Below are 115,343 nucleotides of genomic sequence, written 5' to 3'. Positions count from 1 at the left end.
CAGTGCTGCAACTGACCCGGACCGCCGCCGTGGAGCTGGCCGAATACCGGATCCGAGTCAACGCACTGATCCCCGGAGGTGTCGCCACCCGCATAGTGGGCCACGGCGCCGGCCTCGAGGACGACGCGCTCGACCGCAGCGTCGATGCCGTGCGGCTCAGCCTGACCAACTTCCAGCCCATTCCCCGCGCCGGTGAGCCGGAAGACCTCGCGCACGCCGCCGCCTACCTCGCCTCCGACGACTCCACGTTCGTCACCGGACAGTCCCTCGGGGTCGACGGTGGGTTGACACTGGGCAAGAAGTGGCCGTCCAACTACCGGGAAGAGGCGAAGGCTGCGTCGGCGTTGCTCCGATAGACAATTCTAAAGAGAGTAGGTTAATGTGGTCTGCGTCACTACATGATTCGGGCACTTCGCCCAGCACTCACAACGCGAGGTTTCGCATGACCGAACGTACGACCACAGCTGCGGAAATCTCCGTGGATGCAGACTCCGGACCCTCCCGCGCGGACTCACGACGCGCAAGTCGCGCCGCCTTCGTCGGTACCCTGCTCGAATATTACGACTTCAGCCTCTACGCCTCGGCCGCGTCGGTGGTCTTCGCCTCCGTGTTCTTTACCGGCTCGAGCCCCCTATTGGGGACGCTGCAGGCGGTCGCTACCTTCGCGGTCGGATTCTTGGTCCGTCCGGTGGGCGGGGTGATCCTCGGCAGCCTCGGCGACCGCATCGGCCGAAAACGAATACTCGTCTTCACCCTCGTCCTGATGGGTGTCGCTACGCTGCTCGTCGGCCTGCTGCCGAGTTACGCCCAGATCGGCTGGCTCGCACCGGCTCTGCTGGTGTTCCTCAGAATCCTGCAGGGCATCGGCGCCAGCGGTGAGTACGGCGGCGCAGCTCTGGTCGCCGTCGAGTTCTCACCCGCGAAGAAGAAGGGATTGATGGGCTCCTTGCCCGGCATGGGTGCGGCGCTCGGCGGCGTGCTCGGCACGCTGTCTCTGCTGACGGTCTCATCCCTGATGTCGCAGGAAAGTTTCCTCGCCTGGGGCTGGCGTATTCCATTCCTGTGCAGCGTCGTCATCCTCGCCTACGGCCTGTGGTTGCGCCGCAGCCTGCCCGAAACCCCCGCATTCCGGGCGATCGAGGAGAGCAACACGGTCTCGAAAAATCCGCTCTTCGACGTGATCCGGCAGCAGCCGCGCGCACTTCTGACCGTGCTCGTGATGACCATCGGTCAGACCGGCATCGGCTACTTCTACATCGTGTTCATGGGCACCTTCGGCAAGAATCAGCTGGGTTTCGGCGGAACCGAAGTGCTCGTCGGCCTGATCGCCGCGCAGCTCGCGAATGCCATTCTGATCCCGATGTTCGGTTCCCTGTCGGACCGGGTCGGCCGAGCACCGGTGATCATGTTCGGATTCCTGTACAGCGCCGTGTTCGCCTGGGTCGGCATCTCTCTGTTGTCGGGCGTCGGAACACCCCCGCTGCTGTACTGGGTGGTCATGGCGGCAGGCAACGGCATCGGGGTCGCCGCCATCTTCGGCCCGATGGGTGCCTACGTCATCGAGCTGTTCCACACGCAGCACGCCTACAGCGGCCTCGGCCTCGGCCGTGAGGCCGGCAACGCTCTCGGCGCGGCGTTCGTTCCGGTCATCGCGGTCGCCTTGGCATTCGACGACACCACGGTGTGGCTCAGCCTCCTGATCTGCGTGGTCTCGCTGCTCGGATTCGGGGCAACCGTCCTGTCCCGTTCCCGCTCGTCGTCCGGGGTGAAGCGGGACGACGACAGAACGCCGGTCACTGCTTAGCGACATCACCACTCGAGGTACGGGCTCCGATCCACCGGATCGGAGCCCGTTTCGCATTCCGGGAGGGAATGGCCAGACAGCAAGAAACCGCCCACCGGACTGGCTCTGCCGGTGGGCGGTCTCAGCTGTATTGGACGGTCACACCCCGACGGGGCCACCTCGCCACACACCGATCTCCTCACCGGAGACGTCGGCGGCGTTGTCGCTCACCAGGAACGAGATGGTGGAGGCGATCGATTCGGGCGGAATGGAGGGCCAGTGCTTGGTCAGGGCTTCGACCCCCGCCTCGCCCCCCGACGCCACGATGTCGGTAGCGACGAAGCCCGGCATCACACAGTTGACCGTGATCCCGCGACGGGCAACCTCGAGTGCCATCGACTTGGCCATTCCCACCAGCCCGGCCTTGGCCGCGGAGTAGGCGCTCATCCCGGGGGACGGGCGCCTCCCTCCAGACGGGCTGTTGACGAAGATGACTCGGCCCCAACCGGCTTCGTACATCGCGGGTAGCGCGAAGTGGGTGCAGTAGAACGCACCATTGAGGTTGACTGCGATCACTTCGTCGAAATCTTCCGGGCTCTGCTTCCGGGCCGCCCCGGCCTTGTTCATGCCCGCGTTGTTGACCACCACGGTGGGGGCGCCCAATTGGACGGTGGTGTCGGCGATGAGCCGCTCGGCCTCGGCGGCCTGTGAAATGTCGGCTCGGATCGCCACAGCACGTCCACCGTCCGCGACTATCTTTGCGACCACTTCCTCGGCATCGCGCGCACTCCGCGAGTAATTCACCGCAACAGCGAATCCGTCGGCGGCAAGTCGGCTCGAGATGGCCGCGCCGATTCCGCGGCCACCACCGGTGACCACAGCGACCTTGGGGAAGTCCACGGCTCGATCACCGAACCTTGTCGTAGTTGTCGGGCACATCCGCGAAGGCGTCGCGCAGCTGGCGCTTGGCGATCTTCCCGCTGGGCATCCGGGGCAGGGGCTCGTCCATGAAGACGATGTACCGGGGCACCTTGTAGTCGGCGAGCCGCTCATTGCAGAATCCGACCACTTCGGATTCCTTCATCTCGGTGGTGGTCCGGACCAGCGCGGCCGGGGTCTCCCCGAACTTGGCGTCGGGAACGCTGATCACCGCGACCTCCTCGACCCCGGGCATCTGATTGATGACGGCTTCGATCTCGGCGGGTGAAATGTTCAGGCCACCGGAGATGATCATGTCCTTGAGGCGGTCGACGAACGTGAGGTAGCCGTTCTCGTCGAGCTTGCCGAGGTCACCGGTCTGGAGCCAGCCGTCGATCAGAGCCGATCGGGTCGCGTCCTCGTTGCGCCAGTATCCCGGCATCATGCCCGGGCCGCGCAACAGAATCTGCCCGGTTTCGTTGGGGGGAAGGTCATTTCCCTCGGCATCGACAACGCGAATCTTGGTGAAGATGCCACCCCAGCCGCACTTGTCGGGATGCTCGGCCGCCTCTTCGCGCGGCATCGCGGTCGCTGATCCGCCGATCTCGGTCTGACCGTAGATCTGTCGCAGTGACACACCTTGGGCTTGCCATTTGTGCAGCAGGTCGACGGGTACGCGTGCGCCACCGACGTGTGCTGTGACCATGTGGCTCAGATCCGCGTCGGTGAATCCGGGCGCTTTCGCGATTTGCTCGAAGAGGATCGGCGGGCCCGTCAGGGTGTTGGCCTTGTCCTCGGCCAGGATGCGCAGCGCCTTCGCCGGGTCGAAACCTGGCTGCAGGAACAGGGTTCCGCCGTGAAGGACGACGCGCGAAATACCCCAGATGATGCCGGCAGCGGTAAACAGGGGCAGCACCAGCACCGGGCGCAGGTTGTTCGGCTGAATCGGTTCCATCAAATGCCATTCGTGCATTTCGCCGGCGACGGTGGCGTGGGTGAAGATCACGCCTTTCGGCTTGCCGGTGGTGCCGCTGGTGAACACGATGGCTGTCGGAGTGTCGAGATCGACGACGGGGGTCCGGTATTTCGCATGATCGCTGCCGCGCAGCGGACGCACATCCTTCTCGAACACTGCGATCGAGAACGTGTTGCGTGTCTGCTGGACTTCTTCGAGGCGCGGTCGCAGCGCCTCCTCGCAGTAGACGACGGTGGGTTCACAGTCTTCGACGAGGGCGGTGAGCTCGCCGGCGAGCATGCGCTGGTTGAAACCGACCGCGATGGCGCCGACCTTCATGGCACCGAGCGAGGCCACCGCCCACTCGAGGCTGTTGGCACCGAGGAAGCTCACCCGATCGCCGGGCACGACACCACGCGAGGCGAGATCGTGGGCGACGCCGTCGGCCCATGCGGCCAGCTCTGCGTAGGTGACGGCGTCGCCGTCGAAGTCGATCGCGGTCAGATCCGGCTTCGACCGGGACCAGTAGGTCAAAGCGTCTACAACAGTGCCGCTCATGTAAGCCTCCAAGAGTTGTCATCGATCGCGGGGGTGCTCGGCGGCGAGCACGGCGGACCGTGCTGTGTCTTCGGCCTCCCGGAGAGAGCCGTACGTCACATCCGCATGTTAAATCTAAAGGTCGTTGTTTACTGTGGCAAGTACTGGCTGGTCTCTGCCCCACGGGCCACCGCGAGCATCGCACCGACCTCCACCAGCTTCTGCCGGGCCCGGCCCCGGCGTCGCCCTTCGACACGTTCGTACCGGTCGATCCGCTTCCAGCCGTCGAAACCGAACGACTCCGGACACCGCGACTGCACGGCCTCCGCCAACTCGTCGCCTGGTCGGCTCGGCTGCGGAAGAAGCGCACGTTGATGGTCGGCTACGAGCGCGTCGACTGTCTCGGCGGCGCAGTATCGATTGGTGCCGATCACCCCGGTCGGACCCCGCTTGATCCACCCGGCGACATATACCCCCGGCACCGGATGCTCGTCCACCGGATCGACCACGCGGCCTGCAACGTTGGGGACCGTGCCGCGTTGGGAGTCGAACGGCAACCCCGGCACGGGAGCGCCGCGGTAGCCGACCGAACGCAGGACCAAAGAGGCCTCGAGATCCTCTTCGCTTCCGTCCATCCGGGTGGACGCGATCCGTAGACCTTCGACGTGACTGTCACCGAGAATCTCGACGGGCGTCCCGTGGAACCTCAGGGTGATCTTCCGCCGACCCGGTCGAGGAGAGCGGCGTGCGTAGTCGGCCAGTGTCCGCAACTTGATCGAGGCATCGTCGGAAGCGTCGAATCCGCCGTGAACGCTCACCTCGACCTCCTGCAACGCTCCCAGCGCGATGAGCTCGGGTGTCGTGAACGCTGCGTGCTCCGGCCCTCGTCGTCCGAGAACCACGATTTCTTCGATAGTGCTGTGCCGAATTGCATTCAGCGCATGCTCGGCGATATCACCCGGGACGAGCCGGTCGGGATCGCACGCCAGGATCCGCGCTACGTCCAACGCCACATTGCCGTTGCCGATCACCACGGCACGACGCCCCGACAGATCGAAGGTGCGACCAGCGGATTCCGGATGTCCGTTGTACCAGGCGACGAATTCGCGTGCAGCAAAACTCCCCGGCAGCTCTTCGCCCGGGATGCCGAGCTTGCGGTCGTCGGACGCACCGCTCGCGTAGATCACCGCGTGGTGATGATCGAGTAGCTCGTCGACACTGATATCCCGACCGATCTCCACGCCGAGGAAGGCACGGAAACCGTTGCGGCCGGCAGTGCGGGAGAAGACCCGCTCCACGGCCTTCGTGGTCTGGTGATCCGGAGCCACCCCGAACCGGACGAGCCCACCGGCCACCGGGAGCCGCTCGAACATGGAGACGTCGACGTCGACGTCTCGCCGAGTCAGCAACTCTTCGGCTGCATAGAAGGCGGAGGGACCGGACCCGACAATCGCCACCTTCAGCGGACCCGGCCGGGCTGCCGCGACGACAGGTTCGGCCGGCACTTCGCTCGGGCCGGACACGGTCGGGTTGCCCAGGAAGTACGCGGCATTGAGGTCCTTGTAGATCTCGGCCTCCGGGGTGAGGTCGCTGTCGGGAACGATCGCGTCGACCGGACACACGTCGGCGCAGGCCCCACAGTCGATGCAGGCGGCCGGATCGATGTAGAGCATCTCGGTGCGCTGGTACTGCGCTTCGTCGGGAGTCGGGTGAATGCAGTTCACCGGACACACCGCGACACACGTCGCGTCGTTGCAGCAGGCTTGGGTAACTACGTAGGTCATGGGCACTCCGGTTGATCGTATGGTTCCGAACTCTGCTCCGGTGGGAGGAAGCGGTCGCCGTAACGGCCTGCAAGCTCGCGGGCACGGGCGGCGAACCCGTTCTCGCCTCCCGGATAGGAACGCCGGAACGACAGAACCCCACCCGTGTGCGCCGGGAAACCGATGCCGAGAACAGATCCCGTGTCGGCGTCGGTCTCGGATCCGACGACACCTTCGCCGAGACAGCGCAGCGCTTCGAGGACCTCGACGAACAACAACCGGTCGCGCATATCGTTCAGGGGAATATGCCGTGCAGGCCCGAACACCTCACGAAGGACGGGCCACAACCCCAAGCGCTTACCATCCGAGTCGTACTCGTAGAATCCCTGACCGTCCGACCTGCCCTCACGACCGCATTCGTCGATCATCCGGTCGCGGACGCTGTCTGCTTCACTCCCCCGCCACGTCCCGCCGGCCGCCTCGACAGCGACACGGTTCTCGCGCTGCACCGCGCGGTTGAGCGTCAACGTGATCTCGTCGAGCAAGTGGAGCGGCGGCACCGGATATCCGGCGGCGGTCGCTGCGCGCTCGACAAGGCCCGGATCGATTCCCTCCCCGACCGCTACCAATGCCTCGTCGAGATAGCGCTCCATCACACGGCTGGTGAAGAACCCCCGACTATCGCCCACCACGATCGGTACCTTCCCGAGCATCCGCGCGTACGCCAATGATGCCGCGACGGTGGCCTGCGAGGTACGCGATCCGACGATCGTCTCCACCAACGACATCCGGTCGACAGGCGAGAAGAAGTGCATCCCGAGGAAGTACTGCGGACGTTGTAGCTTCGCGGAGAGAATGGCGATCGGCAGGGTCGACGTCGTCGACGCAATCACCGTAGGAGCCTCGGTGACTGCCTCCACCATCTGCAGCACCTGTTGTTTGACGGCGACGTTCTCTGCGACCGCCTCGATCACCAGCGCGGATGCCGACAGATCTCTGATGCACTCGGTGGGCGTGATGCGACCGAGCAAGGCCTGCGACATCGGCCTGTTCGAGGTCCCCGCTTTTCGCGCATGAGCTTCCCGCCGGTCGGCGTACGACTTGCCTCGGCGCGCATTCTCCAGAGTTCGCGCCCACAGCACGACGTCGGCTCCGGCCCACGCGCAGGTGTAGGCGATGGCCGCGCCCATCATCCCGGCGCCGACGACGCCGATCGTGGTGCCCGCCAGGCCCTCGGCCTTCTCACTCGCCACCGCAGACCCGATCCGTGCTCGTACGGTCCTGACCGACGTGTCAGTGTGCATCGGCAGGTACCTCCCGTTCGATAGCGACCGGCAACCCGATCGTCGCCGGCATCACGTCGCCGAGTGAAAGAGATCACATCGACCGCAGTGAGCAATAATCTAATCCCAGTAGATTCTCGGCGCAAGGCCCGATTCCTGCCGCAACCTCGGCGCCGGGGTTTACAGGTAAAACTACGTCAGTTAGATTTAGAGGCGTTGATCCGCAGCACACGTTCGCAAGCCGGTGACCACACCGTAGCCGGGCGCGCCCACGATACTGGAGGAGATGCAATGACCGAGGTCGGAGCACCCCGCGAGCAACGCATTCGCCGGACCCTGGATCACCTGCGCAACGACACGACGGACGAGTTCGACCACATCACCTGGTTTCAACCAGAGGAATTCACCGATCCGGCCATAGCCAAGCGAGAGCGTGACCTCATCTTCGGGCGGGTTCCCTCGATCGTCGCGCATGGTTCCGAGATTCCTCGCTCCGGCGACTTCTTCACCCTGCAGATGCCGCGGAACAACATCATCGTCGTCCGCCAGCGCGACGGTGGCGTCAAGACGTTCGTCAACCTGTGCCGGCATCGGGGCGCCCTCCTCGAGAAGGAGGAGAAGGGCCGCTGCCGCCTGTTCTCCTGCCCGTACCACCGGTGGTCGTACGACACGGACGGCACCCTGCGGACGATCACCCGTGACAACACCTTCGGGGAAACCGACACCACGAGCATGGGCCTCGTCGAATTGCCGACCGAGGAGCGCCACGGTTTCATCTGGGTCGTCGACGAGGCGAACGCCGAGATCGACGTGGCTGGCTGGCTCGGGAACGAGATGGATGCAATTCTGTCCGGGTACGACCTCGATTCGAAGATCGCCGTCCAGTCCGAGGGATTCGACGAGCCGGTCAACTGGAAGATCATGCAGGACGCCTTCCTCGACGGGTACCACATCCAGTACGCCCACCCCAACACTGCCGCCAAGCACATCCACACCAACGTGATGGCGTTCGAGGACTTCGGTAGGCACTGCCGCTTCATCGCCCCGCGCAAGTCGATCGATCGGTGGATCGAGGAAGACCCCGGCGACCGAAGCCTGGCCAAGGACATCACGGAAACCCATTTCCTGCTTCCCAACAGCACCCTGCTGCGGCAGCCGGATCACTTCCAGCTCCTCACCTTCCGGCCGCACCCCACCGATCCGCAGCGCTGCCGCATGGAGATGCGCCTGATCGTGCCTCCGGTGGCGGATACCGAGATGACCGAGGAGAAGTGGACTCGCCTGTGGAACAAGAACTGGGAGATTCTGCTCGCAGTTCTTCACGCCGAGGACTTCCCGCTCCTGCGGGACTCCCAGCACGGTATGAGGAGCGCCAACGCGGGACGGATGGTGCTGGGCCAGAACGAGGTTGCCAACCAGGTGTTCCGGCGTGAGACCCAGAAACTACTGGCAACGAACTGACAAACACACGATGTGCAGGTCGCCTGACGGGCGTCCCGCATCAGGAGGAAAACATGCAGAGCGATCTCTTCGACCGGGACCACGAGTTGTTCCGCGAATCCGTCCGTGGATTCGTCGACAAGCACGTGGTTCCCCAACTCGAGAAATGGGATGCGGATCGCCTGATCGATCGTGAGACCTGGCTGGCAGCGGGTCGTCAGGGCCTGCTCGGACTACCCGTCCCCGAGGCGTACGGCGGGCCCGGTGAACTCGACTACCGCTTCCGGTTCGTGATCCAGCAGGAGATCGCCCGAGTCGGCGCATCGGCCCTGCAGTCCGGGTTCTCCACGAACGACGACATCGTCCTGAACTACCTTCTCCGGCACGCCGACGAAGACCAGCGCCGACGGTGGTTGCCGGGATTCGTCACCGGTGAGACCATCGGTGCGATCGCCATGAGTGAGCCTGCCGCCGGCAGCGACCTGCGCGCCATCCAGACCACCGCCGTCGCCGACGGCGACACCTGGGTGATCAACGGGTCCAAGACCTTCATCACCAGCGGCATCCTCGCCGACATCGTGATCGTCTTCGCGAAGACAGATCCCTCTGCCGGCTCCCGCGGCTTCAGCCTCTTCGTCGTCGAGGACGGAACGCCGGGATTCAGCCGAGGCCGCAAACTGGACAAGCTGGGCCTGCACGCGCAGGACACGGCCGAGTTGTTCTTCGAGGACGTACGTATCCCGAAGGAGAATCTGCTCGGTGAGCTGGGCTCCGGCTTCGCCTATCTGATGCAGAGCCTTCCCCTCGAACGACTCGGCATCGGCATCGCCGCGCAGGTCTCGGCCGAGGCAGTTCTCGGCTGGACACTCGACTACGTCAAGGAACGCACCGCCTTCGGCAAGCGTATCGGCGATTTCCAGGGGATGGGCTTCACGCTCGCCGAACTTCAGACGGCCGTCGAGGTGTCGCGTGCGTATATCGACCGGTGCGTGCGTGAACACAACGCCGGCACCCTCACCGCCGTCGACGCCGCGAAGGCCAAGCTCTGGGCTACCGAACTGCAAGGCCGGGTGATCGATGCCGGCGTCCAATTCCACGGCGGCTACGGCTACATGATGGAATACCCCGTCGCGAAGGCGTACATCGACGCCCGAATCCAACGGATCTACGGCGGTACCAACGAGATCATGAAGGAAATCATCCATCGCGATCTGATGAAGGCCTGATCGAATCCGGGCAGAGGGAAAGGGTGCGGCTGACGATTCTCGGCCGCACCCTTTTCGCCCCGGTAAAGAGATTCCGGCACCGGCGGGCGATGACATCGGGACCTGCCGGCCCTGCCATCGCGCGCAAGTCTACGGTAGACTTCTATATAGAAGCGTGATCAGAAGTATCTGCCCGGGGACCGAGGAGGGGACATGGCGCGCAAGACCGCGGCCTCGAGCTACGAGGCAGATCCGCAACAGCAGCGCAGCGGCGTGAGCGACCACGAGTTCATCGCCCGGATGCGCGCCGAGCTGTACAAGAGGCCGAGCATGCGACTGGTCGCCGACAGGGTCACCCACATCATGCTGGCCGGACGGATCGATCGGGACGACCCGATCCTCGAGCTCATCGAATCGGACGACATCCTCGACGAGAAGACGGTGCTCAGCGACGCCGTCGAACGCATCCTGTCGTTCCCGCACCTCTCCGCCAAAGAAGTCGCCGACAAGTACGACAAGAACTGGGCCAACCCCAGCGATGCACTGCGCAAACTCAGCACCAAAGGCGAAGTCATCGGACTCAAGCGGGCCGGGAAGTTCCGGTACCCGGAGTTTCAGTTTTCCCTGCCAGAGGAGGCCAATCAGGTAGTACGGGAGGGCAACGTGGCTCTCGGCGCCCGGGACGATCCATGGGGGGTTGCATCGTGGTGGCTCTCACCCAACCCGTCGACCGAAGACCGCGAGTCCCCGGCCCAACTGCTCGGCGAGGGAGCCTACGACGCCGTGCGCGCGTTGCTGCGCGCCGAGATCGCCGACGACATTGCCTAACCGCCCACCACCGGCCTCGGTGACCGCGCACGTCGGGTCGCTCACCGCCGGAACCAAGCTCTGGCGCATCCACTCCGCTGACCCCGACCGAGACGTCCTGACCCTGAATCCGACCCCCGCCGGAGCGGGAGGCGGACGCTTCGACTCCTCCGACGGGTCGTACCACTACAGCTACTTCGGGGAAGACATCTCCACCTGCATCGCGGAGACCTACTGCCGGTCCCTGCCGCTGGAAGATCACGTTCCGAGGATCCTGCGCAAGGCCAAGCTGGCGGGTCGAGTCCTGTCCCAGGTCACCGTCACCGACGACGTCCCGGTCGCACTGGTGCACGGCTCACATCTGGCGGCGATCGGTCAGGACACCTGGCTGACGAAATGCGACCCCGTCGACTACCGGACCACCCGGCACTGGGCAGCATCCATCCTGCACGGAACCGCAGGGGTACTCGGTATCAAATACCGGGCACGCAACGACGAGGACAGGTTCTCCGTCGTCATGACCATCAAACCCAATGCCGGTGTGGAGCTGCATGAGCTGATGGCCGTGTCCCGGGACCCGATCAAGCTCGATGACCGTGCCGGGCTGGAACTGGTCAGATCCCATCTCGCACAATACAACGCAACACTCATCTAAGCGTCTCCGCCGATCTCCCACTGCCAGTCACCGACGTCGGGCGTCGGAGAACCCCATGCTCCGGATCACCTCGACGTTGATGCCGGTGAGCTGTGACTGGTTGCTGAGCGGGTCGTAACCGTCGGTGCCGGTGGGCGCGAGCCGGTTGACGTTCACACCGGGGTTGCGCCTCGCCACGTCCAGTCCTCGGGCCGTGCCCTGCCCCCAGCCGTGCGTCATCGCCACGACGCCCGGCCGGAGGGTGTCGTCGCAGAGCAGCACCGCCTCGACCTCGCCGTGACGGTTGCGCACGGTGACGTCGTCGCCCTCTACCAGGCCGCGGCACCGCGCGTCGTCCGGGCTCATCCACAGCGGATTGCTCTGGTGGACACCCTGTTTGAACACCGGAAGGTTGTGCAGCCAGCTGTTGACCATGTAGTGGGTGCGCCGGGTGATCAGCTTGAGTTGGTCGACGGGTTCCGCGGCCAGCTCCTCGAGAATGCGTTCGGCGGTCTCGTACGAGCGCTGGAACAGTGCGGGGCAGCAGTCGATCAGTCCGTCTTCGTGCTGGACCGCGATGCTGAACACGTGCGCGGGATCGGCCTCCGGCAGCACCGCGGTCTGGCAGGGCATCGTCGCGAGAAGGTCGATACTCAGACCCGAGTCTCGCATCATCGCGTCGACCGCGGCGAACGGATTCGGGTCCGGGTCGTCCAGCAGGGTCGGGACGCCCATCTCCTGTTGGATGCGGGACAGAATCCACCAGTCGTCGCGGCGCTCCCCCTTCGCCGGCACGACGGCGGGCGTGTACTGCACATAGGGCTCCATCGCGACGCCCATCGTGTTGAGGAAGTTGATGTCCTCCCGTTCCAGCCAGTCCGTCGCGGGCAGAACATAGTCCGCCATCTCACCGGTGACCGTGCGATACAGATCGACGGTCACGATCAAATCCAACTGCTCGAACGCCCGGCGCAGGCGGCCGTCCCCGCCGACCGACAGCAGCGGGTTGCCCGACACCACGATCAGTGCGCGGATCGGATCGTCGGGGTTCTCGATGAACTCCGGGAGGAGCGCGGCGGGCAGGTCACCGCTGACGGTGCGCATCTCACCGAAGGGACCGTCGTAGAACGGATTCTCCCGCTTGCGCTTCGAGCCCTGCACGACATCGGCGACACCCCGGGAGTAGATGTTGCCGCCGCGCCTGCCGAGGTTGCCGGAGAACAGGCTCACCATGGTGAGCATCCAGTAGGCCAGGGTGCCCTGCCGGCCCTGGTTCACGCCGGTCGCCATGTAGATGCTCGCGCTCGGCGCCGCGCAGAAGTCGTGGGCGACCTGCCGGATCGTGTCGGCGTCGATACCGGTGACCGCGGCGATCCGGTCGACGGGATACTGCCGGACGAAGTCGAGCAGTTCGTCGACGCGTCGCGCGTGACGTTCCACCTCGTCCCGGTCGTACCCGATCCGGAAGACGATCTCGTGCAGAATTCCTGCGAGGAAGTAGAAGTCGGTGTCCGGCTTGATCAGCAGTACCTCACCGGTCTCCGGTGACGACGACTCGATGCGGCGCGGATTGACGAACAGCACGGTTCCGCCGCGCTTGTTCACGGCGCGGATCTTGGCCATCGGATCCGAGATGTGGATCAGCGTCATGTGCGAGACCTGCGGGTTGCTGCCGAGGCACAGGAAGTAGTCCGTGTGCAGCAGGTCGGGGATCGGATGTGCCATCGACGCGCCGTAGATCGCCTCACTCGCCGCATGTTTGGCCGATGTGTCCTGCGTTCCCGCACTGAAGCGCATCCGGGTGTCGAAGCCGCGGGCGAGCGTGGCGGCGTTCGCGTAATAGGCGCCGTTGAACGCCGACGGGTTGCCCTGATAGACGGCGAGGGCGTTGCGGCCGTACTTCTGCCGTATTTCCTGGAGCCTGCCGGCGATCTCGCGCGCCGCGACATCCCAGTCGACGGGTTCGAAGTCGCCGCGTTCTTCGCTCCGCGGATTGGTCCTCTTCAGCGGCCGGTCGAGCCGGTCCGGATCGGAGTGGACCTGCAGGTAGTGCACGCCCTTGTGGCAGGAGAACCCTTGATGCACGGGATGATCCCGGTCCGGTTGCAACCGGACCACCTCGTCGTCCCGGACGTCGGCGAGCAGGCCGCATCCCGGTTCGCAGATGCGGCAGAATGTGTGCACCTGGGTCGTGTCCTTCGGGGTCATCGGACGGCCGCACCCGCGACGACAGCCGCCTGCCCGGCGTCGACGATCTTGATGCGGGGCCTGCCTGCCTCGCGGCCGCGCTCGCGCTCGAAGCGGTCGATCGCGCGCCAGTCCGCACCGCCGAGCGCGTCGGGTCGGCGTTCGCGCACCAGCGCCGCCAGGTTTGCGGAGGTCCCGGTCGGGGCGGGGAGGAGTCCCGCGCGGTGATCGGCGAGGAGGGCCTCGACGGTCTCCGCCGCGCAGTAGCGATTGGTGCCGATCACCCCGGTCGCGCCGCGCTTGATCCAGCCCGCCACGTAGTGGCCGGCCACGGCCTGCCCCGTGTCCGGGACGGTCACCCGGCCCGACACGTTGGCGACGGTTCCGGCGGCCTCGTCGAACGGGAGGCCGGCGATCGGCAGTCCGCGGTACCCGACCGCCCGCAGGACCAGACCACACTCGATCCGGTCCTCGGTGCCTGCGTCGGTGCCGGTCACGATCAGTCCCGCGGTACGCCCGTCACCCGTCACCTCCTTCGGGGTGGCGCCGAAGCGGAGCACGATGCGCTTGTTCCCCGGAGTCGGCTCCCGCCGGGAGTAGTCGGCCAGGATCCGCAGCTTGGTCGGCGCATCCGGACCTGCCGTAACCGGGCCGTCGACGAGGACGTCGATCCCCGGCAGGGAGCCGAGCGCGAGCAGTTCCGGAGTGGTGCAGGCCGCGTACTCGGGTCCCCGTCGGCCGAGCACCACCACCTCCTCGATGCGGCTGTCGGCCAGTGCGGTCAGGGCGTGATCGGCGATATCGGTGCGGCGCAGGGCCTCCACGTCGGAGACGAGGATGCGGGCGACGTCGAACGCGACGTTGCCGTTGCCGACCACGACGGCGCGGGATGCGGTGAGGTCGAAGACGCGGTCGGCGTGATCGGGGTGACCGTTGTACCAGGCGACGAACTCCCGGGCGGCATGGCTGCCCGGCAGGTCCTCGCCGGGGATGCCGAGGCGCCGGTCGCCCGCCGCGCCGGACGCGTGGATCACCGCATGGTGATGGGCGAGCACTTCGTCGATCGACACGTCCCGCCCGACCTCGACGCCGAGATGGAACGTGAAGCCGTCACGACGCGCGGTGCGATCGAACACCCGGTCCACCGTCTTCGTGTGCCAGTGGTCGGGCGCGACGCCGAACCGCACGAGTCCACCGGCCACGGGCAGTCGTTCGAACATGGTGACCTCGGCGGCGATGTCGCGACGGGCCAGCAGCTCCTCGGCGGCGTAGAACGCGGACGGTCCGGATCCGACGATCGCCACCCGCAGCGGCGGGGGGTCCGCGACGCCGGCGGTCGCGAGGGCGAGCGGAAGCGGCTGCACGTGCGCGCCCTGCGCAATGCTGCGTGGATTGCGCTGGAAGTACTCGGCGTTGATCTCCCGGTACTTGTCGATGTCGGGGGCAGGTGCGTCGCCGGGGACGATCGCGTCCACGGGGCACACGTCGGAGCAGGCACCGCAGTCGATGCAGGCGCCCGGGTCGATGTACAGCATCTCGGTGCGCTGGTAGTCCCGCTCCGCGGGGGTCGGGTGGATGCAGTCGACCGGGCAGACCGCGACACAGGTCGCGTCGTTGCAGCAGTTCTGGGTGACCACGTACGCCATCAGGGATGCTCCTCGCTCGTGCGCGTCACCGTGACCGGGACGCCGTTGAAGATCGGGGACGCCGTGAGCGCCTCGAGGTCGGTGGTGTCGTCCACCAGGGCGTTGTAGTTGCTGCCGGGCGCCGAGGCCGACCGGGTCGTCCGCAGGCCCGGTCCGTCGTGGCCCCACCCGTGCGGCATGCTCGCCACACCGGGACGCAGCGTGTCGTCGATCCGCAGTTCGGCCGTCACGGTGGTGACCTTGGACGTGACCGACACCCGGTCGCCGTTCACCAGACCCCGCTCGGCCGCGTCGGATGGGCTGACCAGCAGGGCGCACTGGCCGGCATCCGGTTGGGGCAGGGCATTGTGCAGCCACGAGTTCATGCCGCGCCGCTGGCGCCGGTTGATCAGCAGCAGATCCGGGGCTGCCCTCGTGACGCTCTCTCGCAGCCGCGGCAGGTCGGAGACGATCATGTTCGGTATCAGGTCGATCCGCCCGTCCGGGGTGCGCAGCACCTCCGGGACACGCGGCGCCAGCGGCCCGTAGTCGATGCCGTCCGGGTTGTCCTCCAGCAGTGCGAGAGTCAGCCCGTCCGGGTCGAGCCCGAACCGGTCGCCGTAGGGTCCGCTGCGCAGACGCAGGTCCAGCAGTCGCTGCGGGCCACGGCGGCCGGTCACGGCGTCCATTGCCCGCCCCGTCTCGCAGCCGACGAGTTTCGCGGCGCGCCGGGCCGCGAGGGCGGCCACCTCGTCGTCGATCTCACCGACCGGACGGTGCGGGGTTCCCTTGGCGATCGCTGCCAGCCGCAGCAGGATCTGCCACTCCGCCATCTCGCCGTCGGCGAGGTCCAGCAGGGGTGGGGTGTACCGCGCGACGTTGCGGATCTGGAAGTGCGCGAGCGTGACGTCGTGGTGGCCCCGGGTCGTCACCGGGGGCGGGGGCAGAACCACGTCGGCGTGGCGGGTGGTCTCGTTGAGATAGCAATCCACCGACACCATGAACTCGAGGGCGCCGAGCGCCTCCTCGATCGCCCCGCTGTTGGGCAGGGAGCGGGCCGGATTCCCGGCGAGGGTGATCAGCGCCCGGGTGCGGCCCGGTCCGGGAGTGAGGATCTCCTCCGCAAAACACACCGCGGGCAATTCCCCCATCGCCTCCGGCAGTCCCCGCACCCGCGAACGCCACCGGCCGAACATCAGCTTCGGCGGCCTGGTCACCGGCCAGGTGTTCTGCCCACCGGCGGGCGGCAAGGCGAACATCGCCCCTCCGGGCCGGTCCAAATTGCCGGTGACGATGGTGAGTACCTCGACGAGCCAGTTCGCGAGGGTGCCGAACTCCTGCATGCAGGTGCCGATCCGCGAATGTGCCACCGCCGCAGGAGCGCCGGCGAACCCGCGAGCCACCGAGCGGATCACATCGGCGTCGATCCCGCACGCCGCGGCGACGGCGTCGGGCTCGAATTCCGCCGCCATCGCGAGGGCTGCGTCGAGGCCGTCCACCACGTCCGGCACCCGCTCGGGTCTGGACAGTCCCTCGGACGCGATCACGGACAGCACCCCGAGCAAAAACAGGGCGTCGGTACCCGGCCGGATCGGCACGTGCAGATCCGCGACCTCGGCGGTGCGGGTCCGCACCGGGTCCACCACGACAAGGGTGCCGCCCCGCTCGCGCAGCGCCTGCAGGCGATGGTGGATGCCGGGTGCGGTGACGGTGCTGCCGTTGGACACCATCGGGTTCGAGCCGAGGATCAGCAGGTAGTCGGTGCGGTCGAGGTCGGGCAGGCTCATGCCGAGGCCGGTGCCGTACAGCAGCATGTGCGCGAGGTTCTTCGGCCAGGTGTCGACGCTCGCCGGCGAGTAGATGTTCCGGGTGCCGACCGCGCCGATCAACTCACCGAGGTAGAACGTCGAATCCAGGTGGTGGGCAGCCGGATTGCCGTGGTAGATCGCGCAGCTGCCCGGATCGCCGGTGACGAACTCCGGTAGCCGCCGGTCGATCTCGCCGAATGCTTCGTCCCAAGTGGCCTCGCGGAATCCACCGTCCGCGGTGCGCAACAGCGGTGTCCGGATCCGGTCGGGGTCGTTCTCGATGCGGCCGAGGCCGAGGCCTTTCGCGCAGCTGTGCCCACTGCTCAGTACGTCGTCGGGGTTCGGTGCGACCCGCACGATGGTGCGGCCGTCGAGCTCGACGAGTAGCCCGCAGGTCGACTCGCACAGTGGGCAGATTCGGTGCCCGACGATCGGTTCTGCGGTGGTCATCACGCGTCCTGTTCGATTGCGGTGGGCTCGACCGCGACGGGAACCGCGGTCATGGTGGGCATCGCGTTGATCGACTGGACACCCTCGCCGGTTCCGGTCAGCGCGTTCACGTTCACTCCGACGTCCTCGCGCGGGTCGACGCTGCCGAAACAGTGCGTCATCGACACGCTGCCCCGGGCCAGGGTGGCATCTGCCCGTGCGGTCGCACGCAGGCGTCCGGATGCCGACCGCACGGTCACCGCCTGCCCGTCGCCGATACCCAGGTCGGCGAGGTCGGCGGGGTGCAGGCTCGCAGGGTTGGCGCCGCCGGGAACGAGCCCCGGGATTCGGGTGCCGGTGGAGTTGACGGCCTCGCGGATCCGTCGCACCGTCAGAAGGAACGGGAACTGCGACGTGACGGCCTTGTCCGCGAGTGCTGCGTGCAGTTCGCCGCGCACGTCCTCGGGCATCAGTGTCAGGCGGTGTCCGGCACCGTCCTCGCTGGCCGGACCCACGACGGCACCGCTGCGCCCGGCGAGATATCCGTGCGGAGCGGCGACCAGGTCGGCGAACGGTACGCGTCCGCGCCCGGTCATCATCGCCAGCAAGTGTTCGGAGGTCGGCGGCGCGGCGGGGTCGAGGATGCGGCCGGCGAACTTGACCGGCTGCCCGGAGGCGGCGGCAAGGTCGAGGAAGAACCGCCAGTCGTCGACGGCGCCGGGCGGCGCGGTAACAATCGCGGGAGTGTATTGCGCGAACGGGCGTGGAAAGAACGGCTCCATGATCACGGTGTGGTCGGCGCGCTCGTACATGGTGGTCGGGGCGATGACGTAGTCGGCGAGCCGCGCGGTGTCCGACATCCGGGGGTCTACGCACACCAGCAGGTCCAGTGATCGCAGTGCGCGCAACGCTTTCCCGCGGTCGGGCAGCGCCGCCGCGGGATTGCCACCGGAGACGATCAGCGCCCGAACCCGGTCGGGGCCGGGTTCGAGGATCTCGTCCGCGAGGATGCCGGACGGCAGCTCGCCGCGAATCGCCCGCACCCCACCGATCCGGCTGCGGAATCCGTGCTCGTACGCCCGGGTGGGCGGTGCCACCTCCGCGCGCGCCGGCTGGTGCCGGGTCAGGACGGCGCGGTCGTCGGCCCGCTCTCCCTCGCGCAGGTACCTGCCGCACACCACGTTCAGAGCGGCGACGAGGTGCTCCGCGAGGTTCGAATGCGGGCCCATGCACAGCCCGGTGCCGCTGGTCGCCATCCCGCGGCTCCCGCCCGCGAACACGCGTGCCGCTTCGCGGATCCGATCGGCGGGAACACCACAGATACCCTGCACGACAGTGGGAGTCGCGTCGGACACGGCCTCGAGGAGCGCAGTCAGGTCGGCGGTGTACCAGCGGCAGAAGTCGGTGTCGTGGAGGTGTTCGGTGAGGACGACGTGGAGCAGGCCGGCGAAGAGCACCGCGTCCGTCCCCGGCCGGGGCGCCAGGTGAATGTCGGCCAGGGCGGCGGTCTCGGTGCGCCGCGGGTCGACGACGATCAGCTTCAGGCCCCGCTCCCGCGCCGCCCGCAGGGTGACCGACGGGTTCTGCACCACCGCGCCGTCCCCGTCGCCACCGTTGCCGGAGACGACGGGGTTGGTGCCTGCCAGCAACCACACGTCTGCATCCTCGAAGCGTTGCCGGCCGCCGAGGTATGTTCCCATTCGTTCCGCGACAACCCATTTCGCGGACTGGTCGATGGTCATCGTCGAGAACAGCTTGTGTGAGCCGGTGCCCCGGAACCAGGCGCGGGCCATCGGCGGGGTGAGTGCGGCGAAGTTCTGCTGCGTCCCCATGAACAGCGCGACCGCATCCGGTCCGTGCCGATCCACGATGGCGTGCAGCCGGCCCGCGATATCGGCGGTCGCCTGCGCCACCGGCACCGGCTCATGGGTGCCGGTGGCTGTGCGCCGCATCGAGGTGGTCAACCGGTCCGGTCCGTGCACGAGGTCGCCGCCGCGACGGCCTTTCGGGCAGGTGTATCCACCGGAGATCGGATGGTGGGCATCACCGAGCACCCGTGTGATCCGCCCGTCTTCGATGTCGAGCAGAACCCCGCACGAGGAGGCACACAGCCTGCAGAACGAGGTAGCCCTCGACGTGACGGATCGCATGGGTCAGTGCGCCTCGACCGTGCCGGCCGACGACTCCACGGCCCTCGATTCGGAAGCGCTCGATTCCACAGCCCTCGCTTCCCCAGCCCCGGGGACGCTGCGGCCGCGCAGTCGTTCCCGCACGAACAGTGCACCGAGGGTGAGGACGGCGCCGGCGGTCGGCACGATCATCAGCAGGAAGATCGTGCGGGCATCCATTCCGGCCGCGATCAGGGCGGCGCCCAGGGTGGGCCCGGCAATGGACCCGATGCGCCCGATTCCCATGGCCCAGCCGATGCCGGTCGAGCGTGCCGCTACCGGGTAGATCGAGGCGGCAATCGCGATGATGCCCGCCGAGCTGCCGGATATGCCGAATCCCACGATGCAGATGGTGATCAGCAACAGCGTGGAGTTCGCCAGGAACATCGCGACGGCACCGATGAACAGGGCGCCGAGCGTGTAGCCGGCCATCACCACCGCGTAGGCGGCGTCCGACCCCCGGGATCGAGCCCACGCGGTGCCGACCCGGTCGGTGATCCACCCGATGGACAGCGCTCCGGCCATGCCGCCGAGGTTGAACAGCGCCGCGGCGAGGATCGCGTTGGACGGGCTCTGCCCGGCCTGGCTGAACAACGACGGCATCCATCCGAACAGGAAGTAGATCACCAGGAAATTGATGACGAACACGACCCACAGCAGCACCGTGTCGAGCGCCCGGCCTCCGGCGAAGAGTTCCCGGATGGGCGATTTGGTGGCCACGGCGGTATCCACGGTGAACGTCACCGATCCGGTGACCCCCGCCTGCGGGGCGATCGCCGAGAGGATCTTCGCGGCGCCGGCGTGGTCGCCGCGGGCTGCGAGGAACTTGCCCGACTCAGGGAGTCCGGCCCACGCCAGCGCTGCCACGATCAGCGGGAGAACGCCGCCGGCCACGAAGATCGACTGCCAGCCGTATGCCGGGATCAGTTGTGCGGCGGCGAGTCCGCCGAGGAAGCCGCCGAGTGACATGCCCGCGACGACGATGGTGACCAGGGTAGAGCGGCTGCGCGCGGGGCTGTATTCACTGGTCAGAGCGATCAGGTTCGGGGTGACACCACCGAGTCCGATTCCGGCGAGGATGCGCAGCACGATCAGCACACCCATGGATGGTGCGAACGCGGACGCGAGCGTGAACACCGCGAACAGCACCGTGCACAGCAGGATTACCCGGCGCCGGCCCCACCGGTCGGCGACGGGACCGAACAGCAGGCTGCCGACGACCATCGCGCCGCTGCTGAGGGCCAGGAGCAGTCCGAACGAGGCCTTGGACAGTCCCCAGTCCTCGGACAGTGCGGGAATCGCGAAGCCGATCAGCTGGGCGTCCATGCCGTCGAGGATCGCGAGCGCCAGGCACAACCCGATGGCGCGTTTCTGGAGGGCCGACACCGGTGCGGTGTCGATGAGTTGGGAAATGTTTATTTCACGAGTTGGGGCCACGACGTGAATTCCTCTCGGAAGGGGGAACCGCGGGGGATGAAGCCTCGAGCTGAGCGGACACGCCTCAGACCGGTGTGATGGTGCCGTCGACCGCGAGTGCGTCGACGGGCACCTCGGGAAAGCGTTGGCGCAGAGACGGCTTGGCGAGCTTGCCGGAGAAGGTGCGCGGTAGGGGCTCGCCCAGCGCGACGGCGTGCTTGGGACGCTTGAACTCCGCCAGGTTCTCGCCGGCGACCTCGGCGATGTCGGCGACGATCTCCTCGGCGGGACGCTCACTGTGGAACACCACCATCGGCACTTCGCCCCAGCGGTCGTCCTTGACGCCGATGACCGCGAGGTCGACCAGTCCCTCGATGCCGTGCAGTGCCTTTTCGATCTCCGCGGGATAGACGTTGAGGCCCCCGGAAATCAGCATGTCCTTGCTGCGATCGACGATCTTCAGGAATCCGCCCTCATCCTGCATGCCGAGGTCGCCGGTGCGCAGCCACCCGTCTGCGAGGGCCGCGTGGGTGGCCTCGGGCTTGTTCCAGTACTCCCGCAGCACGTGCTCGCCGCGGACCAGGATCTCGCCGACCTCCCCGGCCGGGGTGTCGACTCCCGGATCGCCGATCCGGACGTGGGTGCCGACCAGCGGCAGCCCGGCGAAACCAGGGCGCGACACGGCGTCCTCGTAGGCAAGGGTCGACACCATGCCGGAGGCCTCTGTCAGGCCGTAGCACTGGGTGAGTGGGATGCCGTGCGAACGGTAGAAGTCGAGGAGGTCCAGGCTGACCGGCGCACCGCCCGTGCCGGCGAAGGTGAACTTCGCGAGCGTACGGGTGCCGAAGTCGGGCAGCATCGTCATCCGTTCCCAGATCACCGGGACGGTGGTGGTGGCTGTGATCTGCTCCCGCTCGAAGGTGTCGAGGGCGATCTCGGGGTCGTACTCACGGAGCAGGACCATCGTCGCGCCGGGCACGACGACGAGTTGCATGAAGATCGACAGGATCGAACCGGTGTACACCAGCGGGGCCGAGCACAGCACCCGGTCCCGGGACGAGAAGCCGAAGGTGATCGACTGCGAGATGCCGGGCGTCATCGCGTTGCGGTGGGTGATCAGGGCGCCCTTCTGCACACCGGTGGTCCCCGACGTGTAGCAGATGAAGCCGGGGTCGTCGGCGTCGATGGCGACGACGGGCGCGGCCCCGGGGTCGATCAGCCGCTCGTACGGCTGATGGGCGGTGCCCCCGATCGCGTAGGTCTCGAACTCCGCTTCCTCGGCGGCGACCTCGAGGAGCGACGCGAAGTCGTCCTCGACGATCACCACGCGCGGCGCGGAGTCGACCACCATCGGCGCCAGCTCCTTGGCGGTGAGCCGGAAGTTGAGCGGGACGCTGATGGCGCCGAGCTTCAGCGTCGCGAGGATGACATGTGCGAGTTCGGGGCGGTTGAGCATCATCACGGCGACACGATCGCCCTTGCGGACGCCGCGGGCCGCCAGTCCGCGAGCAAGCGCATCGGTGATCGCGTCGACCTCTGCCCAGGTCTGCGACGTGTCCCCGAACACGATCGCCTGCTGCTGCGAACGCGTTTTTCCCCAGAACCGGGTCAGGTCCGCGAGATTCATCTGTGCTCCTCGTTGTCGTCAGCCGGTCGTCCCGGCCGCGGCGTCGATGGGTGTGATCACCCTCACTGCTTGTCGTAAACCTAACAGTTGTAGGCATGGTGCGCAATGTCCGATTTGGGAGTTCCCGCGACTCGGCATCGACCCTGTGTTGGTCACTAAAACCACACCCACACAACATCTTTCGTGTGGGTGTCGTTCGCCGGGATATGCGCCGGAAGCAACCGGCGAAAGTCATCTACCGGGGTGCTCGCGCCGGGTCGGTCGCCGCCGCAATTTGCCGGTCGTCGTACCGCGCCACCGCCCGCAGCACCTCCGTGGTATCCGCGCCCACGACCGGCGGCAGGGCGGGCGCGAATTTCTCCCCTGCGACGCGCACCGGGCTGGCAATGAACTCGAGCTCACCAACCCCCGGGTAGTCGACCCGGTAGGTGTTCTCCCGCGCCCGGAAGTGCGGGTCCGCGAGCATGTCGGCGACGCTGTTGACCGGGCCACCTGCGATGCCGTGGTCCAGGAACAGCTGCACCCACTCGGTGCGGGTGCGCTGCGCGAATATTTCCGTCAGCGACCGCCACACCAGATCCGCGCGAGCCGGGGCCCCGTCGTCCGTGCTGGTGAGATCGACGCCGATCAGGTCCTCGCGCCCGACCGCGACGAGGAAGTTGTGCCAGAACTTGTCCACGTGCGACCCGAACAGAATCGCCTCGCCGTCGCTGGTGCGGTAGGCCTCGAGCCGTGGCCAGTCGGGCAGTCGCCCGTCCGGCAGCCAGGTCGGACGGGGAATCGAGCGGTCCTCGTTCAACGCCGCATCCACGAGGTCCGGCATCCACGCGGCGGCGACATCGATGCCCGCCACCTCGACATGGCATCCCTCGCCGGTGGCGCCGGCCTTGTGTAGGGCGGCGAGCAGTCCCATTGCCCCGTATGCGCCGAGCGCGTACATCGCGATCGGAGGCGCGGTCGATCCCGCCATGCCCTCGGTCGGCGGCTGCGCGGGAGTGGAAACCTCGCGGAGCCCGGCGTACGCGTCGAACACCGGGCCCCCTGTGCCGAGACCGCGGTACGGGCCATCGGTGCCCATGCCCGACACCGTGCACAGCACGATCTTCGGATTCACCTGTCGCAGTTGCTCATAGCCGATACCGAGCCAGTCGAGATATCCGCCTCGCATGCCCTCGATCACCGCGTCGCACGAACGCGCAAGGTCGAGGAAGGCCTGCTTGCCCTCTGGGGTGCGCAGATCGAGTGCGACGCTTCGCTTTCCGCGATTCCAGCGCAGGTGCATGAACGCCGGACCGTCCTCGCCTCCGACGGCACGGCTGCCACCGACGCGCACGGGGTCCCCGAGTGGGCCGGATTCGATCTTGATCACGTCGGCACCCAGATCGGCGAGATGCCCGCCGAGCGATGCCGGCGCCAGTTGCGCGACCTCGAGAATCCGAACTCCGTCCAACAGCGAGTAACCACTCATGAACTCTCCTCCACTCCCCGACCGATGGTCAGCGAGACATTATGTGTCTGATCAGGTTTCAGCTCGATCCAGAGTCCCTCGACTTCGGCTACGAGGACGTCTCCGTGATACATCGCACCGCGCATGAAGCGCTTGCGGCCATCCTGGCCGGCGAACTCGGCCTCCACCCGCAATTCGACGCCGAGCGGGGCGGGAGCGCGGTAGTCGACGCGCAGGTACGCCGTCCGCGCCCACGGTCTGCCGGAACTGTTGGCGAGGCGCGCGAGAATCTCGTCGAAGATCAGCGGCGTCACGCCACCGTTCATCGCATATCGCCCGGAATGGAATCTGCCGACGGTGACGTGCCCACGCGCTCGCGTCTCGGTCACCTCGTCGATGTGGAGGGGTGGCGAGAGCGTGTGCCCTCGCCCGGGAAGATCCCAGCGTCGGCCGGAGATCTGCTCGTCCTCATCGACCTCGAACTCCGCGAGCCGCGCCGCGAGGTCACGCAGCGTCCGCGCAGCGCGACCCGCAGTTTCCGGGTTCGGGCGGCTGCGGGTGACAGCCTCCTGCACGGCGCGCAGGGCCTCGGTCAACTCCGCGAATTCGTCGTCACTGTCGGTGGTCGGTTCGAACGGGTCTTCCCAGCTGGGACTCCAGATGTCGTCGCGCGCCCCGACGGTGGCGTCCATCCGGACCTCGCTTTCCGTGGAGAGGAGTGGCGACCTGCGGGTCATCGGACCCGACTTTCAAAGTACGAGCTGAACATCTCCTCGACCGGACGCGGTCGCAGCGTCGTGCGCGACACCGTGTTCTCCCGGTCGTATCGGCTCCGCAGACCCTGCCCGGGCCCCTCGAGCAGCAGCGCTTTGATTTCGCGCATCGATTCCGGGGGCTGCGCCGCAATCTGTTCGGCCGCCTCGAGCGCGGTACCGAGGACGTCGCCGTCGGCCGCGTACCGGGATACGAGCCCTATTCGGAAGGCCTCCGCGCCGGACACTGCTCGTGAGGTCATCAGCAGATCGCGGGTTTGTCCCGCGCCGATCAGCGTGTCGAGTACCCAGGTCAGATTGGCGCCGCCGTACTTCGCCGCAGTGACGGTGATGCGGGTGTCGGGGCCACCCACCCGCAGATCCGAACACACCGCCAGCAGGGTTCCCGCGCCGTAGGCCATTCCGTGGACAGCGGCGATGGTGGGTTTGGGGAACGTGAAGTACCTCCACAAAAGCTCGTCCCGTTCGAGCATGCTCAGGGTGCCGGCGTCGGGAGTCATCGCCCGGAGTTCCTTCAAGTCGTATCCGGCGGAGAACGCCGCCGGACCCTCTCCCGCCAGCACCACGACCCGAACGGCCGGGTCGGCCGCCGCGTCCGTGAGCGCGGCATCGAGTTCGCGCTGCAGCCCGAGCGAGATCGCGTTGTGCACGTCCGGCCGAACGAGGTCGAGCTGCAGTACGCCGGGAGCCGGCGACGAACGACGCAGGTCGCCCGACGTCACCTCACACCGCCGACCGTCGCCTCCTCCCGAGCGACCTCCTCGGCATCCCGGGTGATCATCTTGTGGAAAACCTGACCGGGCAGCTCGTTCCGTCCGTAGATCAGCTCGTCGACCTGGCCGTGCGCCGCGTTGGCCGTGATCGTCTTCGTGACGAACCAATCCTCGGCGTGCAGTGTCTCCATGAGGAGTTCCCAGTTCTTGTCGAGGATCCGCTTCTCGCGCGGGGTCTCGGGCTCCTTCGGCGAGAGGAGCCGAATGGTGCAGTACGACACGTTGGGATCTTCGGTGTCGGGCACGATCGTCCAGATCTCGAAGTGATTGGGCTCCGTCACGAGCATGGTGCCGGGGTAGATCGTGTAGTTCGCCAATGAGTAGTCGCGGACGTCGAAGGAGTCCGGATCTGCACCCCGAACCTCGGTGATCGACTTGCGGGCCACGACGATTCGCCACGAGCGGTCGACAAGGTCGTATGCCGTGATGTTGCCCTCGAGGTAATTGCACACGGTCTTGGTGTGCAACTGGCAGAGGTGGTACGAGTCCTGGACCCCGTCGACGGCGATCTTCCAGTTCATGTCGAGTTTCCAGGTCTCCTTCCGCACCTGGAACGACTCGGCCATTCCGGTCGCCGTCACCTCCGCGTCGTGCTTGGCGCCGAGGATTCCGGCGATGTCGAGATCGGCGCCGACTGTCGGAACGACCCAGACCAGGCCGTGCCGCACCTCGCAGGGGAACTCGACGAGCCCGTACTGCGAGCGGTCCATGCCGTCGAAGCCTTCGGCGTGCGGCATTCCCCGCAGATCTCCGCCGCGGCCGTACGCCCAGTTGTGATACGGGCAGCTGAAGATGCGCTTACAACCCGATTCGTCGAACTCCACCTTCGAGCCGCGGTGCCGGCAGACGTTGGAGAAGGCCTTGACGCTGCCGTCCGTCTGCTTCACCACCAGTAGCGGTGTGCCGATCAGCTCGGTGGTGACGAAGTCGCCCGCCTTCTTCAGCTCGTCGACGTGGGCGACGATGTGCGGCAGGCGCCGGACCACCTTGCGTTCACGTTCGGCGAGTTCCGGGTCGGTGAACACCGAGAACGGCACTCGAAGCAGGTCGTCCGCGTAGTCGGTGCTGTTGTTGTCGACATGTGCGATCAGCCGCTCGGTGAGTGTGATCTTGTCTTCTCGCTCCATACACCGAGAGTGGCACATGAGACATTCGTTGTCTAGCGTCTCACGCGGAATTGTGGCGGTACTGTTTCCTGGTGGCTGCAAGGACTGGAAACGACCCCGCGACCGACGTCCGCACGACAATCCTCACCGCGGCGGAGTCGTGCTTCGAACGCTTCGGAATCACGAAGACGACCATGGAGGACGTCGCGCGAGCGGCGGACATGTCCCGCGCAACCGTCTACCGGTACTTCTCGGACCGAGAAAGTCTGATCATCGAATCGGTCGCACGGCGTGCCCGCATGAACATGACGCCCGCGCGCGCCTTCATCGCCAAGTGGCCCACGATCGAGGAGCGACTCGTCGAGGGCATCTGCCAGAACGTGGAGAGCGGTCTGCGCGACCCCATGGTTCACCTTCTCGTCTCCCCGTCCGAAATGACCCTGGCGAACTCACTGCTGACCACGTCGGGCAAGGCCGTCGAACTGACGAGTGAACTGTGGGAGCCGATACTGCGTGAAGCGCAGGAGGCCGGCGACATCCGCGCCGACATCGACCTGACACTGCTCTGCGAATGGATCTCGGAACTCGAAATCATGTGTATCAGCCAACTCAACGGCGGCACCGGCTCACTGGAACGATTCCGCGAGAAGATCCGCACCTTCCTGATCCCCTCGCTTCTGCCTGCCGGCGACTGAGTACGCGATCTACGCCGCCGCCGGCAGTGGGCCCCGATGTCGGCCTACCGTGGCGCTTCGTCACCGTCGAGAGCCGTGCCGATTCCACTGATTTCGGTGATCTTCCACTCGTTTTCCCTGTCGAGGGTCATCTTGTAGGTTGCCGTCGACTGGATCCCGTCGGGCGCCTGGCTGTTCTTCGTCAGGACGCTGACGAAACAATCCACCGAATAGGTTCCGTCCGGTCCCGGCTCGGCCTTCGCCGAGATAGGTTGTGCGCTCGACGTCCATTGGAGCGGAGCAATGATCTGCTCCATCGAGGTCGCCGCCTGCGAGAGGCGATTCGACAGTTCCGGGGCGGTACCTGCCGTCAGCCGTGTTCGCCATGCGGGCAGGTCGCGGAAATCCATTTCGGCGGCCCCGGTGGCGTAGTCGAGGGCGATCCGTTCTGCCTCCTGCCGGTTCGCCGCAGCATCGTGGAGTTGTCCCAGCTCGTTCGTCGTGTTCCGAAGTTGCCACCCGAGCAGCGCGAGTGCGACTACGAGAATCGTGATCAGTCCCCCGATGACCACGGAGCGTAGGGGGACGTTCCGGGGTCCGGTACGCACGTCCGCCGAACGCTCACGGCGGGAATGGTCGCTCTCGGGGGCAGTGATATCGGATTTTGTGAGCTCGATGGTTTTCTGCATCGTTCGCCTTTCGCTGGGCTGCCCGATCGCCAGGGTGAACGATCGGTTGCGTCTCGTGTCCGGCCGTGTTTACGGTCCGGAAGGGCTGAGATGGACTGTCAGAGCATCCCCGGAAGTGGTGGACGCCATCACATTGTCGAGTAGCCGCCCCACGTCGACGGTCCGCATCGCGGCCGCTCCTGCCTGGACCGAGGGGAGAAGATTCACTCCGATCACCTGAAGATCCGGGGCGGTGCGGTCGAGGAAGGTTTGCAACTCCCCGATGAAAGGACTTGCTCCATAGGCGATCCCGTCGCGCAGCGGGCCCTTCTCGGTGGCGAACCGGATTCCGCCGAGCACGTCGTGGAACCCGCTTCCGAATTCGGCGACGATCGGTGTCGCACCCCGCAAACCCTCCGGGACGGTAGTGCTCTCCATCAGCAACGGTTGCAGCGTGTCGAACAGCGTCGTGAGATTGTCGGACTGCTGGGTGAGCGTCGCTGCGAGCAACTCGCCGGCACGCGTCAGATTGTTCAGGACCGCGAAGTCGTCGGGCAATGCCACGTCGATCGTGTCGAAGATCGCCTGTACCCGCGCGGGCTCCACCTGTTCGAGCAGTCTGGTCAGGCGCTCCGAGAGCTCCTTGAACGTCGTCGGCACCACCACCTGCGACGCCGGGACGGTGTCTCCTTCCCCCAGATACGGTCCCGCGTCGGAAGAGGGCAGCACGGCGAGATACGGTTCGCCCAGCGCCGACAGATTGTCGACGCGGAACTCGCTGTCGGCGGGGATCGACCGATCACTCTCGTAACTCCATGAGATTTCGATGTGATCTGCAGAGGTCGTCATGTCGCTGATGTGCCCGATCGCCACCCCCCGCAGCAAGACACGTGAGCCGACCACGAGTCCGTTGGTGTCCGGCACGTCCAGCGTGGCAGTGCGCACCTCCTCGAACCGGCCTACATGCAAACCCGCCCGGTCCATGTAGAGGAACGACAGCACGGCGATCACCACCATGCCGAGGATCGACAACGGCGTCTTGACAGTCATTTCACCGCTCCCAGCATGCGCAGCAGGTTCTCCGCGTCGGCCACGATCTGGTCTCCCCCGGCAGATTCGATACCTTCGATCTCGACGGACGGTTTCTGGGCGAACGGCACCAGTCTGTTACGCAGAAAGCGCGACAACACGACGGTCGTGTCCGGCGCCTCGTCCCAGACTCCCCGAGCCACGTCTCCCGTGTCGGCCAGGGAGTTCAGCATGGGAACCATCCACAATCCGCCTTCGTAGACGCTGCCGACCGACGGCAGGATCTGGCCGATGTGGGACACGACCGAGATCGCGAGTCGCCGCCAGTAGTGAACGCTGGAACTGTCGAAGATGGCGGACAGGGCGTCGGTGCGGTCGTCGAAGGACAGTGCTGTCTCGTTCAGCCCCGTCAACATCCGATCGATCTCCTGCGTCCGCGTAGCGAGGTCGTCCAAATCCAGCGCCGCCACGGACGCCACGCCGCGGACGGCCGGGAGCGGCGGCACCACGGAGTTCACCCGGGCCATCACGTCCTCGATCCGCTGGATACTGCCGCCGTTGACGAAGTTCGCCAGCACGGCGATGGTGTCCTCCAATTGTGGTGGCGAGATGGTGCGCTCGACAGGGATCGTGCCGCCGGCGGGCAGATATCCGGTCGAGTTCTTCTCGCCGTCATCGGTGACGGCGATGTACGTGTCACCCAGCAAAGTGTCTTGTCGGACGATCGCCCTCGCATCGGCGGAAATGCGTGTGCCGCTGCTGATTCCCGCCGACACGGTCACAGTCGATTCGGATACCTGGAGGGAACGAACCTCCCCGACCCGAAGTCCGTCCATCACGACGTCGGCGCCGGCGGGCAGATTCATCACGCTGGTGAACTCGAGCGACAGATCGTACGTTTCCCCTACGCCGCCGCGGACCGACGGCAGATCGTCCGGTCCCAGGGAACATGCCGGCACTGTCAGCACCACCGCACTCACGGATACCACGCTCAGAAGCTGACGCGCTCTTCTCGACCGGTTCATCTCAGTTCCTTCCCGCCAGGACTTGGTCGAGTAGCCGAGTGATCGGCACCTCGATTCCGGCGGTCGTCAGTGCCACGGTCGGTGGCCGATAGCCAATGGTGAGCGCGCCGTCGCGCGTTGTCTGCTGTGCGAGGAACGGGGTGACCGACGGTATCGTCGAGATCAGGCCTGCGATATCGTTCGATCGCGTCGCGGCCAGCTTCATGGCGTCGATCGCCGGTCCGTGCACGAACGGCCAGATGTCAGCCCCGTAGTTTCGCTGGATATCGTCCAAAGTTGCTACCAGCCAACCTATTCCCTCGCAGACCTCGATGACTCCGGGCCACAGATCGATACCCGCGGCCACGACTGCGGGCATCTGCTCCACGATCGATCGAATCGAACTCCACCGACGCAGCGCTTCATCCGTCAGTGGAGCCATGTTCGCGATCGACGAGCCGATGTCGGCAATGAGTTTGTCCGGATCGGCCGCGGCCGCCGCCGCATGCCTCATCATGTCTGCGGCGTTCTCCCCCTGTCCGCGGAGCGCTTCGTCGAGACCGAGCACTGTCGCCCGAATGCTCTCCTGCCCGTCGTCCGGTGCGATCGCATCGATGAAATCAGCAGCAGAGCCCGCGATTTCGGAGATGCTCTTCGGGGTGTGGCTGTGCTCGAGCGAAATGCACTGTTCCGGCTCGAGCATCGGGCCGGATGCGTAGTTGCCGACCAATTCGAGGCTCCGATCAGCCAGCAACGACTTCGAGCGGGTGACCGCTCTGACATCGTGCGGATAGGACCGGCCGCTCGCGAGCGAAAAGGTGACCTGCACGTGGTCACCCTGCGGTTCGATACTTTCGACACGGCCGACCTCGTACCCCATCTGGGTGACAGGGTTGCCGGCGTAGAGGCCGACTGCGTCCGGCATGAACGCACAGAATGTCGTCCGGTCTGCCGGTTCTCCCGTCGTCGCCACTGCCACACCGACGCCGCCGACAACGGCGGCCGCGCAGATTACAACCAGCGTCTTGACCCTCGATCCGAAGTTGTCGGTCATCTCAGCACGTCCGTCCGGGAACGGGCACACAGAAATCCGACGCCAGAAGTGTGCCGCCCTTGATCGCGGCGAGCCCTTCGGGTGTCAGCCATTCGGCGAGCTGAGCGCGCAACGACTGAAGATTGTCGAGGGCGGGGTTCATCGATGTCCGGAACTCGTCGATCACAGCCTTCGCATGGTTCACCGCTGCGAGTACCTCCGTCTTGTGGTCGAGATAGAACGCCTCGAAGGGCTGAATCGTCATCAGAACGTTGCCGAGCAGGCGGTATGCCTCGTTGAAACCGGCGTGCGTGGTGTTGTACGTCGACAGGACCACGTCAATCTGGCGTATCAATTCGAACACCATGTCCCGATCGGCCTCGAAGCTCTGGAGATACTCCGCAGCAAGGTCGGCAATCGTGCGGACCTGTGCACGTTGGTGATCCATCACGCGGGCAATGCTGGTCAGTCCCGAAATCATCGAGGCGAGAGATGTCGGGTTCTCCTGCAGGGCCCGAGCGACCTCGTCGAGGTTCGCATCGACGGTGCCGCCCACGATGTTGTCGGTCGTGTGCGGCGCGGCCTGGAGCACATCGCCGATCGAATACGGAACGCTGACCTGCTCGACGGGTAACGCGGCGTCACCGAGCGGTCGATCACCGAGAGGGACGAGGGTGATCGCGTACCCGCCGACCGGGGTGAGCATGCGCACCTCGACTCGGGAGTCGGAGCCGACCGGCACCTCGTCGTCGATCTCCGCTGTCACCAGTACGGACTCCGGTTCGATCGATACGTCCGTGACAGTTCCGACGCCGATGCCGGCTACTCGGACGTCCTGGCCCAGGTCGATCGAGGAGGCGTCGTCAGTGCGGAAGGAGAAAGATTGTTGCCCTGCGGGATGGGCATAAAGTACGGCGGTTGTGGTGAGCGCAACCACAACCAGTAGGACGACGCCTGCGCCGAATGCGACCTCCCGGCCGATCAGCGACCGCGCAGCGTTCATCGCCCGGCCCAGGCGTCGGGGATGGCGTGACGTCATGGGTTGCATACGACGACCTCGCTTCCCCTGAGCAGGACCTCGACCTCGGTGGGAAGCTGGGCCACTCCGTTCGTACACCGGAGGCCGTCCGGGCCGGCCACGGCGGCCTGCGGCACCTGTAGTCCGGCGAAGGTGACCGGCAGGAGTCGCAACGCTTCCGCTGTGTCCGGTACCGACGCAAATGCGTCGGAGAGCAATTTCTCGACGTCCAGTCCCGGTTGCAGACCGAGGGCATCGATCAACCGCTTGATAGGTGTCAGGAACTCCGGGCCGAATGCGGCCGTTTTCGGGAACTCCTCGATGACCGTCATCGCCTTCGCAATGGGGAAACTCACCGAACGCAGGAACTCGATGACTTCGGGCGAGCGGCCTCCCATGCTGTCGGAAATTCGTGCGAGGTTGCCAGTGAGGGTCGAGATGACCTGCTCACGGTCGTGGGCGAGTTCGGCGAGCTTCTGCGCGTCCTCGAGCATCGGTGACAATCCATTCCCGTCTCCTTGTAGTAGGGAGATCGCGTTTTCGGTAAATCTGTTGATGTCGTCTGTGCTCATGGTGGACAGCACCGGTTGCAGGCCGTTGAACAACTCGGTGATGTCGTACGAAGGCCGCGTCTTGTCGGCGGGCACTCGATCGACTACTTCTCCTGGATTGTCGGGAAATTGGGCGTCGATGTAGCGAACACCCGTGAGGTTTTGATACTTCACCGCAAGGATCGTGTCGGAGGTGAGTCGATACTGCTCCTCCATCGTGAAGTGCACTTCCGCGAGACTGCGCCCGCCCTCCCGGATCAGCTCAACCGATTCCACCTTGCCGATTCTCACTCCCTTGGTCCGGATGTCCCCGTGTGCACCCAGTCCGGAGACATCGGTGAATTCGGCTGTATAGCTGCGCGTTTCGCCTGCCACCGGGCTCTTCATCGCACTGATGACGATGATGAACAGCAGGACGGACACCACGGCTGCGACGGCGAGCTTGACGACGGTGACCATGTATCTGGTTCGGCTACTCATCGGCCGGCTCCGTCCCCGGACAGCGCCGCGGCATCGGGGTACGCCAACGGCGCCGCCAGTCCCGGCATGTCGTCCAGGACGATTCGCAGGTTGAGTCGCTGTCCGTCGCCGCTGTCCTCGAACACCGAGTCCAGGCGTCCGAGCGCTTCGCGCAGCCGCTCGGGGCGCATCCCACCGCCGTGAAGGTGCGGTATCACGCCGGCGAGTTCTGCGACCACTCCGGTGACAGGTGTCAGTTCGTCACCGTGAGATTTCAGCAGCTGTCCGGCCTGCCCGAAAAGCTGTCCGGCCGCGAGCGTCAGACCGGCGTCGGTTTCGTCCATGAACGGGTCGTCCACCCCGATCGAGCCGTCGGGGCGTCGATTGTAGGTGCTGTTGTAGATGTGGGTGAGCGAATCGATCGCCTGACGATTGAACGCCGGAAACACCTCGAGGATGTCGTTGAAATACCCGAGCAGGTCGCTGGGCAGTGCCCGCTGAGTGTGCGCGATGCGGTCGGCAAGTAGCAGCCCGGCATCGAACATGGGTGTCAGACCGTCGGTATACCGGACAACCTCGTCCATGCCGGCGATAATCGACTCTGTGAGCGTGCCGTCGACGGTCAATGAACCCTTCTCGATCATGGTCGACATCGTGTAATCCCCTGTGGGCGTGCGATCCAGCTCGCGATGCGCCTCCAGGCCGGATCCGCCGGGCATTGCGACCAGATTGACGGCTGTGGAACCGAAGTAGTTCTGCGGCCGGAAATCGACGTCGAATGCATCGGTCAGACCGCCGATCTGATCCGGGTCGAGCCGAAGATCCATGCGAACGGAATCGGCGCCCGTGCGTTCGAGGCCGGTGACGACGCCGACCTCACCGCCGCGCAGGATCACCTTCGTACCGGAGTCGACACCCGGTCCTACGTAGGGGACGTCGATGCTGATCGGCAACCCATCCGGCTCTTCGCTGCCCGGGTGCACCCAGACCGCGGCGATGATCACTGCGCAGGTCGTCGCGACGACCCCCAGCCCCGCCGCGTGCAGCACTCGGGCCTGGCGTCCGGGCACCCCCCTCAGGAAGTCCTGACTCCTCGCTCTATTCATTTCCTCATCCTTTGAACACCAGCTCGGGACTCAGACCCCAGATAGCGACAGTCATCAAAAAATTCAGGACGACGATCGCAACGAGACTTGCTCGAATCGCCCTTCCGGACGCCGCACCCACACCTGCCGGCCCGCCACCGGCGAAGTAGCCGTAGTAGCAGTGGATCATGGTGACGACGGCACAGAAGACGACGGCTTTGAGCAGCGAAGCCACGAGGTCGGGGACACTGAGAAACTGACTGAAGTAGTGATCGTAGGTACCCGACGGCTGTCGATGAAATGTCTTGATAATCAGCCCTCCGGTGATGAAACTGACCACCAGTGCCATCAAATAGCCGGGAATCACGATGAGCATGCTCCCGATCAACCGTGTCCCGACCACGAACGGAATAGCCTGCAAACCCATCGATTCGGTGGCGTCGATCTCCTCGGAGATGCGCATGGAGCCGATCTCCGCCGTCATTCGGCAGCCGGCCTGAGCGGCGAACCCGATTCCCGTGATGATCGGGGCGATGACCCTGACATTCCCGAACGAACCGATGATGCCCGTCAATGCTCCGAAACCCAGCAGATCGAAGGCCATGAACGCCTGAATCGCCACCACGGCCCCGACAGCCAACCCCAGAAAGAACATGAGGCTGACCACGCCACCGTCGACGACGAGCGACCCATTCCCCCACGCCATGTTGTTCATGGTGGTCATGGTCTGCTTGCGATAATGCCTCACTGTTTTGGGCAGCAGCGCGACGGTCTTGACGACGAAAACCGTGACCTGCCCGACCTCCTCGATTCCCGAAGTGGCAGCGTGACCCAGCGAGCGAATCGGTTGCAGTAGGACCCCAAGGGCGGAACCTGCGCGATGCGTGGAATGTGTGTTCACGTCACGCCAACCGAGCCGGGAAGAACATCATCTGCAGCTGACTGATCACGAGATTCGTCATGAAGATACAGAAGACACTGAGTACCACCGAGGCGTTGACCGCGTTGGCGACTCCTTTCGGACCGCCCTTCGCTTCGAGACCTCTGAGGCTTGCAATCAACACCACGAGGGCTGCGAAGATCACCGACTTGAGCACCGAGAAGGCCAGATCCGTCGGTGTCGCGAAGGAACCGAACGACTGCCAGAAACTGCCGGGCACAACATCGTTGACATTCGCCGAGATCACCAGCCCGGCGGCCACACCCGCCGCGACGATCACGATGCACAGCATCGGTGCGATGGCGATCATCGCGATGAACCGCGGAACGACCAACCGCTGGACCGGGTCGATTCCCATGACCCGGATCGCTTCGATTTCTTCGCGGATCGCGCGTGCACCGAGATCGGAGGCGATAGCCGATGCCGCGGCGCCGCTCATCAGGAGTCCCGCCGCCATCGGCGCCCCCTGCCCCACGACGCCCAGTCCACTTGCGGCGCCTGCCAGCGAATTGGCACCGACCTGGTTCATGATTCCACCGACTTGGACCGATACCTCGGCACCGATCGGCACCGCCATCAGCAGCGCGGGAAGTGCGGTGACCTTGAGGAGCTTCCACATCTGAGTGGTCACCTCCTCGAGGGGCAAGCGCAGCGCGATCGTGTCGGATACGGTGTGTCTCAGAATGTTCGCGGCGAGTTCGGCCGACCGGCCCAGCGTGGCGAGACTTCGAATCGGTGTTTCCTTCAGGTATGTCGCCACCGCTTGGATCGACACACGCGGTCGCCGTCGCTTCTCTGATGCAGTGGGATTTTTCGGCGCTGGGTCCACGAAAATCGGCGCAGTTACGCCCGTCACTGTGCAACTCCTCTCTCGTATATCGCTGTTCCATAGGTAAGTTGGTCGACGTCGGTCAGATACCCTTCGTCGAGGCCGGATGCTTCGAGGCTTTCCTGGATGGCAATCTGGGCGTTCTCGGGCAGCATGTGCATGATGTGCCGGACGCGTTCCTGCCGGCGGGCCACGGCCTGCCGGAACGGCATCCCCGGCGTCGCCTTCATCTGCGGGACGATGCCCTCGACGTCGTCGACGCCACCGGCATGGTGACCGGCGTCGACCATCGCCTGCTCCTGCGCCATCTGCGCCTCGTCCTTCTCCTCCGACATCCCGATCGGACCGATCATGGTGCCGTTGAGGAACTGCTTGACCACCGGCTCCTCACTGGTGAGCAGCACCTCCCGCGGACCGAACATCACCAGATGCCGACGGAACAGCATGCCGATGTTGTCCGGCACCGTCCGAGCGAGGTTGATGTTGTGCGACACGATCAGAATCGTCGCGTCGATCTCGGCGTTGATGTCGATCAACGTCTGCGAAATATAGGTGGTACGCACCGGATCCAGACCCGAGTCCGGCTCGTCGACCAGAATGATCTGCGGATCGAGCACCAGGGCGCGGGCCAGGCCGGCACGCTTGCGCATACCGCCGGAGATCTCACCGGGCAGCTTCTCCTCGGCCCCGAGCAGGCCGACGAGTTCCATCTTCTCCATCACGATCTTGCGGATCTCGGATTCGGACTTCTTCGTGTGCTCCCGCAGCGGGAACGCCACATTGTCGAAGAGGTTCATCGACCCGAACAGGGCGCCGTCCTGGAACAGCACACCGAACAACTTCCGGATCTCGTAGAGCTCCTTGGAGGAGCACTCGAGAATGTTGGTTCCGTCGATCACGATCGAGCCCTGCTCCGGGCGGAGCAGACCGATCAACGACTTGAGAAACACCGACTTACCCGTACCGGACGGGCCCAGCAACGCACTGACCTCACCTGCCGGAAGGGCCAACGTGACGTCCTGCCAGATCCTCTGCGAGCCGAACGACTTGGTCAGTCCCTCGACGGCTACCTCGACACCCACCATTACCTCCGTGTATTCAGGCCTCAACGCCGGATCGGATATTGCAGAGCACTTGCTGCTTCCGGCCAGACCATGCGGCCTGCCTCGCACACGCCAGAATCGCGCGGCGTATCGGCGGAGACTTGATCAAATATTCTCGCGGACAGCATTTTTCATCGCACAGCGGTCGGTCGCGCCGGGTTCACAACTTCACGCTGTGATACAAATTACGTTCCGCGTCATACGTTATACGCCTACTGGCCGTCGAGGCAAGAGCGAGAACGCGAATAGTGAAATACGCACTTGAATAGGCGATTTCACTCACTCGAGCTTCCGCCGGCTAGCATTTCTTTGCGGAGCGCGGCTATGGGCATTAGATTTATGAGGTGAAACGGTCTCCGCACGAACAGCGAAGCCGTGCCCCCTTCGGGGACACGGCTTCAACTTCGGAACAGACGGACCTAAGCCAGGTTCGGGAACCGGGGATTACGGCAGGAAGGCGGGGAGGACGAATCTCCGCATCATCTGCCGGTGGGACGGATCGCTCGGGTCCGAATTGTCGAGCCTCGGCGCCAACATCAGCTGCACGAGAGTGATCCACGAGCATGCTTCATCCGTGTCGATCTCCGCTCTCATCTCGCCGCTCTCTTTGGCCTGGTCGAAGATCGGGCCCCACAGTTCCGTGGTCAGACTTGTGGCGAGCGGGATGGTCTCGAGCCACGAGTCACCGCCGACGTGCTCCGGGCTGACGAGAATGCGCACAATCGGATCGTTGATACCGTCGTAGACCAGGTAGATGAGGCCTTCGATGAGCCGATCCTCGAACGTCGCACACTCCATCAGGAATTTCCGTCCACGCTCGAGTGTCTGACGCGAACGCCACCTGATCAACTCGGTGGTGAGTGTCTCGCGGTCCTGGAAATACCGGTAGACGGTCGGGCGGGATACCCCTGCCTCCTTGGCGATGTCTTCCATCGTGGTCTTCGAGATCCCGAAACGAAGAATCATCGTCTGGGCGGCTACGAGTATCTGAGATCGTGCGACATCGGCGTCCTGACTCAGCACCCCGGCACTCTTCCTTCTTGCCATCCTCGCTCCAGACACCGTCATTTCCGACCGGCCACCCCGATCGGCCGCGATACAAATGACAATACACGTCAGATGTTCCATGGCCGGTGCCGACTGCGCCTGTTCATTACACCAAAGGAGTGGGCAGTTGTCCGCAGGCCCTCGTGACCACGGACAACTGTCTCTGTCGCCTCAGGATGAAGGGGTGAAGGTGATCGGGAGCCGGATGCAACCGCGAACCTGGGTCGCATGCAGGATCGGCGGGTCCTCCGGAACGAGGCGGTAGTCGGGCAGCCTTCTGTGGATCTCCTCCATGGCCAGCTTGAGTTCGATTCGTGCCAGGTGTGACCCGATGCACCGGTGCGGCCCGGCACCGAAGGACAGGTGCCGGTTCGGTGAGCGGTCGATTCTCAGCTCGTCCGGGTTCTCGAACTCGTCGCCGTCACGGTTCGCCGAGCAGAGCAGCACGATGAGCTGGTCCCCCTCCGCGATCGTGACTCCGCCGATCTCGACGTCGCGAGTTGCCCGCCTGCCGGCGATGACCGCGGCTTCGATTCTCAGGATCTCTTCGACCGCGCCCGGGATCGTGTCGGGATCGTCCACGATTTCCTGGCGCTGGCCCGGATTGTTCGCCAGGTGGATGATGCCCCAGGCGAGTGACCCCTGGACGGTGTGCAGACCCGCGATGAGTAGGAGGAAGAACATGCGGTACAGCTCTTCGTCGGTGAGCAGCCGTACCCCGTCCTCCATCTCGATCGGGGTGTTGATGATCTGTGCGGTCAGGCTGTCCGAGGTGATCTCACCCGAACGCACGCCGGCCACGATGGCACCGAAGTATCCGAAAATCTGGTTGGCCGCATCCTCCCGGGCCTTCGCGGATTCAGCTTCCGTTCCACCGGGAATGCCCTGCAGAGCCACGTCTGTCGTCTTGGTGAACATCTCGGCGTCCTCGAGCGGCCAGCCCATGAGGGCGAGGAAAACCCGAGTCGGTAATTCATGGGCGAACTCCGAGATGAACTCGGCCTCCCCGCGTGCCGCGAAGTCGTCGATGAGCTCATTGATGACGTCTCGGATCCGTGGCTCGAGTTCTTTCATCCGCTTGGGACTGAACAGCGGTTGCAGTGCCTGCCGGTAGTACGTGTGCTCCGGCGGGTCGAGCTCGATCGGAATGAACTTTCCCTGGCCCGCGTTCACCAGGTTGTTCGGGTAGCTCGAGAAGGTTTCGGGATCACGCAGGATCTCATGGATTTCCTCGTAGCGTGTCACGATCCAGTGCCCACCGTGCGCATTCGAGTACACGACCGGGCCGAGTGCCCTCAGCGCGGCGGCGCGTTCCTGGAACACATCCTCGGGCATGGCCAAGGACTGGTCGTAGACATCGAAGTCCACGATGAGTTGTTCGGGTAAATGGGTTGTGGTCACTGCTTCTCAGCCTTTCGAAGTCGGGAATTCGACGCTCAGCGCGCGTTCGGGGCACATCTCGACGAGGGCACCCAGTTGGTCTCGTAGCTCCTGTGGAACCGGTTTGGCAACGACGACGGGATAACCCTGGTCGTCACTGTCGACTATGTCGGGCGCCGCTCCGTAGCAGAGGCCGTGGCCCGCACAGGCGGATCGGTCGACTTTCAACGACGGCGCACTCTTCTGCGCATGAATGGTCATGGTCGGACGCTCCATCAGGCGTCGGAGAGAGTCGGATTCGGGGCGTCCTCTTCGAACATCATTGCCACCCGGGACAGGGTTCCGCCGTCAGTCGCGGGCAGCGTCAGACCCGAAATGTAGGCGGAGTCGTCCGAGACGAGGAAGAGTGCGACCTTCGCGTTGTCGACGAGCGAGGGCGGACGCTGGAGCTTGAGAGGAATCGGCGAGACACCGGAATCCCACGGCCCTGCGGTCTCTTCGTAGGACTGACCGATCACCGGAGCCCCCGGGCCCATGAGGAAGTTCGGAGACATCCCGTGTGTGGGGGCGAGGGCATTGACACGAATTCCGTAGCGTCCGAGATCAAGACTGAGCCCGCGAACCAAGCCGTTCACACCGGCTTTCGTCGCCGAATACATGGCAATACTGTGATATGCGGCGAATGAAGCGGCCGACGACGTTGCCAGGATCGTGCCTCCGCCGTTGGCTCGCATCGCCGGCACCGCCGCCTTGCAGGAGTACACGACGCCACTGAGGTTGACTCCGAGAACGTGCTGCCAGTCGGCATCCGTGAGGTCCTGGAACTCGACGTGCTCACCCCCCGCCACCGACGGGACACCCCCACGGGAGATCACTCCGGCGTTGGCCCACATGATGTCGAGCTTGCCGAAGCGATCGACAGTCGTCTCGACACTGCGATAGACCGCGGCCTCGCCGCTCACATCCGCGGTGATGGCGATCGCGGTTCCGCCCTGCTGCTCAACCAATTTCGCCGTCTGCTCGGCCCGATCGCCGTCGATGTCGACGACCGCAACCTTCGCCCCTTCCGAGGCGAACAGCTGCGCTCCCTGGCGTCCGAGGCCGGATCCTCCTCCGGTGATGACGGCGACTTTGTCCTGAAGCTTCATGTGAACTCCTCTGTGATGGTTCGTCAGGATGCCGGAGACTCGCAGTGAGGCACATCGTCCGGCGACGTCGGGAGACGAGACTGTTCCGACCCTCGACGGCGGGCTGTCGCCGGTCGAGAGGATCGAGTGCGGGCTGCATCTCCGATCCGCGTAAACCTTATATCGTTAGGCTGTGAGACGTCAATCACTTTTCTTCGGCGGTTGCAGGTCTGGATCAGTGGAAACCGTTGCGTCCAAGGTGATTACACAGACAAGCCATCCGGGTCGAGGCGGACTGCCTCGACCCGGTTCTGCCCCAGCGCGTCGACCGGACACGTTACTCAGGTCGCCAACGTGAGCCCCCTATCGCCTGAAGACCGGATCGGTGGGAACCCGCACTGCGTTTAACAGTGATACAAATTACGTTAGATGTCAGCGTTACTATGTGTCAAGCCTCACACCGGCTCGGACTTTCCGCATCCATAGGCGATCGCTAAGTGTCCGTGCGGTCACGCGTCTTTGTCACCGGCTCGGCGGGGTGGTCGACTGGCGGGACGTGGTACCGGGCGTCGGGTCCCCCAGTCTTCGAGGAGAGCATTTGTGAGTGGGCTGCATCTTCCCCAGCGCGTCCGGCAGCATGCCGCCGAACGCCCCGACGCGCCGGCGGTGACGTGGGGAAACACCACCCTCACGTACGCGGAGTTCGACCGGCGGACGACTCGGATCGCGGCAGCGCTGTCGTCGTTGGCATCCGGTACCGGTGCACGTGTCGGGGCGTTGCTGCGGATGCGGCTCGAGGGTGCGGAGTGCTTCGTCGCAGCCGCCAAGTCCGGGCTCGTGTTCGTGCCGCTGAACTGGCGCCTGCCCGCCGCCGAGGCTGTGGCGATCGCCGTCGACGCGGCGCTCGAGGTGCTGATCGTCGAGGCCGAGTTCGCGAAGACGGCCGAAGCAGTACGCGAAGCGCTTCCCGGTCTGGTCGTCGTACTCGTCGACGACGTGTCGGAGGGAACGCTGCCGGGGGTGTGGACGTGGGATCGGCTCGCCGCTTCGGGCAGCGACACCGACCCGGGGCTGGGCGACGATCCGGACGCGGAGTTGCTTCAGCTGTATACGTCGGGCACCACCGGCGCACCGAAAGGCGTGGTCGCGACGCACCGCAATCTCCACAACGAGCCTGAGGCGCTGCGGATCTACCGGTGGCGCACCGACTCGGTGGCCCTCGATGCCCTGCCGTTGTTCCACATCGCCGGGGCCGGGTGGCTGAGCACCAGCCTCTCCGCGGGAGTGCACGTGGTTCTCCTCGGCGCCTTCGACGCGGGTCACGTCGCCGAACTCGTCGAACGACACCGCATCACCCATGCGTTCCTGGTTCCCTCGGCGATCCAGATGCTGCTGGACCTGCCGGGCCTCGGCGAGCGCGACCTGTCCAGTCTCCAACTGATCGCGTACGGTTCGGCACCGATCACTCCCACCCTGTTGCGCCGCGCCCTCGACCGGTTCGGCTGCGCCTTCGTGCAGCGGTACGGGATGACGGAGACGACGGGATCGGTCACGGCACTCACCGCCGAGGACCACGATCCGGCCGGTGATCGCGCCTACCTGCTGCGTTCCGCCGGCACGCCGATGCCGGGTGTCGAGCTGGCCATCCGGGACATCGCCACCGGCGCCGATCTCCCTGCCAGGGTGTCCGGCGAAATCGTGTGCCGCTCGCGCAACAACGTCGCCGGGTATTGGCACCGACCGGACGAGACAGCGCGACTCTTCACTTCCGACGGTTTCTTGCGCACCGGCGACATCGGGCATCTCGACGCCGACGGATATCTGTTCGTCACCGACCGGGTGAAAGACATGATCATCACCGGGGGTGAGAACGTGTATCCGATCGAGGTCGAGTCGGTGCTGGCCGAGCATCCCGCGGTGGCGGAGGTCGCCGTGATCGGTGTGCCCGACCGGACGTGGGGTGAAGCCGTCACCGCCGTGATCCGGGTGGCCGAGGGCGCGGACCCGACCGTCGCCGAACTTCTCGCCTTCAGCGCCGGGCGGCTCGCGTCGTACAAGAAACCGCGGCACATTCGATTCGTGACCTCGCTTCCCCGCAACGCCGGCGGCAAGGTCCTCAAGCGCGCGTTACGCGAAAACCTCAGTGCGGCGGAGGGGGTGCCGTCGTGATCGTCACCGAAGACGTCGGCACCGTTCAGCGCGAGGCCTGGGCCCGCGGGGTGCTGCCACCGGTCGAGAGCGTGCGCCCGGGTTTGTGGTCGATTCCGGTGCCGATGCCCCGAAACCCGTTGCGCTACGTGCTGATCTACGCACTGGCACTCCCCGACGGACTCGCGCTGATCGACGTCGGCTGGGACTCCGAGGAGTCATGGCTGGCTCTCTGCGACGGTATCGCACAGACGGGGCACCACGTCACCGACGTCCGGTATGCCGCCGTCACCCATCTGCACCCCGATCACTTCGGTCTCGCACCGCGGCTGCGGGAGGTGAGCGGCGCCGCCCTCGCGATGCACGCTGCGGACGCCACACTGCTCGGCCACCGCACTCCGGACGACGAGACGGTCGACGAACGGACGTGGGAAATACAGCTCGACCGGCTCGGTGCACCTGCCGGGGTTCGCGCCGCCGCCCGTGTCGATCTGGTCCGATTCGGCCCCGGCGAGTACATCGACGTGGTGCTCGACGACGGGGCTCCGCTGAACCTGCCCGGCTGGGATCTGCGGGCGGTCTGGACACCGGGCCACACTCCGGGCCATCTGACCTTCGTGGACGAACGCCACGGACTGCTGTTCAGCGGCGACCACATGCTGCCCCGCATCAGCCCCAACATCTCCACAATCCCCGGCGAGCTGGACAACCCGTTGCACCGTTACCTGCTCTCGCTGCACGCCACCACCACCATGCCGGACGGACTGGTGCTACCCGCCCACGAGTACCGCTTCCGCGGCATCGCCGACCGGGCGCAGCAGCTGATGGGTCACCACGAGGAGCGGTTCACGGAAATCGTCGCCGCCCTCCGCGACCGCCCCGAGTCGACGGCGTGGGAGATCTCGACGAACGTGTCGTGGTCGCGCCCGTTCGATTCCATGTCCGACCGTCTCCTGCGTCTCGCGGTTCGCGAAACGCATGCCCACCTGCTGGTACTCGCCGACCGCGGACACATCCGCTCGCTCGGCGGCCATCCGGAACGCTGGACACTTCCCCTCACGCCGACACCGTAGAAGGACACCCATGAACGTGGTTCTCACCGATTTCGCCGACGGCGTCGCCGTCATCACCCTCAACCGCCCGGAAGCGAAGAACGCCGTCGACCTCGAGGTCGCCAAGGCCCTCGCCGCCGCCGTCGACGAGTTCGAAGCGCGCCCCGACCTCACCATCGCCATTCTCACCGGCGCCGGCGGGACATTCTGCGCCGGAATGGATCTCAAGGCCTTCTCCCGCGGCGAACGCCCGTCATTGCCCGGGCGGGGCTTCGGCGGGCTCACCGAAGCCCCACCGACGAAGCCACTGATCGCCGCCGTGGAGGGTTGGGCTCTGGCCGGCGGGTGCGAGCTGGCGTTGTCGGCCGACATCATCGTCGCGGCGAGGGACGCCAAGTTCGGAATTCCCGAGGTGAAGCGCGGATTGGCTGCAGCCGCAGGCGGTTTGCTGCGGCTACCCAAGGTGCTGCCCTACCCGATCGCCATGGAGATGGCGATCACCGGCGACCCGCTCACAGCGGAAACGGCCCACGCGCACGGCCTCGTCAACCACCTCACCGAACCCGGCGAGGCACTTTCCACGGCACGCGCGCTGGCCGCGCGCGTCGCCGCCAACGGTCCCCTCGCGGTCCGGGCCACCAAGCAGGTAGTCGCGATGGCTGCGCGATACACCGACCCCGACGCGTTTGCCGCGCAGCGGCAGTACCTCGACCCGGTGTTCGCATCCGAGGATGCGCAGGAAGGTGCGCGGGCGTTCGCCGAGAAGCGCTCACCCGTGTGGTCCGGCCGATGAGCAGGGACACGGTAGCGGTGACCCGCGACGGCGCTGTGGCCACCGTGACCCTGAATCGGCCCGACCGCATGAACGCGCTGACCCTGGACGCGTTCGTCGAGTTCGGAAGCGCTCTGCGCGTGCTCGAAGCGGAGCGTGGCATCCGCGCGGTCATCGTCACCGGTGCCGGCAGCAACTTCTGCACGGGCGCCGACGTCGAACGACGGACCGGACAGCATCCTCTCGACCGGATGCGGACGATCAATTCTGTCGCCGCGACCCTTGCCGAGTTTCCGAAGCCGGTGATCGCCCAGGTGGAGGGTTACGCCGTGGGTGCCGGGTGGAATCTCGCCCTGCTCTGCGACCTCGTGGTGGCCTCCACGACGGCGAAGTTCAGTCAGATCTTCGCGAAACGGGGACTGTCGGTCGACTTCGGCGGGTCGTGGGTGCTTCCCCGGCTCGTGGGGTTACACCAGGCCAAGCGCCTGGTCATGCTCGCCGAGATGGTCGACGCCGCCGAGGCCCACGCTCTCGGACTGGTATCGGTGCTCGCCGAACCCTCCGAACTGCGGACGGTGACGCAGGACCTCGCGCGCCGGCTCGCCGCCGGACCGCCCGTCGCGGTGACCCAGTCGGCCCGGCTCCTCGAACAGGGGTCGTCCTCGTCGCTGCGCGAGGCGCTGGAGAACGAGGCGCGAGCACAGGCCGTCAACTTCGCGACCGATGCACCGGACGCCTTCCGGGCGTTCGCCCTGAAACGCCCTCCCGCGTTCACCGGCGAATGGGTGGTGCCGGGCGCGACCACGGCTTCCGTACGATGACCGGGTGGACCTGCATCTCGTCACCTATTTCGTCGCGGTAGTCGATCACGGCGGAATCACCAGGGCGGCGCAGTCCCTGTACATCTCTCAGCCGTCGCTGTCGCAGGCCATTCGCACTCTCGAACGTCGCCTCGGGGTAACCCTGTTCGATCGCACGGGCCGACGGCTCGAGCTGACCGAGGCGGGCCGGACACTGGACGTGGCGGCGCGGCGCATTCTCACCGATGTCGAACGGGCGAAGGCGAAGGTGGCCGCGGTCCGTGAACTCGAATCCGGCCGGGTCGACGTGGTCACGTACTCGGCGTTCTCGATCGATCCGATCGTCGGACTGGTCCGCCGATTCCGCCGGCAGTATCCGCGGATCACGGTCCGCATCATCGACAGCGACGGCCCCACCGGCGTCCTCGGGGCGTTGCGACGCGGTGAGGCGGAGCTCGGGGTGATCGACCTGTCCGTGGATCACAGTGCTCTGCTGTCGGTCCCGATCGGCGAGCAGGAGCTGGTGCTTGCCGTGCCCGACCAGCTGGCAGCCGCCCTTCCCGACCCCGTACCTCGCTCTGCCCTGCGGCAGGTCCCGTTGATTCAGGACCTGGGTGACAAGAGTGACGCGGCGCTGATCTTCGAACTTCTCGGGGAGAACACGGACAACGTCGTCGTCGACTGCTCGCATCCGAGCGCCACCTGGGACCTGGTCCAGCGCGGGGCGGGCGCGACCGTCCTTCCCCGTGTCGTCGCCGAACAGGAACTGCGGGGTGTGACGATCCGGTCGTTGTCACCGCGGTTGACCCGCCCCGTCGGCCTGGTGCAGCGCTCCGGACCGAGTTCGCCGGCGGCCGCAGCGTTCGTCGCGAGCGCATACGACACGTCGACAAGGGGCTGAGCACATGGAGTTACGTCAGGTCGAGTACTTCCTCGCCGTCGTCGAGCACGAGGGCATAGGCGGTGCCGCCGCATCGCTGGGCGTCGCCCAGCCGACCATCTCCCAGGCGTTGCGGGGTCTCGAGCGGGAACTGGGCGTGCAACTGTTCCATCGCATCGGCCGGGGCATGGTTCTCAGTGCCGCCGGACGAAGCATGGTGGGCCCGAGCCGCCAGATCCTGCGCGACGTCACCGCCGTCGAGGATCTGCTGGCCACCGCCGACGGAGAACTCGCCGGCCGCCTCGACGTGATGGCGTTTCCCGCCCTGGTCCTCGGCCCGCTCGTCGACCTGGTCGCCGAATTCCGGCGGGCCTACCCGAAAGTGGCGGTGCGGTTCGGTGAGCTGAAATCCGAAGCACAGGCCGCCTCCCTGATCGAGGACGGGCACTGCGAGTTCGTCGTCGCACATTTGCCCCTCGACGAAGACGGCCTAGACGTGGTGGAGCTGGGTGAGCAGGAGTACTGGCTCGTGTATCCCGCCGACACCGAGGTCCCGGACGGACCGGTTCCGCTGTCCGCACTTCCCAAGGTGCCCATGGTGTTCGTGCCCCGCGGTCACTCCCTCGCCGACGAAATCGAAGAAGCGATTCGTCACGCTGGGGCACGGCCGCCCCTGGCCGTGTTGTCCGATCACCGGGAGGCGCGGCTTCCTTTGGTATTGGCGGGAATCGGCGGCACCCTGGTGGAGAGGTCGATCGCGGAGTCGGCCCGCGACCGCGCGATCGTGCGCGAAGTGGAACCGAGATTCGCCCGGAGATTCGGGATCGCCTTCGATCCGGAAACGCTATCGCCCGTGGGACGCGCGTTCGTCGAACTCATCCGCGCGCGTGCCACAGGCCCACAGCGCGATTAGCCCTCTACGCCACTCGTTCGAACACTGCGGCCAGGCCCTGCCCACCACCGATGCACATCGTCTCGAGCCCGTACCGCGCGTCACGGCGATCGAGCTCCCGGGCCAGGCTCGCCAGCATCCGTACCCCCGTCGCACCGACAGGATGACCGAGGGAGATTCCGGAACCGTGGACATTGGTGCGATCCAGATCCGCTGCGCCGAAATCCCATTCGCGCATCACGGCCAGCGCTTGCGCCGCGAACGCCTCGTTGAGTTCGATCAGGTCGATGTCGGAGAGGGTGAGCCCGGCCTTGCGCAGCGCGACCTCGGTGGCCGGGACCGGACCGATACCCATGATTTTCGGTGCGACACCGGCCGCGCCCCAGGACACCATTCGCACGAGCGGACGCAGACCGAGCCGTTCCGCGGTCTGCGTCGTGGTGACGAGACACATTGCTGCAGCGTCATTCTGCCCGCTGGCGTTGCCGGCGGTCACAGTGGATTCCGGATCGGTCTTGCCCAGAATCGGTTTCAGGGCAGCCAGCGATTCGAGTGAGATGTCGGGACGAGGATGCTCGTCGGTGTCGATCACCAGCTCACCGGCGCGGCTGCGCACGGTGACCGGCACAATTTCTTCGGCGAGGATGCCGTTCTTCTGCGCCGTGACGGCTCTGGTGTGCGAAGACACCGCGAGCTCATCCTGCTCGGTGCGTGAAATCCCGTATTCGCGCCGGAGGTTTTCCGCCGTCTCGATCATTCCCCCGGGTACCGGGTAGAAGCGGCCGCCCGCGGTGGACCGGGCGCGCACGAGGCTGTCGTGCATCTGCACACCGGATCGTGCTCCGCCCCACCGCATATCGGTGGAATAGAAGGAGGCGTTGCTCATCGACTCGGTGCCCCCGGCTACCACGAGGTCGTTGTCACCGGCCGCCACTTGCATAGCCGCCTGGATGACGGCCTGCAGACCGGATCCGCACCTGCGGTCGATGTGCATGCCGGGCACGGTGATCGGCAGCCCCGCATCCAGGGCTACCACACGGCCGATGGCAGGCGCCTCACTGTTCGCGTTGCAGTGGCCGAGGACGACGTCCTCGATGTCGGACGGCTCGACCCCTGTGCGTTCGAGCAGTCCTTTCAAAGCAGCGACACCGAGATCGACGGCGGTGAGGGACTGGAACATGCCGCCGTACCGTCCGATGGGAGTGCGGACGGGTTCGCAGATGACGACTTCACGCATGATGGCCTTTCGGGGAAATGTCGGGAGGGTTCGGTGCGCGTCACATGAAGCGTCCACCGGTGACTTCGAGGACCGTGCCGGTCATGTACGACGAAAGGTCGGAGGCGAGGAACAGGGCAACGTTCGCCACCTCGCCGGCCTCGCCCGCACGCCCCATCGGAATTTCGCTCATCTTCTGGTCCCACGCCTTCTGCGGCATGGCCTCGGTCATGGCCGACCGGATGAGTCCCGGCGCGATCGCATTGACCCGGACACCGTGATGGGCCAGCTCCTTGGCCGCAGCTTTGCTGAGCCCGACGATGCCCGCCTTGGCCGCCGAGTAGTTCGTCTGCCCCACCATGCCGACCTTGCCGGACAGTGAGGAGATGTTGACGATGGCGCCGCGCTTGGCCTCCCGCATGATGGCGGCCGCCTTGCGCGTCCCGTTCCAGGTGCCCTTCAGGTGCACGTCGATGACCAGGTCGAAGTCGTTTTCGGTCATGGTGCGCATGGTCGCGTCGCGGGTGATCCCGGCGTTGTTGACCATCACGTCGAGCGAGCCGAAGCGTTGGACGGCTGCGCCCAGCATCTCGTCGACCTGCTCGGCGTGCACCACGTTGCACCGGACGGCGTGGGCGACGTCCGCGCCACCGAGCTTGTCGGCCGCTGCCGTGGCGGCGTCGAGGTCGAGGTCACCGATCACCACGCGGGCGCCGGCCTCGACGAAGGTCCGGGCAATTTCGAAGCCGATACCCTGGGCGCCTCCGGTGACGACGGCGGTGCGGTTGGCGAGCAGTTCCATGGAAGTCCTTTCGACATGACGAGTGCCCTCCCGCCACTCGGGGGTTCCGGCACCAGCCGAATATATCGGCGCAGAACCCTCCTGAACGGGTCGGAATCATCGGGATCTCCTATGGCGGCGTGGTCCGATTCGTATTGGACATGTGGCGACTACCATCCGACAGTGACTTCATGACAACTTTGCAGGCCGGTGATTCCATGACCACATCTCAGGTCGGCGACGACGATTTTCAGGACATCCTCGCCCAGACGCGCAGTTTCGTTCGCTCCGCTGTGGTTCCCCGCGAGCAGGAGATCATGGATGCCGACGCGATCCCCGAGGACATCCGCGAGGCCGCCAAAGCGATGGGGCTGTTCGGATACGCGATCCCGCAGGAGTGGGGCGGACTCGGCTTGGACCTGACGCAGGATGTGGAATTGGCGATGGAGTTCGGTTACACGTCGCTGTCCCTGCGCTCCATGTTCGGTACCAACAACGGCATCGCCGGGCAGGTACTGGTGGCGTTCGGCACGGACGAGCAGAAAGAGACGTGGCTCGAGCGCATCGCGTCGGGCGAGGTGGTGGCGTCGTTCGCGCTCACCGAACCGGGCGCGGGCTCGGACCCCGCGGGACTGCGCACCAAGGCGACGCGGACCGGCGGCGGCTGGATAATCAACGGCGAGAAGCGGTTCATCACTAATGCACCACTCGCGGACCTGTTCGTCGTGTTCGCCCGCACCCGCCCCGCAGACGCGGACGGCACCGGCATCGCGGTGTTCCTCGTTCCCGCCGACGCCGACGGAGTGCAGGTAGGCGCGAAGGACCGCAAGATGGGCCAGGAAGGCGCCTGGACCGCGGACGTGCATTTCACCGATGTGCGCGTGCCTGATTCCGCTCTCGTCGGGGGAAGCGAGGACGTCGGTTACCGTGCCGCGATGACGTCGCTGGCGCGCGGCCGGGTGCACATCGCCGCGCTGTCGGTGGGTGCGGCCCAGCGCGCACTCGACGAGTCGGTGGCGTACGCCGCCACCGCTACTCAGGGCGGCAGCGCGATCGGTGACTTTCAGCTGGTGCAGGCCATGATCGCCGATCAGCAGACCGGTGTGATGGCGGGGCGGGCACTCGTCCGGGACGCCGCCCGGGCGTGGGTGTCCGGTGAGGACCGGCGCATCGCGCCGTCGGTCGCCAAGCTTTTCTGCACGGAAATGGTGGGTAAGGTCGCCGACCTGGCGGTGCAGATCCACGGTGGCACCGGGTACATGCGGGACGTCCCCGTCGAACGCATCTACCGTGACGTCCGTCTCCTGCGCCTCTACGAGGGCACCAGCGAGATCCAGCGGCTCATCATCGGGCGAGGCCTGGTCAAGCGCGCGCAACGCTGAAGGAAACAACCGGCCCCCACCGCCGAGAGCGGGTGGGGGCCGGTTGCTTCGTGGTCCTCTAGGTGGCTGCGACCTCGAGCATCTTCCGCAGAGTCGTTTTGAGGATCTTTCCCGCCGCCGACGTCGGCAACTGTTCGACCACCACCACGTCACGCACCTTCTTGTACGGCAGCACCCGCTCGGCTACGAACGCCGACACGGCATCCGGATCGACCGTCGCCCCCGGCATCGGGACGACGAACGCCACCGGCTCCTGACCGACGCTGCCGGCCTCTCTGCCGACGACGGCAGCGGAGGAGACGTCCGGGTGCGAGACCAAAATCTCCTCGAGCTCACGCGGATACACGTTGTAGCCCTTGTAGATCAGCATGTCCTTGGTGCGGTCGCAGATGAACAGGTAACCGTCCTCGTCGACGTATGCGATGTCACCGGTATCGAGCCAGCCGTCGACGTATTGCTGAGCGGTGATCTCGGGCTGATTCAGGTAACCGTCGGTGACCTGCGGGCCGCGGACCCACAGCTTGCCGCGGGTGTGGGCGTCGAGTACGGCCCCGGAATCGTCGGCTGCACGGATCTGCACTTCGGTGTCGAACACCGGCAGACCCACACTCCCGAGCTTGTATGCGTCGGCTCCGGTCAGCGGCGCGGACGCGACGAGACAGGTGCCTTCGGTCAACCCGTACCCTTCGACCACTGTCGCCGAGGGGAACGCGCGGCCGAGCGCCTCGAGTGTGACGTGGTCGATCGGGGCCGCACCGGAGGAGACGACACGCACCGAATCGGTGTTCCGGGTCGCCGCGTCGGGATGAGTGGCGACCGCATGCCACATTGCCGGGCTTCCCGTGATGTAGGTGGCACGGTGCTTCTCGATCAGTTCCAGCATCCTGCCGGGTTCGAACCGGCCGGCGAACACCTGAGTCGCCCCGCAGAGCAGCAGGAACGACATGTTGATCAGGGCGTGGGCATGGAACAGCGGCGACACGACGACCGTCGCCCCGACGCCGGGTTCGACACCGCGATCCCCCAGTTCCTCGAGGGGTCGCAACTCGATCCCACCGTCAGCGGTGGCGCGCACCGCGTGTCCCGCTCGCCAGGCGACCATCTGGATCACGTTGGCGAGGACGTTGCGGTGCAGTACCCGAACACCTTTCGACAGGCCGGTGGTGCCGCCCGTGTAGGCGAGGTGGGCCACGTCGTCTCCGGTCACCTTCGAAGGGAACGGTGCGGCCGCGTACCCGCGGACGAACTCGTCGAATCCGAACTGTCCGCGACCTCGCCCGGCGGGCAGTCCCGCCACCACGATCGTGCGGACGGTGGTGCCGTCGGCAGCCGCGGTGAGGTTGTCCAGTTGCCCGGGCTGGGTCACGGCCGCGACCGCACCCGTGTCCACAATCTGTGTGCGGAGTCCCGGCACGGGTTGCAGCGGGTTGACCAGGGTGACGGTTGCGCCGGCTCGCAGGGCGCCGTAGTACGCGACCACGAACTCGATGCAGTTGCCGAGGTGCAGGAGCACCACGTCACGTTCGGTCACACCCGCGTCCCGCAGCGCGGACGCGAATGCACCCGACCGCTGGTCGAGCTCACGGTAGGTACACACCGTGTCGCCGTCGACCACCGCGGCCCGGTCTCCGTACAGGGCCGCCATGCTGGGCGGAAAGGCCGCCATGGTCAGATCCGGGTAGTGCAGTACCGGCTTGTTCACGTGGGTCCTCACTGGTCAGCGGGGTGCCATGCGGATGGCACCGTCGAGGCGGATGGTCTCACCGTTGAGGTAGCCGTTCTCGAGGATGGAGCAGGCGAGTTGCCCGAACTCACCTGGCTTGCCCAGCCGCGACGGGCTGGGTACGGATTTCTCGAGTGACGTCCGCACGTCTTCGCGCAGTCGCGCCAGGAGTGGGGTGTCCATGATTCCCGGGGCGATGGTGCACACCCGGATGTTTCGGCTGGCCAGATCCCGCGCCGCCGTGACGGTCATTCCGACGATGCCGGCCTTCGACGCCGTGTAGTTGATCTGGCCGATCTGACCTTCGAAAGCCGCCACGGAGGCGGTCAGCACGATCGCGCCGCGTTCGCCGTCGATCTCGTCGTGGCGGGCGATTCGTTCCGCTCCCAACCGCAGAGCGTTGAAGGAGCCGACGAGGTTGAGGCGAATCACGAACTCGAAATCCTCGAGTGAACCGGCCTTGCCGTCGTTGTCCAGGATCCGCATTCGTCGTCCCGCGCCGGCGCAGTGCACGATGCCGCGCAGTCCGCCTCGTTCGTCGGCGACATCGAGGGCCGCCGCGAACTGTTCGGGGTCGGTGATGTCGGCCGCCGCGAACTGCGCTGCGCTGCCGAGTTCTTTCGCCGCCGCCGCACCCTCGGAGTGGGGAAGGTCGATGAGCGTCACCTGAGCCCCGGCGTCCACCAGTCGACGGGCGGTGGCGAGTCCGAGTCCCGACGCGCCGCCGGTCACCGCGGTGGAGATGCCTTTGAGTTCCATTGCCTGTGGGGTCCCTTCGGAAAAGTGGTGGTTCAGAGAAGTTCGAGAATGGTGGCGTTGGCGAGTCCGCCTGCCTCACACATGGTCTGGAGGCCGTATCGGATGCCGTTGTCGCGCATGTGATGCACCAGTCGGGTCATCAGGATCGCCCCCGATCCACCGAGCGGGTGGCCGACGGCAATGGCGCCGCCGACCGGGTTCAGCCGGTCCATGGCGGCACCGGTCTCCGCCTGCCAGGCCAGCGGAACCGGAGCGAAGGCCTCGTTGACCTCGAACGCGCCGATGTCCTCGATGGTCAGTCCTGCCCGCGAGAGGGCTTTGTCCGTGGCCGCAATCGGACCGGTGAGCATGATGACGGGGTCGTCACCGACCACCGCGCTGGTGTGTATCCGGGCCATCGGACGCAGTCCCAGCTGCGCAGCCTTGTCGCTCGTGGTGATCAACAACGCCCCCGCGCCGTCGGAGATCTGCGAAGAGTTGCCCGCGTGGATCACGCCGTCGTCCTTGAACACGGTCTTCAGCTTCGCGAGGGACTCGAGCGAACCACCGCGGCGGATTCCCTCATCTCCCTCGAGCACGCCGGGTATCGGTGCGAGTTGCCCGTCGAAGGCGCCGCGGTCGGCGGCACGCGCCGCGAGTTCGTGAGAGCGAAGGGCGTATTCGTCGAGCACCCGACGAGTCAATCCCCATTTCGCTGCCACCATTTCTGCACCGGTGCCCTGGCTGAAGCCGTCGACGCCGTACCGGTCGAGAACGGTTGCGGGGAAGTGCTCGCCGTTCTTGCTGGCACTGCCCATCGGAACGCGGCTCATCGATTCGACACCGCCGGCGACGACGATGTCCTCGTGGCCGGCGATCACGGTCGCGGCGGCGAAGCTCACCGCCTGCTGGCTCGATCCACACGCCCGGGTGAGCGTGGTGCCGGGCACCTTCTCGGGCCAGCCGGCGGCGAGCACCGCGGTCCGGGCGACGTTGCCCGCCTGCTCGCCTGCCTGGCTGACGCAACCCCAGATGACGTCGCCGACCTCGTCCGTGGAGAGACCGGTACGGGCAACGAGGGCTTCGAGCACGTGGGCCGACACATCGGCCGGATGAATATCCGAAAGGGACCCTCCGCGCCGGCCGATCGGTGTGCGGACTGCGTCGATAATTACTGCGTCATTCATCGTGTGCTCCTCACACTGTCGCCTCGAACCAATTTCTTGTCGCGTTCCGGGTTGGCCAGGATCAACGCGAGGACGGCACACACCGCGGCGACCAGACCGAGCGCTTGGAACGCGGTCGCGTAGCCCGCGGCGGGCGAACTGGCGGCGTCGACGATCAGGCCGGTCGCATATGGGGCGACGAGGCCGCCGACCGCCATGATCGCGAGGAACACCCCGAGCGTGCCGGCCGTCTGACGCGGCGGGCAGATTTCGGAGATCGCGGAGTTGAGCAGCGGGAACACCGAGGCGGCGAAACCGTACCCGACCGACACCACGAGTACTGCCAGAGCGGGGGTGTCGATGGACGGCAGGGCAAGCAGGATCGCGCCGCAGATGAGCACCCCGACGGCCGGCACGATGATCCGCACGATCCGGGACGTCGAGCCGCGCACCAGGAGGCGGTCGCCGATCACGGAGGTGAGGAGCATCAGGATCAGTCCCGCGATGCTCGGGAAGGCGAACATCGATCCGGCCTGCAGGCGGCTGTAGCCGAGGCCCACCTCGAAGTACGAGGGCAGCCAGGTGAGCACCACTGCGACCAGTGCATACACGCTCATGACGAGGAGGGCGCCGCTGATGAACGTGCGTGTCCGGAAGATACGACTCCACGGTACGGCGGGCTCACCGGCGTCACCGTCGGCATCGGTGGTCGCGCTCTTGCCGCTGCGAATGTAGGGACCCTCGGACCACGCGGTCAGCCAGACGGCACACCACACGACTCCGATCACCGACAGCGCGATCAGGGCGTAGCGCCAGCCGAAGGTGACGGTGACGAATGCGAGTGCCGGAGCGACGGCGATCTTCGCGATGGATGCCGCGCCGGCCAGCAACGCGCTGGGCAGTCCGCGTTTTGCGGGCGCGTGCCAGGAGTACGCCCCGGTGTGCAGCAGCGCCGAGCTCGGGCCCTCGGCGAGGCCGAGGAGTAGTCGGCTGCCGAGTAACACCACGAAGCTTGCGGCGACGACGAGCGGCAGCATGGCCACCGACCAGGCCAGCGCGAGTAGCACGAGCGCCCACCGCAGGGACATCCATCGGTTGAGCACGCCTGCGAAGAATCCGCCGACCGTGAAGGTCAGGAAGAACAAGCTCCCGACCAGACCGATCTGGGAGGAGCTCAGTCCCAGCTCCTGGGCGAGGGGTTGAGCGATGATGCCGAGTACGGCCTTGTCGGCATAGTTGACGACGTAGAGCAACACGAGGAGGGCGGTCAAGCCCCACGCACGGCGGCGGGACTCGGAGCCGATCTCGACGGGTGCGTCGAGGGTGGCGGTGGAGTGGGTCACCTGGTGATCCCTTCGGAGAATGGGTGGTGCAGGTCACAGCGTCAAGCCCATTCAACGGATGCGGGCCCACCCGATCAATACGCACTCGGCGAACGCACCGGCTGCCCCTACCTATGGGTCAGGGCCCCCGCAGGTCACAGGCAGATGCAAGAAGCATTGGAGTGCGCTATCCGACCGATAGCCGAAGGCCTCTAGCCGCTCCACGGGAAGTCGGGCAAGCTGAAATCCGACCTCGCGGCTCCCGAGGCGCTCGTCCGCGCCCCCGGTTCCGCACTCCCCTGCTCGGTACAACTCGTATTCGAAGGACCCCCATGAGCCGCCTCGCCCAGACTCTCGGCCTCACCGAGTTCCAGACCGAGATCATCGACACCGTGCGAACCTTCGTCGATCGCGACGTCATCCCCGTCGCACAGGAACTCGAGCATTCCGACACCTACCCGCAGGCCATCGTCGACAAGATGCGCGACATGGGCCTGTTCGGGCTGATGATCCCGGAGGAGTACGGCGGCCTCGGCGAATCCCTCCTCACCTATGCACTGTGCGTCGAGGAACTCGCGCGGGGCTGGATGAGCGTCTCCGGGGTGATCAACACTCACTTCATCGTCGCCTACATGCTGCGTCAGCACGGCACCGATGCCCAGAAGGAGCACTACCTGCCCCGGATGGCCACAGGTGAGGTTCGCGGGGCCTTCTCGATGTCCGAGCCGGAACTCGGCTCCGACGTCGCCGCCATCCGCACCAAGGCCAAGCGCGGCGCCGACGGAAACTACGTCATCAACGGCCAGAAGATGTGGCTGACCAACGGTGGCAGCTCCACCCTCGTCGCCGCCCTGGTTCGCACCGAGGAAGGTGCCGCCAAGAAGCACGACAATCTCACCGCATTCCTCATCGAGAAGCCCGCCGGATTCGGTGAGGTCATCCCGGGCATCACCATCCCCGGGAAGATCGACAAAATGGGGTACAAGGGCATCGACACCACCGAGCTCCTGTTCGACAACTACACCGCCGCGGCCGATGACATCCTCGGTGGCACACCGGGTCGAGGCTTCTTCCAGATGATGGACGGGATCGAGGTCGGACGGGTCAACGTGTCCGCGCGCGCGTGCGGTGTGGCGATCCGCGCGTTCGAGCTGGCGGCTCGATATGCGCAGCAGCGCAGTACGTTCGGTAAGCCGATCGCGCAGCATCAGGCGATCGCGTTCAGCCTCGCCGAGATGGCGACGAAGGTCGAAGCGGCACATCTGATGATGGTCAACGCGGCACGACTGAAGGACTCCGGCGAACGCAACGACGTGGCCGCAGGCATGGCCAAGTACCTCACCAGCGAGTACTGCTCGGAGGTCACCCAGGCCAGCTTCCGTATCCACGGCGGTTACGGTTACTCGAAGGAGTACGAGATCGAGCGGCTCATGCGTGAGGCACCGTTCCTGCTCATCGGCGAAGGCACCAGCGAGATTCAGAAGACGATCATCAGCAAGGGCGTACTGCGTAGTTACGCACTGTAAATCGAAGGAGAGATCCGTGCAGCGTACGGTGTTCAATGAAGATCACGAGGCGTTCCGGAAGACGATCCGCGACTTCATCGCCAAGGAAGTGGCTCCCGTCCACCATGATTGGGAGGTACAGGGACATCCCCCGCGTGATTTCTATCGTCGGCTCGGCGAGCTCGGTGTGCTGGGCATCCAGGTGCCGGAGGAGTACGGCGGGGGCGGCGAGAAGAGTTTCAAGTTCTCCGCGGTGGTCGGTGAGGAGACGGCGGCGGCCGGTGTCACGTTCGGCAGCTTCTCGGTGCACACCAATCTGATCCTGCCGTACCTGCTCGAATACGCGAACGATGAGCAGAAGCAGCGCTGGCTCCCGGGATTCGCTTCCGGCGACATCATGTTCGCCATCGCGATGACCGAACCCGGTACCGGCTCCGACCTCGCCAACATCGCGACTTCGGCGAAGCTGTCCGAGGACGGCAGCCATTACGTGTTGAACGGCGCCAAGACGTTCATCACCGGCGGCGCGCTCGCCGACCGCATCCTCGTGGTGTGCCGCACCGCTCCCAGCACGCAAGAGAACCGTCGGGCGGGGCTGTCCATTCTCGTGGTCGACACCTCCGCCGAGGGTTTCGCGGTGGGACGGAAGATCGAGAAGATCGGCCTCAAGGCGTCCGATACCGCCGAGTTGTCGTTCACGGACGTCAAGGTTCCGGTCGAGGATCGGCTCGGTGAGGAGGGTGCCGGATTCAGCTACCTCACCCACAACCTGGCGCAGGAGCGGCTGACCATCGCGCTCGGCGCGTCGGCCACCGCCGCGGCCGCGTTGCAACACGCCCTCGCCTACGTCAAGGAACGCAACGTCTTCGGAAAACCGGTGGCAGCATTCCAGAACACCAAGTTCGTGCTCGCCGAGTGCGCCACCGAGGTCGAAGCAATCCAGTTGATGGCCGACCGCGCACTCGAACTCCACGACGCCGGCGAACTGTCCGTGCCGGACGCGGCGAAGGTCAAACTTTTCTGCACCGAGGCCGCGGGCCGGGTGATCGACAAGTGCCTGCAGCTGCACGGCGGATACGGTTACGTCCTCGAGTACCCCATCGCGCGCCTCTACGCCGACACCCGGGTATCCCGCATCTACGGCGGCACCAGCGAAGTCATGAAGACGATCATCGCGAAGGATTTGGGGTTGTAGCGAGGCGCCTTCGGCGCCCGTGCGCCTTTCTGGTTGCTCCCACTACCAAAAGGGCGCACGAGCGCGAAGCGCCTCAGCCGTGGTGCCGCCGGTATGCCGCAGCCGCGCCGGGGTGCAACGGCACTCCGGCGGTGACGATCAACGACTGCCGATCGAGGAACTGGCTGCCCGTCGCCTGTTCCGGCACCAGTTCTGCGGCATGGTCGATCAGCACTTCCACGAGTGCACCGGCAGCGTTGTCGGTCACCGTGGGGCCGGCGAGGAGAAGGTTGGCCAAACCGATTGTCGCGACCGGTGTCTGACTCCCGTACGTACCAGGCGGAATGAGCACGGACTCGTAGCGGGGGCCGAACCGCTGTCGCAGCAACTCGAGTTCAGCGGACAGATCGAGGAGTCGCAGCGCGATACCCAGGTTCGCGAACGATGGTGTGGGCACTCCGCCCGCCCATAGGACGGCGTCGACGCTGCCTTCGCGCAGAGCGTGGCCTGCATCCGTCATCGACAGGTGCAGGCGTGTGACGTCGCCTGGGTGGCCGAGGCCCAGCACCTCCAGAATTCGTTCCGCGGTGAGTTCTGCTCCTGATCCTCGCGCTCCCAGACTTACTCGTGCTCCGGCAAGTTGGGACGTGTTCTTGATTTGGGAATCGGCGCGCACCGCGAGTTGCATGTAGTTCTCGTACACCTTGCCGATGGCGGTGAAGTCGGCGGCGGGATCCTCGGCCGTCACCGCGGCAGTGTCCATGGCCGTCACGGCGGCGTCGGCGAGGCTCAGGGCGAGCTCTGCTTCCCCGGACGCCAGCGCCGCGAGGTTGTCGACGGACCCAGCAGTCCGCAGCGGGACGATCGTCACACCCAGGTCGGCGCGCTCCGCGGCAGCAGCGGTCAGCTGTGCGAACTCCCAGAAGAATCCGCCTTCCTCACCGGCAGCGAGTCGCAGCTGTTCACGGGTGCCACCGGAACAGGCGGCGCCCGACCCGGCCGCCGCGGCCACTGCGGTGGCCGCGAGAGCGCGGAACAGTTCGCGCCGGGAGATCACAACGCCTCCCCGGTACCGTCGGGCGATTCCGGCAGCGTCACGGTTACCTCGAGACCGTGCGGCTGTGCGGCCGCCACCGTGAGGGAACCACCACCGTTGTCAGCGAGAGCGGTGGCGATGGACAACCCCAGACCGGTGCCTGGCCGGCCGGATCCGGACCCGCGAAAGAAGCGCGAGGACAGCTTGTCGACCTCGTCTTCGGACACCCCGACGCCGTCATCGCTCACCCGGATACGGATGCCGGACTCCGTCTTCCGGGTATCGATTCGCACTGTCGACCCGGTACCCGCGTAGGTGTGCGCGTTGCTGAGCAGCACGTCGAGGATCTGAGCGAGCTGACTGGACCGGAAGTCGGCGAACAAGGGCTCGTCGGTTCCGCCCGAGGTCGCGACCATCCCGGACTCCGCCAGCGCCTCCGCCCACGCGTCGAGCCGGTCGGCGACCACTGCGCCGACGTCGCAGCCGCTGTGCGACGGCTCGGCGGGTGACTCGGCGACTGCCAATGCCAGCAGTCCGTCGAGGATTCCGCCGAGGCGGTCCACTTCCATACTCGTCCGGCGATAGGTTTCCGCCCCCGCCTCGCGGATGTGCGGGGCGAGGGAGTCCAATCGTATATGTAATGCCGCCAGGGGGTTCCGAAGTTGATGCGCGGTATCGGCGATGAGTCGGCGCTGCGCGTGGGCGGAAGCCTGAACGGCGCCCGCCATGGCGTCGAAGGCCCGCGCAAGTTCCTGCACCTCCGGCGGTCCGGTGTAGCGGTCCGCGGAGTTGCCGGCAGTGCGACGGGCCCACGGCTTCGGCGACGGGACGGCGTCCGCGAGAGCACCGACGCGGGCCGTCAGTGCGCCGAGTGGACGAACGGTCCACCGGGACAGCGCGATGGCCACTGCGGTCACCGCCACCAGCGCCGCGAGCGCCCCGGCGGTGATCACCAGCCACGACGTCCGGATCGACTCGCGCGCCGCTCGGGTGGACACCTCGAGGACGACGGCGCCGTCGACCTGCGCTCCGGTGCCGACGGGGACGGCCGAGAGGACACGGTCCGCCGACCACGGTGTCAGCGAACCGCCGATGCCCTTCTTTTGATTTCGGAGTCCGGCGGTGATCGCCTCGCCCACGCCCGGGTCGGCCGGTGACAGTCCGGCTCCGGCGCGGACACCGCCCCGAGCGTCCACGATGAGAACGCCCTCGTCGTACAACTCGTGGTAGCGCGCCACTTCCTCCCGCAACAACGCAGCGCTGCCGGGGGCCTGCATCTGTCCGGCGAGGCTGGCGAAGTGTGTCGCATCCGCTTCCCGGCTCAGCCGGAGGGCCTGCGTTCTCCCGGCACCGGTGGCCAGAGCGAGGGGGACCGCGAACGCCACCACCGCGAGGGCGGCGAACACCAGCAGGACGGCGAGCACCCGTCGCCGCACGTCAGGTACCCCAGCGGTAGCCGTACCCGCGGATAGTCGAAATGAGGCCGGGCCGAGCCAGTTTCGCTCGCAGTCCGGTCATGTGCACGTCGAGGGTGCGCGAGATCGCCACATAGGCATCGCCCCACACGGCGTCCATCAGCTGCTGGCGGCTCACGGCGGCGCCGGGACGGGTGACGAGGACCTCGAGAAGCTCGAACTCTTTGGTCGTCAGCGCGATCGGTTCGCCTGCGACCTCCACTTCGCGAGAGATCAGATCGACCACCACGTCGCCTTCGGTGATCTGCTGCGAGGCCGGCCGTTCTGCTGCTCGGCGGCGCTGGGTCACCACGTCGAGCCTGGCCAGTAACTCCGCGAGACGCGCCGGTTTGACGAGGTAGTCATCCGCCCCGCCGCGCAACCCGCGGACCACCGAACGCTCGTCGTCGCGGGCGGTGAGGATGACGACCGGAACCTCGCTGACGGCCCGCAGCTGCCGAAGCACCTGCAGGCCGTCCGCATCGGGGAGACCGAGATCGAGAATCACCGCGTCCATACCGCGATGGCCGAGGAGGAGATCGGATCCGCGTCGCATGCGCACCGTGTCGTGGCCGTGGTTCGCCAGCGCCTCCACGAGTGCGTCGCCGACTCCGTCGTCGTCCTCGACAACCGCGATCTGCATTGTCCGTTCCCTTCGATCAGCCCCGCGAGTCGACCAGCTCGACATCGTCGTCCGGGCTGTCGGCCCGGCTGCTCGCCCGGTCGAGCGGCGAACCTTCCGACGTCTCCCGCATGAAGACGTAGACGACGAGCGAGATCGCGATGCATCCGGTCACATAGTAGAAGAAGAGCGATTCGTGACCGGCCCGTTTCAGGGCGAGGGCGACGGTCTCGACCGTGCCGCCGAAGATCGCCAGCGTGAGGGCGTACGGCAGTCCGACTCCGAGCGCGCGGACCTTGGTCGGGAAGAGCTCGGTCTTCACGATCGCGTTGACCGACGTGTATCCGGTGACGACGGTGAGTCCCAGCATCATCAGCCCGAAGGCAACCAGCGGATTCGACGTGTTTCCCAGCACGGTCATGAGCGGGACCGTCAGCAGGGTTCCACCGACACCGAAGAAGATGAGCAGCTTGCGGCGGCCGATGCGGTCCGACAGGGCTCCGCCGAGCGGCTGCAGCACGATGAAGACCAACAGAGCCGCGAAATTGATCCACGCGACCGTGTCCTTGGAGATGCCGGAGGTGTTGATCATGAACTTCTGCATGTACGTGGTGTACGTGTAGAACGCCACACAGCCACCGAGTGTGAGGGCACACACCAGCAGGCACTCGCGTGGGTACTGCAGCAGCATCCGGAGCGAACCTTCCTTCGGCCCGTCGTCCGGGGTGTCTGTGTCACGCTTCGACTCCACCTCGTCGGTGAAAGCCTCGGACTCGTCCATCGTGCGACGCAGCCACATCACCGCGACGGCACCTGCCGCACCGATGACGAACGGAATTCGCCAGCCCCACGACTGCATGGCCTCGGCAGGCAACAGCAGTTGCAGGATAATCTGCACACCCAGCGCAAACAGCTGTCCGGCGACGAGGGTGACGTACTGGAAACTCGAATAGAAGCCGCGCCGACCCGGTGAGGCGACCTCGGCGAGGTAGGTGGCGCTGGTGGCGTATTCACCGCCGACCGACAGTCCCTGGAGCATGCGGGCGAGCACGAGGAGCACCGGAGCCACCAGTCCGACGCTGTCGTACGAGGGCGTAAGCGCGATGACGAGCGAGCCCGCCGCCATCACGGTCACCGACAAGGTGAGCGCCGAGCGGCGGCCGTGCCGGTCGGCGTACCGCCCCATGACCCAGCCGCCGATCGGCCGCATCAGGAACCCGACCGCGAAAACAGCTGCTGTCGAGAGCAACTGGGCAGTGGTGTCGCCCTCGGGGAAGAACTCCTTCGCGAAGTACACACTGAACGCCGCGTAGACGTACCAGTCGTACCACTCGATCAGATTGCCGACCGAACCTTTCAAGACGTTGCCGATCACTCGGCGCTCACCAGTCTGCGCGGTGCTCACATGGACTCCTTCCGATGTCCTGAATCTCTCCGTTCCCACCACAGTGGGGCAGGTCACAGGCATTCGGAAGGGTCCGCGGGGGTTCCTAACACTCCCTTAAGAAAGTCCCCCTGTGAGTACTTCTTAACCGCGGGGGGTTAAGAAGTACTCACAGCTGGGGTGTCCTCGCCCAGCAGCGGCGGCGCGCTGCGGTACCTCGCCGGGGTGGCACTGAGCCGGATCGGGTTCGCCACCTGCCGCACGGGCGAGTCCCGGCGTGGATCGTCAATCTCGACCACCGGATTCAAGCCGAGCCGCTCGGCCAGCGCGAGGGCATCGGCGATGTCGTTGAGCGGCCCGCACGGGACACCCTGCGCGGTCAGCTTCTCGAACCATACGTCCGCGGAATCCGATGCCAGCGCCGCGGTGAGGTCCCGGACCAATTGTTCGCGGTGCGCCACCCGTTGCATGTTGGTGGCGTACCGCTCGTCGCCGGCGAGGTGCGGAATTTCGAGAACCTCTACCAAAGAGGCGAATTGGCGATTATTGCCCACCGCCAGCACGAGCGGGCGGTCGCCGGTGTCGAAGACCTCGTACGGTGCGATGCTGGGATGCCGGTTGCCCATGGCCTGCGGAACGACACCCGCGCCCACATACCCGGACGTCTGGTTCACGAGGGCGGACAGCAACGACGACAGCAGGTTCACCTCGACCCGCTGTCCCTCGCCGCTCCGGTCACGGTGACGCAACGCAGCCAGGATCCCGACCGCGGCGTGCAGCCCGGTAATGACGTCGACGACGGCCACCCCGACTTTGGTCGGGACGCCGGGTTCCGGACCGGTGATGCTCATCAACCCGCCGACGGCCTGGATGAGCAGGTCGTAGCCGGGCAGGTTGTTGTGCCCACCGAACCCCGTCACCGAGCAGTAGACGATATCGGGATTGGAATCCCGCACCGTGTCGTAGCCGAGACCGAGCCGGTCCATGGTGCCGGGCAGGAAGTTCTCCACCACGACATCCGCTCGGGCGACGAGTTCCCGCGCCTGCTGAACGTCGGTGGGATTACGCAAGTCCCACGCGACGGACTGCTTGTTGCGGTTCACCGATTGAAAGTAGGTCGACTCCTCACCCACCCACGGCGGCCCCCACTGCCGGGTGTCGTCCCCGACACCCGCACGCTCGACCTTCACCACCTCGGCGCCGAGATCGGCGAGGAGCATCGTGGCATACGGTCCGGCCAGCACCCGGCCGAAATCGGCGATCAGCAGACCGTCGAGCGAAGCACGCAGACCCGACTCGAGCGACCCGCTCACCTGAACGCGGCCTCGCCCGTCAATGCCTTGCCGATGGTGAGTTGGTGCACCTCGGACGTGCCCTCGTAGGTGAGTACGGACTCGAGGTTGTTGGCATGCCGAATAACGGGGTACTCCAACGTGATTCCGTTGGCACCGAGAATGGTGCGGCATTCGCGGGCGATCGCGATGGCCTCGCGGACGTTGTTCAGCTTGCCGGTGCTCACCTGCTCGGGCCGGACCTCGCCGCGGTCCTTGAGACGTCCGAGATGGTAAGCGAGCAGGTGACCCTTGCCGACTTCGAGCGCCATGTCCGCGATCTTCACCTGGGTGATCTGATAGCCGGCCAACGACTTGTCGAACACCTGACGGTCCTGGGCGTAGGAGATGGCGGTCTCGAGGCAATCGCGGGCGGCACCCATCGCACCGAAAATGATGCCGAACCGGGCCTCGTTGAGGCAGCCGAGCGGACCGGACAGCCCCTTGGCCTCCGGCAGCATCGCAGAAGCGGGCAGCCGGACGTCCTCGAGCACGAGTTCCGAGGTGACGGACGCCCGCAGCGACATCTTGTGCTTGATCTCCGGCGCCGAGAAGCCAGGGGTATCGGTGGGCACGACGAATCCGCGAATGCCGTCGTCGGTGCGCGCCCACACGACCGCGACGTCCGCGACGGACCCGTTGGTGATCCACATCTTCGTGCCATTGAGAATCCAGTCCTCACCGTCCCGCTTGGCATTGGTGCGCATCCCTGCGGGGTTGGAGCCGAAGTCGGGCTCGGTGAGGCCGAAGCAACCGATGGCCTGGCCGGCGGCCATGCGGGGCAGCCACTCCTGCTTCTGGTCCTCGCTGCCGTAGTGGTGAATCGCGTACATCGCCAATGAGCCCTGCACCGATACCAGGCTCCGGATTCCGGAGTCGACGGCCTCGAGTTCGAGGCAGGCCAGACCGTAGGCGGTGGCGCTCATACCGGCGCAGCCGTACCCCTCGAGGTGCATACCCAGCACGCCGAGCTCACCGAGGCCTTCTGCCAGCTCGCGCACCGGCAGCGCCCCGGCCTCGAACCACTCCCCGATGTGGGGGCGGATGCGCTCGTCGGCGAAGCGGCGCACAGTGTCGCGGATCGCGATCTCCTCGGTGTCGAGAAGGGAGTCGAGAGCGAAGAGCTGGGACAGGGACTGCGGGTCGGACATGGTTCCTCCACGGGGCCGGTGGGGCTGGTGTGCAAACGTTCGCGAGAACGATTGCACGAACGATTTCGTCACGTAGACTAGGGCGCGTTCCCGGTCGCCGTCAACCACGCGGCAGGCCGTACTCCCACCCCCGAGCGCGAGGATTGCCTGTGAACCTGCCGGACCGCCCGACACGCACCTCCGGGCGTCCGCCGACCCTGCGAGAGATCGCGGAACGCGCCGGTGTCCACGTGTCGACGGCGTCCCGCGTGCTCCGGCAGCCCGAACCCGCGGACGGCTGGTCGGAGGCCGCTCTGCGAGTCCGCGAGGTGGCGGTCGAACTCGGCTACCAACCAAATCTGTGGGCGGCCAGCCTGCGGACGCGCAAGACCACCACCCTCGGTGTCGTCATGCCGCGGCTCACCGACGGCGTGGTCGCGACCATGTTCCAGGGCATCGAGGAGACCGCTACGGCCGCAGGATATTCGGTCCTGTTGTCCAGCCCGCCGGACGATCTCGACGCCCAGCGCAAAGCCATCGAGTTCCTCGTCAGCAGGCAGGTGGACGGGCTACTGCTCAGCAGTCTGCACAGCCCCGGACAGGAGTTCGTCGAATCACTGTCGGTGGGTGCTCTGCCGATGCTCCAACTCAACCGGCATGCCGACGTCGGACTGCCGTTCGTGTCCGGTGACGACCACCGGGGCGGATACCTCGCCGGCCGGCACCTCCTCGATCGGGGTTTCACCGACGTCGCCGTCATCGCGGGGCCCGAACACGCCAGCACTTCCCGCGGCCGGGTGGCAGGGTTCCGCGACGCGCTGGCCGAAGACGGGATCACACTGCCCGCGGACCGCCTCGTCCGCTCGGACTTCGACGTGTCGGGTGGCGTCGAAGCCGCCGGCATCCTGCTCGACCGCGACGCGCGTCCCGACGCGATTTTCACCGTCAGCGACACCATCGCCATCGGTGTTCTGGGTGTCGCCCGCGACCTCGGTCTGCGCATACCGGACGACCTCGCACTGGTCGGCTACAACGACATTCCGGTGGTCGCCCAGCTACCGGTGCCGCTGACGACGGTGCGATCGCCGGCCCGTCTCATCGGGGCGACAGGCGTGCGTCACCTGCTGTCACTGATCGCCGGCCACGACGTGGAGTCGGTGCAACTTCCCGTCGAACTCGTCGAGAGGGCGTCGACCAGGCGGTGATCAGAGCGTCGCTCGCAGTTCCCTTTTGAGCAACTTGCCGCTTTGATTGCGGGGCAGTTCGTCGACGAAGACCACCTGCTTCGGCACCTTGAACGGCGTGATGCGCTCCTTGACGTGCGCGATGAGCCCGTCGGGTGTCACTCCGGCCGCGTTCTCCCGCAGCACCACCACCGCGGTGATCGCCTCGATCCATTTGTCGTCCGGCGTCCCGATGACGGCCACCTCGGCCACGTCCGGATGCGTATAGACGGCGTCCTCGACCTCCCGTGAGGCCACGAGAATGCCGCCGGTGTTGATGACGTCCTTGATACGGTCGACCACGGTGATATAGCCGCCCGCGTCGCGCGTGACCAGGTCACCCGAGTGAAACCAGCCGTCGCGGAACGCCTCCGCGGTGGCATCGGGGTTGTCCCAGTACCCCAGGCACAGCTGGGGTGAACGGTAGAGGATCTCACCGGGGGTGCCGTCCGGGACGTCGTTGCCGTCCGGATCCACCACCCGCGTCTCGACGAAGAACACCGCCTTGCCGCACGACGACGGCCGATCCTCGTGCTCCTCCGGTTGCAGCACCGTGGCCAGCGGACCGATCTCGGACTGGCCGAAACAGTTGTAGAAACCGAGGTCAGGGTAGCGTTCACGCAGCCGGTTCAGCACCGTCACCGGCATGATCGACGCGCCGTACTGTGCCTTCTTCAGCGAGGACAGGTCGCGTGTCTCCAGATCCGGATGTCCGGCGAGCGGCACCCACACCGTCGGGGCCAGAAACAGCGATCCGATGCGATCGGCCTCGATTCGCCGCAGAATCTCCGGGATGTCCGGAGCCTGCATGAGATTCACCGAAGCTCCCACCGACAGGTAGGGCAACATGAAGACGTGCATGCCCGCCGAGTGATAGAGCGGCATGCAGATCAACGGATTGTCGCGGTCGTTCAGCGCGAGCGCGATCACGGAAGACACGTACTCGCACACGAGACCACCATGAGTCATCATGGCGCCCTTGGGCTTCGATGTCGTGCCCGACGTGTACAGCAATTGGGCCAGGTCAGTAGAAGCGACCAGCTCCGCGAGGACGGGTACGTCACCGGAACTGCTGTGGGACAGCAGGGAACCCTCGGCGTCGCGCAGGGGTACGACGTGGCGCAGGTCGAGCCCATCGCGGACGGAGTCGAATGTTCCTGCCAGCGCCGGGTCGACCAGTGCCGCACTGCTGCCGGACTGCGACACCAGGTAGGTCAGCTCGTCACCCTTCAGTGCGTAGTTTACGGGTACATGCACCAGACCGGCACGCGCACAGGCGAGGAACCCGATGACGTAGGCATCCGAATTGGTGCCGTACGCGGCGACGCGTTCCCCCGTGCGAAGCCCGAGGGACCGCAGGTACGCGGCGGCCCGGCTCACCGCGTCGTCGAGTTCGCGGTACGTCCACGTGCGCTCCTCGAAGAGCAGAGCCGTGCGGTCGGGGAACTTGGCGGCCGAGCGCCGGAGCACTCCGTCGACGGTATCGGTACGCGGATCCAGACTCATGCCCGAAGGTTATAGGACGTCCAACTATGACGGCAGAGGTTTCACCATGCCGACACCTACTTCCCCTGCCACTGCGGTGCTCGCTTCTCCACGAACGCCTGCATGCCTTCCTGCGCGTCACACGTGACGGCGTTGGCCGCCATCGTGTCGGCCATGGCCTCGTACGCCTGATTCTGCGGCAATTCGATCTGCCGATAGAAGGCCTGCTTGCCGATTTTCACCGTCAGTGGACTGGCCTTCGTGATTTTCCGGGCGAGGGCAGTGGTCTCGTCCGCGAGCTTCGCGGCGGGGACAACGCTGTTGACCAGCCCCCAGTCCGCGGCCGTCGCCGCGTCGATGGTGTCACCGGTGAGGAGCATCTGCAGTGCCCGCTTCCGCCCGATCGCGCGGCTGAGCGCCACCATCGGAGTCGAGCAGAACAGTCCGATCTTCACACCCGGAGTCCCGAACACGGCGTCCGACGACGCCACCACGAGGTCGCACGAGGCGGCCAGCTGACAGCCCGCCGCGACAGCGGCGCCCTGCACCGACGCGATCACCGGCTGCGGGATGTCCTGAACCGTCTGCATCATTTCCACGCAGGTGTCGAAGATGGCCTGCTCGTCCTCGAGGGTGCGACCTATCATCTCCTTCAGGTCGTGTCCCGCGGAGAAAACCGGTCCTTCCGCCCTGATGACGACGACACGGGTGGTGTCGTCGCCGCCCAGTTTCCGAAGCGCCGCGGTGACCTCCCGCATCGCCTCGGACGACAGCGGGTTGCGTTGTTCGGGCCGATTCAGGGTGAGGAACGCGACGCCGGTGTCCGGCTCGACGGTGGTGTCCACGAAGTTCTGGGTCATGCCTACTGCCTACCACCTGTGCGTACTTGTTAACCCTCCCCGGTTAAGAAGTACGCACAGGTGGTGTTGCCGGCAGAATACGACCGCGGACGTCACCGAAGCCGATGCGACTGCCGTTCGGGCCCGGCGCGGTGGCGGAGATGACGATCTCGTCGCCGTCCTCGAGGAAGGTACGGGTCTCGTCGCCGACCTGGACAGGTTCCTTGCCACCCCAGGTGAGTTCGATGAACGCACCGCGCTGATTCTTCTCGGGACCCGAGATGGTGCCCGACGCGAACAGGTCACCGGTACTCGCGACGGCACCGTTGACAGTGGTGTGCGCGAGCATCTGCGCAGGCGACCAGTACATCTGCGCGTACGGCGGCCGCGACACGACGTGCCCGTTCCACTCGACGGTCAGATCGATGTCGAGGCCCCACTTCTCCTCGCCGCGCAGGTACGGTAGCGGCTCGGGATCCTGGGTCGGGGTGTCGATGCGAGCGGCCTCGAGGGCGAGCAGCGGCACCACCCACGGCGAGATGGAGGTCGCGAAGCTCTTGCCGAGAAACGGGCCGAGCGGCACGTACTCCCACGCCTGGATGTCGCGGGCCGACCAGTCGTTGACCACCACGGCGCCGAACACGTGCTGCGCGAACTGATCCGGTGTGATGGTCTCCCCCAGCTTCGTCGGGACGCCGACAAGGAAGCCCATCTCCGCCTCGATATCGAGGCGGAGGGACGGACCGAAGTCGGGGGCGTCCTGAGCCGGGGCCTTGCGTTGCCCACACGGCCGGATGACGTCGGTGCCCGACACCACGACGGTGCTCGACCGACCGTGGTAGCCGACCGGCAGATGCTTCCAGTTGGGCATCAGCGGCTCGGAGTCGGGCCGGAACAGCCGTCCGAGGTTGGTGGCATGGTTTTCGGACGCGTAGAAGTCGACGTAGTCCGCCACATCCACCGGCAGATGCATGGTGACCTCGTCGACCGCGAACACGGCAGCCGCGTCGACGTCTCCCTGCACCAGTTCGGTGATCTGCCGTCGGACCACCACCCACCGGCCCCTGCCCTGCGCCATGAAGGCATTGAGGGTCGGCTGCGCGAAGACGTCGTCGCCGAGTGTGGCGGCGAGATCCACGACGGAATCCCCCACCCGCACTCCGACCCGTGGGGCCGAGTCCGCCGTCGAGAACACGCCGTATGGCAGGTTGTCGATCCCGAAAAGCGAATCGTCGTGGATGTCGAGCGTGGTCATGCGGAGGTTCCCTGTTCTGTGGAGAGGACGGACGACGGAACGAGCTGCAGCCCGACGAGGTCTTCGAGCGGCTCGAGGACGCTGCAGGTTCCGAAGGAACGGAACGCGGAGCGCACGGCGTCGACCACGTCGTCGGAGAGGTCACCGAGCTCCTGCGTGAGAAGTGCGCCGTCGCGTTCGGCGAGTGTCGCGGCGAGTTGGGTGACGGTGGCACCGCCGAGGGCGTGCCGGGTGGCGAGCAGCACATTGAGGAAGCCGTGCTGTTCGAACCCAGTGTCCGGATCCGTGTTTCGCACGGCATGGTGCAGTCCGGCCGTCGCTTTGAAAGGGACCCCGGTCGCAACCACGGTGTGGATGGCGGCGGCGAGTTCACCTTCGTCCGGGTAGGCCTCCGCAACGACACCGCCGGTACGGAACTTGGCCGAGACCGACGTACCCACGAGTGCGGCCAGCACGTCAGGACGCCTCTCGTCGCGTGGAATCTCGACGAACACATCGAGTCCAGCCGTCAAGGTCTCGAGAACCTGCAACGCGGTCATGAAGTCCGCGGCCGACTGCTCCGCCGGAACCGCGATTTCGAGGGAAACCGGCGTGACGCCCTCCACCGCGGCAATGCGCGTGAGTGCGGCCTCCAGAGTGGCCGGGCCGCCCGGCAGAGTAAGACTCACGTCGAGCTCGGCCGGGGTGAGTTCGTTCACCCGAGAGGCCGGAAAGACGAACGGGCCGACCAGGTCTGCGTACGGTGATGTCCGGTGACGTGTGTGCGCGGGGATGGCATCGGGCAAGGGCGCATTGCCGGGGGGAAACAGGGCGGCGTCGTCGCACAGACCAGTGAAGAGCGCGGGAATGCCGGTCACTGCGCCGGCCCCCGTCCCGCCCAGGTCCAGGCGTAGCCCGAGTCCTCGCACGCCAGCGCTCCTTCGCCGAGTTCGAGGGGCCGGAAGGTGTCGACCATGACCGCGAGTTCGTCGAAGAACTCGGCCCCGATGCTGCGTTCGTAGGCACCGGGTTGCGGACCGTGGGCATGCCCGCCGGGATGGACGGAGATGGAACCCTGTCCGATGCCGGAACCCTTGCGGGCCTCGTAGTCGCCGCCGCAGTAGAACATGACTTCGTCGGAGTCCACGTTGGAGTGGTAATACGGCACCGGAATCGACAACGGGTGGTAGTCGACCTTGCGGGGCACGAAGTTACAGATGACGAAGTTGTTGCCCTCGAACGCCTGATGCGCCGGCGGCGGCTGGTGCACGCGCCCGGTGATGGGCTCGTAGTCGGAGATGTTGAAGGTATACGGGTAGAGGCAACCGTCCCACCCGATCACGTCGAACGGATGGTTCGCGTACACCATCCGGGTGCCGACGATGCCGTGCGAGGTGCGGTGCTTGACGAGCACCTCGACGTCGGTGCCCTCGGCCTGCAACGTCTCCCCCGGACCATGGAGGTCGCGTTCACAATATGGTGCGTGCTCGAGTAGCTGCCCGAACCGAGACAGGTACCGCTTCGGCGGGACAATGTGACTGTTGGCCTCGATTGCGTAGGCGCGCAACGGGTCCGGACCGGTCGGAATCCACCGATGGGTGGTCGACATCGGGATCAGGACATAGTCGCCCTGCTTCGCCTCGAGCGCACCGAAAACGGTTTCCAGTGTGGCCGCGCCGGATTCGACGTATACCATCTCGTCGCCGAGAGCGTTGCGGTAGAGCGGCGATTCCTTGCCGGCGACGACATACGAGATGCGCACGTCACCGTTGCCGAGGATTAACCGACGTCCGGTTACGACGTCGGTTCCTGCCCAAACCGACTCCGGGAAGAGGTCGTGAAGCTTCAGATGCCTCGGCGAGAGCGGATGGTTGGGCGTCGTGGTCTGATCCGGCAGCTCCCACACCGTGGCGTCGACGATCGCCGAGGGAATGTGCCGGTGATACAGCAACGACGAATCGGAGGAGAAACCCTCCTCGCCCATCAATTCCTCGAAGTAGAGCTGACCGTCCTCGTCACGGTGCTGCGTGTGCCGCTTCGGCGGGATGTTGCCCGCCTGCCGATAGAACGCCATGATCGGCCTCCTCGATGTGTCGTCGCTTAGTAAACACATTAACTAGTTTGAGGGCGTGATGGCAAGCACAGGCCGATAACGACGCCAGAAGGATCTAGTTGCGTCCGCGAACGTCGAACTGGCTACGGTTGGTGATCAACTTGTCGAGCAGCATGACGAGAATGCGCTGCTCAGGTTCGGTGAGCACGCTTGCCCACGCATGTTCGCGCTCGTTCTGCTCACGATAAATCTCCCCGATCTCCCGGCGACCGCGCTCGGTGAGCGACAGCTGCACCGATCGGCCGTCCCGCTCATCGGGTGTTCGTTCCATCAGACCGGCGCCGACCAGGGACTTCGTGAGATTGGAGACCGCAGCCCGACTCATGCCGGTGAGCTCGGCCGCACTCTTCGCATCGATCGGCCCGGCCAGCCAGGTGACGAACATCAGCCGGAACGACGACCACGACAGCCCTCGCGGACGGTGGATCGACGACTCGAGGTCGTAGGTCACCACATTGGACGCTCGGTTCAGCGTGAGCAAAACCTGCGTCGCCAGTTGGTGCGTCGAACCGTAATCGGTGCTCAAACGCCGATTGGCCAGCTCGATGAACGACCAGAAGTCGAGGCGCTCGGGCACCTCGACAGGCACCGGCGCAGCGTCATCGGTCATGAGGGAACCCTATCGCGACCGGGTGGCGGGCCGACTGCCTGCCACCGTCGCATTTAGTATATCTATTAACCAACTGCGCCCGTGAGTACTTATTAACAATCAGTAGTTAAGAAGTACTCACAGGCGGCGGAGCCGCAGCGCTCAGCGCTGGTAACCCCTACGCATGTCGTCGACGATGAGCGGCCTGTCAAGCGTGGAGGGCTCGAGTTCGCGCGGGGGTCGGTCGCGGGAGAAGACCGCGGACGCCGCGAGAGTGGGACCGTCGAGGAAGCGCAGTTCGGGCGCGTCCGGCGGGAGGCGTAGCGACGGCGCCTCGGACTCCGGGGAGGCGAGGACGAACCCCCAGTCGCCGAAGCTGGGCACCAGTACGTGGTACGGCGTGACACTCAGGCCCGCCGACGCGACCGTGGACGTGGTCCGCCAGAACGCGTCCGGTGTCGAATAGGGGCTTCCCGCTTGCACGACCATCAGGCCGCCGGGTTCGAGCGCACGGGTCGCGAGCCCGTAGAACTCGGTGGAGTACAGGCGTCCGAGTGCCGGGGTGTCGGGATCCGGAAGATCGACGATGACGGCGTCGAAGCCGGTGACGGGTGGATCCCGCAGCCACCGGAAGGCGTCGTCGATCACCACGTGCACGCGGGGATCCTGCAGTGCACCCTTGTTGAGGTCGGCGAGGCGGGTGGTGGCGAGTTCGATCACGGCGGGGTCGAGTTCTACTTGCACGATCTCTCGCACGCCGTTCATCCGTAATACCTCCCGGGCGGCGAGACCGTCACCCCCGCCGAGGATCAGCACCCTCTCCGGGTTGCGGGCCATCGCCGGGTAGACGAGGGATTCGGTGTAGCGGTGCTCGTCAGCGCTCGAGAATTGGAGGTCGCCGTCGAGGAACAGACGCACGTCGCCGCCGCGTTCGGTGATGACGATTTCCTGGTACTGCGACCGTTCGGCAGCCACCACCGGGTCGGTGTACAGCCGTTGCCGTGATGTGGTTTCGATATTGTCGGCGCGCACCAGCAACACGGCGATACTTGCGGCCGCCACGAGCAGCGCGACCACCGCGAGCAGTCGGGTGCGCACGCTCAGCTGCCACCTCAACAGGATCAGCGCCACGACCGCAGCCGCCACGAGATTGATGATCCCGGTGATGGCGGCGCCGCGGATCATGCCGGCGATCGGAAGTAGGACGAACGGCCACAGCAATCCCCCGACGAGTGCGCCCGCGTAGTCGGCGGCGTTCAGGTCGGCCAGCACCTTGCCCGTCGTTTCGGCGTCGTTGTCGCTCCGCCCCGACTGCAGCAGAGTCATCAGCAGGGGTACTTCGGCGCCCACCAGGACACCGATGAGCGCTGTGGCGAGGACGAGAACCACTGCGCTGGAACCGAAGAACGTGAACGTCACATACAGCGTGACTGCGCTGAATCCTCCGGCGAGGCCCAGCACGATCTCTACGGCGACGAACGACACGGCGGCGTGAGTGAGCAGAGGTTTGGCCGCGAGAGCGCCCACACCCAGGGCCGCCACGAATCCGGCAACGATCAGGGAGGTCTGGGTGATGCCGCCGCCGGTGAGGCTGATCGAGAGGGTGAGCAATGCCAGTTCGTAAATCAAACCGCAGGCGGCGCAGGCAGCGACCGCAGCGAGCAGGAGGACGCGGGAACGTCCGTCGAGCGCCCGCTTCGCCTCGGACTGTGCCGCCACCGCAGTCATCGGTTCAGGTGAGCGCGGCGGCGTTGACGAGCCCGATGGCGAAGAGCGACGTTCCGACCGCCCACGCGGCACCACACATCTTCGGGTTGCCGACCAGTTCGACGAGCTGCCCCGGCAGTAGGCGGTTCATGAGACGCAGCGCGATCACCTGCAGGAGCACCCCGAACAGACCGTAGACCGCGGAATCGGCGAGCCCCTGGGCGAACCCGTCGTCGCTCGTGAGGATGGCCGCGACGACGATGACGGTGAGAGCAAGGTGGTTGGACGCGAGCAGGATGGCCGCATTCGGGTTCTTGTCGATGTACACCTGGTGCCGGAGGTTGCCGGGCGTGGCTAGGTCGAGAACCAGGAAGCCGACCCCGAGGACGGCGATCCCGACCACGAAGTACGCCAGGGTTCCGAGCATGCCGACTACGAGGAGCCCGGCGTCGACGGTGCCGATTTCGGTGGCTGCGGCCGTATAGGTGATGTTCACGCACTACTCCCGAGTTGTAGGTCGATGGTCATTTGGCATCGCCGGATCCGCCACTGCCGCCCGCGCCACCGGCCGGTGAGCCGGGGTTGAATCCCGGCCCCAGGTAGGCGAATCCACCGCTTCGGTACCGGCCGTCGATGTCTTCGACGCGGATGAGGCTGCCGCCGCCCGGGGCCCCGCTGACGGTGACGATGTCGTCGTCGTAGCGCAGGTACTCGCTGCCACCGTCGGCTTTGCGGGCGGCCGGCGCTTCTTCGCTGACAATTTTCGACACCGTGGTTCCGATGGGATCCTTGGACGTGTACGTCCTGGCGTCGCCGGAGGTGTTCTGGAGCGCGTACGTGTCTCCGATGAAGTCGCGGATGTTGCCGCCGCAGGCGGTGAGCACCAGCATCACGAGTAGGAGCGGGGCGATCAGCGCCCGCCTGGCGTTGCGTGTCATGGCTGCCACCTGCTTCGCGTCTCCACGATTACCCCGTCCTTCTCGCCCGGATACAGGTGCCAGGTCTGCCAGGCCCACCCGCCCGAGTGCCCGGACTGTGCGGTCAGGGCCGTCAACGCGGTGGGGTCGCCGGGGAACGATCCGCAGATCCACCCGTCCGCCTCGGTGGCCTGACGGCGCAACCAGTCGGCGGTCTCTTCGAGGTGGACGCGGTCGACCGTCCGGGTGTCGGACGTGAAGTGGTATCCACTCGCCCTCTCGGACACGGGCAGCGGCTGCCCGCCGGCCCGCACCGCATCACACGACACCTGCTCGGTGATGTGGTGCCCGCCGAGGGAGGCTCTGACCGCGTGTGACGCACCGAGCACACCGAGGACGACGGAGTCGTTTCCGTTCACGACGGTGAGTTGTGCCAGCGGAACCGGGATTTCGGCGTTCACGACGAGACCGAGTGCGCGGGCCGTCACATCCCGTGACTCGACGTCCAGGATGTGCAACGTCATTGCGGTGGACCCGAATGGATGACGGTGAGTTCACTGCGGGTGACGGCGCGGCCCGTGGATACCTCCCACGACTGCGTCCGGGCCCAGCGCTCGAACGACAGCAGTCCGGTCTTGTCGGCGGTCTCGTAGTCCGCGTAGTCGACGATGCCGCTGGGCGCCGTCCCGGTAGTGCCTTCCGCGGTGAACGAGGCAGTACCGCGCTCGATCTGCCGGTGCACCCGGTCGTCGAGGATGACGTCACCGTTCGGCTCGAGTCCGGTGCCTTCACGCCGCATCCACAGCGTCATCTCGAGGTTGCCCTCATCGTTCTCGACGGTCAGCCACCGTTGCCCGGTCGAGCCGTCGAGCAGGTGTTCGTGCCAGATGTATCCCTCTTCGTCGAGGGTGATCGTGCCGCGCACCACGTGGTCGATGCCGGCGTACGTGATGATGTCGCCGACACCGATCTTGTACGGGTCGTATACCTCGGGGTAGTCGGCGAGCGGATCGACGCGGGCTGGGGGCGCAGACTTCTTGCCTGTCCGGCTCCGCAGAATCAGCACGACGCCGACGATCACGACAACGATCAGCAGCAACAACAGCAGCTTGGTCAACGGTCTCTCCTGGCTCGGCGGCTCCGGCACGTGAGGCCCGTGACCGGCCCCCACCGGTGTGTCACCTTACTGTGCGACGCCTCCTCCGGTCTTCCCCGAGCGCAGGACGTACCGATTGCACAAGCGATGTAGCAAAGGTTAGCCTAACCGAATGTCCGAGGGGTTCTTCCAAGGCTCGACCGACAGTGAGGGAATACATGGCCATCCCGCCGATTGCGACGTACCCGATTCCGGATGTTTCCGAAGTACCCGAATCGAAAGTCTCCTGGCGTCTCGACCCTCGACGGTCCGCACTGCTCATCCACGACATGCAGAACTACTTCATCGACGCCTACGACGTGCACTCGGAGCCGATGTCGACCGCGCTCGCCAACATGATCCGGATCCGCGAAGCCTGCTCGCTTGCAGGGATTCCCGTCGTCTACACGATGCAACCGGGCGACCAACACCCCTCACGACGTGGCATTCTCGCCGATTTCTGGGGACCCGGACTTTCGTCGGGCCGCGACACAGAGGTGATCGAACCGCTGGCACCACGCGCCGGCGACATCCAGGTGACAAAGTGGCGGTATTCGGCATTTCAGCGCACCGACCTCCGGCAGCTGCTGGGCCACCACGGTCGTGATCAGCTGATCGTCACCGGCGTCTACACGCACATGGGGTGCATGCTCAGCGCGGCCGAGGCTTTCATGTCGGACGTCCAACCCTTCCTCGTTTCCGACGCGACCGCGGATTTCAGTCGCGAAGAGCATCTGATGGCATTGACGTACGCGTCCAAGCGATGCGGCTCGGTACTCACCACCGACGCCCTGGTATCCGCGCTCGCCCCCCTCGAAGTCGGCTGACCACCGCAGAGGTCGCAAGCCGGAATACCACGCCGACAAATACCAGGAGCACCGTCAGATGTCCCTCTCGATATCGTCGCCGTCCGCCACGGAAACTGCGGAGGGCACTACAGCACTGTGTCTAACCGCTGCTCAATGTGAGTTGTGGGCCGGGCATCAGCTCGACGAGACCGGATCGGCCTACACCACAGCCGAGTACGTCGACATCGACGGAACCGTGGACATCGGGGCGCTGACGAGGGCCGTACGCACGGTGATCGACGAGGCCGAGGTGCTGTCGGTTCGGTTCGACGCCGAGCCCGATGCCGAACCCGTCGACGTACTGCAGCTGCACGATCGCAGTCCCGAGGTCGAGACCTTGGAGCTGAGCCGGGACGCCGCCCTCGAGTGGATGCGGGCGGATGTCCGCCGACCGCTCGACCTCCTCTCGGCCGGTCCGCTGGTGCGCACTGCCGTCATCCGCGTGGACACCGGTGCCCTCTGGTATCTGCGGGCCCCACACGTTCTTCTCGACGCGTACGGCTATTCGCTTCTCACGCGCCGGGTCGCCGCCCTCTACACCGCTTTCCACCAGGGCACCGATCCACGGCCCGCCCGTTTTCCCACACTGCGGGATCACGTCGAGCAGGCCCGGCAACTCGACTCCGCCCTACCCGAACCGCAGCCGCGAGCGAGCACTTCCGTCACCTTCTCCGACAGCACCCGCCGCCCGACTGCGGATCCGCACCGCGTCGCACTCACACTCGGGCCGGACGTGTCGACCGGTTTCCGCGACTCCGCCTCCGCACACGGCGCCACGTGGGCGGACGCGGTCTACGCTGCGGCCGCCGGCTACCTCGCCGCCCACACCGGCGCCGACGAGGTGACTCTCCGGGTCCCGGTGCTCGCACGCACAGGCGTGGAACTCGCGTCGCCGGTCACCGCGACGAACGTCGTGCCGCTGCGTCTCTCACTCGGCGGGCACCCCACCTTCGCCGACGTGATCGCCAGGACGACGGCCGAGCTGACGAAAGCACGCCCATTCCAGCGGGTCCGGAGCACCCATCGGAGTGCAGGCGGCGGGCCGGTGGTCAACGTCAAACCCTTCGACGCGGCACTACGTTTCGGTCCGTCGCGCGGTGTGATCCATCAGGTTGCCACCGGGCCGGTGGATGACGTGGTGATCTCGGTGACCGGCGCAGGCGAGTACCTCACCCTCGAATGGGCCGGAAATCCGCTGGTGTACAGCGCAGACGAGATGCGGGTCCACCTGCACCGGTTCGCGCAGTACCTCGAGCGAATCTCGTCCGCGCCCGGGCCGGTAGCGACCGTAGACCTCTGCGCCGCCGACGAGTGGGCGCTGTGGCAGTGGTCGGCCGGACTGCACCGGAGTAAGCAGGCCGATGCCGATGCCGATGCCGAAACGATCGCCTCAACCTTCCTTGCGCAGGCGGGCCGTCACGCGGATCGTCGGGCGGTGAACGAGCTGACGTACCGGGAACTCGCTCGCCGCAGCGGAATTCTCGCGCGTCGACTTCAGGACGCAGGCGCCGGCCGCGGCACCGTGGTGGCCGTCAGCCTGCCGAGGGGCACCGAACTGATCGTCGCGATCCTCGCTGTCCTGCGGTGCGGGGCGACTTACCTGCCCATCGATCCCTCGTCACCGGCAGAACGCGTCCGCTTCATCCTCGAAGACGCCGAACCGACTCTGGCCATCGGCTCCACCGAACTGCTTGGCCACCTCCCCCGCATCGACCACCACGTCACCGAGACCGAACCCTCGCCCTTCCCGGACAGCACGGTTCGCGCCGGCGACATCGCGTACATCATCTACACGTCCGGCTCCACCGGTGTGCCCAAGGGAGTTCCCATCCCGCACCGCAACGTGATACGCCTGTTCGCGGCGTCCCGTGAGTGGTTCACCTTCACCGCCGACGACTGCTGGCCACTGCTGCACTCGTATGCCTTCGACTTCTCCGTGTGGGAGATGTGGGGAGCCCTGCTCTACGGCGGGCGTCTCGTCACCGTCCCGGAGGATGTGGTCACCTCGCCCGCGGACCTCGCGGCGCTACTGGTCGACGAGGGTGTCACCGTGCTGAACCAGACACCGTCGGCCTTCGGCCATCTGGTCGATGCACTCGACGCCGAGGGCGCGCGGGAGCGACTTCGCCTGCGCTACGTCGTCTTCGGCGGGGAGGCACTCGATCCCGCCGTTCTGCGTTCCTGGTTCGGCGCGGGCTCACCTGGTGACACCGAACTGATCAACATGTACGGCATCACCGAGACCACCGTGCATGTCACGGCAGCTCGGGTCACCACTCCCGATTCCGTCGACATCGGGGTTCCCCTCGGTGATCTGCGCACCTACGTCCTCGGACCGGGGCTGCGTCCGGTACCGCCGGGCATCACCGGAGAAATCTATGTGTCGGGGCCCGGTGTGTCGCCGGGGTATCTCGGCCGTCGCGGGCTGACCGCGAGCAGGTTCGTCGCCGATCCATTCGTGCCGGGCGGGGAACGGATGTACCGCACAGGCGATCTCGCGCGCTACGACGCCACCGGTTCCCTCGATTACCGCGGCCGGATCGACGACCAGATCCAATTGCGTGGGTACCGCGTCGAACTCGGCGAGATCACGGCCGCGATGACCGCGGTGTCCGGGGTGCGTGCCGCCGTCGCCACCGTCTATGCACCGAAGGCCGGGGACGACAGGATCGTCGGGTATGTCGTGCCGGAACCCGGGACCGATCCGGACGTCATCGAGGACGAGGTGCGGGGGCACCTGATACGCATGCTCCCCGGGTACATGACACCGTCCACGCTGACGCTTCTCGAGCGGTTGCCGCTGACGTCCCACGGCAAAGTCGACAAGGCGGCACTGCCCGTCCCGCGCTGGCGTGGGGCATCCGCCGACGGTCCCCGCACGGACACCGAACACCGCATCCTTCCCCTGTTCACCGCTGTGCTCGGGGCCGAACAGATCGGCATTCACGACGACTTCTTCACGCTGGGCGGCAACTCCCTGCTGGCGGCCGCCCTGGTGTCGTCGATCGGTGCGGAACTCGGTGTCGCGCTGCGTGTTGCGACGATCTTCGACAATCCCACCGTGGCCGGAGTGGCCGCGCGCGTCGACGAGACCGGGAGAACGGGCACCGCCTCCGGCCCCTTCGCGCGGAGCATTCCCGAGGGCACGGCTGTGCCGTTGTCTCCCGCGCAGGAACGGCTCTGGTTCCTCGACAGCGCTGCGGGCGGCGGAACGTATCTCCTCGGCCTGGCGGTGGACTTCGACGTCGCACCGGATCCCGACGCTCTCGCCCTTGCACTCGCGGACGTCGTCACGAGGCATCAGTCGCTGCGTACGGTCTTTCCCCTCGTCGACTCCGTTCCGCAGCAGGTTGTGCTGCCCGCCGAGCAGTCGCAGGTCCGCCTCGAACGGGTCGGCAACATCGGCAACATCGAAGCCCACATCTCGGCAATCACCACGGTGGGCCTCGGACTGGCCGAGCAACCGCCGCTGCGCGCCGTCCTGTACGAACCGCAGCACACCCTTGTCCTGTTGATCCATCACATCATCGGGGACGAGTGGTCGCAGTCGAAACTGCTCGGCGACCTGGCCTTCGCCTACAACGCCCGCCGCGCCGGCCGCCCGCCGGTGTTCGAACCTCTCCCCCTGCAGTATCCGGATGTCGCGGTCTGGCAGCGCGAACGTGCCTCCGGCGGCCGGCTCGATTACTGGGAGAAGCAACTGGCAGGGCTGCCGCTGGAGCTCGGTTGGCGCACGGACCGGCCGCGCCCAGCGCTGCCGACCCATCGCGGTGCCAGCGTGCACCGCACCTTGTCGCCGTCGCTGCACGCCGCGATCGAAGCGCTCGCGACAGAGCGGCGCGCCAGTTTCTTCATGATCGTCCACGCCGCGGTCGCGGTGCTGCTGGAGCGACTCGGTGCCGGTGAAGACATCGCGCTGGGTGTCCCCGTCGCCGGCCGCAGCCACCCCGACCTCGACGGCATGGTGGGCTGCTTCGTCAACACCGTCGTCCTTCGCACCGATGTGTCGGGGGCTCCCACATTCGACGAGCTGCTCGACCGCGTGCGGAGGGTCGACCTCGAGGCAGTCGACCACTCCGACGTCCCCTTCAACCGTATCGTCGAATTGGTCAACCCGCCGCGGTCCAGCGCCCGCCATCCGCTCTTCCAAGTGATGCTGTCGCACTGGAAGGAGGACGGTTCACCGCAGCGATTCGACGGCGCGGAATCGTCGGTGCGGATGCTCGACGCCACGTCCGCGAAATTCGACCTGGCACTTCGCTTCCAGGAACACGCCGGTCAGGGCGGGGTCGACGTGACCATCGAGTACTCCACCGAACTGTTCGACGACGCCACCGTCGATTCACTGGCCGATCGCCTCGCCGTGGTGATCGAGCGACTCGTTTCCCGTCATGACGAATCCATCACCAGACTCGACATCCTCACCGACGTCGAGCGTGCGCAGGTGCTCGGCACGTGGTCACACCGGGGCCACAGCATCGAGGCCCGCACGTTCGACGAGTACTTCTCCGCGCAGGTGGCCCGCACGCCGCACGCCGAGGCTCTCGCCGTGGGACGCGGTGTCCGGCCGGCGACGTCCCTTTCGTACGGCGAGCTCGATACGCGCGCGAATATACTTGCGCGGCTGTTGATTGCGCGGGGTGCGGGACCGGGCGACGTGGTCGCCCTCGCGCTCGACCGATCAGCCGAGTTGATCGTCGCCGTTCTCGCCGTGCTGAAGAGCGGTGCCGCCTACCTACCGATCGACCCCACGTATCCGGCGGACAGGATCGCGCACATGCTCGCCGACGGCTCCCCGGTCGCCGTCGTCACCTCGTCCGTCGGGGTACCGGATCGCAGCCCGCTGGGCGGCAGCATTCCGCTGATCGACCTGGACGACCCTGAGGTTCGGACGCTTCTGTCCGCGCACCCCGCCGTACCTGTCACGGACCGTGATCGCACCCGGCCACTGCGACTCGACGACGCGGCGTACCTGATCTATACGTCCGGTTCGACGGGTGTGCCGAAGGGCGTCGTGGTCCCGCACCGCGGTATCGCGGACCTGTTGTCGTTGCAGTCGGACGTGATCGGGATGGACTCTACTACCCGGGCACTGCACTTCTCCTCGATCAGTTTCGATCTCGCGTTCTGGCAGATCATGTGGGGTCTGCTGTCGGGCGGAACGCTGGTGGTCGCCACGGACGCAGACCGGGTCCCGGGTGAACCGCTCGCGCGTGTCATCCGCGACCACCGCGTGAACTTCGTGGGTGTCCCGCCATCTTTCGCGGCCGCGTTCCCGCCCGAGCATTCGATCCCCGACGGAGTCGATCTGATGCTCGGTGCCGAGAAACTCCCTGCCCAGCTGATCGAGCGGTATGCGCCCGGCCGGCGGTTGTTCAACGCCTACGGTCCGACCGAGTGCACGGTCAACGCCACGCTGGCCCTGGTGCGGCCGGGACACGAGGGCCCGGTGCCGATCGGCGTCATCGATCCGGGTAAGCATGCGTACGTATTGGATTCGGGATTGCGGCCGGTGCCACCCGGGGTATCCGGTGAGCTGTACCTTGCCGGAGCCAGCGTCACCCAGGGTTATCGTCACCAGAGCACCAAGACCGCCGAACGATTCGTCGCCGACCCGTTCGGTGACCCCGGCACCCGCATGTACCGGACATCGGACGTCGTGTGGTGGGGCCGGGACGGGCAGATCTACTTCACCGGCCGCGCCGACACGCAGGTCAAGGTGCGGGGGTTCCGCATCGAACTCAACGAGATCGAGTCCGTGCTCGCCGGCGACCCGGACGTCGAGCACGTCGTGGTCGTGGTGCGTGAGGACCGGCCCGGTGATCAGCGTCTGGTCGCGTATGCCACGTCGGTTCCCGGCGGCCGCATCGACCCCGACCAACTGCACCGCCGTGCCGCCAGCCGTCTGCCCGACTACATGATTCCCGCGGCATTCATTGCGGTCGAGGAGTTCCCGACCCTCCCGAACGGCAAGCTCGACCAGTCGTCGCTGCCCGTCCCGCACCTGTCGTTGCAGGTGTCCGAACGGGGCCCGCGCACGGCACGCGAGGAAGTGCTGTGCCAGTTGTTCGCCGAGGCGCTCGGCCTCGAGCGAGTCGGTATCGACGACAGCTTCTTCGACCTCGGTGGCCACTCGCTGATGGCCGCGGGGCTGATGAGTGAGATCTCGAAACGGCTGTCCGTGACCGCGACGGTGGCGTCATTGTTCACCGCGCCGACCGTCGCGCAACTCGCGGGCCGCCTCGACGACGATTCCGACGCCGACGCGCTCGCCGTCCTGCTGCCGTTCCGCACCGAGGGCTCCCGGCCGCCCGTGTTCTGCTTCCACCCTGCAGGCGGGATCAGCTGGGGGTATTCGGGACTGCTGCGGCACATCGACCCCGACTACCCGCTGTACGGGGTGCAGGCGTCGAACCTGTCGACCTCGTCCCGCCCACCCGAGACCCTTCAGGACATGGCCGCCGAGTACCTCGAGCACATGCGCGCGGTGCAACCGACCGGGCCGTACCACCTCCTCGGCTGGTCGCTCGGCGGCGTGGTGGCACACGCCATCGCGGGCGCGCTCCAGGAGCAGGGTGACGAGCTGGGCATGCTGGTGATGCTCGACTCCTTCCCGTCCGACGCCTGGGCATCCATGCCGACGGAGCAGGACGCGCTGGCCGCACTGCTGTACATGGTCGGGTACGACCCGGAACCGCTTCTCGCGGAGGGACTGACGAGGCAGCAGGTGATCGACATCCTCCGCGGCGAGGGCAGCGCACTCGCCGGCATCAACGAGCACACCCCCGCTGCGATGATCGACAACTTCGCCAACGCCGTGCGCCTCGAGTCCGAGCCCTCGCAGATCGTCGTCAATTCCGACCTGCTCTTCTTCACGGCGGCACGCAATCCCGCCACTGCGGCCACGCACCGACTCTGGGAGCCCTTCGTGAACGGCACGATCGTCAATCACGACCTCGACTGTGAGCACAAGGACATGACCCAACCCCGCTGGATCGGGGAGGTCGGCACGGTGGTGAACGAGGCACTGGCCGCGTTCGACTCACACACCCCACAGACCCATCAAGTAAGAGAACAGGGAGATCGATGACAACGTCCGGAAGATACTGGCGCAGAGCCGGGATCGTGATGCTCGCGGCAACCGCTCTGCTGGCCGGTGCCTGCAGCGAGTCGACATCCGACTCGACCGACTCGACGGCATCCGCCACCGGACAGGCCGATGCGTCGGCCTTCCCGGTGTCGATTTCGTCGGCACTGGGCACCGCCGAGATCACGGAAGCCCCCGAGCGTGTGATCACGCTCGGCTGGGGCAGCGAAGATGCCGCACTCTCGCTCGGCGTCGTTCCCGTCGCCGTCCAGAACATGAAGTCCGATACCGGAACCGACGACGGCCTCCTGCCGTGGTCGCGCGCACGCCTCGAGGAACTCGACCCGAACGCCGAGCCCACACTGCTGACGGCATCGAGCAAGGAGATGCCGTACGAGCAGATTGCATCGCTCGATCCCGATGTCATCCTCGCCGTGCACTCGGGACTGAACCAGGAGCAGTTCGACAAGCTGTCGGCCATCGCGCCCACGGTGGCATATCCGGAACGGCGCTGGGCGACCAGCTGGGAAGACCAGATCACCACCGTCGGAAAGGCTCTCGGACGGTCCGCGCAGGCCGAGGAACTGGTCACGAAGACGCAGGAGACGCTGGCCGAGCAGAAGTCGCAGCATCCCGAGTTCGCCGGCAAGACCGTGGCGTTCGGCAGCGGCACCGAGCCGGGCTCGTACAACTTCTATTTCGACACCGATCCGCGGCTGAAGATGCTCGCCAGCCTCGGGTTCACCGTCGACCCACTCGCGCAGCAGCTTCGGGAGAAGAGCGACCAGACCAAGTTCGCGGCTCCGGTCAGCCTCGAACTGCTGCCCACGTACAACCCGGATGTTCTGCTCGCGTGGTATCTGTCGCCGGAACTGCAGAACGAGGTGCAGTCGAACCCGCTGTTCGCCGGTCTGAAGTCGGTGCGCACCAATTCCTACCTCGGCCTGACCGACCCGCCGCTGGTGTTCGCGTCGAGCTCACCGAATGTCCTGAGCATGCCGTGGCTGCTCGACAAGCTTGTTCCGCAGCTCTCGCAGGCCGCGAACAACGTCTCGACCAGCTAGTTCCCCCACAGCGTCACTGTGCCGCCGCCGAGAGGTCTTCGGCGGCGGCACTGCTGTAGGTGCGCAGCCCCTTCAGGACGAGCGCCAGGACGGCGAGCGCGGCGATGCCACCGGCGCCGTAGAGCAGGAACGCTTCCCGCGGCCCGACTGCGGCACCGACGGCACCGGCGACAAGCGCTCCGGCTGCCGAACCGGTGGAGATCTGCGCACCCCACACACCGGCGACGCGGCCCCGGTATTCCTCCGGCGTCTCGGTCTGGATCACGGCGTATCGCAGGATGTCGCCGACTACCCGCCCGAATCCGTGTGCCGCCAGGCCGAGGAACGTGACGGCGAACATCGGCACGGCGCCGACTCCCACCAGGCCTCCCGCTGCGATCATCGTGGCCAGAAATACCACGAGTCCGCCTCGACGGGCCGTCCCGGTCCAGCCGCTGGTGAGCGATCCGGTGAGAGCGCCCACGGCGGGGGCGCTGTAGAGGAATCCGGTTGCGGCGGGGCCGGTGTGGAGCACCTCGCTCGCATAGGCGGGCAGCAGAACGTTCCAACCCGTCAGCATCATCGCGCAGAAGCCCACGAGCAGAGTGCCGCCCACCACGGAATCCTTGGCGGCGTAAGTGAACCCGCTGGCGATCGAACGCAGGGGACCCTCGGTGTTCTTGACAGGTGGTGGCAGCGAGGGCAACCGAGCGATGCAGTAGGCGGTGATCGCCGAGGAGACAGCGGCCAGCGCGTAATTGGTGCCCACCGACGTGGTCGCGATGATCACGCCGCCGATCGCCGGCGACGCGACGGTGCCGAGGTCGGCCATGACCGTCATCAGTGCCCCAGCGGCCGCCATCTTGTCCTTCGGCAGCAGCGACGGGATCACGGCCATCAGAGCCGTCGACGAGATTCCGCCTGCCAGTCCCTCGATCACGCCACACAGGTAGATCACCCACAGCTGCGGCGTCGGCAGAAACGCGTTGAGCGCCAGGATCGCGAAAGCGATACCCGCACTGGCTCGCGCCAGGGCGATCACGGGTCGCCGGTCGTACCTGTCCGCGATCACTCCACCGAACAACGTTCCGATGAATACCGACGACCCCACGACGATGCTGGCCGCGCCGACCGAGAGTGTGGAACCGGTCATGTCGTACACCTGCAGCGGCACCGCCACGAGCAGCAGTCCCAGGCCGAAGATCGAAATGGTACGGGCAACGAAGATGTACCGGAATTCGCGACTCGTCCGTAGCGGTGTCAAGTCGATTGCGTACCTCGAGAATCCAGCCATCGTCATCCATTCACACTCGGTCGCAGCAGTTCGCCGTTCCCGCTCGCGGAAGCGACGAACTATGCTTAGGCTTCACTAACCCAGCAACCTACCCCATGTCGCCGAAGACGCTCAACGAGTCGAGTTCCGAGCGACGAACCGGAGGGAAACCAGTGAGCTCTGCCCCGATGACCGCACTCAGCCGGAACCGGATTCGCGAGGACGTCGCCGACGTGCTCGGCGTCCCGGTGACCGAACTGGACGATTCGGCGAACCTCCTCGACGAGGGCATGGACTCGGTGCGCGTCATGGCGCTGGTGGAACGGTGGCGGACGGCCGGCGCCTCCGTCGATCTCGTGGACCTCGTCGGCGAACCGACCCTCGACGCCTGGTTCGACGTCACTGCGGCCCGATGAGCGCGCCCCGCCTCCCACTTGTTCTGCGGGTCGCCGACATTCGCCCGGTCACCCCACGGATGACGTGCGTCCGGTTCGCCGGGACGGAGGTACTCGACTACGCCGCGGGATCGTGTGTACCCAACATCAAGTTGTGCTTTCCGCATCCCGTGCACGGACTGCTACTCCCTGATCCCGACGTGGACGGCCGCTACCAGTGGCCGGAGCCCGAGGGACGGCAACTGGTACGCACGTACACGGTGCGACGGCTCAGCCGGGAGAACGCCGAACTGGACGTGCATTTCGTCGACCACGGCGACGACGGTGTCGCTGCAGAGTGGCTCCGGAGCGCCGCGCCCGGCGATCGGCTGGGTGTGCTCGGCGGCGGCGGTAAATCGATCCGTCCCGCGCAGTGGTACCTGCTGGCGGGTGACGAGTCGGCACTTCCCGCCATCGCCGCCATCCTCGAGGACCTGCCCGCGGATGCGTCGGGACGGGTGCTGATCGACGTCGCCGACGAACACGAGCGCCAGGATCTAGGTCATCCGGCCGGTGTCGAGGTGGAATGGCTGTACCGCCGCGGCGGTACCAGTCGCCTCGCCGACTCCGTCCGTGCCGCTGTCCTGCCCGCGGACCGGTCCGCGATGTTCGCGTGGGTGGGTGCCGAATCCGCGACGGTCCGCGAACTCCGCCGATATCTGCGCACCGAGGTCGGGCTCGATCGGTCCCAGGTGCTGCTCATCGGGTACTGGCACCGCGGCATGTCCGAATCGGCGTACAAGGCGGCCGCCGACAACGACCGGGATCCGGCCGAGTCCTCGAGTCGACCCGGCATTTCCCGGACGACCGCCTAGGCTTGACCCGGCTGGTCGGGTGTGCGGGTCGACCGGTGTCGACACGGGAGGACGCGAGGGGCAATGGCACACGAGACGAGCGGGTCCGGCAAGACGAGCGTGCTTCGGACACCACGCTTCTGGATCGCCCCACTGCTGCTGGTGTCGATCGTCATGTCGCTGTTGGCCGCGCTGTACATGGGCGGCATGCTCGACCCCACCAAGAATCTCGACCACTTCCCGATCGCGCTGGTCAACCAGGACGAGGGTGACACGTTACCCGGCTCGACTCCGCCCCAGCAGCAGAACCTCGGCGACCAGATCGAGGCGGGGCTGATCGAGGGTGTCGACCCCGAGAAGGTGGAACTCCGGCAGATCGGAATCGCCGAGGCGCAGTCGAAACTCGACAACGGTGACCTCTACGGTGCCATCGTCATTCCGAGCGACTTCACGAAACGCACGTTCATCCTGGCTCAGGCGAGTGTGATTCCCGGTGACGTGGAGCGGCCTGTCATCACCATCTACACCAATCCGCGCGCAGGAACGATCAGCGCCAATCTGGTGTCGAACATCGGTCAGATGGCGATGGACAAGGCCAATCAGACGATGGGCGAGCAACTCACCGCCCAGGTGACGCAGCAACTCGCGGCCACCACACCCGATGCCCAGCTGTCGGGCGCAAGCCGGCTCGTCCTCACCGACCCCATCGACGTCCGAACCGTCGCTCACAACCCGCTGCCCGAAGGCACCGGATACGGTCTGGCGGCGTTCTACTACGCCCTGCTCCTCGTCCTTGCGGGATTCACCGGCGCCACCATCGCAAGCACTCTCGTCGACGGCATGCTCGGATTCACCCCCACGGAGGTCGGGCCGCTGTACCTGCACAACGAGGCGGTGCCGATTTCACGTTTCAACACCTTGCTGGTCAAGTGGGCCCTCATGACACTGCTCGCGGGAATCGTTTCCGGGCTGTACTTGTGGATCAGCTCGGCCCTGGGACTGCCGATCACGGACCCGCTGGCCCTGTGGGAGTACGGCGCTTTCGCCATCGCCGCTGTGGGTATCACGGCAATGTCGGTGATGGCCGCGTTCGGCAATCTCGGGCTGCTCATCAATCTGATGATCTTCGTCGTCCTCGCGCTGCCCTCCTCGGGAGGAACCATCCCGCTCGAGGCTGCACCACGCTTGTACACCTGGCTCGGCGAATTCGAGCCGATGCACCAGATCTACATCGGGGTGCGCGCCATCTTGTTCTTCGGTGCGAAGGGCGACGCAGGACTCATCCATGCAGTGTGGATGACCGCCGGAGGTCTGCTCATCGGCCTGATCTTCGGGGCCGTCGTCACCCGGTTCTATGACCGTAAGGGCCTGCATCGCCGACACAAGGCACCGAACGCACCCGAACCGGTGGACGTGGCTGGAGCGTAGATCAGGCGGAGGAACTCGACCAGTACGTTCCGAACTGTTCGTACCAGGGATGCAGGGCCGGCGCGGCCGCCAGGATCCTTTCGACGAACTGATCGGGATCGCCGAGTTCGGACACTCTGACTCCCCGAGCCTTGTAGTCGGCGAATGTGGAGTGGAGTCCGGCGATCACCTTGTCGGTGACCGACCGCTCGAACTCCTCGATGGTTGCCATCGGATGCGCCTCCTTCCGGCGAGAAGCATCTTGCCTCAGTGTACTGCCCTACCTGCGGGTTTCCTCGCTGCCGACGGGGACGTCCCGGCCTGTCGGAGGTGGGGAGCAGACTGGGCCCGTGAGAGTGGTGATGGTTCCGGACGCCGATGGTGGTGCGACGACGATCCGCACCGATCCGGCCGGGGTTCCGCTCGAATCGCCACGACATCACTCCGACGCCGCGGCTGCGGTGCGCGACATCGAAGCCGCCGATCATCCCCGCTGGATCTGGGCCGGCACCGCGGCCGTCTACCCCTCGTTGCTGCGGGCCGGAATACGGGTGGGGCGTTGTCACGACCTCGCCCTCACCCACGCGATCCTGAGCATGCGCGACGGGGTTCCGGTGCCGCCCGCCGAGGAACCGCTGACCGACGATCGTCTCGGCCTGTTCGACACCACACCGGTCGCCGATCCTGAACAGGTGGTCGCCGACTTCGCCACACAACGGAAAACGATCGGCACCGATTCCCGGCTGGATCTGCTGGTGGCGGCGGAGTCGGCGGGCGCGCTCGCCGCCGCGGAGATGGGCTTCGACGGATTACCCTTCTCGGCTCCCGCCCACGAGGCTTTCCTCGAAGCCGCACTGGGACCGCGCCCGGCGGGGTACGACCTTCCGCAGCGCATCCAGACAGTGTCCGCCGAGATCGGTGCGGCGTTCGGCCGCAGCATCAACCCGGCGTCCCATGTGGAGGTAATCGACGCCTTCCGCCGCGAGGGCATCGAACTGGTGTCGACGCGCAAGCATCTGCTGCGCGAGATCGACCATCCCGCCGTGCCCCTCCTCCTGCATCACCGCGACCTGTCGAAGTTGTTCAGCACCAACGGCTGGCAGTGGCTCGACAGCTGGGTCCGCGACAACCGCTTCCGGCCGGTCTACGTGCCCGGTGGTGTGGTGTCCGGCCGCTGGGCGAGTCGTGGTGGCGGGGCGCTGCAGATTCCGAAGCCGCTCCGGGCGAGCGTGATCGCCGACCCGGGTCACACCTTCGTCATCGCCGACGCCGGTCAGCTCGAGCCCCGCATTCTGGCGGCCATGTCGGGTGACCCGCGCATGGTGGCGGCGGCGGGTGCGGACGACCTGTATGCCCCGGTAGCCGCAGAGACGTTCGACGGTGACCGCGCCAAGGCCAAGGTGGCGATCCTCGGCGTTCTGTACGGTGCCACGGCGGGTGAGGCCCGTTCGCTACTCACCCTGCTGCGCACACGTTTCCCTGTCGCAGTCGAGTACGTGGAGAAGGCTGCTCGGGCAGGCGAACGGGGTGAGGTGGTGCATTCGTGGCTCGGCCGGGCCTGCCCACCGCCGGCACCCGATTTCTGGTCACACGGTGACGCCCGTTCGCGTGGGCGGTTCACGCGCAATTTCGTCGTGCAGGCCACCGCCGCCGAATGGGCGCTCTGTGTGCTGGCCGATCTGCGACGCCGGCTCGCCGACGATTCCGACAGCGAGCTCGTCTTCTTCCAGCACGACGAGGTGATGGTGCACACCCGGAACGCGGAGACGGCTACCCGGCACGTTCTCGGAGCCGTCGACGTGGCCACCCGCCTTCTCTTCGGTGACACCCGGGTGCGGTTTCCCATGGACGTGGCGGTGCGGGACTGCTACGGCGAGAGTTCTATCGAGCCCTGACCACACCAATTTCCGGTGTCGCCGACGGGCTACGCGTGGTGTACTGGGACCCATTGCTGGTGGGGGCGGCGAAGGAGAACCCATGACCAAGTTGGATTCGACGGGCGCGAGCACAAGCGGTGAGGCGCCGCGCAAATTCCGCTGGCCCGCGTTCACCATCGTGGCCATCGCGATCATCGCCTTCTTCGCGGGGGGATTCGGTGGGTCGTTCCAGGGAAAGCTGACCGAGGTCCAGAAGAACGACAACGCCGCCTACCTGTCGAGTACCGCAGAGTCGACCGTCGTCACCAACGAGTCGTCGAAGTTCCTCACAGTGGAGACGATTCCCGGCTTCGTACTGTTTCACCGCGACTCGACACTCACCGATCAGGACAAGGCTGCCATCGCGCAGGCCCGCGAGGACATTGCCGCCGTCGAGGGCGTCGATGCGGAGGGGATGTCGCAACCCCAATACTCCGAGGACGGCACCACCGCGTCGATTTTCGTTCCCCTCGTCGCAAAAGAAAACGGCACTGCCGTCGCCGGTGACGTGCTCGCCACCACGGAACAGGAGGTGCTCACCGCAGCCGAGAACGCGGCCGTCGGGCTCGAGGTGCTCCCCGCGGGGCCCGGTGGTCTACTCGTGGCCTTCATCGACGCGTTCGCCGGGCTCGACGGCGCCCTACTCGGTGCCGCCCTGCTCGTCGTCGTCCTGATCCTGCTGGTGGTGTATCGGTCCCCGGTGCTGTGGTTCTTCCCGCTGTTCTCGGCGCTGCTCGCCCTGGGCTTGGCGTCGATGGTGATCTACTTCCTCGCGAAGGCGGAGGTACTCACGCTCACCGGTCAGAGTCAGGGCATTCTCTTCGTCTTGGTGATCGGGGCGGGCACCGACTATGCCCTGCTCTTGATCTCTCGGTATCGAGAGGAGCTCCATTTCTATCCCAGCCGGTTCGACGCGATGGCCAAGGCGTGGCGGGAGTCGGCTCCCGCCATCACGGCGTCCGCGGTCACCGTCATCCTGGGCCTGCTGTGCCTCATGTTCTCGGAGCTCAATTCCAACAAGAGTCTCGGTCCCGTGGCTGCCATCGGCATCGCCTGCACGTATCTGGTGATGATGAGCTTCCTGCCGGTGGCTCTGGCCACCGCGGGTCGGTGGGTGTTCTGGCCGCGCAAACCTCGAGTGGACGAGGCAGCGGATCTCACCACGCACGGTCTGTGGGGCAAGATCGCCGCCCAGGTCGGTAGCAAGGACCGGCCGTTCTGGATCGGTACGACGGTGCTGTTGGCCGCACTGTTCCTGGTGGGCATCGGCAGTTTGAAGACGGAGGGGCTGACGTCCTCCGAGAGCTTCACCAACCGCCCGGACGCCGTCGTCGGGCAGGAACTCTACGACTCCAAGTTCGATCCGGGCGCCGGCGCGCCGGCCGTCATCCTGACCAACGCCGCGCAGACGCAGGCAGTCATCGACGCGGTCAGCGCTGTCGACGGGGTATCGAAGGAGCCCGGTGCAGTGTGTCCACAGGTCGACGTGGCGAAGCTGTCCGCACTGGTCAAGGCGAACCCCGAGGCGGTGGCGTCGGCCGCAGCAGGACAGACGGGCTGCCCGCCCGACTTCCTCACCGCAGCGCCGATCGACGGTCGCATGGTGGTCAACGCGACTCTCGCCGACTCGTACGATTCCCCGGAAGCCCTGGCGACCGTGGAGCGACTACGTGAGACGGTGCACGCCGTTCCCGGAGCCGACGGCTTGGTCGGTGGAGGCACCGCAACCACCCTCGACGTGCAGACGGCGTCCGTGCACGACCGGAACCTGATCATCCCCATCGTGCTCGTCGTCATCTTCCTGGTGCTGGCCGTGCTCCTGCGCGCACTGCTGGCACCGGTCATCCTCATCGCCACGGTGGTGTTGTCCTTCGCCGCGACTCTGGGCGTATGTGGGTTCTTCTTCACACACGTCTTCCACTTCGCCAACGCCGATCCGGCGTTCCCGCTGTTCGCGTTCGTGTTCCTCGTGGCACTGGGCATCGACTACAACATCTTCCTGATGACCCGTGTGCGCGAGGAAACCCAAGAGCACGGCACACGGTCGGGCGTGTTGCGCGGACTGGCGGTCACCGGTGGCGTGATCACGTCGGCCGGTGTCGTCCTCGCAGCAACGTTCGCGGTGCTGGGTGTGCTACCTCTGGTGTTCCTCGCCGAGGTCGGTTTCGCGGTGGCCTTCGGCGTGCTCCTCGACACGATCATCGTGCGCAGCATCCTCGTTCCCGCCCTCTCGCACGACATCGGCAAGAAGATCTGGTGGCCGTCCGATTTGGCAAAGGCAAAGGACTAGGTTCCCGAAAGCGAAGGGCTAGAACGCCTCTGCGGTCCAGAGGTGGAAGAGGGCATACGCACGCCACGGCCGCCACGCCTCGGCGAGAGCGGCAGCTTCGCTGCCCTTACCCACCCCGAGTGCCCGCCTGAGAACGAGGTCGTCGGCAGGAAACGCGTCCGGGTCGCCGAGCACTCGCACCGTCAGATAGTCCGCCGTCCACGGTCCGATTCCGGGCAGCGCGAGTACACCGGCCCGGAACTTCGCCGGTTCGGTGTCGGCGTCGAGCCGCAACCCGTCCGCGGCGGCGTGCGCAAGTGCGTGCACGGTGCGTGCCCGGGCGCCGGTCAGACCGATCGCCGAACGCAACTCCTTCGGCGATCGATCCGCCAGTGCCTCGGGTGCGGGAAACGCACGGAACTCGCCGTGCACCGGCGGCCCGTAGGCAGCGACCAACCGGGCACCGAACGTCCGCGCCGCGGCGAGCGACACCTGCTGGCCCAGCACGGTGAGGACTGCGGTCTCGAAGCCGGCGACGCTGCCCAGCCGGCGAAGTCCCGGCCGCAAGGTCACCAGCGAAGCGAGTTCCGGGTGCCGGCCGAGGGCGGCGTCGATCACCAGTGGGTCTGCGTCCAGATCGAGCCAGCGGCGCACGATAGCGGTCAACTCCCCGACATCGGTGGGATGTGCCGGAACGATGTGGGTCTCGACATGCCGTTTCTCGGGGCGGACGACAACGGTCACCAGGGCGGGTCCGTGCGCGGCGTTCACCACGCGTGTGTGGGCGCCGGTGTCGGGATCGTGCCGCTCGAGACCGGCGATGGTGTGGGCCCGCAATGCACTCCACAGCGGAGCGTGGGTGAAGGGGTCGCGGTAGGGCAGGAGAACCCTCACGCTGCGGCTTCCAACGTCAGTAGCAGGGACTTCGCTGCGGCCCCGCCCACGTACTGGCCGAGGCTGCCGTCGCTGCGCACCACTCGGTGGCACGGCACCACCACCGGCAGAGGGTTTGTCGCGCAGGCGGTTCCGACGGCCCGCACGGCCCGGGGACTGCCCGCAGCGGCCGCGACGGTGGCGTAGCTCCACGTCTGGCCGTAGTGGATCTCGGGTAGGTGGGTGAGCACCTCCCGCCGGAAGCCCTTGGCCAGGCGAAAGTCGAGCGGGACGTCGAACGACATGCGTTCCCCCCGGAAGTACTCCTCGAGTTCGCGGGCCACCGCGTCCAGCCGGGCCGGCGCACGAAGTATCCGGGGACTGATGTGCTCGGCGAGTGTCTGCAACACGGCATCGTGGCCCTCGCCGGCAAAGGCGACACGCACCAGGCCACGGTCGGTCGCGGCCAGCAGCAGCGAACCGACAGGACTGTCCACGGTCCGGTACGCGACGTCGAGGAGTCCGGCGTCGGCGGCGGCGGCGGTGAGCCGGGTGCGGAGTCGTCGTTCGACATCTGAATCCGATACCGACAAGGCGTCGATGATGTCCGGAATGGTGTTCATCCTCTTTCTCCACTCACTCTGTCTTCCAGAATCGAGATCGAGCGGGACCTACGCAATGTCGCAATACCGTCGGCCGCGGCGCGTCTGGCAGCGTCCGGCGAGTTGCCGAGAATCACCGCGATGTCGGCGTAGGGCAATCCTGCCAAGTAGCGGTAGGCCACGGCTGCGCGTTGTTTCACGGGCAAGGCGCCCACCGCCTCCCACAATTCGGAGTCGCCGCTTCCGGGCAGCCCGCGGTCGGTGGTCTGCTCGGGAACGTGATCTGTCGGAACGGCCCGGCGACCCCGCGCCCGAATGTGATCGAGCGCCTTGCGGTGCGCGATGGTCACGAGCCAGGCCTCGACGTTACTTCCAGGCCGCAGATCGGGATACGCGCGCATGGCGGCGAGAAACGTGTCCGACCAGGCGTCTTCGGCGTCGACCGGGCCGACCACCGCCCGGCAGACCCGCAACACCGTGGGGCCGTGCTCGGCCACGATCTGCTCGAACGGAATCAGGCCCATCGGCTCAGCCGGATTCCCGCCCGTTCCGCTTCGCGGGTCAGCAGGAAACGCTTGCGGTCGAGCCCTCCCGCATACCCCGTGAGGCTGCCGTCGGTCCCGACGACCCGGTGGCACGGAACGATGATGCTGATGGGATTCTTGCCGTTCGCCGCGGCCACCGCCCGGATCGCCGTGGGACTGCCGAGCGTCTCCGCCAATTCGCGGTACGTCCACGTCTGCCCGTACGGGATGGTCCGCAGCGTGTCCCATACCCGCTGTTGAAACGGTGTGCCGCGGGCGGCGAGGGGCAGCGTGAACTCGGTGCGTCCACCGTCGAAGTACTCGGTGAGTTGTGTCGCTGCGGCTTCGAAACCGCCGTCGCCGCGTTCACCGAAAGTCGCGACATCGGGCTGATGCCGATGTTCGGCCATGTAGATGCCGCTGAGAATCCCGTCCACGCTGACCAGCGTGAGGGGACCGATCGGGGAGTCGATGACGGTGTGTGCTGCTCGTTCGGCATTCACGGGAACCATCCTTCCAGGTGTGCTGACCTCTGACAGGTAGACGCCTGGTAACGCCGAAACGTGAGATCACCCCCGATGCCCCATTCTCGCGGGACCGTCGTGAGACGGCCCCGCGAGGGCATCAGGCAGGATGTGGGGATGGCTCTCGCATTCCCCAGCCCCGACGACCTCGTGCGCACCGCCACGGGTATGGCCCGCTGGTCGATGGACACTGCTGGTTTCGCTGCCTCACTCCCCGATCGGGTCGCCGCGCTGCTCGACCGAGTGGAGCTGCTCATCACCCGAATCGAGGCGATCAGCGAACGCGCCGAAATGGCCGTCGCCAAGGCGAACGAGGTAGCCGACCGAGCCGCGACCGTGGTCACCTCGAGCACGGAGGTGTCCACCTCGGCCCAGACCCTGATCGGCCTGTACGAGCCGCTCGCAACCAAGGCGGCGCCGATGGCGGCACGGTTCGTCGACGACCTGTCGGAGGACGAGATTCATGCGGCGATCGGGTTGGTGAATCATCTGCCCGAGCTGACACTGCGCATGGAGGGGTTGCTGCCCATTCTGGCGAGCCTCGACACGGTGTCCCCGGAGATTCACCTGCTCCTCGAGGAAGTGCAGGGTGTGCGTCAGGCGATCCAGGGCGTTCCCGGCTTCAAGTTCTTCCGCAAGCGCGGCGAATCGAAAGAGGATGACGAGGTCTGACGCCCGCTCAGGCCCGGTACCCGTCCGTTCCCGCGCGCCCGACGATGATCTTGGGCACCACCGCGCGGGACGACAGTCGCAGCAGCGCGTCGACCAGTTCGACGATGTCGTTTACCTCGATCATCGACTCCGGCGGAATCTTGTCGTGGGTCCACGCGGACATGTCGGTGTCGACGAACGCGGGAGCCAGGGCGGTAGCGGACACTCCGTTGCCCGACTCCTCCACGTTCAGTGTCTCGACCAGTGACATCAGGGCGGCTTTGGTGGCCCCGTAGACGGCCAGTCCCGCTTCGGCGTAGACGCCGGTGATCGAGGCCAGGGCGATGACTTTGGCGCCTTTCGCCGGATTCTCGGTCGCGGCGGTCCGGAGCATCGGCAGCGCCTGTTGCAGCAAGCTGAACGGGGCCCGCAGATTCACATCAACGCTCTTGGCGAAGCGGCGCATCGGAAACTCGCCGATCGGCCCGGCCGTCCCCACACCCGCGTTGAGCACCAACGCATTCAGTGAACCGAAGGTGTCGGCATGCGCGGTTACCACGCGACCGGCGGAGGCTTCATCGGCGAGGTCGCCGGCCACGACGACCACCTCTTTCGCGCCGGCCGCGCGCAGCTCGGCTGCCACCACTTCGAGACGCTCGGCGTCACGAGCACTGAGGGTCAGCCCGTAGCCTGCTTCGGCGAGCCGGGTGGCGATACCGCGGCCGATTCCGCGCGACGCTCCGGTGATCAGTGCAGACCTGCTCATGCGGATTTCCCCTTCAGTGTGCGTAGTCCGGCGTCGACGAGCGCGGGCACCGCCTCACCAGCCTTGTCGAATCCTTCGGCTGCCGTGGCACCCGCGCGGTACCGGTGGTGGATGCCCTGGGCAATGACGGCCAGTTTGAAATTGGCCAACGCCAGGTAAAAATTCCAATTCTTCAGTTCACGACCGGACGCCGCGGTGTACCGCTGGGCAAGATCGTCAGCGGACGGCATCCGCGGACTCGTCCACGCCGCTGCTTCACCGAGCACGAGGTCGAAGGCGGGTGCGCGATAGACGCACATCAGCGCCACATCGGTGAGAGGGTCGCCGAGAGTCGACAGTTCCCAGTCCACTACCGCCGCAACCTTGGTCACGTCTGCGGCCGACAGGATGGTGTTGTCGATCCGGTAGTCGCCGTGCACGATCGACGACTCCGACCGGTCGGGCACGGATTCCGCGAGAGCGGCGTGCAGACGATCGACGTCGGCCGAATCCTCGGTCTTGACCCTGGCCCACTGGCCCGCCCACAGCTTCACCTGCCGGGTGACGTATCCGTCCGGGCGCCCGAACTCTCCCAGGCCGACGGCCTGATAGTCCACGTTGTGCAGGTCACCGATCACCCGGACCAATTCGTCCACACAGGAGTCGATTTCGTTGTCGGACAGCGCATCGAACTCCGACTGGGTGCGGATTACCTGTCCCGTGACATGTTCGACAACGGTGAAAGGGGCTCCCATCACGCTGTTGTCCTCACACAGCGCCACCGTGGCTGCGACGGGAACGCTCGTGCCCTGCAGCGCCGACGTGACCCGGTATTCGCGGGCCACGTCGTGCGCGGACGGTGTGAGCCCCGCGGTGGGCGGCCTTCGCAGCACCCACCGCGAGGAGTCGTCGAAAATTGTGTAGGTGAGGTTGGACTTTCCGCCGGAGATCAGTTCGGCCCGCAGTTCGCCGTCGAGCGGAACCTGCGACTCCGTCAGGAACTTCTCCAGGGCAACGAGGTCGAGCCCGCGATGCTCGGTCATGCCCCCGCCTCCCGCGCCGCTTTCTTCGCGGCACCGATGACGCGCTTGGCGATCGCCCAGCGATGCACCTCGGACGGGCCGTCGTACACCCGGAAGGGACGCACCTCACGAGAAAGCCGTGCGAGCGGCAGATCGCCGGACACACCGAGACCACCACACATCTGGATCGAGCGGTCGACGATCCGGAAGATCGCCTCTGCGGCATAGGTCTTGGCGATGGACGTGGCGTTGCTCGCGTGCCCGCCCTGATCGAGTTCCCAGCACGCCTGTGTCAGCAACGCCCGAGTAGCGGCAATGTCGATCTCGTTGTCCGCGACCATCTTCTGGACCATGCCCAGATCGCCCAGCTTGCCGCCGAACCCTTCACGCCGAGCGACGTGGGCCACCGCGACATCGTGACCGCGCCGCGCCGCACCGAGCCAGCGCATGACGTGCGTCATCCGGGCCGGGCCGAGCCGCACCTGCGCGTACGCGAATCCTTGGTCCACCTCACCGAGCACACCGATGTCGGGTATGAACAGATCGTCGAAGAACACCTCGCAGTGGCCTCCGATCATCGCCCGGTCGAGCGTGTCGATGTGCCGGCCCACTTTCAGACCGGGCACGTCGGCTGGGGTGAGGAACATCGTGGCGCCACCGCGGTCGCCGGGCTGCCCCGACGTGCGCGCGAAAATGATGAAGAACCCGGCACCGTCGGCGCCGGTGATGAAGTACTTGTGCCCGTTGATCTTCCACCCGCCGGGCACCTTCTCGGCCCTCGTGGTCAAAGCCGACGGATCGGACCCAGCGCCCGGGGAGGGCTCGGTCATGGCGAAAGCCGACCGCACGTCACCGTGGGCGAGGGGAGCGAGGAACTGCTCCTTCTGCTCCGGACTGGCGATGTGCGCGAGCATGTGGACGTTGCCCTCGTCGGGCGCGCCGATGTTCAACGCGATCGGGCCGAACAGCGAGTAGCCGGCTTCCTCGAAGACCGGGGCTCGGTCCGTCATGTTCAACCCGTATCCGCCGTATTCGACGGGAGCGTGCGGGGCGAAGACACCGGCCTCCTTGGCGGCCTTCTGCAGCTCGACTCGCAGGGTGTCGCCACCTGCCGCGGTGATGTCGCCGCCGTGTTCGTCCTCGACAGGCAGCACCACCTCACGGGTGAACGCCCTGGTCTTCTCGACCAGCGCCGTCACCTCCGGCGCATAGGTCAGATCGATCGCCACCACTACCTCCAGTCAATACGAACACCGGGACCGACCGATCACTCGCTCGGTCGCATTGGAGTCGACGATCCCACAGGAACACGACCTGGTCAAGACGTCAGTCGACGGCCCCTACCGTGCTACGAGCAATCACCAGATACCGCTCGACGATTTCATCGGGCGACAACGGCCCGTCCTCGCGGTACCACGTGGCGACCGAGACACACATCGTCACGACAGCGCGGCTCGCATCCTCCGGGAAGGGTGTCCGGAACAGGCCGGCTGCGACGCCGTCGCGCACGATGTCGTCGACCAGCTGCTGCTGCTCGTCCCGCAGGGCTATGTAAGCCTGCCTGCTGTCCGGCTCCATGCTCCGCGTCTCCCGCGAGGCAACGAAGGACTGTTCACGCCGATACATGTGAAAACGCAGCAGGGATTCGATCACCGCGTCGAATCGCTCGCCCGGAGTCGACCCCGCCTCGGCGACGGCCGCGCGACTGCGGTCGAGCAGGTCACGCATCACCGCGTTGGTCAACCCCACGAGCAGTGCCTGCTTCGAGGGGTAGTGATGGTAGAGGCCGGGTACGGACAGTCCGGCACGGGCCGCGATCTCACGAATCGAGGCGCCGTCGTACCCTTTCTCGACGAACGCAGCCAGGGCGGCCGCCAGAACCTTGGACAACCCCTGGTCCGTGTATTCGCGCCACGAACTACCGGCCTCCGTGCCGTTAACCGTCATGGGACATACGGTAGAGCGTCCCCTCAGTAGTCGTCGTCCGAGTACACGATCAGCCCACGCAGGTTCTTCCCGTCGAGCATGTCCTGGTATCCGTCGTTGACCTGCTCGAGGCGATATGTCCGGGTCACCAACTCGTCGAGCTTCAGCGTTCCGTTGCGATAGAGGTCGAGGAGAGCGGGGATCTGCGACCTCGGGCCGACGCCGCCGAAGATGGCGCCCTGCAACCGCTTCTGCAGCAAGGTGAGCTCGAAGAGGCTGAGGGTGACCTGCGTGTCTGCCGCGCTACCCATACCCGTCACCACCACCTGACCGCCCTTGCCGGTGATGCTCATCGCCGGCTGAATCATGTCGCCTTCGATCTCACCGACCGTGATGATCGTGACCTCGGCCATCCGCCCCCAGGTGATCTCGCCGATCGTCGGAGCCGCCTCCTCGAGCGACGCAAAGACGTGGGTGGCACCGAACTCCTTCGCCTTCTGCCGCTTGAACTCCACCGGATCGATGGCGACGACGAAACGCGCGCCGGCACTGGCCGCGCCCTGCACCGAATTGATGCCGACACCACCGACGCCGATCACCACGACCGTGTCACCGACCTGCGTTCCACCGATCTGCGTGGCAGAACCCCATCCGGTCGAGACGCCGCAGCCGAGGAGCGCCGCCTTGTCGAGAGGGATGTCGTTCTCGATCTTGATGACCGACGCCTCGCTCACCGTCACGTAGGGGGAGAAGGTGCCGAGCAGACACATCTGCAGAACAGGCTCACCGCCGAGGGTGACCCGGAACGTCTTATCGGCGATCGCCTGCCCGGTGAGGAGACCGGCCCCTTCGTCGCAGATGTTCTGCATGCCCTTCGCACAGGAACGGCATCGTCCGCACGCCGGGATGAAGGCGAGGACCACGTGGTCCCCTTCGGCAAGATTCGACACTCCCGGCCCCACCTTGGTCACCACGCCTGCACCCTCGTGGCCGCCCAGGACCGGAAAGAAGGGCAGGGGCGTGGCCCCGGTTCGCAGGTGCTCATCCGAGTGGCACAACCCTGATGCCGCCAGACGGATCTGCACCTCCCCCGAAACCGGATCGCCGAGTTCGATCTCCTCGATCTCCCAGGGCTGCCCGATGCCTTTGATGACCGCTGCTTTCGTCTTCACGCCGACTCCTCAGGAAGGAAATATGGCCTGGATCACACCTACTTCGGAGTCTGCCCGAACCGGTCTCGTCGTGCAGCAAAATCAGCCGCGCATCGACGGCGCAGAAGGAAGGGGGGACCCGGCGACGCCCTGCTTCGGTACCGGGAGTTCACTAGAGTCGAGCGAGGTCGCCCAGATCGACAGTCATTTCCGACAGAGAGCCAGGGACCACCCGATGATCCACGTCCGTCATTCCGCGGTAGCCGCCGTCCCCATCGACGTGGCGTTCACGTACATCGACGACTACAGGACGGTCCCCGACTGGATGTTCGGCGTGTCGGATTTCCGTCCCATCGGCGGTTTCGATCAGGGATTGGGCTCGACGTTCGATGCGTCGATCCACATCGGCCCGACCACGCTGCGGTCCCGCCTCGAGGTCACCGCCTGGGAAAAGGATCGGGTGATCACGTTGGCATCGCTCGACGGCGCGGCCAACTCGTCGACGTGGACCTTCGTGGCGCTCGGCCCAGACAAGACCGAACTCGGCGTCGACTTTGCGTACAAGCTCCCCGGAGGTTTGGCCGGCAAGGCCCTCGGGCTCATCGTCGAACCGTTCGTCGAGACGGCCGTGAAGAACACCGAGGCGACCTTGCGGCACAACCTCGAGGAGCTGTACGAGAAACGCGACGCCGACGGCAGCTAGCGGCCCGGCAGGAAAGCGAGCCTGCCGACCGTCGTTCCCTCGCCGAGTCGGGCGAGTCCGTCCGCTACCTCGCTGAGTCCGAGGCGTTCACTGATCATCGGCTTGATGTCACCGGCATCGGCCAACCGTGTCAGCTCAGCGTGGCATTCCCTGATCGCCGCGGGATCGTAGGCGTTGTAGAGACCCCAATGCAGTCCGATGATCGAGTAATTCTTGATCAGCGCATGATTGAGGCCGGGCGAGGGAATGGTGCCACTGGCGAAACCGATGACGACGATTCGGCCCTCGAACGCGATGCACTTCGTGGACTTCGCGTACGAGTCGCCACCCACCGGATCGAACACGACGTCCGCGCCGCGCCCCCCGGTGAAGTCCTTCACCGCGGCGACGAAGTCCTCACTGTGCCGGTCCACGACGAGATCGGCGCCGAGAGCCCGGGTGTACTCGGCCTTCTGAGGGCCGCCCACCACACCAATCACTTTTGCGCCGGCCGCCTTGCCCAACTGCACGGCCGCGCTACCCACTCCGCCGGCTGCCGCCTGCACGAGAAGTGTCTCGCCCGCCCGCAGCTGTGTCCTGCGGTGGAGCGCGAACCATCCCGTCTGATACCCGATCGACAACGCCGACGCCTCCGCGTCGTCCAATGTGGCCGGTGCCGGGAAGGCCGTCGCCACCGACATCACGGCGAGTTCCGCGAAACCGCCGTTCGGCAGGCTGGGCATGCCGATCACCCGGTCACCGACCGCGAACTCGGTGACACCCTCACCGAGCGCCACCACCTCACCGCACAATTCCACCCCGGGCGTGAAAGGCAGCGGCGGCTTGATCTGGTACTCGCCGCGGCACAACAGCACGTCCGGGAAGTTGGCGGGAGCTGCAAGAACCTTGACCAGCAGCTCCCCGGACTTCGGCTCCAGGTCGGCGACGTCCTCGAAAGTGAGGACCTCTCTGGGTTGCCCTACTTCGTGCACACGCCATGCCTTCATCGATCAGTCCTTCGGTCCGCCGGCGACGTAGACGACCTGCCCCGAGACGAACCCGGCGCCTTCACTCGCGAAGAACGACGCGGTATGGGCGATGTCAGCGGGCTGACCGACACGAGCGACAGGAATCTGTGACGCCGCGGCGGCTTTGAAATCCTCGAAGCTCATACCGACGCGCTCGGCCGTGGCGGCGGTCATCTCCGTCTCGATGAATCCGGGTGCAATCGCGTTCGCGGTGACGCCGAATTTTCCGAGCTCGAAAGCCAGCGTCTTGGTGAAGCCCTGCATGCCTGCCTTGGCGGCCGAGTAGTTGGCCTGGCCGCGGTTGCCGAGCGCCGACGTGCTGGACAGGTTGACGATACGGCCGAACTTGGCGTCCACCATGTATTTCTGGACGGCACGTGACATCAGGAAGGCGCCACGCAGATGCACGTTCATCACGGCGTCCCAGTCGTCGACCGACATCTTGAACAGCAGGTTGTCGCGGGTAATCCCGGCGTTGTTGATCAGGATCGTCGGTGCGCCCAGTTCGGATGCCACGCGCTCGACAGCCGCCGTGACCGAGGCCTCGTCCGCCACATTGGCACCCACGGCGAGGGCCTCGCCGCCGGCCGACGTGATCGCGTCGACCGTCCCGGCACAGGCGGACTCGTCGAGGTCGAGGACGGCGACTGCATGTCCGTCGCTCGCCAGCCGCTGTGCGACGGCGGCGCCGATACCGCGGGCCGATCCGGTGACGATGGCGGTTCTACGGTCCTGGCTCACTTGTTTCCTCCATGGTGGTTGTCGTCGGTTGTCGAACGGTATTTACGCAGTTCTCGTCTTGCGATGGAAAGTTTGTGCACTTCATCCGGACCGTCCGCGAGGCGCAGCGTCCGCATATGGGCGTACATCATCGCCAACGGGAAGTCATCGGTGACACCCGCGCCGCCGTGCACCTGGATCGACCGATCGATAATTTTCAGCGCAATGTTGGGCGCCGCGACCTTGATTGCCGCGATCTCCGTGCGCGCTTCCTTGTTCCCGACGGTGTCCATCAGGTAGGCCGCCTTCAGTGTCAACAGGCGCACCATCTCGATCTCGATCCGGGCCTCGGCGATCCAGTCCTGAATATTGGCGTTTTCGCTGACCGGTTTCCCGAACGTCACCCGCGACGACGCCCGCCGGCACATCAGCTCGAGCGCCCGCTCGGCCATCCCGATCGCCCGCATGCAGTGGTGAATGCGTCCCGGGCCCAGCCGGGCCTGGGCGATCGCGAAACCCTCTCCCTCACCCTTGAGCACGTCCTTGGCCGGAACCCGCACGTCGGCGAAGTCGATTTCCGCATGCCCCTCCCGGTCCTGATATCCGAACACCGGCAGGCCCCGCATCACCGTGACACCGGGCGCATCGATCGGCACCACCATCATCGACTGCTGCCGGTGCGGCGCCGCCGACGGATCGGTCTTCCCCATCACGATCATTACCTTGCAGTTGCGATGCAAGGCATTGGACGCGAACCACTTCCGACCGTTGAGCACGTAGTCGTCGCCGTCGCGGACCATCGACATCTCGATGTTCGTCGCATCCGAACTCGCCACCGCGGGCTCCGTCATCGCGAACGCGGACGCCATCGTCCCGTCCAGCAACGGCTTCAGGTACTTCTCCTTGTGCTCGTCGGTGCCGAACAGCGTGAGCACTTCCATGTTCCCGGTGTCGGGTGCGTTGCAATTACAGGCCTCGGACGCGAGATGGCTGCGGCCCATGATCTCCGCCAACGGCGCATACTCGAGGTTCGTCAGGCCCGGACCCCACTCCCGATGCGGATGAAACAGATTCCACAAACCCCGGCTACGCGCCTCCGCCTTCAACTCCTCGAGGATCGGCGGCTGAAAATGCGGATCACCCGCGTCGCGCATCTGCTCGTCGTACACCCTCTCCGCGGGATACACGTGCGAGTCCATGAACTCCAGTAGATCGGTCTGGTACTTCTTCGCGCGGTCGGATACGTCGAACACAGACATGCGAACTCCTCGTGGAGGTGGGTCAGGAAGACTGGCCGAGTAGTGCGGCCTGATAGCGGCGCATTCCCCGGATCCATCGGTCGTAGTCGGCGCCCTTGTGTCGATACATCTCCAGCACCTCGGGGTGCGGAAGGATCAGGAACTGCTCCGCTTCGATTGCCGCGAGAGCACATTCGGCCACGTCGGCCGGTTCGAGTACCGCTCCGGCAGTGGTGACAGCGCGTGCAGCCGTGGCCGACAACGCAGCGTCGTCCGTCAACAGCTTGGTGTTGACACCCATCGGGCACAGGCAACTGACGCGCACACCTTGATCGCCGTAGGTGACGGACAGCCACTCGGCGAAACCCACGGCCGCATGTTTGCTCACCGAATAGGGCGCCGAGCCGATCTGCGTCAGGAGTCCGGCCGCCGAGGCCGTACTGACGAAGTATCCTTCGCCGCGCTCGACCCAGCCCGGTATCAGCAGACGCGCAGCCCGAATGTGGGCGCGAACGTTGACGTCCAGCGCGAGGTCCCACACTGCGTCGTCGGCTTCGAGGTCGCTGCCTGCCGCCACACCTGCGTTGGCGAAGTAGAGGTCGACGGGACCGAATTCACTTTCCGCTGCCGAGATGAGCGATGCGATCTGCATCGTGTCCGATGCGTCGGCTCCCACCGCGATAGCGGCACCCGGACTGGTGACGGTGATCCGGTCGACGACGGACTGCGCCGACGCGGCGTCGAGGTCGGATACGACCACGCGGGCGCCTTCCGCGGCCAGCCGCTCCGCCAGAGCACCACCGATTCCGCCTCCACCTCCGGTGACGATGGCAACTTTCTGCGCTATCTGCACGAGATTCCTCCCTCGGGGGACAGGCTGATGAGCCCCAGTCTTCCACAGAACTTACCTGAATCCGGTGTCGGATTCAGATTTGCGGACCTGGTGTTGCCGTCACCGAGCCGCGGTGTTCAGTCCCGATCGGGGAACCGCAGGCCGTTCGCCCAGATTCGGGTAGTGGTGAAGACGACGTCGTCGAATTCGATGGGGGTGCCTCCCGAGCCGTGCTCGTTCGCCACGAAGGCGCTGTAGGCCAGGCGGCTGACCATCCCGGACAGCGCCCGCGACGCCAGCATCGGGTCCAGCTTCGTGTCGGCGATTCCGCGCGCCTGCAGTTCGGCGATGCCCCGGGCGTTGCGGGCAATGAAGGCATCGGCACGCTGCCGGCGCAGATCCGCGAATGCCGGGTCGATGTGAGCTACCTGCTCGAGAAGTCCCATGAGCTTGGCATTGCGACGATAGGCCTCGAGGTATGCGCGATTACTGGCCTCGAGCACCGCGTACGGATCATCGGTGTCCTGCACCCGCTTCATCCCGGGATGCATCATGTCTTCCTGCGCCGCCTCCAGGACAGCGGCGAACACCTGCTCCTTGTTGTCGAAGTAGGTGTAAAAAGACCCCGTCGAGCACTGGGCTTCCTTGGTGATGTCGGTGAGCCGGGCGTCGAGGTACCCGGACCGCTCGAACACCGTGCGCGCTGCCGCCACCAGAGCCGCACGAGTCCGTGCACCCCGAGGGGTCGCGGGCGGCTCCCGCAGCAGAGCGGTGGCCGCCATCGACGGGGCGGGTTGATCGTCCCAGTCTTCGTGGGCGGTGCGCGTGGTCATTTCCTACTTATACGCCAGCGCACCGACCCCGCCCAATCCGGCGGTCAGGTGATCGTGATGCCGCCGTCCACCGCGATCGTCTGTCCCGTGACGTACGCGGCAGCGTCCGACGCCAGCCAGATCACGGTCGCAGCCAGCTCCTGCGGGTCACCGAGTCGGCCGAGCACCAGCCGCGGCCGCATCGATTCGAGGTACCCGTCCTGGTACTGGTCTGTCATCTCCGTCTCGAAAAATCCGGGGGCGATCGCGTTGACGCGGATCCCCTTGCGGGTACCCCACTGCTGCGCGAGGTCGCGGGTCAAACCGATCACCCCGGCCTTGCTCGCGGCGTACGCGGCCTGGGGTAGTCCCGCGGTGGTCAACCCCAGCACGCTCGCAATGTTGACGATGGCACTGCCCGGCTTCATCACCTTGCCTGCCGCCTGGGCCGCCCAATAGGAGCCGTTCAGGTTGATGTCGACGACCTGCCGGAACTGCTCGGGGGTTTCCCTCGTCGCGGGCACGGCGGTACCGACGCCTGCGTTGTTGATGAGCACGTCGACGCGACCGAACTGCTCCATGGCCTTGTCGATCATGTTCTGCGCTTGCGCCGGGTCCGCGATGTCCGTCGCCACACTGAGCGGCGTCCTCCCCGCAGCCCGCACCAGCTCCGCAGTCTTCTCGAGACGGTCCGTGCGCCGGGCGGCGAGCACCACATCGGCGCCCGCCTCCGCCGCAGCCTGCGCGAACGCAACCCCGAGACCCGAAGACGCCCCGGTCACGACGACCACCCGGTCGGTCAAGCTGAACTTGTCGAGAACGGACATACGAAGCGACTCCTTTGTCATCGGGCTACGGGGTACGGGCTCAGAGGCCGAGGTCGCGGCCGATCAGTTCCTTCATGATCTCGTTGGAACCGGCCCAGATCTTGGTGACACGCGCATCCATCCACGCGCGGGCGGCGCGGTATTCCGTCATGAAGCCGTATCCCCCATGGAGCTGGACACAGTGGTCGAGGACCTCGTTCTGCACCTGTGCAGTCCACCACTTCGCCTTGGCCGCGTCTACGGCAGTCAGCTCACCGGCGGCATGGGCGGCGACACAGTTGTCGACGAAAGCCTGGGTCACCTCGACGCGCGTCACCAGATCTGCAAGAAGGAACTTGTTCCACTGCAACGATCCGATGGACTGACCGAACGCCTTGCGCTCCTTGGCGTACTGGATCGTCTCCTCGAGGATCGGCGCTGCGTGCGCAATGTTCGAGATGGCGGCACCGACGCGTTCCTGCGGAAGCATCTCCATCATGTGGATGAAGCCGCGGTCGATCTCGCCGATGATGTTGGTGGACGGCACCCGGACGTTCTCGAAGAACAGTTCCGCAGTGTCGGCCTCGTGCTGGCCGACCTTGTCGAGCTTGCGGCCGCGCTCGAAGCCCGCCATCCCGGTCTCGACCGCGAACAGGGTGATTCCCTTGGACTTCTTCTCCGGGCTCGTGCGTGCCGCGACGATCACCAGGTCGGCGTTGTAGCCGTTGGTGATGAAGGTCTTGGAGCCGTTGATGATCCAGTCGTCGCCGTCCTTGACCGCGGTGGTCTTCAGCGCAGCAAGGTCCGATCCGCCGGACGGCTCGGTCATCCCGATTGCGGTGAGCAGCTCGCCGGTGCAGAACTTCGGCAGCCAGCGCTGCTTCTGCTCCTCCGTGGTGAGCTGAACAAGGTAGGGCGCGACGACGTCGGCGTGAATCCCGAAGCTCGACGACACAGCAGCACTCGCACGTGAGAGCTCCTCGGCGAGAACAGCGTTGAACCGGTAGTCGCCGGCTTCGCTTCCGCCGTAGGCCTCGGGGACTTCGAGTCCCAGGAGGCCGTTACGGCCGGCCTCGAGCCAGATTTCGCGGTCGATGAAGCGCTGCTCGATGAGCTTGTCTGCCACCGGCAAGATGTTGCGGTTCACGAACTCGCGGGCGGACTCGCGGAACGCCTCGTGATCGGGGCCGTACAGGGTGCGTCGCATGACCAATCCTTCTGGGTTCGAACTCTTCGCTATGTGACGCTTCGGGCATGTAAGCGTCTGCTTATTTTCTAAGCGCTTGCTTATAGTGATACTGCGACACGGTATTGTCAACCGCCGCAGAGCCGAGGATGGAGAGAGTCATGAGCGAATCACCGAGTCAGGTGATCAGCCCCTCCAAGGCTGCCGCGCGCATCCGCGCTGCTGCTGTCGACGCCTTCGCCACCAATGGGTACGGCGGAACCACTACCCGCGAGATCGCGGCCCGGCTCGACATGAGCCCGGCAGCCATGTACCCGCATTACCGGTCCAAGGAAGAATTACTCTTCGCCATCAGCTACGAGGGACACACCGCAGCCCTCGACGTCGTGACCGGCGCCGATCTACCGGACGAGTCGCCGTCGTCCCGGCTGAAGGCGCTGATCGGAGCCTTCGCCAGTTGGCAGGCCACCCATCACGCCCAGGCACGTGTCGTCCAGTACGAACTCAACGCCCTCACCCCCGAGCACTATCGCGACGTCGTCAAACTTCGGCGCGACATCACCCGCGTCGTCCGGGCCGTCGTCGATGCCGGCGCCGCCACCGGCGAGTTCACCGTTCCGGACGGCGAAGGCGTCACTCTCGCGCTCATGTCCCTGTGCGTTGATATCTGCCGATGGTTTCCGGCCGGCGCCTATACCGAACCCCATGTAGTAGCCGACCTCTACGCAGACCTTGCCATGCGCATGGTGGGAGCTAACTGACTCTTGCCCTTGCCTCGCCCGCCGAGTAAGATCGAACATAGGTTCGATTCGGGGGATTCGACGGTGGGGGCTTTCGGTGGATTCAGCAGCAGTGTCTACATTTCTGGCCGAGTTGCCGGAACTGGGCAGCGATATCGATGATGCTGCGCGAATCGACCTACTCCGCACGCTGGAAGAACTGAAGGCCGCATGCGCGGGGGCACAGGCCCGAGTGACGGCCGACCTCGATGCCTCCATCCGCGCATCCCGCGCAAATCAGGGCGTGCCCAGGAATCAGCAAGGGCGGGGCATCGCCAACCAGGTGGCGTTGGCGCGGCGCGACTCCCCCTTTCGCGGTGGGCGCCATCTCGGAATGGCCACCGCGCTGGTCCACGAGATGCCTCGCACGCTAAGGCTGCTCGAGCAGGGAATCCTCAGTGAGTGGCGGGCCACCATCCTCGTCCGCGAAACCGCCTGTCTCACGCGGGAAGATCGCACTGCCCTCGACTTCCTGCTCTGCGCCGACCCCGCGACACTCGACGGTCTCGGCGACCAAGCCGTGTGCGCCAAGGTCCGGGCTGCCGCCGCGCGGATCGATGCGGAGGCGGTAGTTCGTCGAGCGCGGAAGGCCGTCTCCGATCGGCGGGTCACCTCACGACCGGCACCCGACACCATGGCGTACGTCAGTGCTCTCCTCCCAGTGGCGCAGGGAGTAGCCGTACATGCCACCCTCGCCCGCGATGCCGACGCGATCCTGGCCGCTGGCGATGCACGAACCAGGTCGCAGATCATGGCGGACCTCCTGGTCTCCCGCGTCACCGGCAGCACCACCGCTGCCGAACGGCCCGTCATCACAGTGAACCTGGTGATCTCCGACCAAGCCCTTCTCGGCGGCGGATGCGAACCCGCTCACGTGCAAGGGTACGGCCCTGTTCCCGCAGCGCTTGCCAGGCAATGGGTTTCGGACGCCGCCAGCGCCGAGTCCGAGTCGGGAGCGTTGTTGCGACGGGTGTACGCCAACCCGCAGTCGGGTGCCCTGACCGCCACGGAGTCGCAGGCACGGTGCTTCCCGACAGGACTGGCCAGGCTCATCGATCTCCGCGACAAACTATGCCGGACGCCATGGTGTGACGCGCCGATCCGACACCACGACCACATCCAGTCCCGGCATACCGGAGGCCCCACCACCGCACACAACGGTGCCGGGCTTTGTGCTGCGTGCAACTACGCCAAACAGGGGGTCGGGTGGAACGCCAGTGCGCACCAGCAACCCGGCAAGGCACACGAAATCGAACTGCGCACGCCCACCGGACACCGATACCGGTCAACCGCACCCCCGCTGCCCAGGCCCCTACGAATCCGCGGAACCGAGGTCACCTCACCGGTCGAGCGCCTCATCATCCACTACCTTCACGCGGCCTGAACATCAGCAAGATTTGCAATCCGACCCCAACACGCGCGTGCGGTAGCATCACCGCACGCGACCGTGGGGGTCCAGTCGAGCAGGGGGATGGGGAATGAGCAACACACTGCGTCTGGAAGATGACGCGATCGAAAAGTGCGTGGGGGTCTGCGACACGATGTTGGAGCAGATTGATGATGCGATAAAGAAGGCTAGCCGACTGGCCAGGGTCTCTGGATTCGGCGGGTTCAATTCAGCCATTGAATTGCAAGAAGGCTATCAACGAAAGTTCACCGGTGACGAGAGTAGTGGCTCAGTACGTTCACGGTTATACGAATTCCGCGACGCAGTGATGCAAATGCGAAACACGTTTGCCGCCGGCGGAGCGGCTTTTGCAGACGCGGACAGCGAGATAGGCAAAATTTTGAATGCGATAGAGGGAACCGAGTGAAGAGACGTGCAGCAATTTATAGAGGCATTCCCCGCTACATAGGGTTCATCCTTGCAGTCGTTTCGGTAGCTGCGTGCAGTACCCAGGCGGCCACAAGTCAGTCAAACGACGACGGTCCCTCAGTCACTTCTCCGCGAACACCGCGTCACACCGACAAGTCCGATCGGCCGCAAGTTAATTTCGACCCTTGCATCGATATCCCCGACTCCGCACTGATCGAGGCCGGTTATGACCCGGCTAGTGAGGAGAATGCAGACTTCACATCAGACGAGTACACGTTCCTTGGATGCGCCTACGACACACCAAAACGCCGCTATGGGATGAATGTTCTCTCGGGGAATGTTTCTTTCGCTGAAGAGGAAGCGAAGGTCGCACCGCACGCTTCACCTATCGAGATTAACGGCAGGCGTGCACTGCTCGAGTTCAATCCAAGCGAACGTGACGTGTGCGCGGTGACAATCGAGACTTCCTCTGGATTCCTGATCCTCGATCGGAACATCTTCCTTGACCAAGTTGGCCCATCACCCGAGTCCGAATGGTGCGCCGGCCTGGAGGACACCGCCCGCATTTTCGAACGCTACATCCCGAAGGAGGGATGACTCGTGGCACCGAAGGACGTCGTATCGGAGTTGCTCACTTCGCTGAGTCCGAACGGAGCGGGGCAAGCACGCCGATCTACCTTGCAGACCTCCGCAACTACGCTCACCGCCGATGCAGCGATCGATGATCCATACATCCGGACCATGGAGAGTTTCCACGGTATGAGCCATGAGGAGATGTACTCGCAGGTTCAATCCATGGTCCCCGACGCCATTGGCGAGCTCGCACAGGCCTGTCACGGCATCTCCAATTCGCTACCCCTCGCCTTCGGTTTCGCAATTCTCCGCAACACCATCAGCGAAAAGTGGGAGGGCGCAGCCGCCGACGCCGCGTTGCTCGCCACGGAAAAACTGGCACAAACCAGCGGTCAGCTCACCTCCAGCCTTGCCGCAATCGCGGTCAAACTGGACATCTTGAGTAGTGCGGCGGCAGATGTCAAAGCCGCTGTGCCACAACCTGATAGTTCTTTTGGCATACTCAGCCAGCTCCCACTCAGTCCGCTTGCGGCGGAGAACTCGGAGACGGCGCGCGAAGCTGCGCGCCTGGAGGCCGTCCGGAAGCTGGAAGCAATCTATGTTCCGAACTATCGCGATGTTGGAACCAACGTCCCGCGATTGCCCGAGCCTTACGCCCCATCAGGCGCAGCTGCTGACGGTGCGCGAATCCTCGGCGTGGACGGCGCGGGTTCTCCGGGTGCGACTGACCGATCCGTGCTGAATGGCGACGGAGGGTTCACGTCCGGCACCGGCGACTCCCCCGCGAACGGTGATGCCGCGACGGACGGACAACCTAACGCCAATGACCCGGCGGCTACGTCTGCCGCGAGTGCCGAGGGTGCCGGCCAGGGCGGAGGCACTGGATCCGGATCAGCAGCAGGTACTGCGGCCCCGACTACCGCCGCGAATAGCCCGAACGCCGGGGCGGCCGGTTCAGGTGTCGGTGGTTCCGCAAATTCCGGCGGTGTCGGCGGCTACGGCGGGGGTTCGCGGTCGGGCAGCTCCGGCCCGGGTAGTGGTGGCAGTGGCGCTGGTGGATCGAGCACCCGCAAGCGCAATGACAAGCGGGACAGCGAATCGCAGGGAAGCTCCGTGGTATCGGGTAGCCCGATACCACCAGGCGGGGCAGCAGCAGGAGCTGGAGCTGCGGCCGCCGCAGCTGCCGCGACACCGGTGAAGCCGAGCATGAGCCGACCCGGAATGGGCATGGGTCCGGGCATGATGGGTGCACCCGGACGGGTCGGCGGCAACGGTGATGGTGACACCGAACACCAAACCCCCAGCTACCTGATCAACGTCGACAACGGCAACGAATTGATCGGCAAACTCGATCCCGTAGCCCCACCGGTCATCGGCGCATGAACTGGCAGCTGTCCTCGGCGCAGTTCATGTCTCTCTGGGAGGCAACAAATCTCGACAGAATGCCGTACCCGTTGTTGTATCGTTCGGCCGCTGCGACCGCGGACGGGTACGCCCGCCAACAGCGCGAACTGGAAGAGTGGCGGCTCGCCCTCCGCGAGCCGGAACTCGACGCCGCGATAGCCGCCCTACGGAACCCCGACATGTCGGTTACCGTCGTCGCCCCCTCCGCCGAAGCCGACTCTGGGGTGCGGCGGAGGGGCAGCATCCGCGGCCGGGTTGCGGTCGTCGCCGAACAGTTGCGTGGTGCCCCCGGGCGGGGAGACATACGACTCGACTTGAACACGGCCACGGACAGCGCAAACGTCGACTGGCTCACTACCCGGTTGCTGCTCGATCTTCCCGACTGCACACCCGGACGAACCCCCTCGCTGACGGCACACCCCGACGACCTCGATACCGGTGGCCACCGTTCCTCGGTGCTCCAGAATGCTCAGGCTTCGGACGGCGCGTTACTGAGGCGACTGGTCACTCGACCACGGACGGGCATCGGATACATCTGCATCCGCGGACAGCGTCGGGAGCTCGACGAACCGGTGCTCGGTGAACTGACGTGGATCGATGTGGAAGCCGACGGGCGATACCTCTACCACCAGGATCACCGCGTCCATCTGCGATCGGCGACCGTTCACACAGTCCGCGAAGAGCTTGGGAAACGTCTGGGCACTGCCCTGGCCGCACCTTCGCCGAGACGGCGCTGAGCGTTACTCTGGTCGCATGGCCGATCGGGACAGGGACGGAACAGGCAAACCCGTCAATGCGCGCCCCCGCGACGAACTCGGCCGCCCGCTGCCGCACGACGCCGAGGGTGTGCCCCGCATCCCGGATGACCTGCGGTTACCACCCGACGAGTCGATCACCGAAGCGCAACGCCTCCTGGACCACGGTATGCCCTTCCACGCCCATGAAGTTCTGGAAGGCACGTGGAAAATCGCGCCCGAGGATGAGCGGGAACTGTGGCAAGGACTCGCTCAGCTCGCCGTCGGATTGACGCATCTGATGCGCGGCAACAAGACCGGCGCCCGCTCACTTCTGCGCCAAGGTCACGACCGTATCCGGCATTACGAGGTCGAGGCACCGCACGGCCTCGACATCTCCGGACTGCTGACGTGGTCCGAACACCTCACCGATGAGATCGATCGCGTCGACCCGCTGCCGGCGACGCCCGTCCCCCGATTGCGAATCCCCTGATGCCACTGCTCCCCATGTTCCCGCTGGGATCGGCGATGCTGCCCGGCCAGCAGCTGCCGTTGCACGTCTTCGAACCGCGGTACCAGGAGTTGGTTCGCGACTGCCTCGCTTCACCTGACGGTCCCCGGTTCGGTGTCGTTCTGATCGCCCGCGGCCACGAGGTGGGTGGCGGCGACGTACGCCATGATGTCGGGACCATCGCCCGCATCGAATCCCATGCCACTGTCGGCGACGGGCGTTACGAGCTGTTCTGCCGGACCGAAGATCGCATCAAGGTGTCGAAGTGGCTGCCCGACAATCCTTATCCGATCGCCGAGGTCGATCTGTGGCCAGACGAGAACACCGGCACACAGACCGCCGACTACGAATTCCCGGCCCTCGTCGAGCGACTCGAGTTCCTGTACGGCCTGTTGCGACGGCTGGCGATCGCCACCGACAACGTCCCACCCGAGGTTCCCGTGGTCAGCGGTTTCCGAGGTGACCTGGGTGCGCGGCTCTACGAGCTGGCCACCTACATCCCGATGGGCGACGCCGATCGCCTCGAAATTCTCGCCGCTGCCGGCGCCGACGAACGGACCAGGGTGGTGTCCGAGGCCATCGAGAACGCCATCGAAATGGTGCAGTTCCGGCTGCTGTGATCCACCCCTCCCCGAGGGTGGTCAAGAGTGGTCCGGAGAGCGTGTACAGTAGGAAATGCAACGCGGGGTGGAGCAGCTCGGTAGCTCGCTGGGCTCATAACCCAGAGGTCGCAGGTTCAAATCCTGTCCCCG

General features: G+C 65.9%; 104 protein-coding genes (1 of these 104 running past the window's edge). 35 read left to right on the top strand and 69 right to left on the bottom strand.

From position 1 onward, the window contains the following. A protein-coding gene (locus ACH49N_RS14810; RefSeq protein ID WP_159923818.1) for an SDR family oxidoreductase crosses the window boundary here: on the top strand, positions 1-356 show its final stretch. The gene continues 475 nt to the left of window position 1, outside the view; only the last 356 of its 831 coding nucleotides appear in the window; its start codon lies off the left edge, out of view; it ends in the stop codon at positions 354-356. Positions 357-442: 86 nt separating this feature from the next. Next, the gene (locus ACH49N_RS14805; protein ID WP_358273144.1) at positions 443-1,804 is read left to right on the top strand and encodes an MFS transporter; all 1,362 of its coding nucleotides are present in this window, start codon (positions 443-445) and stop codon (positions 1,802-1,804) included. 138 nt (positions 1,805-1,942) lie between these two features. Here the strand turns inward: ACH49N_RS14805 and ACH49N_RS14800 are convergent, their stop codons facing one another. The 4 genes from ACH49N_RS14800 to ACH49N_RS14785 all read right to left on the bottom strand — a co-directional run bounded on the left by ACH49N_RS14800 (position 1,943) and on the right by ACH49N_RS14785 (position 7,260). Continuing rightward, positions 1,943-2,683, bottom strand: coding sequence for an SDR family NAD(P)-dependent oxidoreductase (locus tag ACH49N_RS14800; RefSeq protein ID WP_358273146.1), 741 nt, complete (start codon positions 2,681-2,683; stop codon positions 1,943-1,945). A 7-nt stretch (positions 2,684-2,690) separates the two neighbouring features. Beyond that, the gene (locus tag ACH49N_RS14795) at positions 2,691-4,214 is read right to left on the bottom strand and encodes an AMP-binding protein (RefSeq protein WP_358273147.1); all 1,524 of its coding nucleotides are present in this window, start codon (positions 4,212-4,214) and stop codon (positions 2,691-2,693) included. A gap of 128 nt (positions 4,215-4,342) precedes the next feature. Then, a complete protein-coding gene (locus tag ACH49N_RS14790; RefSeq protein WP_358273149.1) occupies positions 4,343-5,977 on the bottom strand; it encodes an FAD-dependent oxidoreductase in 1,635 nt (544 codons plus the stop codon). After that, on the bottom strand, positions 5,974-7,260 hold the full coding sequence (locus ACH49N_RS14785) for a 3-hydroxyacyl-CoA dehydrogenase family protein (protein ID WP_358273152.1): 1,287 nt from the start codon (positions 7,258-7,260) through the stop codon (positions 5,974-5,976). The genes ACH49N_RS14790 and ACH49N_RS14785 overlap by 4 nt, the downstream gene beginning before the upstream one ends. Before the next feature lie 270 nt (positions 7,261-7,530). Here ACH49N_RS14785 and ACH49N_RS14780 point away from each other — a divergent pair, with 270 nt between their 5' ends. The 4 genes from ACH49N_RS14780 (at position 7,531) to ACH49N_RS14765 (ending at position 11,346) form a co-directional block, all read left to right on the top strand. Next, positions 7,531-8,700 (top strand): SRPBCC family protein, encoded by a 1,170-nt coding sequence (locus tag ACH49N_RS14780; RefSeq protein WP_358273154.1) that lies wholly within the window; start codon positions 7,531-7,533, stop codon positions 8,698-8,700. A 53-nt stretch (positions 8,701-8,753) separates the two neighbouring features. Continuing rightward, positions 8,754-9,905 (top strand): acyl-CoA dehydrogenase family protein, encoded by a 1,152-nt coding sequence (locus tag ACH49N_RS14775; RefSeq protein ID WP_358273156.1) that lies wholly within the window; start codon positions 8,754-8,756, stop codon positions 9,903-9,905. Positions 9,906-10,097: 192 nt separating this feature from the next. Then, positions 10,098-10,712 carry a hypothetical protein gene (locus ACH49N_RS14770; protein ID WP_159923802.1) on the top strand — a complete coding sequence of 205 codons (615 nt, stop codon included), beginning with the start codon at positions 10,098-10,100 and terminating at the stop codon, positions 10,710-10,712. A 19-nt stretch (positions 10,713-10,731) separates the two neighbouring features. Next, a complete protein-coding gene (locus ACH49N_RS14765; protein ID WP_358273157.1) occupies positions 10,732-11,346 on the top strand; it encodes an RES family NAD+ phosphorylase in 615 nt (204 codons plus the stop codon). A gap of 27 nt (positions 11,347-11,373) precedes the next feature. Here the strand turns inward: ACH49N_RS14765 and ACH49N_RS14760 are convergent, their stop codons facing one another. The 10 genes from ACH49N_RS14760 to ACH49N_RS14715 all read right to left on the bottom strand — a co-directional run bounded on the left by ACH49N_RS14760 (position 11,374) and on the right by ACH49N_RS14715 (position 26,705). Continuing rightward, a complete protein-coding gene (locus ACH49N_RS14760; protein ID WP_358273159.1) occupies positions 11,374-13,533 on the bottom strand; it encodes a molybdopterin-dependent oxidoreductase in 2,160 nt (719 codons plus the stop codon). Further along, a complete protein-coding gene (locus ACH49N_RS14755) occupies positions 13,530-15,158 on the bottom strand; it encodes an FAD-dependent oxidoreductase (protein WP_358273160.1) in 1,629 nt (542 codons plus the stop codon). Before ACH49N_RS14755 ends, ACH49N_RS14760 begins: the two co-directional genes overlap by 4 nt. Further along, complete coding sequence (locus ACH49N_RS14750) at positions 15,158-17,395, bottom strand: molybdopterin-dependent oxidoreductase (protein WP_358273162.1); 2,238 nt, start codon at positions 17,393-17,395, stop codon at positions 15,158-15,160. The genes ACH49N_RS14755 and ACH49N_RS14750 overlap by 1 nt, the downstream gene beginning before the upstream one ends. Further along, positions 17,395-19,524 (bottom strand): molybdopterin-dependent oxidoreductase, encoded by a 2,130-nt coding sequence (locus tag ACH49N_RS14745; RefSeq protein ID WP_358273164.1) that lies wholly within the window; start codon positions 19,522-19,524, stop codon positions 17,395-17,397. Before ACH49N_RS14745 ends, ACH49N_RS14750 begins: the two co-directional genes overlap by 1 nt. A gap of 3 nt (positions 19,525-19,527) precedes the next feature. After that, positions 19,528-20,979 (bottom strand): MFS transporter, encoded by a 1,452-nt coding sequence (locus ACH49N_RS14740; RefSeq protein ID WP_358273166.1) that lies wholly within the window; start codon positions 20,977-20,979, stop codon positions 19,528-19,530. Between the two features lie 64 nt (positions 20,980-21,043). After that, a complete protein-coding gene (locus tag ACH49N_RS14735) occupies positions 21,044-22,585 on the bottom strand; it encodes an AMP-binding protein (protein WP_358273167.1) in 1,542 nt (513 codons plus the stop codon). 235 nt (positions 22,586-22,820) lie between these two features. Continuing rightward, complete coding sequence (locus ACH49N_RS14730) at positions 22,821-24,053, bottom strand: CoA transferase (RefSeq protein ID WP_358273169.1); 1,233 nt, start codon at positions 24,051-24,053, stop codon at positions 22,821-22,823. After that, positions 24,050-24,724, bottom strand: coding sequence for a PaaI family thioesterase (locus ACH49N_RS14725; protein ID WP_358273271.1), 675 nt, complete (start codon positions 24,722-24,724; stop codon positions 24,050-24,052). Before ACH49N_RS14725 ends, ACH49N_RS14730 begins: the two co-directional genes overlap by 4 nt. A gap of 41 nt (positions 24,725-24,765) precedes the next feature. Next, positions 24,766-25,527 carry an enoyl-CoA hydratase/isomerase family protein gene (locus ACH49N_RS14720; protein WP_358273171.1) on the bottom strand — a complete coding sequence of 254 codons (762 nt, stop codon included), beginning with the start codon at positions 25,525-25,527 and terminating at the stop codon, positions 24,766-24,768. After that, positions 25,524-26,705 carry a Rieske 2Fe-2S domain-containing protein gene (locus tag ACH49N_RS14715; protein ID WP_317764991.1) on the bottom strand — a complete coding sequence of 394 codons (1,182 nt, stop codon included), beginning with the start codon at positions 26,703-26,705 and terminating at the stop codon, positions 25,524-25,526. The genes ACH49N_RS14720 and ACH49N_RS14715 overlap by 4 nt, the downstream gene beginning before the upstream one ends. Positions 26,706-26,776: 71 nt before the next feature. Between ACH49N_RS14715 and ACH49N_RS14710 the strand changes: the two genes are divergently transcribed. Next, positions 26,777-27,379 (top strand): TetR/AcrR family transcriptional regulator, encoded by a 603-nt coding sequence (locus tag ACH49N_RS14710; RefSeq protein WP_109333647.1) that lies wholly within the window; start codon positions 26,777-26,779, stop codon positions 27,377-27,379. 44 nt (positions 27,380-27,423) lie between these two features. Here ACH49N_RS14710 and ACH49N_RS14705 read toward each other — a convergent pair whose 3' ends face one another. The 14 genes from ACH49N_RS14705 to ACH49N_RS14640 form a co-directional block, all read right to left on the bottom strand. Further along, complete coding sequence (locus ACH49N_RS14705) at positions 27,424-28,047, bottom strand: hypothetical protein (RefSeq protein ID WP_358273173.1); 624 nt, start codon at positions 28,045-28,047, stop codon at positions 27,424-27,426. Positions 28,048-28,116: 69 nt separating this feature from the next. Next, a complete protein-coding gene (locus ACH49N_RS14700) occupies positions 28,117-29,076 on the bottom strand; it encodes an MlaD family protein (protein ID WP_358273175.1) in 960 nt (319 codons plus the stop codon). Continuing rightward, positions 29,073-30,080, bottom strand: coding sequence for an MlaD family protein (locus ACH49N_RS14695; RefSeq protein ID WP_358273177.1), 1,008 nt, complete (start codon positions 30,078-30,080; stop codon positions 29,073-29,075). The genes ACH49N_RS14700 and ACH49N_RS14695 overlap by 4 nt, the downstream gene beginning before the upstream one ends. Before the next feature lies 1 nt (position 30,081). Further along, positions 30,082-31,113: an MlaD family protein gene (locus ACH49N_RS14690; protein WP_358273179.1), complete on the bottom strand. Its 1,032-nt coding sequence runs from the start codon at positions 31,111-31,113 to the stop codon at positions 30,082-30,084. Position 31,114: 1 nt separating this feature from the next. After that, positions 31,115-32,131: an MlaD family protein gene (locus tag ACH49N_RS14685; protein ID WP_317765000.1), complete on the bottom strand. Its 1,017-nt coding sequence runs from the start codon at positions 32,129-32,131 to the stop codon at positions 31,115-31,117. Then, entirely contained in the window at positions 32,128-33,141 is a 1,014-nt protein-coding gene (locus tag ACH49N_RS14680) for an MlaD family protein (RefSeq protein WP_358273182.1), read from the bottom strand. The genes ACH49N_RS14685 and ACH49N_RS14680 overlap by 4 nt, the downstream gene beginning before the upstream one ends. Continuing rightward, entirely contained in the window at positions 33,138-34,226 is a 1,089-nt protein-coding gene (locus tag ACH49N_RS14675) for an Mce family protein (RefSeq protein WP_358273183.1), read from the bottom strand. The genes ACH49N_RS14680 and ACH49N_RS14675 overlap by 4 nt, the downstream gene beginning before the upstream one ends. A 4-nt stretch (positions 34,227-34,230) precedes the next feature. After that, on the bottom strand, positions 34,231-35,058 hold the full coding sequence (locus ACH49N_RS14670) for an ABC transporter permease (protein ID WP_358273272.1): 828 nt from the start codon (positions 35,056-35,058) through the stop codon (positions 34,231-34,233). Between the two features lie 49 nt (positions 35,059-35,107). Continuing rightward, on the bottom strand, positions 35,108-35,920 hold the full coding sequence (locus tag ACH49N_RS14665) for an ABC transporter permease (RefSeq protein WP_250770155.1): 813 nt from the start codon (positions 35,918-35,920) through the stop codon (positions 35,108-35,110). A 77-nt stretch (positions 35,921-35,997) separates the two neighbouring features. After that, positions 35,998-37,059, bottom strand: a complete 1,062-nt coding sequence (locus ACH49N_RS14660; RefSeq protein ID WP_358273185.1) for an ABC transporter ATP-binding protein — start codon at positions 37,057-37,059, stop codon at positions 35,998-36,000. A gap of 462 nt (positions 37,060-37,521) precedes the next feature. After that, positions 37,522-38,124: a TetR/AcrR family transcriptional regulator gene (locus ACH49N_RS14655; protein WP_109333665.1), complete on the bottom strand. Its 603-nt coding sequence runs from the start codon at positions 38,122-38,124 to the stop codon at positions 37,522-37,524. A 171-nt stretch (positions 38,125-38,295) separates the two neighbouring features. Continuing rightward, positions 38,296-39,525 (bottom strand): cytochrome P450, encoded by a 1,230-nt coding sequence (locus ACH49N_RS14650; protein ID WP_358273188.1) that lies wholly within the window; start codon positions 39,523-39,525, stop codon positions 38,296-38,298. Between the two features lie 6 nt (positions 39,526-39,531). After that, positions 39,532-39,765 (bottom strand): ferredoxin, encoded by a 234-nt coding sequence (locus tag ACH49N_RS14645; RefSeq protein ID WP_358273190.1) that lies wholly within the window; start codon positions 39,763-39,765, stop codon positions 39,532-39,534. A 14-nt stretch (positions 39,766-39,779) separates the two neighbouring features. Next, positions 39,780-40,652, bottom strand: a complete 873-nt coding sequence (locus ACH49N_RS14640; protein ID WP_358273191.1) for an SDR family oxidoreductase — start codon at positions 40,650-40,652, stop codon at positions 39,780-39,782. 579 nt (positions 40,653-41,231) lie between these two features. Between ACH49N_RS14640 and ACH49N_RS14635 the strand changes: the two genes are divergently transcribed. From ACH49N_RS14635 to ACH49N_RS14610, 6 genes are read left to right on the top strand one after another with little or no spacing between them, the layout of a single operon-like run. Beyond that, positions 41,232-42,800, top strand: coding sequence for a long-chain-fatty-acid--CoA ligase (locus ACH49N_RS14635; RefSeq protein ID WP_358273192.1), 1,569 nt, complete (start codon positions 41,232-41,234; stop codon positions 42,798-42,800). Next, the gene (locus ACH49N_RS14630) at positions 42,797-43,852 is read left to right on the top strand and encodes an MBL fold metallo-hydrolase (protein ID WP_358273194.1); all 1,056 of its coding nucleotides are present in this window, start codon (positions 42,797-42,799) and stop codon (positions 43,850-43,852) included. Before ACH49N_RS14635 ends, ACH49N_RS14630 begins: the two co-directional genes overlap by 4 nt. Positions 43,853-43,862: 10 nt before the next feature. Further along, positions 43,863-44,624, top strand: coding sequence for a crotonase/enoyl-CoA hydratase family protein (locus ACH49N_RS14625; RefSeq protein WP_208960316.1), 762 nt, complete (start codon positions 43,863-43,865; stop codon positions 44,622-44,624). Beyond that, positions 44,621-45,424, top strand: coding sequence for an enoyl-CoA hydratase-related protein (locus ACH49N_RS14620; RefSeq protein ID WP_358273197.1), 804 nt, complete (start codon positions 44,621-44,623; stop codon positions 45,422-45,424). Before ACH49N_RS14625 ends, ACH49N_RS14620 begins: the two co-directional genes overlap by 4 nt. 4 nt (positions 45,425-45,428) lie before the next feature. Beyond that, entirely contained in the window at positions 45,429-46,304 is an 876-nt protein-coding gene (locus tag ACH49N_RS14615) for a LysR family transcriptional regulator (RefSeq protein ID WP_159923754.1), read from the top strand. A 4-nt stretch (positions 46,305-46,308) separates the two neighbouring features. Further along, positions 46,309-47,196, top strand: coding sequence for a LysR family transcriptional regulator (locus tag ACH49N_RS14610; protein WP_358273198.1), 888 nt, complete (start codon positions 46,309-46,311; stop codon positions 47,194-47,196). Positions 47,197-47,200: 4 nt separating this feature from the next. Here the strand turns inward: ACH49N_RS14610 and ACH49N_RS14605 are convergent, their stop codons facing one another. Together ACH49N_RS14605 and fabG (ACH49N_RS14600) are read right to left on the bottom strand one after the other, a co-directional pair. Further along, the gene (locus ACH49N_RS14605; protein ID WP_358273200.1) at positions 47,201-48,412 is read right to left on the bottom strand and encodes an acetyl-CoA C-acetyltransferase; all 1,212 of its coding nucleotides are present in this window, start codon (positions 48,410-48,412) and stop codon (positions 47,201-47,203) included. Positions 48,413-48,452: 40 nt separating this feature from the next. Beyond that, positions 48,453-49,193 carry a 3-oxoacyl-ACP reductase FabG gene (gene fabG / locus ACH49N_RS14600; protein ID WP_208960314.1) on the bottom strand — a complete coding sequence of 247 codons (741 nt, stop codon included), beginning with the start codon at positions 49,191-49,193 and terminating at the stop codon, positions 48,453-48,455. Between the two features lie 197 nt (positions 49,194-49,390). Here fabG (ACH49N_RS14600) and ACH49N_RS14595 point away from each other — a divergent pair, with 197 nt between their 5' ends. Then, the gene (locus tag ACH49N_RS14595; RefSeq protein ID WP_358273274.1) at positions 49,391-50,554 is read left to right on the top strand and encodes an acyl-CoA dehydrogenase family protein; all 1,164 of its coding nucleotides are present in this window, start codon (positions 49,391-49,393) and stop codon (positions 50,552-50,554) included. 58 nt (positions 50,555-50,612) lie between these two features. Here the strand turns inward: ACH49N_RS14595 and ACH49N_RS14590 are convergent, their stop codons facing one another. From ACH49N_RS14590 to ACH49N_RS14575, 4 genes are read right to left on the bottom strand one after another with little or no spacing between them, the layout of a single operon-like run. Continuing rightward, entirely contained in the window at positions 50,613-52,220 is a 1,608-nt protein-coding gene (locus ACH49N_RS14590; RefSeq protein ID WP_358273275.1) for an AMP-binding protein, read from the bottom strand. A 51-nt stretch (positions 52,221-52,271) separates the two neighbouring features. Further along, on the bottom strand, positions 52,272-53,036 hold the full coding sequence (locus tag ACH49N_RS14585; RefSeq protein WP_159923748.1) for an SDR family NAD(P)-dependent oxidoreductase: 765 nt from the start codon (positions 53,034-53,036) through the stop codon (positions 52,272-52,274). Positions 53,037-53,068: 32 nt separating this feature from the next. Further along, the gene (locus ACH49N_RS14580) at positions 53,069-54,202 is read right to left on the bottom strand and encodes a thiolase family protein (RefSeq protein WP_358273202.1); all 1,134 of its coding nucleotides are present in this window, start codon (positions 54,200-54,202) and stop codon (positions 53,069-53,071) included. Further along, complete coding sequence (locus ACH49N_RS14575; RefSeq protein WP_358273204.1) at positions 54,199-55,524, bottom strand: MFS transporter; 1,326 nt, start codon at positions 55,522-55,524, stop codon at positions 54,199-54,201. The genes ACH49N_RS14580 and ACH49N_RS14575 overlap by 4 nt, the downstream gene beginning before the upstream one ends. A gap of 311 nt (positions 55,525-55,835) precedes the next feature. On the opposite strand from ACH49N_RS14575, the gene ACH49N_RS14570 reads away from it, so the two are divergent. Continuing rightward, on the top strand, positions 55,836-57,029 hold the full coding sequence (locus ACH49N_RS14570; protein WP_358273206.1) for an acyl-CoA dehydrogenase family protein: 1,194 nt from the start codon (positions 55,836-55,838) through the stop codon (positions 57,027-57,029). Between the two features lie 16 nt (positions 57,030-57,045). Continuing rightward, positions 57,046-58,203 (top strand): acyl-CoA dehydrogenase family protein, encoded by a 1,158-nt coding sequence (locus ACH49N_RS14565; protein ID WP_358273207.1) that lies wholly within the window; start codon positions 57,046-57,048, stop codon positions 58,201-58,203. A 73-nt stretch (positions 58,204-58,276) separates the two neighbouring features. Here ACH49N_RS14565 and ACH49N_RS14560 read toward each other — a convergent pair whose 3' ends face one another. The 6 genes from ACH49N_RS14560 to ACH49N_RS14535 all read right to left on the bottom strand — a co-directional run bounded on the left by ACH49N_RS14560 (position 58,277) and on the right by ACH49N_RS14535 (position 65,160). Beyond that, positions 58,277-59,239 (bottom strand): TAXI family TRAP transporter solute-binding subunit, encoded by a 963-nt coding sequence (locus tag ACH49N_RS14560; RefSeq protein WP_358273209.1) that lies wholly within the window; start codon positions 59,237-59,239, stop codon positions 58,277-58,279. After that, entirely contained in the window at positions 59,236-60,654 is a 1,419-nt protein-coding gene (locus ACH49N_RS14555) for a HAMP domain-containing sensor histidine kinase (protein WP_358273210.1), read from the bottom strand. The genes ACH49N_RS14560 and ACH49N_RS14555 overlap by 4 nt, the downstream gene beginning before the upstream one ends. A gap of 1 nt (position 60,655) precedes the next feature. Then, positions 60,656-61,315, bottom strand: a complete 660-nt coding sequence (locus ACH49N_RS14550) for a response regulator transcription factor (RefSeq protein ID WP_358273212.1) — start codon at positions 61,313-61,315, stop codon at positions 60,656-60,658. Positions 61,316-61,331: 16 nt separating this feature from the next. Further along, positions 61,332-62,699 carry an MFS transporter gene (locus ACH49N_RS14545; protein ID WP_358273214.1) on the bottom strand — a complete coding sequence of 456 codons (1,368 nt, stop codon included), beginning with the start codon at positions 62,697-62,699 and terminating at the stop codon, positions 61,332-61,334. Between the two features lie 137 nt (positions 62,700-62,836). Beyond that, positions 62,837-63,991 (bottom strand): CoA transferase, encoded by a 1,155-nt coding sequence (locus ACH49N_RS14540; RefSeq protein ID WP_358273215.1) that lies wholly within the window; start codon positions 63,989-63,991, stop codon positions 62,837-62,839. Beyond that, positions 63,988-65,160 carry an acyl-CoA dehydrogenase family protein gene (locus ACH49N_RS14535; RefSeq protein WP_250777001.1) on the bottom strand — a complete coding sequence of 391 codons (1,173 nt, stop codon included), beginning with the start codon at positions 65,158-65,160 and terminating at the stop codon, positions 63,988-63,990. The genes ACH49N_RS14540 and ACH49N_RS14535 overlap by 4 nt, the downstream gene beginning before the upstream one ends. Before the next feature lie 149 nt (positions 65,161-65,309). Here ACH49N_RS14535 and ACH49N_RS14530 point away from each other — a divergent pair, with 149 nt between their 5' ends. Continuing rightward, a complete protein-coding gene (locus ACH49N_RS14530) occupies positions 65,310-66,344 on the top strand; it encodes a LacI family DNA-binding transcriptional regulator (RefSeq protein WP_159923726.1) in 1,035 nt (344 codons plus the stop codon). Here the strand turns inward: ACH49N_RS14530 and ACH49N_RS14525 are convergent, their stop codons facing one another. The 11 genes from ACH49N_RS14525 to ACH49N_RS14475 form a co-directional block, all read right to left on the bottom strand. Next, positions 66,345-67,868 carry an acyl-CoA synthetase gene (locus ACH49N_RS14525; protein WP_358273218.1) on the bottom strand — a complete coding sequence of 508 codons (1,524 nt, stop codon included), beginning with the start codon at positions 67,866-67,868 and terminating at the stop codon, positions 66,345-66,347. Between the two features lie 56 nt (positions 67,869-67,924). Then, entirely contained in the window at positions 67,925-68,707 is a 783-nt protein-coding gene (locus ACH49N_RS14520) for an enoyl-CoA hydratase (RefSeq protein ID WP_358273220.1), read from the bottom strand. Positions 68,708-68,750: 43 nt separating this feature from the next. After that, positions 68,751-69,941 carry a fumarylacetoacetase gene (gene fahA, locus ACH49N_RS14515; protein WP_358273221.1) on the bottom strand — a complete coding sequence of 397 codons (1,191 nt, stop codon included), beginning with the start codon at positions 69,939-69,941 and terminating at the stop codon, positions 68,751-68,753. Continuing rightward, a complete protein-coding gene (locus ACH49N_RS14510) occupies positions 69,938-70,828 on the bottom strand; it encodes a hypothetical protein (protein ID WP_358273277.1) in 891 nt (296 codons plus the stop codon). Before ACH49N_RS14510 ends, fahA begins: the two co-directional genes overlap by 4 nt. Continuing rightward, on the bottom strand, positions 70,795-71,994 hold the full coding sequence (locus ACH49N_RS14505) for a homogentisate 1,2-dioxygenase domain-containing protein (RefSeq protein WP_358273223.1): 1,200 nt from the start codon (positions 71,992-71,994) through the stop codon (positions 70,795-70,797). Before ACH49N_RS14505 ends, ACH49N_RS14510 begins: the two co-directional genes overlap by 34 nt. A gap of 94 nt (positions 71,995-72,088) precedes the next feature. Then, positions 72,089-72,643 carry a MarR family transcriptional regulator gene (locus tag ACH49N_RS14500; protein ID WP_358273225.1) on the bottom strand — a complete coding sequence of 185 codons (555 nt, stop codon included), beginning with the start codon at positions 72,641-72,643 and terminating at the stop codon, positions 72,089-72,091. A 141-nt stretch (positions 72,644-72,784) separates the two neighbouring features. Next, positions 72,785-74,350, bottom strand: a complete 1,566-nt coding sequence (locus tag ACH49N_RS14495) for a polyamine aminopropyltransferase (protein ID WP_358273227.1) — start codon at positions 74,348-74,350, stop codon at positions 72,785-72,787. 4 nt (positions 74,351-74,354) lie between these two features. Further along, positions 74,355-74,825, bottom strand: coding sequence for a DUF350 domain-containing protein (locus ACH49N_RS14490; protein ID WP_159923712.1), 471 nt, complete (start codon positions 74,823-74,825; stop codon positions 74,355-74,357). Positions 74,826-74,853: 28 nt separating this feature from the next. After that, a complete protein-coding gene (locus ACH49N_RS14485; RefSeq protein ID WP_201453403.1) occupies positions 74,854-75,267 on the bottom strand; it encodes a DUF4247 domain-containing protein in 414 nt (137 codons plus the stop codon). Then, positions 75,264-75,770: a DUF2617 family protein gene (locus ACH49N_RS14480; protein WP_250777007.1), complete on the bottom strand. Its 507-nt coding sequence runs from the start codon at positions 75,768-75,770 to the stop codon at positions 75,264-75,266. Before ACH49N_RS14480 ends, ACH49N_RS14485 begins: the two co-directional genes overlap by 4 nt. Continuing rightward, complete coding sequence (locus ACH49N_RS14475; RefSeq protein ID WP_250777008.1) at positions 75,767-76,363, bottom strand: DUF4178 domain-containing protein; 597 nt, start codon at positions 76,361-76,363, stop codon at positions 75,767-75,769. Before ACH49N_RS14475 ends, ACH49N_RS14480 begins: the two co-directional genes overlap by 4 nt. Positions 76,364-76,560: 197 nt before the next feature. Between ACH49N_RS14475 and ACH49N_RS14470 the strand changes: the two genes are divergently transcribed. From ACH49N_RS14470 to ACH49N_RS14460, 3 genes are read left to right on the top strand one after another with little or no spacing between them, the layout of a single operon-like run. Further along, complete coding sequence (locus tag ACH49N_RS14470; protein WP_109333727.1) at positions 76,561-77,208, top strand: isochorismatase family protein; 648 nt, start codon at positions 76,561-76,563, stop codon at positions 77,206-77,208. Positions 77,209-77,266: 58 nt separating this feature from the next. Next, on the top strand, positions 77,267-84,319 hold the full coding sequence (locus tag ACH49N_RS14465; protein ID WP_358273229.1) for an amino acid adenylation domain-containing protein: 7,053 nt from the start codon (positions 77,267-77,269) through the stop codon (positions 84,317-84,319). After that, positions 84,316-85,380: an iron-siderophore ABC transporter substrate-binding protein gene (locus tag ACH49N_RS14460; protein ID WP_358273231.1), complete on the top strand. Its 1,065-nt coding sequence runs from the start codon at positions 84,316-84,318 to the stop codon at positions 85,378-85,380. The genes ACH49N_RS14465 and ACH49N_RS14460 overlap by 4 nt, the downstream gene beginning before the upstream one ends. A 13-nt stretch (positions 85,381-85,393) precedes the next feature. On the opposite strand, the gene entS is transcribed toward ACH49N_RS14460, so the two are convergent. Beyond that, the gene (gene entS / locus ACH49N_RS14455) at positions 85,394-86,653 is read right to left on the bottom strand and encodes an enterobactin transporter EntS (RefSeq protein ID WP_358273278.1); all 1,260 of its coding nucleotides are present in this window, start codon (positions 86,651-86,653) and stop codon (positions 85,394-85,396) included. Between the two features lie 167 nt (positions 86,654-86,820). Here entS and ACH49N_RS14450 point away from each other — a divergent pair, with 167 nt between their 5' ends. The 3 genes from ACH49N_RS14450 (at position 86,821) to ACH49N_RS14440 (ending at position 89,288) form a co-directional block, all read left to right on the top strand. Further along, a complete protein-coding gene (locus ACH49N_RS14450; protein WP_358273233.1) occupies positions 86,821-87,048 on the top strand; it encodes a phosphopantetheine-binding protein in 228 nt (75 codons plus the stop codon). Beyond that, positions 87,045-87,881 (top strand): siderophore-interacting protein, encoded by an 837-nt coding sequence (locus ACH49N_RS14445; protein WP_358273234.1) that lies wholly within the window; start codon positions 87,045-87,047, stop codon positions 87,879-87,881. Before ACH49N_RS14450 ends, ACH49N_RS14445 begins: the two co-directional genes overlap by 4 nt. A gap of 63 nt (positions 87,882-87,944) precedes the next feature. Beyond that, positions 87,945-89,288, top strand: a complete 1,344-nt coding sequence (locus ACH49N_RS14440) for a DUF3533 domain-containing protein (protein WP_317765055.1) — start codon at positions 87,945-87,947, stop codon at positions 89,286-89,288. Position 89,289: 1 nt separating this feature from the next. Here ACH49N_RS14440 and ACH49N_RS14435 read toward each other — a convergent pair whose 3' ends face one another. Continuing rightward, a complete protein-coding gene (locus ACH49N_RS14435) occupies positions 89,290-89,499 on the bottom strand; it encodes a hypothetical protein (RefSeq protein ID WP_159923704.1) in 210 nt (69 codons plus the stop codon). Between the two features lie 118 nt (positions 89,500-89,617). On the opposite strand from ACH49N_RS14435, the gene ACH49N_RS14430 reads away from it, so the two are divergent. Next, positions 89,618-91,162, top strand: a complete 1,545-nt coding sequence (locus tag ACH49N_RS14430; protein WP_358273236.1) for a bifunctional 3'-5' exonuclease/DNA polymerase — start codon at positions 89,618-89,620, stop codon at positions 91,160-91,162. 82 nt (positions 91,163-91,244) lie between these two features. After that, positions 91,245-93,473, top strand: coding sequence for an MMPL family transporter (locus ACH49N_RS14425; protein WP_358273237.1), 2,229 nt, complete (start codon positions 91,245-91,247; stop codon positions 93,471-93,473). Between the two features lie 18 nt (positions 93,474-93,491). On the opposite strand, the gene ACH49N_RS14420 is transcribed toward ACH49N_RS14425, so the two are convergent. From ACH49N_RS14420 to ACH49N_RS14405, 4 genes are read right to left on the bottom strand one after another with little or no spacing between them, the layout of a single operon-like run. Continuing rightward, positions 93,492-94,346 carry an AlkA N-terminal domain-containing protein gene (locus tag ACH49N_RS14420; protein WP_358273238.1) on the bottom strand — a complete coding sequence of 285 codons (855 nt, stop codon included), beginning with the start codon at positions 94,344-94,346 and terminating at the stop codon, positions 93,492-93,494. Continuing rightward, complete coding sequence (locus ACH49N_RS14415; RefSeq protein WP_358273239.1) at positions 94,343-94,948, bottom strand: methylated-DNA--[protein]-cysteine S-methyltransferase; 606 nt, start codon at positions 94,946-94,948, stop codon at positions 94,343-94,345. Before ACH49N_RS14415 ends, ACH49N_RS14420 begins: the two co-directional genes overlap by 4 nt. Then, positions 94,945-95,451, bottom strand: coding sequence for an RNA polymerase sigma factor (locus tag ACH49N_RS14410; protein WP_358273240.1), 507 nt, complete (start codon positions 95,449-95,451; stop codon positions 94,945-94,947). Before ACH49N_RS14410 ends, ACH49N_RS14415 begins: the two co-directional genes overlap by 4 nt. Further along, positions 95,442-95,954: a methylated-DNA--[protein]-cysteine S-methyltransferase gene (locus tag ACH49N_RS14405; protein ID WP_358273241.1), complete on the bottom strand. Its 513-nt coding sequence runs from the start codon at positions 95,952-95,954 to the stop codon at positions 95,442-95,444. Before ACH49N_RS14405 ends, ACH49N_RS14410 begins: the two co-directional genes overlap by 10 nt. A 138-nt stretch (positions 95,955-96,092) precedes the next feature. Here ACH49N_RS14405 and ACH49N_RS14400 point away from each other — a divergent pair, with 138 nt between their 5' ends. Next, positions 96,093-96,647 carry a ribulose 1,5-bisphosphate carboxylase large subunit gene (locus tag ACH49N_RS14400; RefSeq protein WP_358273242.1) on the top strand — a complete coding sequence of 185 codons (555 nt, stop codon included), beginning with the start codon at positions 96,093-96,095 and terminating at the stop codon, positions 96,645-96,647. A 7-nt stretch (positions 96,648-96,654) separates the two neighbouring features. Here ACH49N_RS14400 and ACH49N_RS14395 read toward each other — a convergent pair whose 3' ends face one another. The 5 genes from ACH49N_RS14395 to ACH49N_RS14375 all read right to left on the bottom strand — a co-directional run bounded on the left by ACH49N_RS14395 (position 96,655) and on the right by ACH49N_RS14375 (position 101,491). Further along, positions 96,655-97,392: an SDR family oxidoreductase gene (locus tag ACH49N_RS14395; protein ID WP_358273243.1), complete on the bottom strand. Its 738-nt coding sequence runs from the start codon at positions 97,390-97,392 to the stop codon at positions 96,655-96,657. Further along, positions 97,389-98,414 (bottom strand): phosphotransferase family protein, encoded by a 1,026-nt coding sequence (locus ACH49N_RS14390; RefSeq protein WP_358273245.1) that lies wholly within the window; start codon positions 98,412-98,414, stop codon positions 97,389-97,391. The genes ACH49N_RS14395 and ACH49N_RS14390 overlap by 4 nt, the downstream gene beginning before the upstream one ends. Then, complete coding sequence (locus tag ACH49N_RS14385) at positions 98,411-99,622, bottom strand: acyl-CoA dehydrogenase family protein (protein ID WP_358273246.1); 1,212 nt, start codon at positions 99,620-99,622, stop codon at positions 98,411-98,413. Before ACH49N_RS14385 ends, ACH49N_RS14390 begins: the two co-directional genes overlap by 4 nt. A gap of 97 nt (positions 99,623-99,719) precedes the next feature. Further along, complete coding sequence (locus ACH49N_RS14380; protein WP_159923691.1) at positions 99,720-100,340, bottom strand: TetR/AcrR family transcriptional regulator; 621 nt, start codon at positions 100,338-100,340, stop codon at positions 99,720-99,722. 23 nt (positions 100,341-100,363) lie between these two features. Beyond that, positions 100,364-101,491 (bottom strand): NDMA-dependent alcohol dehydrogenase, encoded by a 1,128-nt coding sequence (locus ACH49N_RS14375; RefSeq protein WP_358273248.1) that lies wholly within the window; start codon positions 101,489-101,491, stop codon positions 100,364-100,366. Positions 101,492-101,705: 214 nt separating this feature from the next. On the opposite strand from ACH49N_RS14375, the gene ACH49N_RS14370 reads away from it, so the two are divergent. Beyond that, positions 101,706-102,173, top strand: coding sequence for an SRPBCC family protein (locus tag ACH49N_RS14370; RefSeq protein ID WP_159923687.1), 468 nt, complete (start codon positions 101,706-101,708; stop codon positions 102,171-102,173). On the opposite strand, the gene ACH49N_RS14365 is transcribed toward ACH49N_RS14370, so the two are convergent. From ACH49N_RS14365 to ACH49N_RS14335, 7 genes are all read right to left on the bottom strand, one after another. After that, entirely contained in the window at positions 102,170-103,159 is a 990-nt protein-coding gene (locus ACH49N_RS14365) for an NADPH:quinone oxidoreductase family protein (RefSeq protein WP_109333764.1), read from the bottom strand. The two genes, ACH49N_RS14370 and ACH49N_RS14365, sit on opposite strands and share 4 nt — an antisense overlap. A 3-nt stretch (positions 103,160-103,162) precedes the next feature. Beyond that, the gene (fabG, locus tag ACH49N_RS14360) at positions 103,163-103,921 is read right to left on the bottom strand and encodes a 3-oxoacyl-ACP reductase FabG (protein ID WP_159923685.1); all 759 of its coding nucleotides are present in this window, start codon (positions 103,919-103,921) and stop codon (positions 103,163-103,165) included. After that, positions 103,918-105,159, bottom strand: coding sequence for an acyl-CoA dehydrogenase family protein (locus ACH49N_RS14355; RefSeq protein WP_358273249.1), 1,242 nt, complete (start codon positions 105,157-105,159; stop codon positions 103,918-103,920). The genes fabG (ACH49N_RS14360) and ACH49N_RS14355 overlap by 4 nt, the downstream gene beginning before the upstream one ends. 22 nt (positions 105,160-105,181) lie before the next feature. Further along, positions 105,182-105,991 carry an SDR family oxidoreductase gene (locus ACH49N_RS14350; protein ID WP_358273251.1) on the bottom strand — a complete coding sequence of 270 codons (810 nt, stop codon included), beginning with the start codon at positions 105,989-105,991 and terminating at the stop codon, positions 105,182-105,184. Between the two features lie 116 nt (positions 105,992-106,107). Next, complete coding sequence (locus ACH49N_RS14345; RefSeq protein WP_109333772.1) at positions 106,108-106,803, bottom strand: TetR/AcrR family transcriptional regulator; 696 nt, start codon at positions 106,801-106,803, stop codon at positions 106,108-106,110. A gap of 44 nt (positions 106,804-106,847) precedes the next feature. Beyond that, positions 106,848-107,609, bottom strand: a complete 762-nt coding sequence (locus ACH49N_RS14340; protein ID WP_358273253.1) for a glucose 1-dehydrogenase — start codon at positions 107,607-107,609, stop codon at positions 106,848-106,850. 40 nt (positions 107,610-107,649) lie between these two features. Continuing rightward, positions 107,650-108,795 carry an acyl-CoA dehydrogenase family protein gene (locus ACH49N_RS14335; protein ID WP_317765078.1) on the bottom strand — a complete coding sequence of 382 codons (1,146 nt, stop codon included), beginning with the start codon at positions 108,793-108,795 and terminating at the stop codon, positions 107,650-107,652. A 140-nt stretch (positions 108,796-108,935) separates the two neighbouring features. Between ACH49N_RS14335 and ACH49N_RS14330 the strand changes: the two genes are divergently transcribed. The 8 genes from ACH49N_RS14330 (at position 108,936) to ACH49N_RS14295 (ending at position 115,211) form a co-directional block, all read left to right on the top strand. Further along, positions 108,936-109,535, top strand: coding sequence for a TetR/AcrR family transcriptional regulator (locus ACH49N_RS14330; protein WP_358273255.1), 600 nt, complete (start codon positions 108,936-108,938; stop codon positions 109,533-109,535). A gap of 76 nt (positions 109,536-109,611) precedes the next feature. Then, a complete protein-coding gene (locus tag ACH49N_RS14325; protein ID WP_397504609.1) occupies positions 109,612-110,937 on the top strand; it encodes an HNH endonuclease in 1,326 nt (441 codons plus the stop codon). A gap of 94 nt (positions 110,938-111,031) precedes the next feature. Beyond that, positions 111,032-111,367, top strand: a complete 336-nt coding sequence (locus tag ACH49N_RS14320; protein ID WP_358273258.1) for a hypothetical protein — start codon at positions 111,032-111,034, stop codon at positions 111,365-111,367. Next, the gene (locus ACH49N_RS14315; protein ID WP_358273259.1) at positions 111,364-111,966 is read left to right on the top strand and encodes a DUF3558 domain-containing protein; all 603 of its coding nucleotides are present in this window, start codon (positions 111,364-111,366) and stop codon (positions 111,964-111,966) included. The genes ACH49N_RS14320 and ACH49N_RS14315 overlap by 4 nt, the downstream gene beginning before the upstream one ends. A 3-nt stretch (positions 111,967-111,969) precedes the next feature. Further along, positions 111,970-113,325 carry a hypothetical protein gene (locus ACH49N_RS14310; RefSeq protein WP_358273261.1) on the top strand — a complete coding sequence of 452 codons (1,356 nt, stop codon included), beginning with the start codon at positions 111,970-111,972 and terminating at the stop codon, positions 113,323-113,325. After that, the gene (locus ACH49N_RS14305) at positions 113,322-114,083 is read left to right on the top strand and encodes an ESX secretion-associated protein EspG (protein ID WP_358273262.1); all 762 of its coding nucleotides are present in this window, start codon (positions 113,322-113,324) and stop codon (positions 114,081-114,083) included. Before ACH49N_RS14310 ends, ACH49N_RS14305 begins: the two co-directional genes overlap by 4 nt. Positions 114,084-114,099: 16 nt before the next feature. Continuing rightward, positions 114,100-114,573 (top strand): DUF309 domain-containing protein, encoded by a 474-nt coding sequence (locus tag ACH49N_RS14300; protein ID WP_159923662.1) that lies wholly within the window; start codon positions 114,100-114,102, stop codon positions 114,571-114,573. Continuing rightward, the gene (locus ACH49N_RS14295; RefSeq protein ID WP_159923660.1) at positions 114,573-115,211 is read left to right on the top strand and encodes an LON peptidase substrate-binding domain-containing protein; all 639 of its coding nucleotides are present in this window, start codon (positions 114,573-114,575) and stop codon (positions 115,209-115,211) included. The genes ACH49N_RS14300 and ACH49N_RS14295 overlap by 1 nt, the downstream gene beginning before the upstream one ends. The last annotated feature ends 132 nt before the right edge of the window (positions 115,212-115,343 follow it).

The organism is Rhodococcus sp. NPDC019647, assembly GCF_044389235.1.
GTDB lineage: Bacteria > Actinomycetota > Actinomycetes > Mycobacteriales > Mycobacteriaceae > Rhodococcus_F > Rhodococcus_F oxybenzonivorans.
Note: the sequence above shows the minus strand (reverse complement) of the source record. Positions and strands in the feature narration are given on the sequence as shown.

What these genes read in the sequence shown, in the direction of transcription:
- ACH49N_RS14335 (WP_317765078.1), bottom strand. Translation starts at nt 108,795, where the DNA reads ATGCGACGCACCCTGTACGGCCCCGATCACGAGGCGTTCCGCGAGTCC.
- ACH49N_RS14585 (WP_159923748.1), bottom strand. Translation starts at nt 53,036, where the DNA reads ATGGAACTCAAAGGCATCTCCACCGCGGTGACCGGCGGCGCGTCGGGA.
- ACH49N_RS14460 (WP_358273231.1), top strand. Translation starts at nt 84,316, where the DNA reads ATGACAACGTCCGGAAGATACTGGCGCAGAGCCGGGATCGTGATGCTC.
- ACH49N_RS14390 (WP_358273245.1), bottom strand. Translation starts at nt 98,414, where the DNA reads ATGACCGAGCATCGCGGGCTCGACCTCGTTGCCCTGGAGAAGTTCCTG.
- ACH49N_RS14340 (WP_358273253.1), bottom strand. Translation starts at nt 107,609, where the DNA reads ATGTCCGTTCTCGACAAGTTCAGCTTGACCGACCGGGTGGTCGTCGTG.
- ACH49N_RS14345 (WP_109333772.1), bottom strand. Translation starts at nt 106,803, where the DNA reads ATGACCACGCGCACCGCCCACGAAGACTGGGACGATCAACCCGCCCCG.
- ACH49N_RS14300 (WP_159923662.1), top strand. Translation starts at nt 114,100, where the DNA reads ATGGCCGATCGGGACAGGGACGGAACAGGCAAACCCGTCAATGCGCGC.
- ACH49N_RS14305 (WP_358273262.1), top strand. Translation starts at nt 113,322, where the DNA reads ATGAACTGGCAGCTGTCCTCGGCGCAGTTCATGTCTCTCTGGGAGGCA.
- ACH49N_RS14370 (WP_159923687.1), top strand. Translation starts at nt 101,706, where the DNA reads ATGATCCACGTCCGTCATTCCGCGGTAGCCGCCGTCCCCATCGACGTG.
- ACH49N_RS14735 (WP_358273167.1), bottom strand. Translation starts at nt 22,585, where the DNA reads ATGAATCTCGCGGACCTGACCCGGTTCTGGGGAAAAACGCGTTCGCAG.
- ACH49N_RS14785 (WP_358273152.1), bottom strand. Translation starts at nt 7,260, where the DNA reads ATGCACACTGACACGTCGGTCAGGACCGTACGAGCACGGATCGGGTCT.
- ACH49N_RS14495 (WP_358273227.1), bottom strand. Translation starts at nt 74,350, where the DNA reads ATGACTGCGGTGGCGGCACAGTCCGAGGCGAAGCGGGCGCTCGACGGA.
- ACH49N_RS14440 (WP_317765055.1), top strand. Translation starts at nt 87,945, where the DNA reads ATGGCACACGAGACGAGCGGGTCCGGCAAGACGAGCGTGCTTCGGACA.
- ACH49N_RS14620 (WP_358273197.1), top strand. Translation starts at nt 44,621, where the DNA reads ATGAGCAGGGACACGGTAGCGGTGACCCGCGACGGCGCTGTGGCCACC.
- ACH49N_RS14480 (WP_250777007.1), bottom strand. Translation starts at nt 75,770, where the DNA reads ATGACGTTGCACATCCTGGACGTCGAGTCACGGGATGTGACGGCCCGC.
- ACH49N_RS14355 (WP_358273249.1), bottom strand. Translation starts at nt 105,159, where the DNA reads ATGTCTGTGTTCGACGTATCCGACCGCGCGAAGAAGTACCAGACCGAT.
- ACH49N_RS14365 (WP_109333764.1), bottom strand. Translation starts at nt 103,159, where the DNA reads ATGAAGGCATGGCGTGTGCACGAAGTAGGGCAACCCAGAGAGGTCCTC.
- ACH49N_RS14450 (WP_358273233.1), top strand. Translation starts at nt 86,821, where the DNA reads ATGACCGCACTCAGCCGGAACCGGATTCGCGAGGACGTCGCCGACGTG.
- ACH49N_RS14745 (WP_358273164.1), bottom strand. Translation starts at nt 19,524, where the DNA reads ATGCGATCCGTCACGTCGAGGGCTACCTCGTTCTGCAGGCTGTGTGCC.
- ACH49N_RS14580 (WP_358273202.1), bottom strand. Translation starts at nt 54,202, where the DNA reads ATGAATGACGCAGTAATTATCGACGCAGTCCGCACACCGATCGGCCGG.
- ACH49N_RS14445 (WP_358273234.1), top strand. Translation starts at nt 87,045, where the DNA reads ATGAGCGCGCCCCGCCTCCCACTTGTTCTGCGGGTCGCCGACATTCGC.
- ACH49N_RS14680 (WP_358273182.1), bottom strand. Translation starts at nt 33,141, where the DNA reads ATGAGTAGCCGAACCAGATACATGGTCACCGTCGTCAAGCTCGCCGTC.
- ACH49N_RS14700 (WP_358273175.1), bottom strand. Translation starts at nt 29,076, where the DNA reads ATGACTGTCAAGACGCCGTTGTCGATCCTCGGCATGGTGGTGATCGCC.
- ACH49N_RS14625 (WP_208960316.1), top strand. Translation starts at nt 43,863, where the DNA reads ATGAACGTGGTTCTCACCGATTTCGCCGACGGCGTCGCCGTCATCACC.
- ACH49N_RS14605 (WP_358273200.1), bottom strand. Translation starts at nt 48,412, where the DNA reads ATGCGTGAAGTCGTCATCTGCGAACCCGTCCGCACTCCCATCGGACGG.
- ACH49N_RS14755 (WP_358273160.1), bottom strand. Translation starts at nt 15,158, where the DNA reads ATGGCGTACGTGGTCACCCAGAACTGCTGCAACGACGCGACCTGTGTC.
- ACH49N_RS14780 (WP_358273154.1), top strand. Translation starts at nt 7,531, where the DNA reads ATGACCGAGGTCGGAGCACCCCGCGAGCAACGCATTCGCCGGACCCTG.
- ACH49N_RS14775 (WP_358273156.1), top strand. Translation starts at nt 8,754, where the DNA reads ATGCAGAGCGATCTCTTCGACCGGGACCACGAGTTGTTCCGCGAATCC.
- ACH49N_RS14645 (WP_358273190.1), bottom strand. Translation starts at nt 39,765, where the DNA reads ATGACCATTCATGCGCAGAAGAGTGCGCCGTCGTTGAAAGTCGACCGA.
- ACH49N_RS14695 (WP_358273177.1), bottom strand. Translation starts at nt 30,080, where the DNA reads ATGAACCGGTCGAGAAGAGCGCGTCAGCTTCTGAGCGTGGTATCCGTG.
- fabG (WP_208960314.1), bottom strand. Translation starts at nt 49,193, where the DNA reads ATGGAACTGCTCGCCAACCGCACCGCCGTCGTCACCGGAGGCGCCCAG.
- ACH49N_RS14730 (WP_358273169.1), bottom strand. Translation starts at nt 24,053, where the DNA reads ATGAGTGGTTACTCGCTGTTGGACGGAGTTCGGATTCTCGAGGTCGCG.
- ACH49N_RS14500 (WP_358273225.1), bottom strand. Translation starts at nt 72,643, where the DNA reads ATGACCGATGACGCTGCGCCGGTGCCTGTCGAGGTGCCCGAGCGCCTC.
- ACH49N_RS14640 (WP_358273191.1), bottom strand. Translation starts at nt 40,652, where the DNA reads ATGAAGCTTCAGGACAAAGTCGCCGTCATCACCGGAGGAGGATCCGGC.
- ACH49N_RS14435 (WP_159923704.1), bottom strand. Translation starts at nt 89,499, where the DNA reads ATGGCAACCATCGAGGAGTTCGAGCGGTCGGTCACCGACAAGGTGATC.
- ACH49N_RS14465 (WP_358273229.1), top strand. Translation starts at nt 77,267, where the DNA reads ATGTCCCTCTCGATATCGTCGCCGTCCGCCACGGAAACTGCGGAGGGC.
- ACH49N_RS14380 (WP_159923691.1), bottom strand. Translation starts at nt 100,340, where the DNA reads ATGACGGTTAACGGCACGGAGGCCGGTAGTTCGTGGCGCGAATACACG.
- ACH49N_RS14395 (WP_358273243.1), bottom strand. Translation starts at nt 97,392, where the DNA reads ATGAGCAGGTCTGCACTGATCACCGGAGCGTCGCGCGGAATCGGCCGC.
- ACH49N_RS14805 (WP_358273144.1), top strand. Translation starts at nt 443, where the DNA reads ATGACCGAACGTACGACCACAGCTGCGGAAATCTCCGTGGATGCAGAC.
- ACH49N_RS14295 (WP_159923660.1), top strand. Translation starts at nt 114,573, where the DNA reads ATGCCACTGCTCCCCATGTTCCCGCTGGGATCGGCGATGCTGCCCGGC.
- fahA (WP_358273221.1), bottom strand. Translation starts at nt 69,941, where the DNA reads ATGACCACGCTCGACATCCACGACGATTCGCTTTTCGGGATCGACAAC.
- ACH49N_RS14790 (WP_358273149.1), bottom strand. Translation starts at nt 5,977, where the DNA reads ATGACCTACGTAGTTACCCAAGCCTGCTGCAACGACGCGACGTGTGTC.
- entS (WP_358273278.1), bottom strand. Translation starts at nt 86,653, where the DNA reads ATGGCTGGATTCTCGAGGTACGCAATCGACTTGACACCGCTACGGACG.
- ACH49N_RS14425 (WP_358273237.1), top strand. Translation starts at nt 91,245, where the DNA reads ATGACCAAGTTGGATTCGACGGGCGCGAGCACAAGCGGTGAGGCGCCG.
- ACH49N_RS14660 (WP_358273185.1), bottom strand. Translation starts at nt 37,059, where the DNA reads ATGGTGGGTGTCGAGGTAGCCGTCGAGGGACTGACCAAGTCGTTCGGC.
- ACH49N_RS14535 (WP_250777001.1), bottom strand. Translation starts at nt 65,160, where the DNA reads ATGTCCGACCCGCAGTCCCTGTCCCAGCTCTTCGCTCTCGACTCCCTT.
- ACH49N_RS14570 (WP_358273206.1), top strand. Translation starts at nt 55,836, where the DNA reads ATGAGCCGCCTCGCCCAGACTCTCGGCCTCACCGAGTTCCAGACCGAG.
- ACH49N_RS14675 (WP_358273183.1), bottom strand. Translation starts at nt 34,226, where the DNA reads ATGAATAGAGCGAGGAGTCAGGACTTCCTGAGGGGGGTGCCCGGACGC.
- ACH49N_RS14590 (WP_358273275.1), bottom strand. Translation starts at nt 52,220, where the DNA reads ATGGCGGCCTTTCCGCCCAGCATGGCGGCCCTGTACGGAGACCGGGCC.
- ACH49N_RS14525 (WP_358273218.1), bottom strand. Translation starts at nt 67,868, where the DNA reads ATGAGTCTGGATCCGCGTACCGATACCGTCGACGGAGTGCTCCGGCGC.
- ACH49N_RS14595 (WP_358273274.1), top strand. Translation starts at nt 49,391, where the DNA reads ATGACCACATCTCAGGTCGGCGACGACGATTTTCAGGACATCCTCGCC.
- ACH49N_RS14470 (WP_109333727.1), top strand. Translation starts at nt 76,561, where the DNA reads ATGGCCATCCCGCCGATTGCGACGTACCCGATTCCGGATGTTTCCGAA.
- ACH49N_RS14550 (WP_358273212.1), bottom strand. Translation starts at nt 61,315, where the DNA reads ATGCAGATCGCGGTTGTCGAGGACGACGACGGAGTCGGCGACGCACTC.
- ACH49N_RS14520 (WP_358273220.1), bottom strand. Translation starts at nt 68,707, where the DNA reads ATGACCCAGAACTTCGTGGACACCACCGTCGAGCCGGACACCGGCGTC.
- ACH49N_RS14770 (WP_159923802.1), top strand. Translation starts at nt 10,098, where the DNA reads ATGGCGCGCAAGACCGCGGCCTCGAGCTACGAGGCAGATCCGCAACAG.
- ACH49N_RS14330 (WP_358273255.1), top strand. Translation starts at nt 108,936, where the DNA reads ATGAGCGAATCACCGAGTCAGGTGATCAGCCCCTCCAAGGCTGCCGCG.
- ACH49N_RS14690 (WP_358273179.1), bottom strand. Translation starts at nt 31,113, where the DNA reads ATGACCGACAACTTCGGATCGAGGGTCAAGACGCTGGTTGTAATCTGC.
- ACH49N_RS14750 (WP_358273162.1), bottom strand. Translation starts at nt 17,395, where the DNA reads ATGACCACCGCAGAACCGATCGTCGGGCACCGAATCTGCCCACTGTGC.
- ACH49N_RS14725 (WP_358273271.1), bottom strand. Translation starts at nt 24,724, where the DNA reads ATGGACGCCACCGTCGGGGCGCGCGACGACATCTGGAGTCCCAGCTGG.
- ACH49N_RS14505 (WP_358273223.1), bottom strand. Translation starts at nt 71,994, where the DNA reads ATGGCGTTCTATCGGCAGGCGGGCAACATCCCGCCGAAGCGGCACACG.
- ACH49N_RS14705 (WP_358273173.1), bottom strand. Translation starts at nt 28,047, where the DNA reads ATGCAGAAAACCATCGAGCTCACAAAATCCGATATCACTGCCCCCGAG.
- ACH49N_RS14715 (WP_317764991.1), bottom strand. Translation starts at nt 26,705, where the DNA reads ATGGAGCGAGAAGACAAGATCACACTCACCGAGCGGCTGATCGCACAT.
- ACH49N_RS14685 (WP_317765000.1), bottom strand. Translation starts at nt 32,131, where the DNA reads ATGACGTCACGCCATCCCCGACGCCTGGGCCGGGCGATGAACGCTGCG.
- ACH49N_RS14760 (WP_358273159.1), bottom strand. Translation starts at nt 13,533, where the DNA reads ATGACCCCGAAGGACACGACCCAGGTGCACACATTCTGCCGCATCTGC.
- ACH49N_RS14610 (WP_358273198.1), top strand. Translation starts at nt 46,309, where the DNA reads ATGGAGTTACGTCAGGTCGAGTACTTCCTCGCCGTCGTCGAGCACGAG.
- ACH49N_RS14400 (WP_358273242.1), top strand. Translation starts at nt 96,093, where the DNA reads ATGGCTCTCGCATTCCCCAGCCCCGACGACCTCGTGCGCACCGCCACG.
- ACH49N_RS14655 (WP_109333665.1), bottom strand. Translation starts at nt 38,124, where the DNA reads ATGGCAAGAAGGAAGAGTGCCGGGGTGCTGAGTCAGGACGCCGATGTC.
- ACH49N_RS14415 (WP_358273239.1), bottom strand. Translation starts at nt 94,948, where the DNA reads ATGAACACCATTCCGGACATCATCGACGCCTTGTCGGTATCGGATTCA.
- ACH49N_RS14410 (WP_358273240.1), bottom strand. Translation starts at nt 95,451, where the DNA reads ATGGGCCTGATTCCGTTCGAGCAGATCGTGGCCGAGCACGGCCCCACG.
- ACH49N_RS14320 (WP_358273258.1), top strand. Translation starts at nt 111,032, where the DNA reads ATGAGCAACACACTGCGTCTGGAAGATGACGCGATCGAAAAGTGCGTG.
- ACH49N_RS14795 (WP_358273147.1), bottom strand. Translation starts at nt 4,214, where the DNA reads ATGAGCGGCACTGTTGTAGACGCTTTGACCTACTGGTCCCGGTCGAAG.
- ACH49N_RS14485 (WP_201453403.1), bottom strand. Translation starts at nt 75,267, where the DNA reads ATGACACGCAACGCCAGGCGGGCGCTGATCGCCCCGCTCCTACTCGTG.